Annotated in this window: 94 protein-coding genes and 3 pseudogenes; 70 read left to right on the top strand and 27 right to left on the bottom strand. The window is 46.7% G+C overall.

From position 1 onward, the window contains the following. The first annotated feature begins 440 nt into the window (after positions 1 to 440). The 7 genes from KB559_RS20080 to KB559_RS20110 all read left to right on the top strand — a co-directional run bounded on the left by KB559_RS20080 (position 441) and on the right by KB559_RS20110 (position 8,748). On the top strand, positions 441 to 1,301 hold the full coding sequence (locus tag KB559_RS20080; RefSeq protein ID WP_211024403.1) for a hypothetical protein: 861 nt from the start codon (positions 441 to 443) through the stop codon (positions 1,299 to 1,301). Between the two features lie 236 nt (positions 1,302 to 1,537). Next, a complete protein-coding gene (locus tag KB559_RS20085) occupies positions 1,538 to 3,124 on the top strand; it encodes a peptidoglycan DD-metalloendopeptidase family protein (protein WP_211024405.1) in 1,587 nt (528 codons plus the stop codon). A 199-nt stretch (positions 3,125 to 3,323) separates the two neighbouring features. Next, on the top strand, positions 3,324 to 4,037 hold the full coding sequence (gene yycF / locus KB559_RS20090; protein WP_211024407.1) for a response regulator YycF: 714 nt from the start codon (positions 3,324 to 3,326) through the stop codon (positions 4,035 to 4,037). A gap of 1 nt (position 4,038) precedes the next feature. Next, positions 4,039 to 5,862, top strand: coding sequence for a cell wall metabolism sensor histidine kinase WalK (gene walK, locus KB559_RS20095; RefSeq protein ID WP_211024409.1), 1,824 nt, complete (start codon positions 4,039 to 4,041; stop codon positions 5,860 to 5,862). Continuing rightward, entirely contained in the window at positions 5,859 to 7,151 is a 1,293-nt protein-coding gene (locus tag KB559_RS20100) for a YycH family regulatory protein (protein ID WP_211024411.1), read from the top strand. The genes walK and KB559_RS20100 overlap by 4 nt, the downstream gene beginning before the upstream one ends. Positions 7,152 to 7,177: 26 nt before the next feature. Further along, the gene (yycI, locus tag KB559_RS20105) at positions 7,178 to 7,933 is read left to right on the top strand and encodes a two-component system regulatory protein YycI (RefSeq protein ID WP_211024413.1); all 756 of its coding nucleotides are present in this window, start codon (positions 7,178 to 7,180) and stop codon (positions 7,931 to 7,933) included. A gap of 8 nt (positions 7,934 to 7,941) precedes the next feature. After that, the gene (locus KB559_RS20110; protein WP_211024415.1) at positions 7,942 to 8,748 is read left to right on the top strand and encodes an MBL fold metallo-hydrolase; all 807 of its coding nucleotides are present in this window, start codon (positions 7,942 to 7,944) and stop codon (positions 8,746 to 8,748) included. Here KB559_RS20110 and KB559_RS20115 read toward each other — a convergent pair. After that, positions 8,717 to 8,926 carry a hypothetical protein gene (locus KB559_RS20115; RefSeq protein ID WP_211024417.1) on the bottom strand — a complete coding sequence of 70 codons (210 nt, stop codon included), beginning with the start codon at positions 8,924 to 8,926 and terminating at the stop codon, positions 8,717 to 8,719. The two genes, KB559_RS20110 and KB559_RS20115, sit on opposite strands and share 32 nt — an antisense overlap. Positions 8,927 to 9,297: 371 nt before the next feature. Here KB559_RS20115 and KB559_RS20120 point away from each other — a divergent pair, with 371 nt between their 5' ends. From KB559_RS20120 to KB559_RS20180, 13 genes are all read left to right on the top strand, one after another. Next, positions 9,298 to 10,551, top strand: coding sequence for a S1C family serine protease (locus tag KB559_RS20120; RefSeq protein ID WP_211024584.1), 1,254 nt, complete (start codon positions 9,298 to 9,300; stop codon positions 10,549 to 10,551). Positions 10,552 to 11,245: 694 nt separating this feature from the next. Next, the gene (locus KB559_RS20125) at positions 11,246 to 13,102 is read left to right on the top strand and encodes a glycerol-3-phosphate dehydrogenase/oxidase (protein WP_211024419.1); all 1,857 of its coding nucleotides are present in this window, start codon (positions 11,246 to 11,248) and stop codon (positions 13,100 to 13,102) included. 201 nt (positions 13,103 to 13,303) lie between these two features. Then, a complete protein-coding gene (locus KB559_RS20130) occupies positions 13,304 to 13,471 on the top strand; it encodes a CxxH/CxxC protein (protein ID WP_211024421.1) in 168 nt (55 codons plus the stop codon). Between the two features lie 483 nt (positions 13,472 to 13,954). Beyond that, a complete protein-coding gene (rlmH, locus tag KB559_RS20135) occupies positions 13,955 to 14,434 on the top strand; it encodes a 23S rRNA (pseudouridine(1915)-N(3))-methyltransferase RlmH (RefSeq protein WP_211024423.1) in 480 nt (159 codons plus the stop codon). Positions 14,435 to 14,619: 185 nt separating this feature from the next. Next, complete coding sequence (locus KB559_RS20140) at positions 14,620 to 18,741, top strand: hypothetical protein (protein ID WP_211024425.1); 4,122 nt, start codon at positions 14,620 to 14,622, stop codon at positions 18,739 to 18,741. A gap of 841 nt (positions 18,742 to 19,582) precedes the next feature. Continuing rightward, the gene (locus KB559_RS20145; RefSeq protein WP_211024428.1) at positions 19,583 to 21,322 is read left to right on the top strand and encodes an ABC-F family ATP-binding cassette domain-containing protein; all 1,740 of its coding nucleotides are present in this window, start codon (positions 19,583 to 19,585) and stop codon (positions 21,320 to 21,322) included. 506 nt (positions 21,323 to 21,828) lie between these two features. After that, complete coding sequence (locus KB559_RS20150) at positions 21,829 to 22,938, top strand: DegT/DnrJ/EryC1/StrS family aminotransferase (RefSeq protein ID WP_211024430.1); 1,110 nt, start codon at positions 21,829 to 21,831, stop codon at positions 22,936 to 22,938. Then, positions 22,935 to 24,503, top strand: a complete 1,569-nt coding sequence (locus KB559_RS20155) for a hypothetical protein (protein ID WP_211024432.1) — start codon at positions 22,935 to 22,937, stop codon at positions 24,501 to 24,503. Before KB559_RS20150 ends, KB559_RS20155 begins: the two co-directional genes overlap by 4 nt. A gap of 1 nt (position 24,504) precedes the next feature. Then, on the top strand, positions 24,505 to 25,200 hold the full coding sequence (locus tag KB559_RS20160; RefSeq protein WP_211024434.1) for a WbqC family protein: 696 nt from the start codon (positions 24,505 to 24,507) through the stop codon (positions 25,198 to 25,200). Between the two features lie 12 nt (positions 25,201 to 25,212). Beyond that, on the top strand, positions 25,213 to 26,190 hold the full coding sequence (locus KB559_RS20165; protein ID WP_211024436.1) for a glycoside hydrolase family protein: 978 nt from the start codon (positions 25,213 to 25,215) through the stop codon (positions 26,188 to 26,190). Next, positions 26,187 to 27,134, top strand: a complete 948-nt coding sequence (locus KB559_RS20170) for a glycoside hydrolase family protein (protein ID WP_211024438.1) — start codon at positions 26,187 to 26,189, stop codon at positions 27,132 to 27,134. Before KB559_RS20165 ends, KB559_RS20170 begins: the two co-directional genes overlap by 4 nt. Beyond that, the gene (locus KB559_RS20175; RefSeq protein WP_211024440.1) at positions 27,135 to 27,872 is read left to right on the top strand and encodes a class I SAM-dependent methyltransferase; all 738 of its coding nucleotides are present in this window, start codon (positions 27,135 to 27,137) and stop codon (positions 27,870 to 27,872) included. It abuts the gene before it with no gap. Between the two features lie 5 nt (positions 27,873 to 27,877). Further along, positions 27,878 to 28,336 carry a GNAT family N-acetyltransferase gene (locus KB559_RS20180; RefSeq protein ID WP_211024442.1) on the top strand — a complete coding sequence of 153 codons (459 nt, stop codon included), beginning with the start codon at positions 27,878 to 27,880 and terminating at the stop codon, positions 28,334 to 28,336. Positions 28,337 to 28,624: 288 nt separating this feature from the next. Here the strand turns inward: KB559_RS20180 and KB559_RS20185 are convergent, their stop codons facing one another. Beyond that, on the bottom strand, positions 28,625 to 29,041 hold the full coding sequence (locus KB559_RS20185) for a VOC family protein (RefSeq protein ID WP_211024444.1): 417 nt from the start codon (positions 29,039 to 29,041) through the stop codon (positions 28,625 to 28,627). A 183-nt stretch (positions 29,042 to 29,224) separates the two neighbouring features. Between KB559_RS20185 and KB559_RS25260 the strand changes: the two genes are divergently transcribed. Together KB559_RS25260 and KB559_RS20195 are read left to right on the top strand one after the other, a co-directional pair. Beyond that, positions 29,225 to 29,641 (top strand): MerR family transcriptional regulator, encoded by a 417-nt coding sequence (locus tag KB559_RS25260; protein ID WP_211024446.1) that lies wholly within the window; start codon positions 29,225 to 29,227, stop codon positions 29,639 to 29,641. Positions 29,642 to 29,652: 11 nt separating this feature from the next. Next, positions 29,653 to 30,006 carry a DUF4260 domain-containing protein gene (locus KB559_RS20195; protein WP_211024448.1) on the top strand — a complete coding sequence of 118 codons (354 nt, stop codon included), beginning with the start codon at positions 29,653 to 29,655 and terminating at the stop codon, positions 30,004 to 30,006. On the opposite strand, the gene KB559_RS20200 is transcribed toward KB559_RS20195, so the two are convergent. Then, the gene (locus KB559_RS20200) at positions 30,003 to 30,608 is read right to left on the bottom strand and encodes an isochorismatase family protein (RefSeq protein WP_211024450.1); all 606 of its coding nucleotides are present in this window, start codon (positions 30,606 to 30,608) and stop codon (positions 30,003 to 30,005) included. The two genes, KB559_RS20195 and KB559_RS20200, sit on opposite strands and share 4 nt — an antisense overlap. 154 nt (positions 30,609 to 30,762) lie before the next feature. Here KB559_RS20200 and KB559_RS20205 point away from each other — a divergent pair, with 154 nt between their 5' ends. The 5 genes and pseudogenes from KB559_RS20205 to KB559_RS25270 all read left to right on the top strand — a co-directional run. Continuing rightward, a complete protein-coding gene (locus KB559_RS20205) occupies positions 30,763 to 31,599 on the top strand; it encodes a helix-turn-helix transcriptional regulator (RefSeq protein WP_211024452.1) in 837 nt (278 codons plus the stop codon). Between the two features lie 45 nt (positions 31,600 to 31,644). After that, positions 31,645 to 32,583: a VanZ family protein gene (locus KB559_RS20210; RefSeq protein WP_211024455.1), complete on the top strand. Its 939-nt coding sequence runs from the start codon at positions 31,645 to 31,647 to the stop codon at positions 32,581 to 32,583. 22 nt (positions 32,584 to 32,605) lie between these two features. Next, positions 32,606 to 33,019, top strand: a complete 414-nt coding sequence (locus KB559_RS20215) for a VOC family protein (protein WP_247681974.1) — start codon at positions 32,606 to 32,608, stop codon at positions 33,017 to 33,019. Between the two features lie 36 nt (positions 33,020 to 33,055). Continuing rightward, positions 33,056 to 33,256 (top strand): annotated as a pseudogene (locus KB559_RS25265) (MerR family transcriptional regulator); the annotation flags it as partial. Between the two features lie 471 nt (positions 33,257 to 33,727). Beyond that, positions 33,728 to 34,225 (top strand): annotated as a pseudogene (locus tag KB559_RS25270) (SDR family NAD(P)-dependent oxidoreductase); the annotation flags it as partial. A gap of 94 nt (positions 34,226 to 34,319) precedes the next feature. On the opposite strand, the gene KB559_RS20225 reads toward KB559_RS25270, so the two are convergent. Both KB559_RS20225 and KB559_RS20230 read right to left on the bottom strand, forming a co-directional pair. Further along, a complete protein-coding gene (locus tag KB559_RS20225) occupies positions 34,320 to 35,510 on the bottom strand; it encodes a coenzyme F420-0:L-glutamate ligase (protein ID WP_211024461.1) in 1,191 nt (396 codons plus the stop codon). A 226-nt stretch (positions 35,511 to 35,736) separates the two neighbouring features. Further along, entirely contained in the window at positions 35,737 to 36,093 is a 357-nt protein-coding gene (locus tag KB559_RS20230) for a DUF4190 domain-containing protein (RefSeq protein WP_247681975.1), read from the bottom strand. 341 nt (positions 36,094 to 36,434) lie between these two features. On the opposite strand from KB559_RS20230, the gene KB559_RS20235 reads away from it, so the two are divergent. From KB559_RS20235 to KB559_RS20255, 5 genes are all read left to right on the top strand, one after another. Beyond that, positions 36,435 to 40,739, top strand: a complete 4,305-nt coding sequence (locus KB559_RS20235) for an AAA family ATPase (RefSeq protein WP_211024465.1) — start codon at positions 36,435 to 36,437, stop codon at positions 40,737 to 40,739. A gap of 243 nt (positions 40,740 to 40,982) precedes the next feature. After that, positions 40,983 to 44,423, top strand: a complete 3,441-nt coding sequence (locus tag KB559_RS20240) for a stalk domain-containing protein (RefSeq protein WP_247681976.1) — start codon at positions 40,983 to 40,985, stop codon at positions 44,421 to 44,423. Positions 44,424 to 44,610: 187 nt separating this feature from the next. Continuing rightward, positions 44,611 to 44,973 carry a nucleotide excision repair endonuclease gene (locus KB559_RS20245; RefSeq protein ID WP_211024470.1) on the top strand — a complete coding sequence of 121 codons (363 nt, stop codon included), beginning with the start codon at positions 44,611 to 44,613 and terminating at the stop codon, positions 44,971 to 44,973. Then, a complete protein-coding gene (locus KB559_RS20250; protein ID WP_211024472.1) occupies positions 44,974 to 46,521 on the top strand; it encodes a tetratricopeptide repeat protein in 1,548 nt (515 codons plus the stop codon). It begins immediately after the preceding gene. A gap of 140 nt (positions 46,522 to 46,661) precedes the next feature. Beyond that, complete coding sequence (locus KB559_RS20255) at positions 46,662 to 47,066, top strand: VOC family protein (RefSeq protein WP_211024474.1); 405 nt, start codon at positions 46,662 to 46,664, stop codon at positions 47,064 to 47,066. Between the two features lie 93 nt (positions 47,067 to 47,159). Here KB559_RS20255 and KB559_RS20260 read toward each other — a convergent pair whose 3' ends face one another. Both KB559_RS20260 and KB559_RS20265 read right to left on the bottom strand, forming a co-directional pair. Further along, positions 47,160 to 47,897, bottom strand: a complete 738-nt coding sequence (locus KB559_RS20260; RefSeq protein ID WP_211024476.1) for an SDR family oxidoreductase — start codon at positions 47,895 to 47,897, stop codon at positions 47,160 to 47,162. A gap of 25 nt (positions 47,898 to 47,922) precedes the next feature. After that, on the bottom strand, positions 47,923 to 48,177 hold the full coding sequence (locus tag KB559_RS20265) for an Atu4866 domain-containing protein (protein ID WP_211024478.1): 255 nt from the start codon (positions 48,175 to 48,177) through the stop codon (positions 47,923 to 47,925). Positions 48,178 to 48,381: 204 nt separating this feature from the next. Here KB559_RS20265 and KB559_RS20270 point away from each other — a divergent pair, with 204 nt between their 5' ends. The 9 genes from KB559_RS20270 to KB559_RS20310 all read left to right on the top strand — a co-directional run bounded on the left by KB559_RS20270 (position 48,382) and on the right by KB559_RS20310 (position 55,644). Further along, positions 48,382 to 49,284 (top strand): AraC family transcriptional regulator, encoded by a 903-nt coding sequence (locus tag KB559_RS20270; protein WP_211024480.1) that lies wholly within the window; start codon positions 48,382 to 48,384, stop codon positions 49,282 to 49,284. 235 nt (positions 49,285 to 49,519) lie between these two features. Next, on the top strand, positions 49,520 to 49,942 hold the full coding sequence (locus tag KB559_RS20275) for a DoxX family protein (RefSeq protein WP_211024482.1): 423 nt from the start codon (positions 49,520 to 49,522) through the stop codon (positions 49,940 to 49,942). Between the two features lie 151 nt (positions 49,943 to 50,093). After that, positions 50,094 to 50,597 carry a hypothetical protein gene (locus KB559_RS20280; RefSeq protein WP_211024484.1) on the top strand — a complete coding sequence of 168 codons (504 nt, stop codon included), beginning with the start codon at positions 50,094 to 50,096 and terminating at the stop codon, positions 50,595 to 50,597. 136 nt (positions 50,598 to 50,733) lie between these two features. Further along, entirely contained in the window at positions 50,734 to 51,927 is a 1,194-nt protein-coding gene (locus KB559_RS20285) for a winged helix-turn-helix domain-containing protein (RefSeq protein WP_211024486.1), read from the top strand. Between the two features lie 130 nt (positions 51,928 to 52,057). Continuing rightward, on the top strand, positions 52,058 to 52,933 hold the full coding sequence (locus tag KB559_RS20290; RefSeq protein WP_247681977.1) for a DUF4261 domain-containing protein: 876 nt from the start codon (positions 52,058 to 52,060) through the stop codon (positions 52,931 to 52,933). An 84-nt stretch (positions 52,934 to 53,017) separates the two neighbouring features. Beyond that, positions 53,018 to 53,635: a hypothetical protein gene (locus KB559_RS25275; protein ID WP_247681978.1), complete on the top strand. Its 618-nt coding sequence runs from the start codon at positions 53,018 to 53,020 to the stop codon at positions 53,633 to 53,635. Between the two features lie 213 nt (positions 53,636 to 53,848). Further along, a complete protein-coding gene (locus tag KB559_RS20300; RefSeq protein WP_211024488.1) occupies positions 53,849 to 54,565 on the top strand; it encodes a hypothetical protein in 717 nt (238 codons plus the stop codon). A gap of 54 nt (positions 54,566 to 54,619) precedes the next feature. Beyond that, the gene (locus tag KB559_RS20305) at positions 54,620 to 55,360 is read left to right on the top strand and encodes a YwqG family protein (RefSeq protein WP_211024490.1); all 741 of its coding nucleotides are present in this window, start codon (positions 54,620 to 54,622) and stop codon (positions 55,358 to 55,360) included. Between the two features lie 47 nt (positions 55,361 to 55,407). Continuing rightward, complete coding sequence (locus tag KB559_RS20310; RefSeq protein WP_114498669.1) at positions 55,408 to 55,644, top strand: DUF6953 family protein; 237 nt, start codon at positions 55,408 to 55,410, stop codon at positions 55,642 to 55,644. Positions 55,645 to 55,789: 145 nt separating this feature from the next. On the opposite strand, the gene KB559_RS25280 is transcribed toward KB559_RS20310, so the two are convergent. From KB559_RS25280 to KB559_RS20320, 3 genes are all read right to left on the bottom strand, one after another. Next, the gene (locus tag KB559_RS25280; RefSeq protein WP_247681979.1) at positions 55,790 to 56,131 is read right to left on the bottom strand and encodes a hypothetical protein; all 342 of its coding nucleotides are present in this window, start codon (positions 56,129 to 56,131) and stop codon (positions 55,790 to 55,792) included. After that, positions 56,124 to 56,465, bottom strand: a complete 342-nt coding sequence (locus KB559_RS20315) for a PadR family transcriptional regulator (protein ID WP_211024492.1) — start codon at positions 56,463 to 56,465, stop codon at positions 56,124 to 56,126. Before KB559_RS20315 ends, KB559_RS25280 begins: the two co-directional genes overlap by 8 nt. 213 nt (positions 56,466 to 56,678) lie before the next feature. Continuing rightward, on the bottom strand, positions 56,679 to 57,698 hold the full coding sequence (locus KB559_RS20320; protein ID WP_211024494.1) for an alpha/beta fold hydrolase: 1,020 nt from the start codon (positions 57,696 to 57,698) through the stop codon (positions 56,679 to 56,681). Between the two features lie 143 nt (positions 57,699 to 57,841). On the opposite strand from KB559_RS20320, the gene KB559_RS20325 reads away from it, so the two are divergent. From KB559_RS20325 to csaA, 6 genes are all read left to right on the top strand, one after another. Then, positions 57,842 to 58,729: a LysR family transcriptional regulator gene (locus KB559_RS20325; protein WP_211024496.1), complete on the top strand. Its 888-nt coding sequence runs from the start codon at positions 57,842 to 57,844 to the stop codon at positions 58,727 to 58,729. Between the two features lie 126 nt (positions 58,730 to 58,855). Then, positions 58,856 to 59,494: a histidine phosphatase family protein gene (locus KB559_RS20330; RefSeq protein WP_211024498.1), complete on the top strand. Its 639-nt coding sequence runs from the start codon at positions 58,856 to 58,858 to the stop codon at positions 59,492 to 59,494. 116 nt (positions 59,495 to 59,610) lie between these two features. After that, entirely contained in the window at positions 59,611 to 60,186 is a 576-nt protein-coding gene (locus KB559_RS20335; RefSeq protein ID WP_211024500.1) for a TetR/AcrR family transcriptional regulator, read from the top strand. A gap of 269 nt (positions 60,187 to 60,455) precedes the next feature. Continuing rightward, complete coding sequence (locus KB559_RS20340; RefSeq protein ID WP_211024502.1) at positions 60,456 to 61,307, top strand: SDR family NAD(P)-dependent oxidoreductase; 852 nt, start codon at positions 60,456 to 60,458, stop codon at positions 61,305 to 61,307. Between the two features lie 107 nt (positions 61,308 to 61,414). After that, positions 61,415 to 61,738, top strand: a complete 324-nt coding sequence (locus KB559_RS20345; RefSeq protein ID WP_211024504.1) for a putative quinol monooxygenase — start codon at positions 61,415 to 61,417, stop codon at positions 61,736 to 61,738. Positions 61,739 to 61,780: 42 nt separating this feature from the next. Then, positions 61,781 to 62,113 (top strand): chaperone CsaA, encoded by a 333-nt coding sequence (csaA, locus tag KB559_RS20350; RefSeq protein ID WP_211024507.1) that lies wholly within the window; start codon positions 61,781 to 61,783, stop codon positions 62,111 to 62,113. A 238-nt stretch (positions 62,114 to 62,351) separates the two neighbouring features. On the opposite strand, the gene KB559_RS20355 is transcribed toward csaA, so the two are convergent. Continuing rightward, on the bottom strand, positions 62,352 to 63,284 hold the full coding sequence (locus KB559_RS20355; RefSeq protein ID WP_211024509.1) for a methyl-accepting chemotaxis protein: 933 nt from the start codon (positions 63,282 to 63,284) through the stop codon (positions 62,352 to 62,354). Positions 63,285 to 63,452: 168 nt separating this feature from the next. On the opposite strand from KB559_RS20355, the gene KB559_RS20360 reads away from it, so the two are divergent. Continuing rightward, on the top strand, positions 63,453 to 64,331 hold the full coding sequence (locus KB559_RS20360; RefSeq protein ID WP_211024511.1) for a MerR family transcriptional regulator: 879 nt from the start codon (positions 63,453 to 63,455) through the stop codon (positions 64,329 to 64,331). Positions 64,332 to 64,431: 100 nt separating this feature from the next. Here the strand turns inward: KB559_RS20360 and KB559_RS20365 are convergent, their stop codons facing one another. Next, a complete protein-coding gene (locus KB559_RS20365; protein ID WP_247681981.1) occupies positions 64,432 to 64,953 on the bottom strand; it encodes a helix-turn-helix transcriptional regulator in 522 nt (173 codons plus the stop codon). Between the two features lie 203 nt (positions 64,954 to 65,156). Here KB559_RS20365 and KB559_RS20370 point away from each other — a divergent pair, with 203 nt between their 5' ends. Next, positions 65,157 to 66,737 (top strand): MFS transporter, encoded by a 1,581-nt coding sequence (locus KB559_RS20370; RefSeq protein WP_211024515.1) that lies wholly within the window; start codon positions 65,157 to 65,159, stop codon positions 66,735 to 66,737. Positions 66,738 to 67,056: 319 nt separating this feature from the next. On the opposite strand, the gene KB559_RS20375 is transcribed toward KB559_RS20370, so the two are convergent. Then, positions 67,057 to 67,227 (bottom strand): hypothetical protein, encoded by a 171-nt coding sequence (locus KB559_RS20375; RefSeq protein ID WP_211024518.1) that lies wholly within the window; start codon positions 67,225 to 67,227, stop codon positions 67,057 to 67,059. 82 nt (positions 67,228 to 67,309) lie between these two features. Between KB559_RS20375 and KB559_RS20380 the strand changes: the two genes are divergently transcribed. Continuing rightward, positions 67,310 to 67,972 (top strand): RNA polymerase sigma factor, encoded by a 663-nt coding sequence (locus KB559_RS20380; protein ID WP_211024520.1) that lies wholly within the window; start codon positions 67,310 to 67,312, stop codon positions 67,970 to 67,972. Positions 67,973 to 68,055: 83 nt separating this feature from the next. Then, positions 68,056 to 68,517, top strand: a complete 462-nt coding sequence (locus KB559_RS20385) for a VOC family protein (protein ID WP_211024522.1) — start codon at positions 68,056 to 68,058, stop codon at positions 68,515 to 68,517. Positions 68,518 to 68,630: 113 nt separating this feature from the next. Here KB559_RS20385 and KB559_RS20390 read toward each other — a convergent pair whose 3' ends face one another. Then, positions 68,631 to 69,593: an NAD(P)-dependent alcohol dehydrogenase gene (locus KB559_RS20390; RefSeq protein ID WP_211024524.1), complete on the bottom strand. Its 963-nt coding sequence runs from the start codon at positions 69,591 to 69,593 to the stop codon at positions 68,631 to 68,633. Between the two features lie 115 nt (positions 69,594 to 69,708). Between KB559_RS20390 and KB559_RS20395 the strand changes: the two genes are divergently transcribed. Both KB559_RS20395 and KB559_RS20400 read left to right on the top strand, forming a co-directional pair. Continuing rightward, on the top strand, positions 69,709 to 70,281 hold the full coding sequence (locus KB559_RS20395; RefSeq protein ID WP_211024526.1) for a Crp/Fnr family transcriptional regulator: 573 nt from the start codon (positions 69,709 to 69,711) through the stop codon (positions 70,279 to 70,281). Between the two features lie 190 nt (positions 70,282 to 70,471). Continuing rightward, positions 70,472 to 71,050, top strand: a complete 579-nt coding sequence (locus tag KB559_RS20400; protein WP_211024528.1) for a TMEM175 family protein — start codon at positions 70,472 to 70,474, stop codon at positions 71,048 to 71,050. A 44-nt stretch (positions 71,051 to 71,094) separates the two neighbouring features. Here KB559_RS20400 and KB559_RS20405 read toward each other — a convergent pair whose 3' ends face one another. Further along, positions 71,095 to 71,688, bottom strand: a complete 594-nt coding sequence (locus KB559_RS20405) for a TetR/AcrR family transcriptional regulator (protein WP_211024530.1) — start codon at positions 71,686 to 71,688, stop codon at positions 71,095 to 71,097. Positions 71,689 to 71,870: 182 nt separating this feature from the next. Between KB559_RS20405 and KB559_RS20410 the strand changes: the two genes are divergently transcribed. Further along, positions 71,871 to 73,064 carry an MFS transporter gene (locus KB559_RS20410; protein ID WP_211024533.1) on the top strand — a complete coding sequence of 398 codons (1,194 nt, stop codon included), beginning with the start codon at positions 71,871 to 71,873 and terminating at the stop codon, positions 73,062 to 73,064. Positions 73,065 to 73,155: 91 nt separating this feature from the next. On the opposite strand, the gene KB559_RS20415 is transcribed toward KB559_RS20410, so the two are convergent. The 4 genes from KB559_RS20415 to KB559_RS20430 all read right to left on the bottom strand — a co-directional run bounded on the left by KB559_RS20415 (position 73,156) and on the right by KB559_RS20430 (position 76,297). After that, positions 73,156 to 73,638 (bottom strand): anthrone oxygenase family protein, encoded by a 483-nt coding sequence (locus KB559_RS20415; protein ID WP_211024535.1) that lies wholly within the window; start codon positions 73,636 to 73,638, stop codon positions 73,156 to 73,158. After that, positions 73,631 to 74,521, bottom strand: a complete 891-nt coding sequence (locus tag KB559_RS20420) for a CPBP family intramembrane glutamic endopeptidase (RefSeq protein WP_211024537.1) — start codon at positions 74,519 to 74,521, stop codon at positions 73,631 to 73,633. Before KB559_RS20420 ends, KB559_RS20415 begins: the two co-directional genes overlap by 8 nt. An 89-nt stretch (positions 74,522 to 74,610) precedes the next feature. Continuing rightward, positions 74,611 to 75,255, bottom strand: a complete 645-nt coding sequence (locus KB559_RS20425; RefSeq protein WP_211024539.1) for a response regulator transcription factor — start codon at positions 75,253 to 75,255, stop codon at positions 74,611 to 74,613. Then, positions 75,242 to 76,297: a sensor histidine kinase gene (locus KB559_RS20430; protein WP_247681982.1), complete on the bottom strand. Its 1,056-nt coding sequence runs from the start codon at positions 76,295 to 76,297 to the stop codon at positions 75,242 to 75,244. Before KB559_RS20430 ends, KB559_RS20425 begins: the two co-directional genes overlap by 14 nt. A gap of 407 nt (positions 76,298 to 76,704) precedes the next feature. Here KB559_RS20430 and KB559_RS20435 point away from each other — a divergent pair, with 407 nt between their 5' ends. Then, a complete protein-coding gene (locus tag KB559_RS20435) occupies positions 76,705 to 77,028 on the top strand; it encodes an ArsR/SmtB family transcription factor (protein ID WP_211024543.1) in 324 nt (107 codons plus the stop codon). A gap of 61 nt (positions 77,029 to 77,089) precedes the next feature. Then, complete coding sequence (locus KB559_RS20440; protein WP_211024545.1) at positions 77,090 to 78,091, top strand: NADP-dependent oxidoreductase; 1,002 nt, start codon at positions 77,090 to 77,092, stop codon at positions 78,089 to 78,091. 32 nt (positions 78,092 to 78,123) lie between these two features. Here the strand turns inward: KB559_RS20440 and KB559_RS20445 are convergent. Continuing rightward, a pseudogene (locus tag KB559_RS20445) lies at positions 78,124 to 79,182 on the bottom strand (bifunctional transcriptional activator/DNA repair enzyme AdaA). A 165-nt stretch (positions 79,183 to 79,347) separates the two neighbouring features. Here KB559_RS20445 and KB559_RS20450 point away from each other — a divergent pair. From KB559_RS20450 to KB559_RS20465, 4 genes are read left to right on the top strand one after another with little or no spacing between them, the layout of a single operon-like run. Further along, positions 79,348 to 79,953 carry a TetR/AcrR family transcriptional regulator gene (locus tag KB559_RS20450; protein WP_211024547.1) on the top strand — a complete coding sequence of 202 codons (606 nt, stop codon included), beginning with the start codon at positions 79,348 to 79,350 and terminating at the stop codon, positions 79,951 to 79,953. 42 nt (positions 79,954 to 79,995) lie between these two features. Then, positions 79,996 to 81,153, top strand: coding sequence for an FAD-dependent monooxygenase (locus KB559_RS20455; protein WP_211024549.1), 1,158 nt, complete (start codon positions 79,996 to 79,998; stop codon positions 81,151 to 81,153). Between the two features lie 57 nt (positions 81,154 to 81,210). Continuing rightward, the gene (locus tag KB559_RS20460; RefSeq protein ID WP_211024551.1) at positions 81,211 to 81,945 is read left to right on the top strand and encodes an AzlC family ABC transporter permease; all 735 of its coding nucleotides are present in this window, start codon (positions 81,211 to 81,213) and stop codon (positions 81,943 to 81,945) included. After that, a complete protein-coding gene (locus KB559_RS20465; RefSeq protein ID WP_211024553.1) occupies positions 81,936 to 82,259 on the top strand; it encodes an AzlD domain-containing protein in 324 nt (107 codons plus the stop codon). The genes KB559_RS20460 and KB559_RS20465 overlap by 10 nt, the downstream gene beginning before the upstream one ends. A 152-nt stretch (positions 82,260 to 82,411) precedes the next feature. On the opposite strand, the gene KB559_RS20470 is transcribed toward KB559_RS20465, so the two are convergent. Further along, positions 82,412 to 82,861 (bottom strand): MerR family transcriptional regulator, encoded by a 450-nt coding sequence (locus tag KB559_RS20470; RefSeq protein ID WP_211024555.1) that lies wholly within the window; start codon positions 82,859 to 82,861, stop codon positions 82,412 to 82,414. Between the two features lie 174 nt (positions 82,862 to 83,035). Between KB559_RS20470 and KB559_RS20475 the strand changes: the two genes are divergently transcribed. Next, positions 83,036 to 83,887, top strand: a complete 852-nt coding sequence (locus KB559_RS20475; protein WP_211024557.1) for an aldo/keto reductase — start codon at positions 83,036 to 83,038, stop codon at positions 83,885 to 83,887. A gap of 112 nt (positions 83,888 to 83,999) precedes the next feature. Here the strand turns inward: KB559_RS20475 and KB559_RS20480 are convergent, their stop codons facing one another. Next, the gene (locus tag KB559_RS20480; protein WP_211024559.1) at positions 84,000 to 84,692 is read right to left on the bottom strand and encodes a DUF421 domain-containing protein; all 693 of its coding nucleotides are present in this window, start codon (positions 84,690 to 84,692) and stop codon (positions 84,000 to 84,002) included. 234 nt (positions 84,693 to 84,926) lie between these two features. Between KB559_RS20480 and KB559_RS25285 the strand changes: the two genes are divergently transcribed. The 3 genes from KB559_RS25285 to KB559_RS20495 all read left to right on the top strand — a co-directional run bounded on the left by KB559_RS25285 (position 84,927) and on the right by KB559_RS20495 (position 88,256). Next, on the top strand, positions 84,927 to 86,987 hold the full coding sequence (locus KB559_RS25285) for a winged helix-turn-helix domain-containing protein (RefSeq protein ID WP_247681983.1): 2,061 nt from the start codon (positions 84,927 to 84,929) through the stop codon (positions 86,985 to 86,987). Between the two features lie 66 nt (positions 86,988 to 87,053). Beyond that, entirely contained in the window at positions 87,054 to 87,719 is a 666-nt protein-coding gene (locus KB559_RS20490) for a DUF4386 domain-containing protein (RefSeq protein WP_211024561.1), read from the top strand. Between the two features lie 144 nt (positions 87,720 to 87,863). Next, on the top strand, positions 87,864 to 88,256 hold the full coding sequence (locus KB559_RS20495) for a VOC family protein (RefSeq protein WP_211024563.1): 393 nt from the start codon (positions 87,864 to 87,866) through the stop codon (positions 88,254 to 88,256). A gap of 65 nt (positions 88,257 to 88,321) precedes the next feature. On the opposite strand, the gene KB559_RS20500 is transcribed toward KB559_RS20495, so the two are convergent. The 5 genes from KB559_RS20500 to KB559_RS20520 form a co-directional block, all read right to left on the bottom strand. Then, the gene (locus tag KB559_RS20500) at positions 88,322 to 89,944 is read right to left on the bottom strand and encodes a response regulator (protein ID WP_211024564.1); all 1,623 of its coding nucleotides are present in this window, start codon (positions 89,942 to 89,944) and stop codon (positions 88,322 to 88,324) included. A gap of 8 nt (positions 89,945 to 89,952) precedes the next feature. Continuing rightward, positions 89,953 to 91,689, bottom strand: coding sequence for a sensor histidine kinase (locus KB559_RS25510; RefSeq protein ID WP_211024566.1), 1,737 nt, complete (start codon positions 91,687 to 91,689; stop codon positions 89,953 to 89,955). An 80-nt stretch (positions 91,690 to 91,769) separates the two neighbouring features. Then, positions 91,770 to 93,371 (bottom strand): ABC transporter substrate-binding protein, encoded by a 1,602-nt coding sequence (locus tag KB559_RS20510; RefSeq protein WP_211024568.1) that lies wholly within the window; start codon positions 93,369 to 93,371, stop codon positions 91,770 to 91,772. Between the two features lie 66 nt (positions 93,372 to 93,437). Next, positions 93,438 to 94,352, bottom strand: a complete 915-nt coding sequence (locus KB559_RS20515) for a carbohydrate ABC transporter permease (protein ID WP_211024570.1) — start codon at positions 94,350 to 94,352, stop codon at positions 93,438 to 93,440. Positions 94,353 to 94,366: 14 nt separating this feature from the next. Continuing rightward, on the bottom strand, positions 94,367 to 95,347 hold the full coding sequence (locus KB559_RS20520; protein ID WP_247681984.1) for an ABC transporter permease: 981 nt from the start codon (positions 95,345 to 95,347) through the stop codon (positions 94,367 to 94,369). 346 nt (positions 95,348 to 95,693) lie between these two features. On the opposite strand from KB559_RS20520, the gene KB559_RS20525 reads away from it, so the two are divergent. From KB559_RS20525 to KB559_RS20550, 6 genes are all read left to right on the top strand, one after another. Further along, positions 95,694 to 96,512 carry a LytTR family transcriptional regulator DNA-binding domain-containing protein gene (locus KB559_RS20525; protein WP_247681985.1) on the top strand — a complete coding sequence of 273 codons (819 nt, stop codon included), beginning with the start codon at positions 95,694 to 95,696 and terminating at the stop codon, positions 96,510 to 96,512. Between the two features lie 147 nt (positions 96,513 to 96,659). Continuing rightward, on the top strand, positions 96,660 to 97,505 hold the full coding sequence (locus KB559_RS20530; RefSeq protein ID WP_211024574.1) for an ABC transporter ATP-binding protein: 846 nt from the start codon (positions 96,660 to 96,662) through the stop codon (positions 97,503 to 97,505). Beyond that, entirely contained in the window at positions 97,502 to 98,212 is a 711-nt protein-coding gene (locus KB559_RS20535; RefSeq protein WP_211024576.1) for an ABC transporter permease, read from the top strand. Before KB559_RS20530 ends, KB559_RS20535 begins: the two co-directional genes overlap by 4 nt. A 19-nt stretch (positions 98,213 to 98,231) precedes the next feature. Continuing rightward, positions 98,232 to 100,526: an accessory Sec system translocase SecA2 gene (gene secA2, locus KB559_RS20540; RefSeq protein ID WP_211024578.1), complete on the top strand. Its 2,295-nt coding sequence runs from the start codon at positions 98,232 to 98,234 to the stop codon at positions 100,524 to 100,526. 229 nt (positions 100,527 to 100,755) lie between these two features. After that, on the top strand, positions 100,756 to 101,742 hold the full coding sequence (locus KB559_RS20545) for a hypothetical protein (protein WP_211024580.1): 987 nt from the start codon (positions 100,756 to 100,758) through the stop codon (positions 101,740 to 101,742). Positions 101,743 to 101,954: 212 nt separating this feature from the next. Then, positions 101,955 to 105,254 (top strand): Ig-like domain-containing protein, encoded by a 3,300-nt coding sequence (locus KB559_RS20550; protein WP_211024582.1) that lies wholly within the window; start codon positions 101,955 to 101,957, stop codon positions 105,252 to 105,254. Positions 105,255 to 105,621 lie beyond the last annotated feature (367 nt).

Consider the following 105,621-nt stretch of genomic DNA (forward strand, 5'->3'; position numbering starts at 1 on the left):
ACACCAACCCCACCCCTCGCACGATATACCCCATCCCCTTCGTCGACAGCGTCAGCTGTATATAAAACACAGACCCCAACCCAACCCCAAACCCAAACCCAAACCCAAACCCAAACCCAAACCCAAACCCAAACCCAAACCCAAACCCAAACCCAAACCCAAACCCAAATCTCCATTCACACCCATCCCCATTCACATCCGTATCCGCACCCACCTCGCACTCGCATCGACCAAATCCACCCCCACCTCGCACCCGCACTCACAATCGGGCATCCACCAATTCGCCCCCACCACTTTCACACCCACACCCGACCCACACTCGCGTCCACTACTTGAATGGCGATTCTATTTCATGAGGTTGAAACTTCCTTTCTGCGTCCATACTGGAAATTAGGAGAATAGATTGCCGGCCTGGCCGGCAGGCAGAAGGAGGAAGCTGCATGAAATGGATCGGATGGCTGGCGAAGCTGGTTATAACGGTAGTTACGGTAAGTATGCTGACGGTGATGACCACGGGTTACGTGGTGAATACGTATATACAGTCGCTGCTTGGAAGCTATAATTTGCCTATTGCGGGTAAGGCGCCTACCCTGGGCGGAATGATGAAGGGGATGTTTGGGTTTGGAGGAGATGATAAGGACAAAAAAGAGGCGGAAGGCGGAGGGACCGACGTAACTGGAGTAAATGATGGGACCGATGGAACAGGTGGAATTAATGGGACCGACGTAACTAGTGGAATTGGTGACACCGACGGAACTAGTGTAACCGGAGGGACTGGCGGATCCAGAGGGATGGACGACTCGGAGGGGGGCTCCGGGAGAGCCGGAACTGGAGCTAATGGAGCCAATAATGGAACTTCCGGATTTGAAGCTGGCAAAGGGAGTGAAGGCACCGATGGATCAACCGGTGTTGCCGGTATTCCCGACGGCGGCCAGAAGGATGCAGACGCTCAGACCGGCGGCTCCGGCGGGGAGGAAGCCCCTGAGGACGCCTTATCCGTGATGGGAGGCATCTCCTCGAACTCTGGATCATCCGGTAGCCAGGAAGCCCTTGGCCAGGACCAGCAGGTAGTGGTGACCCCGGACGAAATGGTGGCCAAGAAAGACGAACTTTCGGACAAGGATAAGGAAGAAGTATTCGCTATTTTGATGTCGAAGCTTCCGCAGGCTGAAATGCAGAAGATGACGGAGGCCATGGAGGAAGGGCTGACGGAATCGGAGATGATTGAAATTGAGCAAATTTTATCCAAATACCTGGACAAGACGGAATACAGTAAGATGATGAAGATTCTAAACAGCTAAATAACTTCTATTTTTATTACAGTAAAGCGATGACATTCACAGGATTGTTAAAATATACCTTAACCCGGAAAAGTCGATAAAACGCCTGGAACCTTTACCACAAGGGGGTTCTGGGCGTTTTTGGCATTGGTTGAAATCATTAACCTGGCTATGTTAAAGTAAACAATAGCGGTAAAAGGTTAAAATTTTGAAACCATTTTATGTCGTATTTAGTCGAATGGGAAAAGGAGATCAGCATGAGAGGTTTCAGGGGGATACGTTGGCAGCTGTGGCGCAAGGGTCAGAACCCGGCGCAGATGATGAATCACGGCCGTCCGGAAAACGATCAAGAGATGTCCGAACTAAACACGGAAAACGAAGGTAAAGGCGGAAGCCGCCGGTCTAAACCACGTATGATCGCCATAAGCGCGATTGCAGCCCTGGTAGCTGCAGGCGGGATCTATCTGGCGGGGCAGCAGTATGTGGAGGCCAATATGGTGTCCTACTATCGGGTTTACGTCGCAGGCAAAGAAGTTGGAACGATCGCTAATGAGGAACAATTGCAGGCTCTTTTCAAACAAAAGGAGCAAGAATATAACGAAAAATACCCGCAGGTAGAGATGGCGGTACATACCGAAGGTATCACTACGGTTGAGGAAAAAGCGTATAAGGCAAAGGTAAGTGACGATGAGACGTTGAACACGATCAGCGGCATGCTTACGGGATACGCCAAAGGCATAGAGCTGAAGGTTGACGGCAAAACGATCGGTATCGTCAAGGATCAGGCTACGGCCGATGCCGTACTGGAGCAAATTAAAGGCAAGTACGCCCCGCAAGCGAAGGCCGTGGCGGCCTCGGCCTCGACGACTTTTGCATCCAAGGTGAAGAAGACCGGCGGACTCCAACAGCAGCAGACTTCCGCAAATACGGCAAAGGAATCGGATCCTATGCTGGAATCGGTAGACATTAAAGAAGATGTCGCCACTGAGACCATCGATACGGACCCGAACAAGGTTCTGGACGTGAATGAAGCGGTGGCCCGTATTTTGGAGGGTGACGAAGCTGCTATTACGTATGCGGTCCGGGAAGGGGACACGATCTCTTCCATTGCGGCCCGTTTCGGTATTACCCAAAAGGAACTGTTCAGCAACAATCCGGGCGTGAAGGAATTGACGCTGCAAATCGGCACGGAGCTGAAGATCAATGCCGTACAGCCGGCGTTGACGGTAAAAACGGTGGAACGCGTATCCGAGCAAATCGTGACGGAACCTCAAGTCATCGTTCGCAAGAGTGCGGACATGAGGTCCGGTCAGTCCAAGGTAATCTCCTTGGGCGAGAGCGGACTTAAGACGATGAAGTACCGCTTGACGAAGGAGAACGGCGAGGTTGTGGCAGAAGAGTGGCTCGGACAAGAGGTCGTCAAAGAGTCGCAGCCGAAAATTGTGGTCAAAGGCACCAAAGTTGTGCTGGGCGAGGGCTCGGGTGATTTTGCCTGGCCTGTATCCGGAGCGACATTGACCAGCAGTTACGGCAAACGTTGGGGCAAAACGCATAAAGGCCTTGATATGGTCTCCTCCAGTCGTAACATTCTTGCCTCCGATGATGGCGTAGTCACCTTTGCTGGAACCAAGTCCGGTTACGGCAATTGCATCATCATCAACCATAAGAACGGGTACGAAACATTGTACGGACACTTGAGCAAAATCAGTGTGAAGAAGGGCGATGTCGTCGAGAAAGGTACCAAAATTGGCGTCATGGGCAACACCGGCCGTTCGACAGGAACGCATCTTCACTTCGAAATTCACAAGAACGGAAGTGTCCAAAACCCGTCGAAGTATCTGTAAATCATACAGAAGATTGCATTGCATATACGAACCCGGCCTAAGGCCGGGTTTTTGATTTGGACAGAATTCAATAAAGGATACTAAATCTCTCTGAAATTCCCTATGCGCAATTCTATTGAGGTTATGTAGGGCGGGGCCAGGTATGGTAAGATAGAGTAAGATTCGGCCAAGGCCTGAAAGTTTGGGGTGAACATAAAGCATGCAAGGTAAAATTCTGGTCGTTGACGATGAACGGCCCATCGCGGATATTTTGAAATTTAATCTGGAAAAAGAGGGCTATGAAGTCATTCTCGCTTTTGACGGGATCGAAGCGGTGGAGCTGGCGTATTCGGAGCAGCCGGACTTGATCCTGCTTGACCTGATGCTGCCCGGCAAGGACGGCATGGACGTCTGCAGGGATGTTAGGGCCAAGCTGCAAACCCCGATCATTATGCTGACAGCCAAGGACGGAGAGATCGACAAGGTGCTGGGTCTCGAGTTTGGCGCGGATGACTATGTAACCAAACCGTTCAGCACGCGTGAACTGCTGGCCCGGGTGAAGGCGCAAATGCGCAGGCAGCAGAAGCCTGTCGCGCAGGAAGGGCCTGAGGAACGGCAGGGCATCAGCTTGTTTGAACTTTTTATTGATACCGATACGTATACGGCTTCGAAAAACGGAGAGCCGCTTGATCTGACCCACCGGGAATTTGAGCTGGTCCATTATCTGGTGAAGAACGCCGGGAAGGTCATGACCCGGGAGCACCTGCTGCAAGCGGTGTGGGGGTTCGAATATTTCGGGGACGTGCGGACGGTCGACGTGACCATTCGCCGGCTGCGCGAGAAAATTGAGAAGGACCCGAGCAAGCCGGAATACATTTTGACCCGGCGCGGCCTCGGGTATATGATGCGAAGCTCCAAGGCGGGTGGGTTCTAGCATGAAGCTGCCCTCCTTTTTCCGCACCATCCAGGCAAAGCTGATCATCATCTATGTGCTGCTGATCCTGATCGCGATGCAGCTGATCGGGGTCTATTTCGTGAGCGCGATGAAAACGTCGCTGACGAGCAATTTCACGAAGGAATTGCAGGAACGTGCGGAGCTGCTCTCCGTGCTGGCGGCACAGAACCTGGGGGTGACCGGGGATTCGGCGGAGGAATCGCTGGAGAACCTGCGCGTGCTGGTGAACAATCTGTTCAACATCAACGGTGCGGAAATACAGGTGCTGGACGCCAGCGGCAAGGTGCTTACGACGTCCAAACCGTCGCATGCCGATTATGTCGGCACGAAGAATACGCAGACCGTAGTCAACCGGGCCTTGCAAGGGATCCGGGACAACGAGGAATACATTATTGACGAAGATAATATCCGCAAGAAAGTCGTGGCCAAGCCGGTCGTCAACGATGGCAAAATCGTAGGTGCGATCTACATCGCCGCCTCGATGAACGAGCTGTACGATACGATGGAGCGGATTAATAATATTTTTATTTCGGGAATATTGCTGGCGCTAGGATTGACGGCGGTGCTGGGCGTCATTCTGGCGCACACGATCACTTCGCCGATCAAGGAGTTGACCCGGCGGGCGACGGCGGTGGCGGAAGGCGAGTTTCACCAGAAGATGCCGGTGCTCGGCAATGACGAGATCGGGCAGCTTAGCAAAGCTTTTAACTATATGACAAGCCGTCTTCGCGACGCGCTGGCGCAGAATGAAGAGGAGAAGGAGAAGCTGGCTTCGATTCTCACCAATATGAGCGACGGCGTTATCGCTACCGATGATACCGGGACGGTCATTCTGATGAATCGCCGGGCGAGCGAAATGCTGCGGATCAATGGGGAATTGGATGGAGGCACCGACATCATCTCGCTGCTGCATCTGACTCCGGAGGAACGCGAGATCTTGAAGCAGGGGACGATGCATTCCACGATCCTGGAGAACGAAACGCCGGAGGGGGACACCTTCCTGATCCGCGTCACATTTACACCGATCCACCGGCGGGAAATCGGGATTGTCGGGACGATCGCGGTGCTCCAGGACGTTACGGAACAGGAGCAGCTGGAAGCGTCCCGGCGGGAGTTTGTGGCGAATGTATCGCATGAGCTTCGCACGCCGTTGACTACGATCAAGAGCTATACCGAGGCGCTGGAGGACGGTGCGATGGAGGACCCGGAATTGGGTCCGAAATTTGCCTCCGTCATCCAGAACCAGACCGAGCGCATGATCCGCCTCGTCACCGATCTGCTGCATCTGTCGCGGTTAGACTCCAAGGAAGCGCAGCTCCGCAAGCAGCCGGTCTCCGTGATGGAGATGCTGGAAGAGGTGACGGACCGGTTTTCTTTTCAGATGCAGGAAAAGGGCATCAAGCCAACATTTTTCGTCGGCAACGGCGTAGGCTCCGCCTGGGTGGACCGCGATCAGATCGACCAGGTGCTGGACAATCTGATCTCCAATGCGATGAAATATACGCCGGAGGGCGGCACGATCGCCATCGAGGCCAGGTTGAACGACGATGGTGCGCTGGCGATTTCAGTACAGGATGACGGGATCGGAATCCCGAAAAAGGATCTGGACCGGATTTTCGAACGGTTTTATCGAGTCGACAAGGCTCGTTCGCGGAATATGGGCGGGACAGGCCTTGGCCTATCCATTGCCCGGGAAATTGTTAAAGCGCATGGTGGGACGATCTCGTTACAGTCGGATTTTGGCAAAGGCACCAAGGTGACCTTTATGCTGCCACGGCATGAACAAGGAGGCGACGGTCAGTGAAGGAACGGGTAAAATCGCTGATGCTCGCACTTCTGGTTCTATGCAGCCTGGTGCAGAGCTACTTTCTCATCTATCGGCTGCCGGGCAGCGACCCGGTCGTCAAAACCGAAAGCGACTATATCAAGACAGAGAATATGGGGCAGAGTGCGGAGGCCGAAGACATGCTGTTTCCGTCCCAGATTGCCGTGCATTTGGGCGAGGACCGGCACACGGTATTTTATCCGGACTCGGCTTTCTACAACTTGATTTATTCCCGGCTGAAAGGACGGCAGTTCGACGGATTCCAGCGCTATGGTGTGGAAAACATCAATTGGACCGAGATCCGCAGCCGCCATACGGGGATAGAGCTGCAATTCGGCGATGGGATGCCGGTGGCGTTGCTGCAGAAGGTGATGCAGATCGCTCCGGATCCGCTATTCGAAGGGGAGAGCATCAGCCGGGTGCTGATTTACAACTCCGAAAACGAAGATCAGGTGCGGGTGTTCTTTTTCAGCTCGCAGGGGGATGTCGTGTATGAAGCGACCAAAGCCGATTTGACAGTGCAGGATGTCCGGCAACAGGTCGATTTCGGCAAGGATTGGGTGCCTTACACACTGGTGAACGGGTATTACATTCCCGAGAAGCCGGTCCGCATGGTGGAGACGGGGTTGGAGATTGGCCTTTTTTCCACGGATCAGATGCAGAGCAGCTTATTCTCTGATCCGAGTATCACCCGGTATATCCGCGAAAAAGACGGCTCCGAGATTTATACGGACAGTAAGCGGAGCTTGCAGGTACGGCAGGACCGGAACTGGATCAATTATACCGACCCGGCCGCACCGGCGGCGGGCGAGAACAATCCGGGGCGGAACGTACTGTCCGGCGTTGATTTTGTCAATCAGCACGGCGGGTGGAACGGCCAATACCGGCTAAAGAAGACCGCGGACACGGGCGGAGAAGAACATACCGTAGTGTTTCAGCAATATTACGGGGAAGGGCAGTTCGGCGCTTTTCCGATTATCGATATCTCGTCGTTCCACTATGGAGAGATTACGCTGGAGATGCGGATGGGCACCATTACGGGCTACGAACGCTCGCTGATCTACTCCACCGACGAGTTCTGGGAGAAAACGATGGTTGAGCTGTCCAGCGGGGACGAATTGAGGGAGCAGCTTGCCAGACTGGAGAAAGAGTCCGAAATCGTCAGCTTGTATCCGGCATACCTTCCTTCGCTCTCGAAAGAAGGATTGCAGTTGAAGCCGATCTGGGCGGTCGAGCTCAAAAACGGAGCAACACGCATGCTGTTTTGAATCAATAACCATTCGGAGGTGAGAACATGGATTGGGGCCGGGCAAAAAACGTGTTGATTTACGCATTTTTGCTGCTAAATCTGGTGCTGGGTTATCAGTTGTGGAATGACTTGCAGGAGCAGGCGGACTCCAATCCGGATTTCACCTCTCTGGAGAGCAGTATTCAGAAATCAATGGATGATAAGCGGATCCGGGTATTGGCTAAAATTCCGACTGAGACGCCGGAGTTGTCGAAAATTTCATACCGCTTCGTGAATGGCGGCGAACAGGGCGGGGAGCTGGTTGACCTGCCTGTGCCGGTGGACAGTAAGCTGATTTATACGCCGAAGGAATTGGCGAATGCGCTGAAGACAAGCCTGCCGAATATCGGGGATTACCGGTATGACGAGGCGGCGAGCCGGGCAGGGGAATTCATGATGCTTCATCCGTTAGTCGACGGAAAGTGGCCGCTGTTCAAAATCGAGTTGAAGCTTTATTACAGCAATCAGAAGATCATTTCCTACCGGGAGCAAGTCATAGAAATTGGCGGCTCGGAAGGCGAGAAGAAACAGCGGGTGCTGTCCGCATCCAAGGCACTTGGGAATTTGATCGAGAACTTCCTGCCGGAAGGCTCGGTCGTGACGGAAATCGAGCTGGGTTATTACGGGGAAGTGTTCAACTCGGACGCGCATCTGCCGGCGGCCCCGGCGTGGAGATTTATTTTGGAAAGCGGTAAGGAGTACTATGTACAAGGCATCAGTGGGGACGTAATTAGTCCGAACACAGAGAAAACAAAGGAGTAATGCGAATCATGGGATTGAGATTTACGGTGTTGTCGAGCGGGTCGACGGGGAATGCGACGGTAGTGGCCAATGGGGAAACGACGCTGATGATCGACGCCGGCTTCAGTTGCCGCCGGATTGACGAGCTACTGTCGGAGCGTGAAGTATCGGGTCAGGAATTGAGCGGCATTCTGGTGACGCATGAGCATTCGGATCATATTAAAGGTCTCGGAGCGGTGGCGAGAAAATATAATCTGCCCGTGTATGCCAACGAGAAGACATGGAGCGCGATGGAAAAAGCGGTCGGCCAGATTCCGGACGAGAACCGCCGCGTCCTGGGCACAGGCGAAGCACGGGATTTCGGATCGCTTCGGGTGGAATCGTTCGCGATCTCGCACGATGCGGCGGAGCCGGTGGGCTACTGCTTCTATGACGGCAAGGAAAAGCTGAGCGTCTGCACCGACCTTGGTTATGCCAGCGACAAGGTTAAAGCGGCGATCGCCGACTCCGACGTATTGGTGCTGGAAGCCAACCATGACATCGAGATGCTGCGCATGGGGCGCTATCCTTGGAATATCAAGCGGCGCATACTCGGCGATATGGGCCACTTGTCCAATGAAGCCACAGGCGAATTGCTCAGCGAGCTGATGAACGGGCGGATCAAGCGGACGTATCTGGCTCACCTCAGCCGTGAGCATAACATGATGGATTTGGCCCGCATGGCCGTGCGGGGTTCGATGGAGGACCGCGGCTGCTTCTATAAGGACAGCGAGTTCAAGCTGCGGGACACGTACTATGACCGACCTACACCGTGGGATAAGGTGGCGGAGTTATAAACCGGTCCAACTCGGCGGCCTTTTGTTCGATTTCTTGACGGGTAAGAATTCCTTTCTCAATCAATAGTTCCATGATCGCGCTGAGCGTTACCAACTGGTGGTAATGCTCTTCTTTCATATCCGCAAGTTTTGCAAGCATATTAACCTCATTCATCGGCGTGGAAAATTGTGAATTCATGCTGGATTGGGCCTCCTTTGTATTCAATAAAAATTAGGGGAATTGCGCCTCGATTTCCCGAAAATTCCCTAAAAGGAAAATGCACCTGAAACCTCCGGGTATGGTAGAATAAATCTATCAATCTAGCGCTTTATTATTAGTGTAGTCCGGCATGGGCATAAACATTCCTGCAGAATGAAAACAGCAAGAAAAAATCTTTCATGGTAGGCAACATCCAGCCGTTTCATTACGTTAAGATAGTAAAGAGTTGAACGGGAATATGGCTTTGCCGTCGCGGCATAGAGTGAATTGTGCAGCGGCTTCCGGGTAATAAAGGATACAGACCAATGGAGCATCAGGACCGGGGCAGTCCATGGAGGGAGAGAAACGGGATGGGATTGTTTGATGATGATTTTTACTCTACAAAGGTGTCGAGACGGCAGCTTCGCAGAAGTTCGGACAGCGCTCAGCGCTGGCAGGGCAACAACAGGAGGAACGGTTGGTCCACGTTGCAGATCTCGCTGGTTTCATCCATCCTTAGTGCGGTAGTCGCCGTACTGCTGTTTAGTTTGATTACCGGGCTCCCCTCAGCCTCCAATCGCGCCGGTGCGAACGGCAATGCCGCGGCGCTTGGGGAAGGCGATCCTTTTGACCGGATCAGCACAGCGGCGGCCAAGGTGGCTCCAGCTGTGGTGAGCATCCTGAATCACAGCGAGCTATCCGATGACCCCAAGCAGGCTGCATTAGGTTCAGGCGTAATCTATAAAAAGGATAAAGGGAAGGCGTACATCATCACCAATACGCATGTCATCTCGGGTGCGGACAATTTGGAAGTAGTGACGAGTGACGGAGACTCGCGGAAGGCCACGGTAATTGGCCAGGATTCCATCAACGACATTGCGGTGCTGGAAGTGGATGACAAGGGCATTAACACCGTCATTGATCTGGGCGATTCCAAGAAGCTTCGCCCCGGCGAGACGGTCATTGCAGTCGGCAATCCGCTGGGTCTGGGCGGCACGCTTACTTCAGGCATCGTCAGTTACACGAGCCGATTGATTCCGATTTCGCTGAGTCAGGACGGTGTGTATGACTGGGAGCAGGAAGTGATTCAGACCGACGCGGCCATTAACGAAGGCAACAGCGGCGGAGCGCTTGTCGATCTGAACGGCCGGTTGATCGGTATTAATACGATGAAGATCGCCGATACGGGTGTTGAAGGGCTCGGATTTGCGATTCCGGTCAACGAGGTCATGAAGACGGTAGACGATCTGATGTTGTACGGCAAGGTCGTTCGTCCTTATCTTGGCGTTTATTCGCTGGATCTGAACAATCCGTATGCGGAAATGACCGAGGAGCAGCGGACGGAACTGAAATTACCGAGCCATGTGACCGAGGGTATCATCGTGCTGGAAGCTCATGGCCCTGCGAAGGACGCGGGCTTGAAGCTGAACGATGTCATCACTCAGCTCGACAAGCAGCCGATCAGCTCCACGCTGGAGCTGCGGAGATATATGTACGAGAACAAGAAGATCGGCGAGGATATGGAGATTACCTTCTACCGGGACGGTAAGCCACAAACCGTGACCGTTAAGCTTGCGGATAAACCATCCGAAGCGGAATTAGATGCTGAGGCTGAAGAGAAATAGAATAGAAACAGAAACAGAAACAGAATAGATGAACTAACAAGGGTCCTTTTACATGAGCAGTCGTTGCATAAGCGCGTCGTCTGAAATGTAAGGGGATCTTTTTTTGTATGGGGGCGGGTGAGGTATAAGTGTTTTGTCCTCCTTTTGGGTGGACACTTTTGGATTTTGTCCTCGGGGCACGGACAAATGAAGTTCGGGATGTGTTCGGGATGCCTTTGGGGCGTCTTTACCGGGGGAATTAAAACTCTTGTTGGGCGGGTAAGCAGGGGCTAGTGCGTGTAAGAGTTAGGCGTTAGGGTAAAGAGTTAAGTATAGGTGTAAAGCCAAATAGCAGAGAGCAAAGAGTAAAGAGTAAAGGGCAAAGATCAAAGAGTAAAGAGTAAAGAGTAAAGAGTAAAGAGTAAAGAGTAAAGGGCAGAGATCAAAGAGCAAAGATCAAAGGGCAAAGGGCAAAGATCAAAGAGTAAAGAGTAAAGTGCAAAGAGTGAAAAGCAAAAAGCAAAAAGCAAAAAGCAAAAAGCAAAGAATAAAGAACAAAGAACAAAGAACAAAGAACAAAGGGCATAAGGGCAAAGAGTAAGGGCAAGGGCAAAGAGTAAGGAGTAAAGAGCGATGCAAGGGTAGTCGAGTCATGGTGTATTGAAAATACATAAGATATGGTGCAGGGGCTTCTAGGGAAGGGAGAGGATTAGTGATGAATTCTCTGTTTGCGGGAAAAAGTAGAGCGGGTATGCTGCAGGCGATGACGCAGGCGCCGCTGGATTTGCTGGTGATCGGCGGGGGCATTACAGGCGCCGGGATTGTGCTGGACGCGGCGGCGAGGGGGATGCGGGCCGGGCTGGTGGAGATGCAAGACTTTGCCGCCGGGACGTCGAGCCGGTCGACGAAGCTGGTGCATGGCGGGCTGCGATACTTGAAGCAGCTCGAGATCGGGGTGGTGGCGGAGGTCGGACGTGAGCGTGCGATCGTGTACGAGAACGGTCCGCATGTGACGACACCGGAATGGATGCTGCTGCCGATCTACAAGGGCGGCACGTTTGGCAGGCTCAGCACGTCGGTGGGCCTGCGGGTGTACGACCTGCTCGCCGGGGTGAAACGGGGCGAGCGGCGGTCGATGTTGTCGGCGGAAGACGCGTTAGCGAAGGAGCCGTTGCTGCGCCGCGAAGGGCTGCTCGGCGGCGGCTACTATGTCGAGTACCGCACGGACGACGCGCGGCTGACGATTGAGGTGTTGAAGGCCGCCGTGGCGCAAGGGGCGATGGCGGTCAATTATGCGAAGGCGACCGAGTTCCGTTATGAGGACGGCCGGGTGGTCGGCGCAGCGGTGCGGGATCGGATCGGCGGTGAAACTTACGAGCTGAGGGCTCGGAAGGTCGTTAATGCCGCCGGGCCGTGGGTCGACACGCTGCGTGAATGGGATGGGTCCAAGCAGGGCAAAATGCTGCAGTTGACCAAGGGCGTGCACCTGGTGATCGACCAGGGGCGGTTTCCTTTGCGGCAGGCGGTGTATTTTGATACGCCGGATGGGCGGATGATTTTTGCGATTCCACGGGAGGGCAAGACCTACGTCGGTACGACGGACACGGTGTACCGAGGCGATATCGCCCATCCGCGCATGAACGCGGAAGATCGCCAGTATGTGATCGATGCGATCAACGGAATGTTTCCTTCGCTTGGGATCACGGCGGCGGACGTGGAATCGAGCTGGGCGGGCGTTCGGCCTTTGATCTATGAAGAAGGGAAATCGCCGTCCGAGATTTCGCGCCGGGATGAGATCTGGCAGTCGGACTCCGGCCTGATTACGATGGCAGGCGGTAAGCTGACGGGCTATCGCAAGATGGCCGAGACGGTCGTCGATCGGGTCGCCGCCCAGTTGGGGCGTGAGCATGGCCTGCGCTTCCATGCCTGCACTACAAAGCACTTGCCCATATCGGGAGGGCATGTGGGGGGCGGGGATGCTTTTTATGGATATGTGCAGACCAAGAGCACAGAAGCCGAGGAGCTTGGCCTTCCGCGGGAGTTGGGCGCGACATGGGCAATGAAGTATGGCTCGAACGCGGGCCAGTTGATGGCGATCGCCAGCGAGATGCTGCGGACGGCTAAGGGATTGGGAAGTAGCGCGGTGAAGCCGGAGCGAGAGGCAGAAGGGCGAAGCGGCTCCGTTAAGTTGGAGAGTGAAGAAACGGGCCGGAGCGGTTCGGTGGCAGAAGAGGCGGAAGTGAAGGATGAAGCCGGGGAAGAGTCTAATTTGAAAGAGGAAGCACGGCCTGTGGGCGGGTCTGACGCGCTGCCGCTGGAGGTGGGGGTTCCGCTGAAGTACGCACTGGATGAGGAGATGGTGGTGACGCCGGGGGACTTTTTTATCCGAAGAACGGGTTCATTGCTGTTTGATATCGCTTGGGCGCGCAGGTGGAAAGAGCCGGTGGTCGCTTATATGGCGGGCTATTTCGGGTGGTCGGCGGAGGAGAAGGCGCGTCATGCCGATGAACTGGAGCGGGCGCTGACGGAGGCGGTGGAACCGGAGAGGGCTGGGCAACTGGGTGAAGGGTAAGCGAGTGCTTGCTTGGACAGATTATTGAGGCGAAAAGCGATAGCGGATACAATGGTAAGGGAATGGCGAGAGGATGAAGAATGTTTGGTTATAAGTGATCTGTGCGGTTCCTTTTTGGGGCGGAGTATGGTAGAACAGATAAAGGACAACCTGTTAATACGGAGCGCGCCGCGGGAGCGGTAGGGAAAGGATGCTTGGTGTATGTATGTAGTTTGCAAAGATCATGTGGAGCTGGCGATCGATATGTTTGTGGATGAGTTTGAGGAAGCCCCGGATGTCGTCGATTTGGAGCACACGAAGTTCATCGATTGGGAACCGCCGGTGACATGCGAGCATTGCGATCATGAGGCAAAATTTTTGATCGTGTAAGGAAGGTTGTTTGGTTTGGCGTTATGGGATTCGGGAGCGGCTGGTTTCATGCTGCTGAATTTCGGATTAAGGCCGGGGTGGTCGGGTGCCGGCTGGCAGGAATGGTCGATGGGCGTGGATCGGGAGTGACTCCGAGGATGCGCGTCTGCGATAAATGGGATGGGTACGTGTGTTTTTATTTGTTTGGGATTGCTAGCTAGTTATAGGAGTGAGTGGATCATCGGCTAGGGTTTAGCCCGGGGTCCGGGGATGGCAGCGAAGCGCTGGAGTGAGGTTGAGTGCTTGGGTGCATGGAATTTTAGGCCTGACCTTGAAGAAAGAAAATGCTGATGTTTTGCGAATGAGGAAGTGCTGAGGGCTTTGGCCTGGGTGCGATGCTTTTGGAGAATAGAAAAGTTCGGTGAGGCGGTTTTCTCGACCAGAGCGGGGGAAAGCGGCCTTTTTGCATAGATGGCGGAAATTCGATACATGGAGGATACGGAGATGTTTATTCAAGTTATTGCGGTCGGCAAGTTGAAGGAGAAGTTTTTGGTGCAGGGCATTGCCGAGTATGCGAAGCGGCTGGGCCCGTATGTGAAGTTCCAAGTTCTCGAGGTGCCCGACGAGAAGGCGCCGGAGACGATGAGTGAGGCGGAGGTATTACAGGTGAAGGCGCGAGAGGGCGAGCGCATTTTGGGTTTGGTGAAGGGCGATGCGCATGTCATCGCTCTGGAAGTGGGCGGCGAGCTGTGGAGCTCGGAAGAGCTCGCCGGTTCTTTGGATCGGCTCGGCACGTATGGGACGAGCCATGTCGTGTTTGTGATCGGCGGGAGCCACGGGCTCGCCGATGCCGTGATCAGCCGCGCGCAGCAGCGGCTGTCGTTTGGGCGCATGACGCTGCCCCATCAGCTCATGCGGCTGGTGCTAGTGGAGCAGATTTATCGGGCGGTGAAGATCAATCGGGGGGAACCGTATCACAAATGACGCAAATTTTTTTGTATTTTGGTCAGACTCTGATAACTCAAAGGAAACAATGTTCCCCCAAATAGTATATTCGAAGAATAATATTAAAATTAAAAGATAAGAGTTATAATGTCTTTAGTGAATTTCATAATACTTCCAAGTTTATAGTCGATATACTTCTTTGATAACTAATGGGGGGGAGAAATATGGGCCGAAAGAAGAGGAAGCTTGCAGAATTTACTCGTTTTAGTCGGCAGATCAACTTCACGAACACTTCTGAAATAATTGAAAATTTCAACAGCAGCATTGCTAATTTCGAGAGGTTTCAAGAACTATTATCAGGGGGAGATGAAGAGACAGCGTCGCGTTTCTTAAGAACTGCCGGAAATCTAATGTACAATGCTTGCGAATGGTCTTATAAAAACTATTTGGATTTACAGTACAAAGCTTTATTTGAGTCTAAGGTCATAACACAAAGAGAATGTGATGGGTTATGCGCGGCTCTTAGTGGAAAATCCTGTGACCTCAAATATTTGATTTCAGAAATTGGTAGAGTGGCTTCACCACCGCCGGATCGAGTAGGTATTGATTTTAACGTCATTTCTCGAAACGCGTTTCTAGTTAATAACGGACCGAAGCATCTAGCTGTTGTGCCAGACCCCCAAAAATACCTTATTTCGGTCGCTGAAATTAGAAAGTTCATAAAAGCATATATAGATCCCGATGCTGAATTGTCCACTTCAAATGATTCGAGTTATGGAGACGGAAACGCTTGGTACGAGTTAAAACTAGATTGCGATGATTTTGACGATACGAATTCGTATTGTTTGATTGTAGGATCGTTAACCGGTGCAAAAACAGAGGCCGTTCGAAACATATTTTCTGTTAAATGGGACTTAGTGTTCGATTTTGATCCATCTTCTGATACTGACGGGTTAGCCACTATGTATAAAGAGATTACCTGTGTAAATCCGCTTATTCGAGATTTGAGTCGTGAAAATGTTAGAAAACAGCTTAACTATTCTACGACTCCATACTGGGTGATGGCTTCAGGGTACATTGATCAACCTGAATCAATTGCAAATCAGAAAGACTGGAAATTTAAGTATGGGAGAAATCTCTCCGACTTTCTAGATAAATTTCATGCTGAGTATACAAAACCGCTAAAGGTTGTCATTGTTTCCTTTGTGGAAGAACGGATAGTTGAAAAAATAATCGAAGATTTCAATATTGCCTATGATAACGGAAATGATATTGATTTTTTTGCACTCTCTTCAGTTGGCGATTTTGGAAGAATAGAAGATGAAAACTTCAAAAAGTCGTCGTTGACGCTAGAGTCTCTATTAATGCATCTAGAGCTGACCCCTCCAACTGTACCAAATTCTAATGTAGGTCCAATTATTATTCATACAAAGGACGGAGACAAGCCGCTCGATACAAATTTTTATTCACGTTTAAGCGATTCATTTGAACTTGTATATAAAGGTATCGAAACCGGGGAAATGGCAGACAGTTTGAGGACAAACCCAGAGTTTTTCTATCGGGGTATGGTTCCAATTAGTTGGTATGGTTTAAAAAAGCATTTTGATATCGGGAGAAACGAAAATAAGACGGCAGTAAAGAAAATTGTGCGTGATCTTGAGGATAAGGGGCGAGTGATTCGTTCACTTCACTACTCGCCAGGGATAGGTGGAACTACCGCCATGCGTAGAATTGCATGGGAGCTACACGATACATACCCGGTACTTATTCTAAAGGAACATCTCGGGGATGAAACGGTTAGTGTACTCGAGAAACTCTATAATTTATGTAAATTGCCCATACTTGTTTTGGCAGATAGTAATAATATTTCGGCGGTAGATGCCCGAAAGCTACACAGCGAGATCAAAGCAATAAATTTTCCATTTTACATATATTACATCGAAAGGGTAGGTAGATTTTCAAAGCCTTCATCAATCCATTCAAATGAAGTGCTCAAACTGCTAGACGATACAGAAGCTAAAGAAATGAAATTGAATTTAGTGCCTTTCGTTGGCGATCCATCAAATATGATACAACTGGAACGGATTTGTGATGTAGAGTCGGAAGAGCGGTCACCATTCATAATGTCTATGTATGCTTTTGAAAAGGAGTTTAAGGGCGTTAAGCATTATGTGGCCAACTTCTTCAAAGACTTGATACCCGAATCTAAGAAAATACTTTGCTACATTGCATTGGCCGACTACGCAAACAAGGACATTGACGTACAGTTTTTTGCAGAGCTTTTCGAAAACTCTGAGATTGAGAACTTCCTATTTGAGCAGGATAGTGCATTCAATAGCTTGGTAGCATTACAGGAGAAACACCCATCTAAAAAGTCATTTCGAATCAAATACCCAATGTTTGCGACAGAAATATTAATTCAGTTGTCTAACGGACGAAATGGAGAACAAATTTCTTTTATCAATTTGTTGGATTACTTGTTGAGTTTTATTGAGGACTCTAGAAAAAATAAATATTTTTATAACCGTGACACAGTTGAATTGTTAAGATCTTTGTTTATTACAAGAGTGGAAGATGCTGATTCAACAAGGCCGACGTTTTCTCCTTTAATTGAACAATTGCGAGAAGAGAGCGAGGTTTATAGCTATACCTCGAATCTATCGGATGATATTATTGGTCGTATTTTTAAAAAGCTTGTAGTTATATATCCAGATGAGCCTCACTTTATTGCACATTTGGCTCGGTTCTACTTCTATATTGAAAAGGATTATGAGAAAGGCTTCCAAGCTATTGAAGAGGCGATCGATGCTTCTCAATCAATAGGAAAAGTGGACCCGATGCTTTATCACATGAAGGCAATGGGTCATTCTTCCCGAATAACCAACAAATACATCCCTGCAATTCGTAAGCATTATAGGGAGAATGAGTTGGATGAGATGAATGCACTAATAGAGCATTTGAAAACTGATGCAGAACAAGCTATGAATATTTTTGAAGATGTTCGCTCAATGGATTCTGGAATCGCTGGATACTTATCTGATATTAATCTTTGCATTAGAATTGTGGATATGGCAAAGTATACTACAGGATACTATGATTCGGCAGAATTCCTCGCTAATAATTCAGATAGTTGGTATATGTATTTTGTCGATAGGGCATGTACCTTAGCAAAGGCTTGCGAAAGTAAAGTGACAGACCGTGACGCAACACTCGTTTCTGAGATGGATGCCGAATTAAAAACTATGTTGGGTGATCTAGAATCTACTATTTCTATATGGGAGAAATATTTGGAGAATACAATAAATAAGCGTAAGCCTCAGGCTAGACGAATGCTCGCGAGGGCATATCACAATAAAAATGAGAGAATTACTCCAGATAAAAGAAATCAGCTTGAAATTAAGCGGATTGTAGAGTTAATGCAAGAAAATCTTTATGAAGAGAAGAGCGAACCGGAAAATATAAGGATTTGGTTTAATGCTATTCGTTGGCTGAAATCAGACAATCCCGATGAAGTGATCGATGACGCAATTATTAAATTAAATACTTGGGCTCATTCAACAGGTTCCGTAGAAGCGTATTATTATCGTTTCATTCTTAAGTTCCTGAAGGCTCTCGATGGTAGTACAGCAGCAGAACAAGAACTGCCTAGATTGCTTAGGGAATTAAAAAGTAAGACCGAGCGGATGCACAACAGTACTATTATTCACGAGTGGTTAGGTGGGAATGGTGAGGGGCTTGGTAAATTAATTAATGCTAGGGATTACCGAGTCACCAAGAAGGATGAAGACTTAAAGAATGATCTTCATTTGCTTACAGGTCGTATTACTGAAAAACATTACGTTAACGATAATCACGCTTATATTTCATTGTTCGGAATAGAAATCTTTTTTAACCCAAACGCCACCGGAGGAGAAATCGACCATAGCCAAACTAATCAGAAAGTGAAATTCGGAATGGGCTTTAGTTATGAAGGACCTAGGGCTTTTAATCAATCGATTGAAATAACAACTGGCGGGAGTGAATCGATCCCTGAAGTGTTAGGTTCCCTCGGTTACGGCCGGATTGTTAAGTGTGAGGTTTTAAAAAATATTGAGCATTATGTAAAAGTTCGTATTATTGGATTTGAGGTTACGGGGAGCATACATGTAAATAACTTGAAGACATATTCAAGAGAAATGCGACCACCGATTGGCAAAGTGTTTGACGCGATGATATTGAATAGAGGATATGATACAAAAACAAATTCTGAAATTTGGAATATGACGATGAAATTTGATAAGGGCGAGGACACGGACGATTCTGATAATCCTTTCCGTGCAAAGCTCCGGCAATTCAAAAAAGATTGAGGGTAAATAATTATTAGAAGAATAGACGCCTGGCGTCTATTCTTCTTTTGCTACTTACCCGTTACGGTGAACCGTACCATAAGTGGCAGGCCATTCGATGGGCGGCTTCTTATCACTAAATTTTGCGCTTGATTATACGGAACGTGTGTAAAAGCTGTTACTTTATGCCCCTGCTGGAACTTTCCATAGAATAAGTTTTAAATTCTTCACGAAGATTTACCCTGCATTGTTGTTTCACACGGAGAAGTGGATTGACAATGCCTTTTATGGTTTTCAGGCAAGGAGGAGCCATTACACCCTCTTTTTCGCTCTCAAGTCATCACGGGTTACCGCCATGCGAAACCACTTCTGCAAGTGATGCCCACTGTATTTGATAAAGAGGAATTCCAAAGTTACAATATTCCTACTCTGCTCCTTATAGGAGATAAAGAAGTAATATACCCGGCCGAGAAGGCAATAGCAAATGCTAGACGTTTAATTCCTAATCTTGAGACCCATTTAATTGCTGGGGCAAGTCATTCCCTGACTATGGAGCATGTGGATGTTGTGAACGAACTAACACTTCTCTTCTTGCAAAAGGAGAATGACACTATAATGGGTTAAAACTTGCCGTTACAGACAGCGCGGTGAACCATATCACAAATAAAAACTCAGAGCCTTGAGGTTTTCGCAAATTCAGCTCTAATAGTTAGCGAAGAAAATTCCAATGCAAGAGTAAAACCTACAAACCAATTGTACTCCCCACCAAACAGTGTTAATCTGAAAATCGGCAACCTTAAGTTTAAACGCTGCCGCGCACCCCACAATACCCGCCGTTATGGCGATTCAGAAAGGTAACTCCATGATTAAAATAGATAACCTATCCTTCTCTTTCCCGCAAAAAGAACTATATCAAAACATTTCCTTCACGCTCGAAGAAGGACAACACTGCGCCTTTATCGGCACGAGCGGCAGCGGGAAAAGTACACTGATCGAGATGCTGATGGACCCGGAAAGGCATTTGTTCGAGGGCAAGCTGGAGATTGACCCAGATTGTAGAATCGGGTACGTCAGTCAGTTCTCGCAGGTGGACAAAACGAAAGAAATGACCGTTTTTGAATATATCGGGGAAGACTTTATCAAGATCCAGGATGAGCTCACCGCGATTTATGCTGAGATGGAAACCACGTCGGATATGGATTCGCTGATGGAAAAGTATCAATCGGCGTTGGACGCACTCGATGCCATAGGCGGGGATGATTTCGAGAGCACGATTAATAAGCAGCTGAATCTCGCCAATCTGATGAAGCTGAAAGACGCCAGAGTATCTTCCTTGAGCGGCGGGGAATTCAAGCTGATTCAAGTCATGAAGGAAATGCTCGGCAGTCCGGACTTGATGATTATGGACGAACCGGACGTGTTTTTGGATTTTGAAAACCTCAATGCGCTCAAAAAATTGATCAATTCCCACAAAGGCATGCTGCTGGTCGTTACGCACAACCGCTATCTGTTAAATCATTGCTTCAACAAAATCATTCACCTCGAAAACATGGAGATCCAGGAGTTTGACGGGCGGTATATCGATTATAACTTCTCACTGCTTCAGACCAAGATCGAGCTGCAAGAAATCGCGGTCGCCGAAGCCGAAGAAATCGAGCGATACGATCACATCATCGACAATCTTAGAGAGATCGCAACGAATGTTGCAGACGCGTCCAGAGGCCGAGCATTAAAAGCCAGAGTTAAGTTTCAGGAAAGATTGGAAGCACGCCGAATCAAAGCGCCGTTTGTCGAGATCAAGCAGCCGAATATTCGTTTTGATCTGGATCGTGAAGTGGAAGACGCCACTGTTGTAAAGGTTGCCAATTACAGCGTCGCCTTCGACGAGCTGCTTCTGCACAACGTTAATTTTGAAATCCAATCTACAGATAAAGTCGCGATCATCGGCCCGAACGGCACAGGGAAAACGACTTTGCTCCGCGAAATCTTCAAAAACAACCATGACTCCATCGAAATCAATGCAGATGTGAAAGTGGCCTATTTATCGCAGCTTCAAGACGAAACGCTAAAAGACTCGAATACGATCCTTAATGAATTCATCGACGCTGGGTTCAAAACGTATGACGAGATTAGAGCGCATCTTGCGAACTACGGCTTTGAAGGCGAAATTCTGGATCAGAAGATCGAATCATTATCAGGTGGAGAAAAAAACATGCTTCAACTGGCTAAAGTCGCTGGTAGCCAAGCCGACCTGCTTCTGCTTGACGAACCGACCAGCCATTTGGACCTCTATACACAGATTGCGCTGGAGAAAGCCATCGAAGACTACAAAGGCGCGATTTTGATGATATCCCATGATTTCTATTCCGTCGTAAACGGCATGGATTATGTGCTGATCATTGACGACAAGACGATTAGAAAAATGAGTATGCGCAAATTCAGACAGATGATCTACGCCAGTCACTTTGATAAAGACTATTTGGAAAACGAACAAAAGAAAAAGGCCGTTGAAATGCAGATCGAATTAGCTTTGAAAAATACGGATTTTGAAACGGCAAAAGGCTTGGTCGACGAGTTGGAAGACATCATTAAGCAGCTTTAGACGGCAACGCTTATAGTAACGGTAGAAAAAGGCCAAAAAAGACACTGATGAATAATATCTCAGTGTCTTTTTCTGCATACTTATTGAATTCACTATGGACTGGTAAAATTAATTAGCCCGGCCTGAGAGAGTGGAATATTGAGAGTTGGGTTCTTGAATAAGAGTAGGTAGAGTCATAAAAGAGCAATGATTACGAGTAGTTTAGGTGATTGGTGAGTACATGGATAGTAAAGGTATGTAAAATATATTCTGGTATCTTTTTGTTGAAAATGATAAAATAATATATTTTCCACAAAATATTGGGTGACCTGTTTTAATAGGTAATGTAATTATGATTATTTTCCGATATAAGTTAATAGACAACCTTAAGTGGGCGCTCATTAAAATAGATTTTAAGTTTGTTACAAAGCGGTGTTCAATTACTCTCAGAAAATAAAAGAGTAAAATAAATGCTGTCAGTACACAAAAAATATAAGCATAAATAAATTTAAGAGAGTGAAAATACTATGGACAAAACAAGATATGTTACAAAATCATTTTTGCCTCCCTTAGAAGAATATATTAATGAAATTAAAGGATTATGGGAAAGTTCAATATTGACGAATATGGGGGATTTGCATAAAAAGTTAGAGAAAGAACTAATAGACTACTTGAAAGTAAATGAAATCTCTTTATTTGTAAATGGTCATTTAGCGTTAGAACTTGCAATTCATGCACTTGGAATTACAGGGGAGGTAATTACAACTCCATTTACATTTATATCCACGACACATGCAATTGTTAGACGCAATTTAACCCCTGTGTTTTGTGATATAAACGAAGAAGATTATACGATAGACGTATCAAAGATAGAGTCACTAATAACAGAAAAGACTTCAGCAATCTTACCGGTACATGTGTATGGAAACATATGCAATGTAGAGGAGATTGAAAGAATTGCTAAAAAGCATAATTTAAAAGTAATTTATGATGCGGCACATGCTTTTGGCTGCGAATATAAGGGACGGGGAATTGGGAATTTTGGTGATGCTTCAATGTTTAGCTTTCATGCTACTAAAGTATTTCACACAATTGAAGGCGGAGCAGTAGTCTACAATAAATCGGAAGTAGGAAAGTTATTATATCAGCTAAAGAATTTTGGAATTAAGTCACAGGAGGAAGTTGACGGAATTGGACTTAATGCCAAAATGAACGAATTTCAAGCAGCGATGGGAATATGTAACCTAAGGCACATTGAAAATGAGATAGATAAAAGAAGACAGGTAACCGAATGGTATGATAAGAGATTGACAGGGGTGCCTGGGATAAAAATACGAAGTATACAAGAAAAGGTAAAATATAATTATTCATATTATCCTATAGTAGTTATAGAGGAAGAACTGGGATACAGTAGAGATGATATTTTTGAATGGTTAAAAGACCACCAGATATACGCTAGAAAATATTTTTATCCATTAACATATCAAGCAGAGTGTTACAGTGGAGTTTTTAATGCTGTAAAGACGCCAGTCGCAGATAGAATATCAAAGCAGATTTTGGTTTTACCATTAGCAACTGATATGACAGAAGAAGAAGTAGATAAGATTACTAACATAATAAGGAGCATTAAAAGGTGAAAAATTTATTTATCCAGTTGGAACACTTTTTAAGAGTCATTCAAGCATCTGGCAATAATGTAACTACAGAGTATTTAGAAGCAAAAAATAATTGCTTAGGAGAGTATAACGAAAAATGTAAGCAGCTGGGTAAAGATAAAGTTATCAAGGAGATACAGAATAGTTTTGCCGGAGACTACAGTAGTCAATTGTTTTTGTTAAGTGTATTGATTAAGGAGTTACATGATTTTGACGTACTATTATATTTACTAGATATATTATGCACCGAAGAAATCTCTCTAGGCGAGTTAAAACACTATAAAACCCAAGTTATTACTATGCTTAACAATAAAGTAACAACTCATCTTGAAAAGGATATCTATTTCAAACAACGTCAGTTAAACAGCAAAATAAATAAACTGTGGAGAGATGAGTTAGGGATAGAATTACCTTATGTTCCATTAAAAGATCGAAATTCAAATAGAATTGTAATTGTAACGAACCAGCTAATAGATGAAGACCATGCACCTACTCGTATATTGTTAGAATTAATCTATATTCTTCAAGAAGTTTATAATATGCAAGTATATACCATCGTAGCATTTGAACAAAATTATGACTATGGCAGTTGCATATCACCTATATTTCAAAATCGAACACAACAATTAGATAGATTCTTTGAACTTGATTGTGGGTTTTCAAAGATGATTGCTGGGTATCAGATTGTCATAAATGAGAATAATAATAATGAACAAAGAGAATTAGTGGAAGCAATTTACGACTATAATCCGATGTGTATATGGAAACTAGGAAGTATCGAGAATTTTGCCGATTTATTTAATGGCGTATTCACTGTGATGAGCATGAATTTAACAAAACAATTAGTAGTTTCAGAGAGTGATATTTTATTACGTTATTTAAAAGGTGATAAGAAGTCAACATATGAGATTGAGCGTTTTATCGAAGAGAAAAAACAAACCATTATAGATTTTAGAATACCATATGTTCCAGAAGATAATGGGAAGGAAATAGCAACATATGACTCGCTTCCTGAGGGTGCATTTCCAATAGTTATAGCAGGAAACCGTTTGCGGTCGGAGCTAAATAATATAGTAGTAGAAATGTTAGAAACTATATTGGAAATTTCAGATTCTATATATTTTATTTTTATAGGACAAGTTTCATTAGATCAAGTCACAACTAGTAAAAAGCTTATTAGTCGTTCAAGATATATGGGATATTCGAATAATTTTTATAGGGCTGTAGGAGAAGGAAAACTATTTTTAAATTTACCACGAAGTGGTGCAGCTGCAGGAGCGGTATGTTCAATTTTCCAAGGTATACCGGTAGTCACACTTCCAAACTGTGATGTCGCTAGTGCCGTTGGAGAGGAATTCGAATGTGAAACGTTAGAAGACATGGTGAATCAAGTGAAGAGATATGTAACGGATAGTGAATTTTATCAACACAAACATAATGCAGCCTTAAAGAAAGCGGAGGAAGAAAAACAAATCAATCTAGTTGATCAAGTAGGAAGAATTTTATTAGAAGCTAAACAACTAATTGAAAAGAAAGAGATAGTATAAAATGAAGATTGGAATAATGCAGCCCTACTTTTTACCGTATTTAGGATATTTTCAATTAATTAACGAAGTTGATTTATTTGTTATTTATGACAATATCCAATATACAAAAAAAGGATGGATTAATCGAAACCGCTATCTAGTACAAGGAAAAGATCACTATTTTACAATAGATTTAAAAAAACAATCAGATTTTTTAGATATAAGAGAACGACATATTTCAGAAGCATTTAACTCTACTAAATGTATTAATCAGCTAAAACAAGCCTATAAGAAGGCTCCTTATTATGAGGATATTATTGTGCTAGTTGAGAAGTGTTTTACTTACGATAATAGGAATTTATTTGAGTTTATATATCATTCAGTCAATATCATAGTAAGCTACTTGGGGATTAAGACAAAAATAGTAACGTCCTCTTCATTAGATATAGACAGTAGTTTGAGATCACAGGATAGAGTGATTGCTATTTGTAAAGCATTAAACGGAACGGAATATATAAATCCTATTGGAGGAGTGGATTTGTATTCAAAAGATGTGTTTAGTAAGCATGGTTTGGATCTAAAGTTTATCTCTATGGAGCCAATTCAATATGAACAATTTGGGAACGAATTTATGTCTGCGCTATCAATAATTGATGTCCTTATGTTTAATAGTAGAGAGCAAGTTATCGGGATGTTAAAACGGTGCCAGATAAATTAGAGGAGAGCCAGTATGCTGAATTGGAAAAAGAAAGGGTTATTATTTAATCCATGCGAGGATCAAAATAGACCGAGTTGGAGATGGAATTATGCACAAGGACAAAATGTACTAATATTTGATAGTTTTGTTCGTGTGTATTTCTCCTGTCGTGAAAAGCCAAATGAACAAGGGCAAACCATTAGTCGTATTGCATATGTTGATTTGGATCGGGAGGACCTGACAAAAGTAATTAAAGTTTCTGACCATCCAGTGGTAGAACTCGGTGGGATAGGTGAATTTGATGAGTTTGGAACTTATCCATTTAGTGTAGTTAGGCATGGAGATAAAATATATGGATATTATGGTGGAGTTACACGCTGCGAATCAGTACCTTTTAATGTTGCCATTGGTTGTGTTATAAGCGAGAATGATGGCCAGTCATTTAAGAAAATAGGAAGGGGACCTGTAGTTTCCTATTCTATAGAAGAGCCATTTGTGGTGTGTTCTCCTAAAGTTAGAATTTACGATGGAAAGTGGTATCTATTTTATTCTGCAGGTAGAAAATGGGTTTCTGTCGATAATGGAAGGCCAGAGATCTACTATAAACTTAGGATGGCAACGTCGAAAGATGGAATACATTGGGATAAGTTAAATAAGGATATTATAGCTAATAAGCTAGGTGAAGATGAGGCGCAAGCATGTGGAGATGTAATATATAAAAATGGTATGTACCATATGTTCTTCTGCTATCGAAAATGTTTAGATTTTAGAAAGAATGCTAACAACTCTTATAGGATTGGTTATGCAGTTTCTAGGGATTTAATACATTGGACTAGAAAGGATGAGGAGTGCGGAATTAATGTTTCAAAGGTTGAGGGTGATTGGGATAGTGAAATGATTGCATATCCCAATGTATTCGAGCTAGACGGAAAAGTATATATGCTATATCTCGGGAATGAAGTGGGTAAATATGGATTTGGATTGGCTGAGCTAGAAGGAGATTTAATATGAAATGGCATCGAGTAGGGCCGAAGGATGGATTAATATTTGATCCTCGGGAGTACGGATTAAATTTTGCCAAATCTCCGCAAGTTGTGGTTCATGATACGTATTTAAGAATTTATTTTTCTTTTTGCGAAATTGATGAACGGCAAAAATACATTAGTAAAGTAGCTTTTATTGATATAGATAAAACATTCTCAAAGATATTGAACCTATCGACATCAGTTTTGGAAAATGGAGAATTAGGTTGCTTTGATGAGCATGGAATATTTCCATTTAGTCCATTTCAATATGAAGGAAAAATTTATGGCTATACAAGTGGGTGGTCACGTAGAGTCTCTGTTTCAACGGATACCGGTATTGGGTTAACAATATCAAATGATGGTGGAAAAACATTTAAGCGAGTCGGAAATGGACCTGTTTTAACGAGTTCCTTAGAAGAGCCATTTCTCGTCATTGATGGTTTTGTCAGATTTTTTAACGGTTTATTTCATATGTGGTATATTTATGGAACTCAATGGATACAGTTCCCGGGCCAGAATGAACCAGATAGAATTTATAAAATTGGTCATGCTGTTTCTAATAATGGCCTAGATTGGGAACGAGAAGGACGACAAATTATTAGTGAAAAAATCCCATTAGAGTGTCAAGCCCTTCCTAGTGTCGTGTTCTATAAAAATAGATACCATATGTTTTTCTGTTATAGGCATGCAACTGATTTTAGAAAGAATAGGGAAAAGAGCTATCGCATTGGATATGCATATTCTGATGATCTTGTTAATTGGACTAGAGCAGATGAAATCGCAGGAATAAGGCTACCTGAAACAGGATGGGATAGTGGAATGCAATGCTACCCTAATGTTTTTGAAATGGAAGGAACTTTGTATATGTTATATAACGGAAATAATTTTGGCGAGAGTGGATTTGGAATTCTGAAATTAGTGGAGGATTAGATGAGAGATTATAATAAGGAATTACAAGACAATAGTAGACAATATGCATATAATTTTGACTTTGATATTATGCATCCCTATATGATAAAGTCTTTTGAGCCATACATGGTAAGTGGGGATGCCTTAGAATTAGGGTGTTATCAGGGAGCATTTACTAAGCGTTTAAATACTATTTTTGATAATATTACTTGTGTTGAGGCATCAAAGGATGCAATTAATATTGCGAAAGAGAGCCTGGATAACGGAAAGATAAATTTTATTCATGATATATTCGAACAAGTAAATCTACAGGAAAAGTATGATAATATATTTTTAACCCATGTATTAGAACATATAGACGATCGTATAGGATTACTTAAAAAGATAAATGATGAATGGCTGAGTGACAAGGGAGTTGCTTTTATTGCATGTCCGAATGCTAATGCCGCTTCACGGCAGATTGCAGTCAATATGGGGATTATACCAAGTTGTGAGTCCGTAACAAAAGCAGAAAGTGAACATGGACATAGAGTTACATACTCTCTAGAAACGTTACGAAAGGATATACAACAATCGGGCCTGAAAATAATTTACTCCTCAGGAATTTTCTTCAAGGCTTTAGCAAATTTCCAGTGGGATCAGTTATTGAAAACAGATATTATCTCTAAGGAATATCTTGATGGATGTTACGAATTAGGGAAGAAGTATCCAGACTTATGCTCTACAATCTTTTTTGTATGCATGAAAGGTGGAAAATAGTAATAGTGGATTCAATAGAATTAAAAATGAGAAAATTGAATTCATATAGTGAGATTCTAGGAATATTACAAACCTTTGATGATAGCTTTAATCCTAAAATTTCAGAAAAGGTTGGATCCCTAGAAGAGTATGCAAAAAAAATCAATACCTTTGCATTAACATATACTATAAATCGTAATGATGAGGTAGCGGGATTTATTTCTTTTTATGTAAATGAAAAAGAAGTATATATAGCCCTTATCGCCACTAAAAGAACTGAACGAAGAAGTAAGTTAGGAACACAGCTATTAAACAAGGCTATTGAATATTGTGAAAAGAATTGTTTAGGTTATGTTAGATTAGAATTGGATGATCAGAATAATATAGCACAGAGGTTTTATGAAAAACATGGATTTACTGAGGACTTAAAGTCCTCTGAAACTACAACATATTATATATATAATATTGTTCGTAGTGTATCCTAACTCTAACGGGAATTGATTCAAGAGAATAAGAGCTTCTTCGCCAAAAAGTCACCTGATTGGGTGCTTTCCATTCCCACTGTAGATAATATGGGTAACCTTACCATAAATAAGAACAAAACCATCGTTAAGGGAAGCGTCAAAGTACAATTCGTTGTCTTTGACGCTTCTTTTGGCTGTTAAACAGTTATCTTACTGATTATTGAACGGTTCAGCTGGTTTTAATAGGACGCCGGGGTAGGTTCCCGGCGTCTTTCCTGTTAATCCCAATATAAGTGCTCTCCGTTATCCTTAACCCTGAGCTGCATCCGTGTTCATGCAGTTGATTGCCCACAAATGGCCGTCCAAGTCCACGAAGCCCCAATGATACACGGGACCATGATATTCAGGCTCAGCATGTAATTTCCCGCCCAAGGAGACCGCGGTATTCACGATTTCATCGACCTTTTCCCGGCTCTCGAAAGCCAATGCAATAGTCATCTGCGCATACTTGCTCGTATCGACCGATTCCTTCTCCGTGAGCGTTTTAAAGAATGCTTCATCGATCAGCATAACTTGTAGGTTATCGCCGATCATGATGGCCACCGACACCTCATTATTGGGGAATTGCGGGTGGAGCTCGAATCCGAGTCCGGTGAAGAATGCCCTCGATTGTTCTACGTTGTTTACAGGCAGATTGATGCTCGTGAATGTGGATGTTAATGCCATTTTTAAACACCTCATCTTCAAATTGGTTTGTTGTCATTGATGCTGTTGTTTATTTAGACGAAACCCGAGCCGGAAATTCATCGGACTACTTGATTCGGAAGTGGTTCATTAGCGCTATCTGTCATAAATAGTTGACTCTGGAGTTTACTCCAATGTTATGATTTTCCTGGAAGGGGGGCTAAAGTGAAAATCGGGGATTTTGCGAGCAAATACCAAATTCAAACGGACACCATTCGCTATTATGAAAAAGAGAACTTATTGACTCCAATTAGACTAGAAAATGGTTATCGGGAATTTGATGAAGAATGTGAAAAACAAATACAAATTACCATCGTATTGAAGCAATTAGGTTTTACAATAAAGGAAATTCAACAATTACTTCTATTACGAGACAACAAATCTATATCAACCGAATGTAAGGATACAACAGTATTGTTATTCGATCAAAAAATCATGAAACTTGAGGAAAAAATCTCGTTTTATCAACAGGCATTGAAAGTCGTGCAGACCATTAAAGAACTTGCAAGTGATGTGAAGTATTTAGAGAATATAGACGATATTGAAAAACTAGTGCTTGGTTTATTTCAAAAGGATTTATAAGGAGAGAGATGATGACAAATAAACAAATCGTTCATGTTGAATATGCAGTTGCCTTTGCGCTTTCCCTTTTTATTTACATGCAGCTACACTTTCCCATATGGTTGTTCGTAGTTCTTTTATTCGTTCCTGATCTTACAATGCTCGGGTACACAATGAATAAGAAAATAGGTGCGATGGTTTATAATTTGGGACACACCTTTATTTTCCCCCTGCTTTTTGTATTAGGTTATTTATATTTTTCAAACGATTATCTATTATTAGGATCGATCATCTGGATCGCCCATATATGCATGGATAGAGCAATAGGTGCCGGGTTGAAATATCAGGATTCCTCATTTACTAATACACATATACAAAGGCTTTAAGGTTCCGCTAGCAAGATATCTTCTGTCGTACGAATCCGGCCTATCCTAGGGAAAATGATATTTCTTACATGCTCATGTTCGCCTTTGGTAAACCCGGTCATGGCGTCGATTGCAAAAATAAGATGATAGCCATGCTGAAATGCCTCTCTGGCGGTTGTATCCACTCCAATCCCTGAGGCTATGCCGCATAGAACGATCGTATCAATGTTTCGGCGGCGTAATTGCAGATCAAGGTCGGTTCCATGAAAAGCTCCCCATTGCTTTTTGGAGATGATATGGTCTGTTTCCGTCACTCCGAGCTCGGGAACAAATTCATCCCAGCCCTCTATCAGATTTAGTTTAGGTGGTGTGATATCGAGCTTGGGAGAAGGCATATCTTTGAAATCTTTACTGGATACGTGCACGAGCGTCACAAAAGCCCCCTTATTCCGGAAATGAAGGGCCAGCTTAGCTGAATTGGCAATGACCGTCTCGGCGGAATAAGGAGCATATTGATTGCCGATCCATTTTTGCAGGTCGATGACGACCAGAGAGGTTTTGCTCCAATCCAATAACTTTTCTCTTTCCTCACCCTTTAATTGATTTCCCTGTGGTAGATTCATATAGATTCTCCTCCTCCGATCATGAGCTTCATACCCTCATCCTGTATTAAAATGAAGACTACATTAGTATATAGTCGATGGTATAGAATAACGAGAGAGGGAATGATCCTAGGAGTGTTACTCCCAGAATACAGGAGTGGAGGGAAGGAATAAAATGCAGGGGGAACGCGAAAAGACTGGGCAATTAGCGGAATTTCTCCGTATCCGACGAGCCTCTCTGACTCCGGAGCAGGTAGACTTGCCTCCCGGTGAAAGACGGCGGACACCTGGTCTTCGAAGGGCGGAGGTTGCCGCACTCGCAGGTATCAGTGTGGATTGGTACACATGGCTGGAGCAGGGAAGAGATATTCAAGTTTCCATTCAGGTGCTTGATAGCTTGTCCCGTGCACTGAGATTTAACGACTTTGAGCGGAAGCATCTCTTCTTGCTGGCTGTAGGACATTTACCCCCGAATCAATATGCACCCCAGAACAACGTAAGCCGGCTACTGCAGGATTTCTTGGACAGACAGGGGGAAAGCCCCGCCTTTGTGGTCAATTCAAGGTGGGATATTGTAGCCTGGAACCAGGCCGCGATTCTTGTTTATGGAGATTATGAATCCATGTCGGCAAGAGAAAGAAATTCCATATGGCGCTTATTCACTACGGATTATGCCAGGCAAATGCTTGGTGATAGTTGGGAAGCTAATGCCAAACTTAGGCTGGCGCAGCTCCGGGCGAATTATGCAAATAAAGTCGGGGATCCTTGGTGGGAAGAGTTTATTGAGGATCTGAATCAGCAAAGCAAGGAGTTCCGGGAGTGGTGGCCGTTGCATCATGTTATAAATGTACCGGAAGGTGAAAAGCTACTTCATCATCCTGTTGCGGGTACCCTTCGTCTTGGCCATCTTTCTCTACAGGCTATAGACTCTGTTGATCTCCAAGTTACAGTTAATATTCCTTTGGATCCCCCAACAACTGAAAAAATAAAAAAACTACTTTCTGGATTATGATAATTTAAAATGAACAGGAAAGTCTCATCATGTGGAGGAAAGACCATGCAGTTGAAGAAACACCGCAAAATTATGTTCACCCTCACTATACTCTATACCGTATTTATTCTTTACTTTTTATTCTTCGCCTTCGGCAGAGCGGGTAAGGCCGATCAAATCTCCGAGTACACGTTCATGTTTCTACCGGACGGTTTTTTTAGGCTGCCGGATTTATCCGATCTTCTGCACCCTACGGTGATGGATTTGGTGGGTTTTGGGAATGTCGCAGCTTTCATTCCTTTCGGTATACTCATTCCGTTGCTATATCGGATGAGGTTTGTTCGTTTTATGACGCTGTTTATCCTATCTATTCTCGTGCTGGAGACCATTCAGGCATTCACCTTGCTCGGGAGCTTCGACATCAATGATGTCATCCAGAACACAACGGGCGCGGCCGTCGGATTCGGTGCGTACAAATTGGGCTTTCGTACTAAGAATGACTTGAGGAATATTGGTGTTGCGTTCATATCCGGCATTGTCTTGATGATTGGGGTATGGGGAGTCTTTGGGGTCCTTGATCAAGTGTTCACGAAGGAAATGGGCCCTTTTGTGGCAATCCATGAATGGGAGGATGGTACCGGGGTTCCAGTAACGGGAACCGAGCTGGCCCCGCTGAAGATTGGGGGTGAAGAGGTGCAACCTCAATATAATGTGTACCGAAGTGAAGGTAAAAACAAAGAAACACTCACGTATAAGCTAGGCAATAAGAAGGAGTTGTATCTTTACTTTAATTATGGCATTCCGGATCATCTGGAATCCCAGGGCAGCATTAAAGTTACCGTCGATGGGCAGGAGATGTTGTCCGCATCTGCCGAAGCCGGGCGACATGAGCAGGGTATGGGCTCTATTTTAATCGAGCAGGGAAACGAGCTTACAATAACTATTGAGGGGGATGAAGCCCTATGGGATGTGGGATATAGAGAGATGTTATATTCTTGGGAATAATCATTAGGAGAGGAGGCTTGTGATGAGAGTGAAATTAGAAGGGATTACGATTTTGGCGCTGGATGTACCTGGATTAACGAGCTTTTATCGGGATGTGCTGGGGTTCAAGGTGATCGTAACCGAAGAGAATTACACGGAATTTGAAAATGATGGCGTTCGTCTGGCTATTTTTTCGGCACCCTTAATGGCGGATAACACAAACGATCATCCTTCTTATGCGGAAGAGCGGAAAGGGCAGTCTTTTGAGCTTAATTTTGAATGTGATACTCCTGAGGATGTCTACGTGATGTATGATGAGTTGATTTCAAAAGGAGCGATAGGGATCACTGCGCCGAAAGTCATGTCCTGGGGGCATACTACGGGCTTTTTTGCAGATCCTGAAGGCAACATCCATTCTCTCTTCGCGGTTAACCCTGTTACGTCGGGGGATGCCTAGGGAAAAGACTTCAATCGGAGAGGAGCGGCGGCCGCGATGCTGAAGATTGGGGAGTTCGCAAAGCTGAGTGGCGTTTCAATTAAGACTTTGCGTTATTACGACAAGATTGGGCTGGTGCGACCGGACGTCGTAGACATAAACAATGGTTATCGCTTTTACTCCGAAGCACAGTTGCTGACCATAAAGAGAATCCATATTTTTAAAGAGCAAGGCTTTACGCTGGATCAAATCTCGACGTTTCTGAAGGAGGATATTTCGGAAGAAGGCGTGAGGAGTCTGGTGGCGCAAAAGCAAGCTGAACTCCGCCGCCTCATTCGGGAGTCGGAGAATCAACTAAATGCCATTAATGAAAGGCTTGATCGAGCCGAAGTATTTGCAGCTGCCCATGAAAAGGAATATCCGATTGCCTTGCGCAAGGTAAATCCGATGTTAGTTGCTTCGATACGCGCGATTGTTCCGATGTCGAGACTTTGCGTGCTGCTGGATGAGGTTATCCAATACGTTCGCGCCTACGGCGAGACGCAGGCAAGTAAGTCTATTGTTATCAAACACGGTAACGCAATAGACGATCAAGTGGATCTGGAAGTGGCATTACCGATATCGACGAATATGATACCAAGCAGCGATCGCGTTAGAATTAATGTTTTGCCAGGTCATACGTCCGCGGCATCCTTAGTACATCGCTGTGATCCTTACGACCATTCGGATAAGTTCGATATTCTCATAAATAATGCCGGTATCGGAACTTCGAATACGTTGGAGGAAACGACGGAGGAGTCATTCGATGAAATATTTGCGGTGAATGTGAAGGCACCTTTCTTCCTTATTCAACGAGCGTTACCCTTGCTTCGCGATGAGGGACGCATTATAAACATTTCTTCTGGCGTGACTCGAATCGCATTCCCTCACATCATGGCCTACAATCTTACCAAAGGAGCGATCAATACCTTCACGCTGCATCTTGCGCAATTATTAGGTCCGCGTCAAATTACGGTAAATGCGGTTCTTCCGGGGATTGTGGATACGGATGTTAACGCTCCTTGGCTCCATACTCCAGAAGGGCAGAAGCAAGCGAATGACATGTCTGCCCTTGGCCGAGTTGGACAACCGTCTGACATCGCGGATGTGACGGCGTTTCTCGCCTCTTCGGATAGCCGTTGGATAACGGGACAATTCATTGACGCAACCGGGGGTTCACATTTGTAAGTTCTACGGGGCGCTCAATCGGGTAAATCCGCCAACGTACCGAACTGCAACAAAAAGGATGTCTTGGTTTAAGACACCCTTTTTGTTACTGATCTTATTTTGTATAGTTATCGAAGTAACCTTGTATATAGACCATAGGTGTTCCTTTGTCCCCACTACCAGAAGTCAAATCAGACAATGATCCGATTAGGTCAGTTAATCTACGAGGTGTAGTACCTTGTGCTTCCATCGCTCCAACTAAGTCCTCGTTTTTATTCTGGATGTATTCAGAAATAGCTTGTTTTAACTCTTCTCCACGAAGGTGCGAAAAGTTGTTATCTGCCAAATATTTTAATTTCACTTCGTTTGGCGTGCCATTAAGTCCTTGAGTGTAAGCAGGTGATACTACCGGGTCTGCAAGCTCCCAAATCTTCCCGACAGGATCTTTGAATGCCCCATCGCCATAAACCATGACTTCAACGGTCTTACCTGTTAGTTCTTTGATTTTCGCCTGAATCCCATCAACGACGGGTTGGCAGTTGTTTGGAAATAACTTCACACTGTCTTCAGTTGCTTTATTTGATCCAAGTAGACCATAAGCTTCATTAAAGCCGCTGCCATTGATGGATTCTGAAAGAATATCATCGAGTCCATATACTTTTTCAGCACCGTTATTTGTTAAAATTCGTTTGGTTCTGAAACGTGAGTGAATATCACAAGTTAATACAGACTTTGTATAGTCTAAAATGGTTTTTGGATGGTTTGAAAAAATAACCTCGCAAGTTACTCCCTCAGCTTCAATCAGAGATTTATAATATTCGATGTAATCAACACCTGTAAATGTATGCTCTTTATAACCGAAATGCTCACGGAACTGAGCTTCTGTTAAAACATCCGTCCATGGATTTATGCCTTTAGCATCTAGTTCGTCGATGTCTACAAGGTGGTTCCCCACTTCATCCGATGGATAGCTCAACATTAAGACTATACGTTTTGCCCCTTTTGCAATTCCCCGCAGGCAGTTTGCAAATCGATTCCGGCTAAGAATTGGGAAAATAACACCAACGGTGTCATCACCGAATTTTTCTTGTATATCTGTTGCGATATCGTCAATGGACGCATAGTTTCCTTGTGCACGAGCGACAATGGATTCCGTTATGGTTACAATGTCACGATCCTCAATCGAGAATCCTTCACTTTTTGCTGCATTTAATACCGTATCAACTACGATTTGTTCGATATGATCTCCTTGGTTGATGATTGGACCGCGAAGCCCGCGTACAATTGTGCCAACTGCTCTTGTCAATATAATCGCTCCTCTAATCGAGTACATTTATATAAAATTAATAACTATTATTCAAACACTATAAGTTTACTATACCTTTATAAAATAATATAAGTGAAATTAATATTTGTTATAGTGCGTACGAAAACAAGGCGAACGTTCCCAGGTAGAGTACCGGAATATGATCACCTCATAAATGAATCTTCTTTAACCGCGTTCCAGTTTTGGGAAAGCGGTTTTGTTATGTCTACACATTATTTATAGCACTCATGAAGCCAATCACAAACGAGATAACAAAGGCAAGCACATTCACAGACGTCGAGACAATTCCGCAAACCAACCCTGCAATTGCCATACCGCGTCCTCGCACCTGCACTCGCTTGATTTCTTTAAACGATAAAGACGAGAACACAATCGCAAGGATACCGCTGAACAAGCCAACAATTCCAAGAACTATGATTCCTCCTATTGGCAAAGTAATTAAGGATATTATACCTAGTATTAAAGAGGTAATTGCTTTGCCACTCGTCTTCGCCTGTGGCGGAATATGAGATGGGGTTGGCGGATAAAACTCGTACTGTGGCCCTTTGTAACTGTTATCCAAGGGATGCCCTCCTATTAAATGAGTCATTATTCCTATTATACTTTTTAAAGTAAATTATTGTAAATCCATCTCGTAAATTAGTAACTTTTGCCGAACCGTGTCTCTCTATACAGCTAATTGTAAAAGTGTTGGACTCTGAAGATATGAGAGATTAAAATTTAAATAATAAATGGATATTCATATTTCCTGCCAAGGGAGAGTTAGTAGCCTTCAAACCATCTATAACTTGAGCTGAGAATACAATTAGACAGGTGTGTATAATCATTAGCAGTGATAGAAAAGTAAAAGACTTTATAACGAGCCATCCCATAGAGCTGGATAGTTTCATTGAACTCTCCATTATGTTGTCGGAAATGGTGCTCCGCGAACATCAACAAAGTGCGTTGATTGGATGCTTGAGCCCCTTTAACGTCATTATTCAATGTGAAGAAAAGAAAGCATACATAACGGAGATCGGAGAAGGGCATCCGGCTTACAAGTCTCCCGAACAATCGGGTCGGATCCATGGCGTACCGGATGAACGAAGTGATCTCTATGCATTAGGTGTCATTCTCTATGAACTGCTGTCCGGCCAATTGCCTTTTCTTCCTGAAGACGGCGAAGATTGGAGTTCTGCACATATTCGCAGAACGCCTCGGCCGCTGTCCGACACTGGGCAGGAAGAAGACGGACCGCTCCAGGCCGTATTGATGAAGCTGCTGTCCAAATCTCCGGAGGACCGTTACCAAACCGCATACGGGTTACTGGATGACCTGACAACGTGTCGGGAAATGCTGAAAAGCAGCGGACGGCTCGTGCCATTTGAATTGGGTCGCTTAGACAAAATCCGTTCGCTGGGAGTATCCGATGCCTGGTACGGGCGAAGCGCCGCAGTAGAACGGATGGAGGCCGGGCTTGAGCAGGCTGCTCAAGGCAATAGTGTATTTTTATGGGTGACGGGTCAGGAGGGAGTCGGCAAAACGGCGCTCGTTCGTAGACTTCAATTGAACGTCGTCCGGCGTGGCGGCAGTTTTGTAGAGGGGAAGGCAGAAGCCCTCCAGCAAGGTACACCATATGAGCCGATTCTTCAAGCCATACGGCAATGGGTGCATCAGTTGTGGAGCGAGCCGGCCAATATCATTTCACAACTAAGGATGATGTTGCAGGCCAAGTTTGGACGAGCAGCGCAGGAGATTGTATCCTTTTTGCCCGAGGCAAAGCCGCTGTTCGAGGATGAGATGGAGCCGTCGACAGCCCTCAACGACAAGAGGGGTTGGGAGCATTGGGGAGAGCGCCTGCCGGATTTGATTCGTTGTTTGGCAGAATGCAGCCCCCCACTCGTTTTGTATATTGATAATTTGGAATGGGCCGACCCCGGAACGCATGCGGTAATTCGATCGCTTGTGCAGGAGCGCGCAGTGCCCGGATTGTTCCTGATTGGAGCTTGCCGGACGGAAGAGGGGGGCGCTTCCGGTTTCGTTGAACCAGACCCGTACCAAGATCCGGCGGCTTCCTGGCTACCCGAGAGATGGACTAAGAATCCCGAGGAACAAGTAGCCCTTCTGCCGCTCACTTATGAAGACGTGAGCCAATATGTCTCCGATGCCCTACATGAAAATTCCGCCCGTATTCGTCTTCTGGCAAGGTCGGTTTACGATCAAACCGGAGGTAATCCCCGGGCCGTACGTCTCTTGCTGGAAAACTGGCTGCAAGAGAAAAGACTCGGCTTTGACGAGAAACGGCGTAAGTGGTCCTGGGATCCGGAAGTAACCCGGCAAATAGGCGACCTGAAAGCTAATCTTCGCCTGATGGAGACAAGCTTCAACAGGCTCTCGGACGACATGAAGGAGCTTCTGGTCATGGCTGCCGTGATGGGGCCGGTTTTTCGCTTATCGATTCTTGCAGAAGCGTGCGACATGTCGCCGGATGCCGCATTCCATAAGCTTCAAGAGGCGGAGGTGGAAGGACTCATCTGTCGCGAGGATGAAGCGGAGCATGGGGACGAACAGGATAGATTCTACTTGTTCGTAAATGAGTCCGTTCACCAAATGGTTTATGGTATCGACTCAGAACGTAACGCGCATCGGCACCGAAAGATAGGTCAATTGCTACAACGCCGTCCTCCGGAATGGGGAGATGATCTGATCGTAACGGCGATCGATCATTTGAATCTGGCCTCGTCGATTCTGCCGAAGCATGAGGTGCGTCAACTGGCTGAGCATAATCTTGAAGCGGGGAAGAAGGCATTGGCAGAAGGGCGGTATGCAAAAGGGAAAGAGTATGCCGAAAACGGGCTTCGTCTGTCAGCGGAGTTCGAGGCGGGAGAACTCCATGTTGAACTGCGGTTGGTTTTGGCATGGACGGAGTACATGGACGGACATCCCGAACAGGCGAGAGGGATCTTGTCGGATTTGAACAAGAACAGCGGGTGGATGAGCCGAACGGAGCGTTCGCGTATATGGTCACCTTTAATTCAATTTCATGCGTTTGTGGACAACGAAAAGGCAATCCAATTCGGAAAAGAGGCTCTGGCGGCCTACGGATGGAAGCTCCGGGAGAAGAGTTCCCTGTTGTCTATCGCCAAGGAAGTCTTGCGGACAGGGATCCTGTTGTATCGAAAACGTAACAAGCCTTATCGGTTGTCCGATCCTCCCGATCAGGAGTATGCGGAGTTAAGTCTACTGTTGGTGCAGCTTTTCTTTCCGCTGCTCATGCATGACTCGGGAGCGTTGCTTGAACTGTATGCGCGGTTTATTCGTTACGGGCTCCGTAAAGGGATAAACGAGTCACTGGCTGTCATGATCAGCGAATACGAACTGATCATGCAGAGGGTGCTTCCGAGCTATGTTCAAGCACCTCCGATTGCCGAACGGGTGTTTAAGCAAATGGCCGATACCTCCAAGTTCAGAAATCAGCATTTGTCTACTTTCGTGGGTGGCATGTCCAAGCAACTGGACAAGCCCTCGGAAGCTTCCGTCATGCTGTACAAGTCGATGCGCCAAGGATTGGAAGCCGGGGAAAAGGACTTTGCCAACCTGGCCCTGATTACCTGTCTCGTGACGCATAACGGAGACCTGTATGCTTTGAAGGAGTTGCTACATTACTTCGAGGAGAATATGCGTCAGAACGCCAACGACACGACGATGGAGATGGTGCGGATCGCAGGAAGCTATCTAAAGGCGCTGCAAGACGGTTCCCGGATAGAGAGCTTCATCGCTATTGCGCAGGCTCCGTCCAGTATCGATTTGGAACCAAGGGAAGGAGACAATTATAGCTGTGGTTGCAGGCTAGAAGTCGCCTACTTGTCAGGCAATTATCGGGAAGCGTTGTACTGGGCGAAGCAGGGAAGGACTAACGAACTGCCACTGGACCGGACGAGAATCCGAAAGCAACGCTTCTATGAGAGTTTGACTTTAGCTGCTGTATTCTTTGAGAAGGATGAGGAGGAGCGCAAGCAGATAAGGAGGACTCTTCGCCTTCAATTGCGGAGAATGAGAAGTTGGCAAGGATTTCTTGGCAATACGTCCTCGGCGTATCTCCTGATGAAGGCGGAAGTGGAACGCATTGCCGGGAATCCGATGCTTGCAGTACCCGGGTATATGGCTGCGATCGGGCAGGCAAAGGCTGAAAAGTATGCATTAATGGAAGGGATCGCTTGCGAACGGCTTGCAGTCTGCTATAGAGACGATCTATTCAGCCGGACCGGAGCCGCGATCGCCTTGGTGGATGCCAGCGCTGCTTACGCCGAATGGGGCATAACCTCCAAGGTAACCGGAAACAGAATCCAACATACCGAGATGGTGGATCGGGCTTCTACGCAGCAGGAAAGGCCAGCCTTGGGAAAGGAAATTAAAAGCGATCGTACGCGCATGGATTTGCTCCGGCAAAACGCTCAAGCGGAAAATATAGAAGCAGTGAGCGAAAGCGAATACGAGCTTTTGCGGCAACTCGTCGACGGACCCGGCAAGCCCAAGCAGGCTAGCTGGACGACAAGTCTTTTGGAAGCGACGCTTCAACAAACAGGAGCCGATCGAGTCCTCTTGTTGAGTCACCGAGAAGATGGGTTCGCTATTGAAGCGAATGGGTTGGAAATACAAGGGAAGGAAGCGGCATTCGAAATGTATGCAGAGAGCGTCCTGTGCCATACGGCAATGACGGGTGAGCCGCTTGTTCTCGATGATGCAATCCGGGGTTTCTGGATCAAGGATCCCTATATTGAAGCACAACAGCTCCGATCGATCTTGTGTATGCCGGTAGCAGTTCCGGGTGAGCGGACTTCCTATTTGCTCTACTTGGAAAACCGGCATTTGCCGGGTGTGTTTACGGAGCGGGATGTAAAGGTGTTGGAGCTTGCAGCGACGCGCATCATTTATGTCAAACTGCTGGAAGATGAGGCTGGGGGCGCCAAAATGGCAGGTACCGAGGAAGCGGCCCCTACTTCTGTCTCAACAGCCGACCAAAGGGAGTTGACCGATCCGCTGACCGAACGAGAGTATGAGATTTTAATGGCGATCACGGAAGGATTATCGAACCGGGAAATTGCTGATCTACTCGGCATAGCTGAAACAACGGTCAAGACGCATGTATCCAGAATCATCAGCAAGTTGGGCGTAAAGCGGAGAGGGCAAGCCGTCGTACTAGCGAGAGAGCTAGGATTGATAGAGTGACAAACAAGGGAGCGAGCCTTATAGGGGCCGCTTCCTTGTTTTAGGGTGAATCTCCCATGCTGGGTCTATCTTTTTTTCCTGAATACTACTTTAGTAGGACTTAAATCACTTAGGATTCGATTATTATGTCTAGATAGTGTCGAATGATAAGGGGATCTAGTAAGGAGATAAGCCTAACTGATGAGGTGAAAGGGGAACTATATGAGGAACATGTTTAGTCGTTTGTTAATCGTTGTTATGATTATGACTTTAATTGGAGGCACTGCTGCAGGGGCTGCTGGAATTCAAGACGAACCGTCCCGGGGTGGCCGCCAGGAAGCTCTTTCAAGGGTATCGAATTTTGCAGGAAGCGGTAATTTTGACGATTGGGATGGAGCGGCATCAAAGGCTTCTTTCCGTACACCTCAAGGAATCGCTGTCTTAAAAGATGGTTCCGTGCTTGTGGCGGACACTCAAAATCATCTCATTCGTCAAGTAAAGAATGGAGAAGTCACTACTTATGCAGGTTTAGTGCTTGATGAAGACAACGTCACTCCTGAGGGAGCTTGGCAGGACGGGTCTAAGCAGGATGCCGTATTTAACGGTCCTTCGGGCATAGATATAGACACGAATGGCAACATCTACATAGCGGATTCGGACAATCACCGGATACGGAAAATATCTAAAGACGGAATGGTTACCACGGTTGCCGGTGATGGCATCATCGGCGATGAGAACGGCTTAGGTGCAGGAGCGAGATTCCACCATCCTCAGGATGTGGCTGTTGCTGCAGATGGAACGCTGTATGTTGCGGATACGTTAAATCATTTGATCCGTCAAGTCACGCCAGATGGGCAAGTGACCACGCTTAACGCTCCGTCTGAACGCGTGGTAGAGGTTGAAGCCGGCTATGTGGTTCCTGCAGGGGACTATGCGGATGGTGAATTGTCGGCATCCCGGTTTAATGAGCCTACCAGCATTGCAATTGACCATAAAGGCAATCTATATGTAAGCGATACAGGGAATCACGTGATTCGCTATATTGACCTGGCCAAAGGTATGGTTACAACCGCAGCGGGCTTGGCCCCGGGGGAGAGACCTGTATATGCGAATGGAAGCCTGTATGCCGAAGGCGGGTATGCGGATGGATCAAGTTCAGAATCGCGTTTTCTGTTTCCTAAGGGAATTGCTGTAACGGAAGAGAATGGACTGGTGATCGCCGATAGCTTGAACCACACGATCCGTTATCTTGTGGATGGATATGTGAGTACAATTGCCGGTGTGCCTGCGCAGTTTGGTCAAGTAGATGGCATCAACGGTCACAACCTGCTTCACAATCCTGCCGATGTAGCGGTGCTGCCAAGCGGTAGTCTGCTCATTGCGGACAGTTACAACAATAAAATCCGCGAGCTTGAATATTACCGGCTTCCATCCAATCTGCCCCGCAACGAGCAGGTGAAGGTGGCGGTGGATGACTCGGTAATCAGCTTTGACGTACAGCCCGAGGTGGTAAAGGGTCATACGATGGTACCTTTGAGAGCCTTAAGCGAAAAATTGGGCTACAAGGTTGGATTGTCGGATAACCAGCGTACCATTGAATTGACGAAGGGCAAGGTAAGCATCCAACTGCAACTGGAAAGTGAACTGGTATCGATCCGGAATGCCGCAGAGGACACGGAAGAGCAACAGGTGATTGAGGCAGCGCCTTATACAAAAGATGGCCGTATCTACGTTCCGGTCAGATTGTTCAGCGAAGTATTCGGAGCGGATGTGCAATGGGACCTCTCTACGAAAACCGTTATTCTGCGTGAAATTGAGGAAATTGTCGATAAGTTGCCTGCCTTAAATCGCAATTCGCGCGTGGCGGTGCTGGATCAGATTAAAGGAACGGTCTGGATCAATCAGGCGGGAGGTTCATTGACTTATCGGGCCTACAATGGGATGAAGCTTCACCAAGGGGATCATATTGTCACGGAAAAGAATACGTCTGCGATCATCAAAACAGCCGACCGTGAGGATGAAATTACGCTTAGTGAAAACTCGAAGCTGTATATTTCAAATTTGAGTTCCAGTAATACCTCTCATATCAAGCACACGAGCTTTATGTTATGGAGCGGGCTGGCTTCGGCCAATGTGTCCTCGCTGGTAAATGCCAAGGATACCTTCAACATTCTGACGCCGACGGCTGTGACTAATGTTCGCGGCACAAATTTTATGGTGAGCATCGATCCGGTTACGGGGTTGCCGACGCTTTCGGTGAACAGCGGCCTGGTCCAGGCAAGCGGTAACGGATCCAGTCAGAATCCGGCACTTGTATATCCTGCGCAGCAGGTGAACCTTTTCCCGGGACCAGATTCGACAATGCCAAATCTGCCAGCTATAGTTGACCCGGCTGATTTCGTTAATCAAGCCTCACCGGCTGTCATCGAAGCCTTATTAAAGGCTAAGCAGAAAATAGATCAGGAAAATGCGGAAATGTTGGAGAAAATGCGCAACGAAATTACCGGCACTATGTCTGGCGAAAATTCGGGTGGCTTGACTCAAGATGATCTGGAACGATACCAGAATAACTTAGATAATCTGATTGCGAATATTTTAAGCCAGGCTCTTGATCAGAAAAAGATCGAATCAGGCCCATTGCAGGCACTTATCGATGAGTACAATAAACAATCCGGTAAAAAGATTGATTTAAATAATATCCAGCCGCTTCAATTGTCGGATGAGGAGAAGCTGGAGCAGGAAATGCAGAAAAAATTAGCAGAAGAACAAAAAAGGCGAGTGGAAGAGCAAAACAAGGAGCGTCAACTAGCCGAGCAAAAACAATCCCTGATCGCCAAGCTGGAAGCGGAAAGAAACCGGATCGAACAGGAAAATAAAAAGAGACAGGAAGAAGCCGCTAAGAAGGCAGAGGAAGCGTATAAACAAAGTCTATCGGATGCTGAAAAGCAAAAATTCGAGGGGCAGCAAAAGGCTCTAGAGCAGAGAAGGCTTCAGCAGGAGCAAGCACGACAATCGCCGGCACCGAGTCCTGCGCCGGCACAAACACCAACACCTGCGCCAGCTCCTTCACCTTCACCTTCCACACCGACAACACCGACAACACCGACAACACCGACAACACCGACAACACCGACCAATACTGCCCCAGCGGTGGTTGAGCGTATATCCGATATCATGGTGAACGTTGATCTTCCTTACGAATTCAATTTAAGTAAGGTATTCCATGATGCGGATGGAGACGAGTTAACCTTTACCGTCCGTTCGAGTGATGAGGCAGTTGCAGAGGCAGTTGTTGAGGAAGCTATGCTGATCATTAGGCCGACCGGGAAGGGTTCTTCGGGCATTCATATTACGGCTGATGATGGAACAGGCGGAGTAACTGAAACTTCCTTCCGTGTCGCGTACTATGGAGAAATCCAAGAGTTGAGGGCTGAAGTCACGTCCGATTTCATTGGACTCTACTGGGATGAGTATGGGGAAGAAGGGGTAACATATCAAGTTTATATGAATGGCGAACTAATCGATTCCGTTGGTAACTATTATATTGTTCTTGAGAATCTTGAGCCGGATACGGAATATAACTTCCGGGTAATCGCACTGAACGGTGACGAAGAGATCCAGGCGTTCGGCGACTATTCGGTAAGGACAAACCCACTGCCCATTGACTCTGATCCTATAGAAGACGAAATGATTATATCGGAATAATAACGTCCTAACATTCACTAGCGGCTATTAAAGGGCACCCCTTCGGGTGCCCTCTTGCCATATACGCTCATGGAGCACCTATATCCGTGAAGCGAGAATCGTAAAAAGTTGGGTATAATGATACCATGTAGTAAGCTCGGTGTACGAGCACCGTACACAATCTAATAAGGCAAAGGAAGTAACTATTATGATCAATATCATCATTCCCACCCCTAATGTCACTATTACCAAAAAGGTTGACCCTCAGGAAAGCAACATTTACGGCTTCACCGAATTTCACCTGATCACCAGAGAGTTAGGTGGGATTTTCATGTTTTACAACGATAAAGATGAATTGTTGTTCGTAGGAAAAGCCAGAAAGCTAAGACCGAGAATCAAAAAACATTTTGAGGATTCCGTATCCCCGATCAGAATGCACAGAGACGAAGTAACGAAAATCGAAGTTTGCATCGTGGAAGATCCTGTTCACAGAGAAATTTATGAAACGTATATCATTAATGACGGCAAGGCCAAATATAACGAAGACAAAGTATTTTATAGGCAGGCCTAAATGACAAGCAATCCTAAACAATGTTACCGTTTCAGTGAAGCACCGATCTGGAAAGTCCAGCGAGAATATTATGAAGAGAAGGGAACGAAGGCCTGGAATAATGACCAAGTTCCCCAATATATAACGAGTAATCCCATGATCGCTGCTGCCTATGCAGAAATGATCTTTGGGTTTCTACAGGATCGAGCGAATAGGGGAAATGGCTCTGAGCCAGTGTATATTGTGGAGCTTGGGGCAGGAGCGGGACGTTTTGCTTTCCATTTGTTACACGAATTGTGTCAGTTAATAGACTACGCTGGGATCCCACTGCCTCCGTTTCGCTATATCATGACGGATTTGGCCATGGATAATGTTATGGCATGGAAGGGGCATCCCGCGTTTCAAAAGTTTATTGCCGAAGGGTTACTGGACTTTGCGCGATTTGATGCGGTGCATGATTCCGTGCTGAACCTCATTGTATCAGGCACAACGATTCGTGAAGGAGATTTAAAACAACCGTTAATTCTTGTGGCCAACTACTTCTTCGATAGCATACCGCAAGAATTGATTTACATTGGCGATGGGAAAGTTTATGAAACGGATGTTTATGTTGAACAATCTGAACATCATGATTCACTTAAACCAGCAGATTGGTTAGATCAAATCACTTTAAGCTATGAGCATCGACGAGCGCCCGAGTACGAACAAGAAACCTATCCTTACCGCAATGTGATTTCCCTTTATCAGGAACAACTAGAAGACTCGCATATTTTATTTCCTGCTGCGGGTATCGCTTGTCTAGAGCATTTGAATCGGTTATCCCAGTGTGGATTTCTATTGATAACCGCAGACAAAGGAGATCACTTGCTGGATAGCTGGAAATTTGCAGAACCACCCGAGTTGATTTTACATGGAAGCTTTTCCTTAACGGCAAACTACCATGCGATGAATTATGTCTATGAACAAAAAGGAGCTGCGGCGTTATTTCCTCCGCATCATTATAAAAATATTAATGTGGGCAGTATTCTCCATTTGGATAAACCAATGGATTATCACAACCTGCGATTAGCTTACCGTCGTTGTATTGAACGCTTTGGTCCTGATGATTTTTTTAGTATGAAGTGGTGGGTGGACCGCAATCTGGATAGTATGGGGTTGCAGCAAATCTTAAGCTTTTGGCGTTTGGGCGGCTATGATGCGGAATTTTTCATTCAGAGTACGAAGCGGATTTCCAACCTGTTGCCTGAATCAAATGAAGACGAAAAGCAGGATTTGCTTAGAGGCATTCAACTGATGTGGTCATCGTACTACGTCATGGAGCAGCGATATGATCTGGCGCTTGATGCGGGATTGATCCTATTCGAGATGGACATGTACGAACACTCCAAATATTATTTGGAGATTTCGGTACACGAAGAGCAAGACGAGGTCGTATCTACTGTATTTTATTGTCTAGCCATTTGCTGTTTCGAGTTAGACTTAGTTGAAGACGCCAAGAGGTACTTACAAAAGTTGTTGGAACTTGAGCCTGAAAACGAAGAGGCATTAGCGCTGCTGAGCCACTACTGATACGGTTATCTCACAGCCTAAAATCACGATAGAAAAACTTTAAAGCGCTACTGACATAACGTTGTCAGTAGCGCTTTTTTATAATTGGACATGTAAATATGACACGCCAAACCTGTTATTACTAGGAAGGATGATATCTTGTGAATTTCGCTTCTGTACGCATCATTACTGACGACGTGGACCGTCTCGTCGAGTTCTATGAGAAAGTCATGGGGGTTTCGGCAGAGCGGCCCGCGCCCGTATTTGCCGAACTCATTGTGCCATCAGGCACACTTGCCATCGGCCACTCCCAGACAGCGCAGCTATTCGGTGCCGGTTCCGTAGTGGGGGCCAACAATCACACTGTCATCATTGAGTTCCGCGTCGACGATGTCGAGGCCGAATATGTGCGCTTGAAGTCGTTTGTCGATGATTGGATCATGGAACCGACCACGATGCCATGGGGGAACCGTTCTATTCTGTTCCGCGATCCCGACGGCAACCTTCTTAACCTCTTCGAGCCGGTGACCGAGGATGCGATTAGACGTTTTAAAGATAGAAATTGACGAGAACACCGGTATGTAATCTAGATCCTCTGGACAATCCAAATGGGTACCGATTTTATCGTCAACTGAACAATCCCCCACCTAAAACTTTGGTCAGGTAAGCTGGGCTGTAGGCCGGACGACCAGCTCGTTTACGTCGACGTCTGCCGGCTGCTCTATGGCGTAGGCGATGGCGCGAGCTATGGCGATGGCCGGGAGGGCATCGCGGCGGTAAGTTTTCATTATTTCCTTGGCTTCGTCGTCTGAAATGCTCTCTGCAAGCTCGGACTCCGTCACACCAGGAGAAACGAGCGTGACCCGGATGCTGCTGCCAACCTCCTGACGTAACCCTTCCGTAATGGCACGGACAGCGTATTTGGTCGCACAGTATACTGCTGCAGTCGGCGAGACTGCGTAGGCACCGATGGAAGCCACGTTAATGATGTGACCGGATTGTTGTTCGTTCATAACGGGGAGACCCGCAGCAATGCCGTGAAGAACGCCACGGATATTGACGTCGATCATTCGGTTCCATTCGTCGACTTTCAAGGCTGACAAAGGAGAGAGAGGCATCACACCGGCATTGTTCACTACCACATCTACACGACCAAACCGGCTTTGCGCCAAGTGGATGATTTCCTGCATTTGATCGATATTTGTAACGTCCAACTGTTGATAAGCGACGGAGCCTCCTTCGGCCTCAATGAGGGATGCCAGGGCTTTCAGCCTCTCCACGCGTCTGGCACCCATGACGACATGGGCCCCCCGGCTGGCGAGAAGTTTCGCCGTCGCTTCGCCGATGCCACTACTTGCTCCTGTAATCAAAACTACTTTCCCATTTATTTCGGGCATTGAACATTTCTCCTTTTGCATTTGATTATTTTTCACGGTAGAGAACCATGCCGGCATGATAGAGAACCGAATCGCGGAAGTCGCCGTCCGCTATAAATCCTGTATCATCCACATACTCGATATGGTCGCCTACGATGGTGTATCTGCCTTGGTAGGCGCTCTTCCGCTTTCCACGTGCTTCGTCATATCGCCCGTTCGGCAGCAGTTCATGCCGGATGTAACCGTCTTCTGTCACCCACATACCGACATAGGGATGAGATTGTTCCTGTTGAGTACTCATTGAATGTTCTTCCTCCATTTTGTGATTCTGGACAGAATTCTGCCCGTCATTCGTTTCTCGGTTGCCGTGGTTTGCACTTTCTACATATTCATTATCATTACTTCGGCAAGAAAGGTGGTAGCCGGATCATATACAGTGATTGCCTAATCCTCCAGAAAAGAATAAAGTTTAGATAATCTTATGGAATAGAAAGGGGAGAAAAGGATGGATGAATGGTTCGAGAAACAAAGGAGAGAAATGCTGCGGATCATTAAAAAGTTCACACCGAAGGACGGAACGCATGATACGGAAGTTCCCGGTTTGCGCTTGATTCGTTCTTCCCGTTTATCGGAGCCGGTATACTCTGTCTATGAGCCTTCCCTTTGCGTGGTGGCGCAGGGTTCCAAGGTGGTGATGCTGGGGCAAGAGGTGTATCAGTATGACCCGAGCAGTTATTTAACCGCTTCGGTACATCTGCCGATTACAGGGCAAGTGGTAGGGGCGTCGAATGAAACGCCGTATTTAAGCCTGCAGATTCTTTTTGACATGAATCAAATTCTTGATGTCATTCAGGCATCCGGTGATGTCACCCGGCCAGAAAGGGAGGCCAGCCGGGGATTGAAGGTAAGCCGGGTGAATGATACGCTACTAGATGCCGTCTTAAGGCTTCTGAAACTGGTCGAAACGCCGCGGGATATCCCGGTGCTTGCGCCTTACACTATGCGGGAAATCATTTACCGGGTGCTTCAGAACGAAAACAGCGCTGCGCTGATGCAATTTGCAGTGGCCGGAAGCCATGCACATCGAATTGCGGGGGTCGTTGAGAAGCTTAATCGCGAGTTTGCCCAGCCTTTGCGCGTAGAAGAATTGGCAGCGGAGGCCCGTATGAGCGCTTCATCTTTGCACGAACATTTTAAGCAAGTCACGGGGATGAGCCCGATCCAGTTTCAAAAGCAGATTCGATTGCAAGAAGCGCGCCGGCTGCTTTTCTCCGGATCGATCGATGCGGCCGAAGCTGCGTTTCAGGTCGGGTACGAGAGCCCGTCGCATTTTAGCAGGGAATATGCACGGATGTTTGGGATGCCGCCGGTCCGGGACGTACGCCGATTGCGGAGCTCTATTGTTTGATCAAAATGGCGACTTTTTGGAGTCCATGATGGCATCAATTCATAAGCAACTTAATCAAGGAGCACGCCAAAGCGTACTCCTTTTTTATTTTCGCCGATAGACCCGTTGAGCTGATCCGAATCCAATTGTAATTAGTTTCCTAAACAGTATCATAATTTGACATGATTAATGTTTATTATAAACACATCAAATAGGAAAAAGCATTTGACCAAATCAAATAATAGGAGGAATGAAAATGAGTATGACTATAGCAAACGAAAAAAACGCGAAAGTAGAATCCCGCCCTGTTGGAAGGTTGGCTGCCTATTGGACGGTCACCATTATACTCGCATTCTCAATTACATTAAGCGGTATCGGGCAACTGATGCGATATGGGGGTAATGTCGATCTAGTGACCGATATTGGTTTCCCGTTATATATCACAAACATTCTTGGAGCTTGGAAGTTGCTTGGAGTCATTGCGATCGTAATGCCAGGCTTACCCCGGCTTAAGGAATGGGCGTATAGCGGTATCTTTTTTCTAATGACGGGGGCGGCTTTATCTCATGCATTCGCTAACGATTACGGCGATTACGGATTCAATATCATTCTTCCGCTTTTCTATGCCGCGCTTGGCATCGCCTCCTGGGCGTTGCGTCCGAAAAGCCGCAGGCTCTAATAGGATTGAGAATTTATACAAAGGAGGCACCCGGCCGGGTGCCTTAAGACTCGTAAGAGTTGATTGGTTCACGCTTCAGCACTATGATCGTTTTAACGGAAAGTAGGTATCGTTCATTACATAATCCAGTAAGTTTAGGCAGGTGAATTTCATGAGCTTCAAAAAAATTTTTATAGGTCTTGCCGTTGTAGTATTGGTTGTGGCGGCAGGATACGTGTTTAGCGATATGTATTACAAAGCGAAATATGATATTTTCAAGGAGCATCACGAGTTGTTTGAAGCTGTGAAAGACGAGACAGAGCTTCTGATGAACAAGCAGGAGGAAGCAGGTGATACCGGGGTTACAATACTCTACAACACCGGTGGCAATGCTTCAATAGATTCCTTCGACGAGGTTGTGAACCCAAGCCTGCAAAACAAAATCCAGGAGCTTGATGTATTGTCTGAAGGCAAACTGAGTATTCTGCGGTACAGTAAACAAGGTGGAGAGAGCCTGATTCAATTTTTGTTCGACTGGGAAAGCGCTTATGGGGACCCTTACCACATTGTGTATTGCGAGAGTCGCGATATACTCGTAAATGATTATGACAGTGAGCATATGGAGTACGTGTTGGATAAGCTGAAGGATAACTGGTACGGGATTGCACTAAAATAGACAATGACTTTCGCTCGGTAAGTATTATTTGTACGTATTTTCCAGATCAGGAACAAATGTTTGTGTTTTTTCTTTTCTTTTGAGTAAATAATTTGTATGATAAAAGAAAAGTGAACGAAAGAGGAGCCTTGCAAACATGATCCAATTAACAAACCGCCAGGCACGGCAATTTCTGTTGTTGAAGCATGGACTATTGGGTGAGTATAAATTTAGTGGGAAGCAAGGCGTATTGGATTTTGCCCGGCAGGTCGGCTGTATTCAATACGATCCCATCGATGTTTGCGGAAAAAATGCCGAATTGGTGCTGCAGTCGCGAATCAAGGGATTTACCAAGGGATTGCTCGCCGAATTGCTGTATGAGGATAGAAGCCTTGTCGATTACCCCGATAAAAATCTGGCCATTATCCCCGTCGAGGACTGGCCGTATTTTGAGCGTTACAGACAGGCTGCGAGGCAACATGCCGAACGCTATCCGGAAATGGAAGCGCTGACAGCGCAAGTGCGGGCTCATATCCAAAATCAAGGTGTACTAAGTTCGGATGATTTGAAATTGGATGGAGATTTCTCTTGGCAATCGGCCATCCATTGGAGCGCTGGAAACAATTCATCGCGATCCGTGCTGGAACAGATGTATTCGACGGGTGAGTTGATTATCCATCATAAAAAGGGAACGCGTAAATACTACGATTTGGCCAAGAATTACATACATGCAGATCTGCTGAATGCATCAGAGCCGCTGGAGGATGAGCTGGAGCATCATAAATGGCGGGTATTGCGCCGGATCGGCGCTGTCGGCCTTTTATGGAATCGTGCGTCAGATGCATTGCTGAATATTTGGGGGTTGAAAGCAGCACAGCGCAACGAGGTTTTTCGCCAGCTATTAGACGAAGCCCGCATTGTTGCTGTTGCCGTGGAACATATGAAGGATATGCTGTACTGCCGCGTCGAGGACTTAACGCTTATTGAAGCCGTCCTGCAAAACCCGGAGCCGAAATTTCGCTGCGAGCTGATTGCTCCGCTGGACAATTTGATGTGGGACAGAAAGCTGATCAACGATTTGTTTGGCTTCGATTACACCTGGGAGATTTACACGCCTGCAATCAAACGGAAATTCGGCTATTATGTGCTGCCTCTTTTATATGGAGAGAGCTTCATTGGACGAGCCGAGATCATCGCGGAGCGAAAGTCCGGAACGCTCGTGGTTAAAAACATCTGGTACGAGAACGGTGTAAAGCAAACAACGCAATTGCGAACAGCCTTGAACCGTCGTCTCCAAAAGTTTGCGTCATTTAACGGGTGTGAGACGATTTTGACGGAGTCTATGAACTGATATATCCTGCATTTGTATAGAGAGTGGTTAAGATCAGACTTTGGAATCAATTTCCTTTCCAGACTTGCGTGAATCGTGCGGCTATCTCTATAGTAGAGGGAACGACATACGAACGGAGTGGTAGGGAGAAATGGAGAGCGAACGCGTACTTCAGCAAAATTTAGATGAAAAAAGTGAGTTTCAGCGGTTGTTTCAAATGTATCTGCTATTTGAGGATAAGGTGGAGCGGCCGAATGCGGAAGTTGTCCGGAACGCTTTAGAATCCCGATGCGGGAAAACGGATACCGTGTCGCCAGACGACGTATTGTCGTCGTTTGCCGTAGAGGCTTATAAAGTAGCCTACCAGGAGGGGGAACTGCCGGCTCAGGTCATGATGGCAGACGTTACTCCGTTTAAACAGGAGACAATTACCGACTTGGAGCGCACCCAGTTTTGGACGATGCCGGATGCGGAGGATGTCCTGCAGGAATGTCACTATAAGCTGCTGATCAGCGATTTCATGGCGGCGGGGCTGGACTATAAATCGCGCAGTTCTTTATTGGCGGATTGGCTGGAGGCTGCCGTAAGCTTGTTCCCGACCTGCAAAGCGATCTGGATTCCATCCAGCGGGAAATTGCTGTACCCGGCCGAAATTACGGATAATCCATTCGAGGGAGCTGCTAGGTTCTTGCAGTTCGGCATGAATATCCGCTATTTTACGATTCACGGGACCGAAGACAGCTTGATCGATTCGCTTGGCCTCTTTGCGCTTGGCCTTCCGGATGTCCAGTACCATTTTCATACCTTGGATCCGAATGAAGTGTCGCAGCATGCCTTCAATGTCGCAGCCTACTTGTTTGAAGCGGAGGTGCCGGTGAGTGACGGCGAGACGATCGCCGGCTTGCTGGACGGGGAAATGGCGCCGGACGTGCAATGGCCTTGCAGATTTGAAATGGCGCTGATCCAGCCTTCGAGAGAAGTGATGGACGTCTGTCCGGGCGAATATGCGGCAGGAGGACGAGAATAAAAATTGGGAGCACGCGGTAGGTTTACCGTACTTTAATGACTTCGTATTTTGGATGATAAAACTCTGCAAAGGAGTCATAATGTTATGCCTTTACAGCTTCACAAGGAATCGATGAAGTACTTAACGACGGCCTCCCTTCGGGAAAATGATCCTAAGTTTATCTCCGCAATAAGTAATGTAGACTATGAGTCACTAACAACGGATGAATCAAAATGGATAGAGCAACTGTATTTTAAATTGAAAAATATCGCGCTGCGAAATAAAATTCTGTATGGTCTCATCCACTGCAAGGAATTGGAGCTGGAATCGTTTTTTCGAAACGCCTATAAAAAGGAACGATACTTGGACATGAGACTCCTCGCGATCCGTGGGCTGGCACATTATGCCTCAGAGGAAGAGATCAACAAGGTCATTGATCATTTCCTTAAGATCTTGATCAAAAGGCCGGAGACTACCCCTTATAACTACCAAGAATATGAGTTTTTAAGATCTGCTTTCGGGCTGCCTTTCTTAATTAAAACCTACGGATATCCCTGTTTTGAAAAAGCACTTCAACAAGTTGAGAAACAGTATGAGGATATGCCGGAAGCATTCAAGGGGCATTTTACTTTTGATGAAGACGGAAAGGCAGTACAGTTGAGAAGTCCATACGAGACGAAAGTAATGATGGAGCGTTTTTTTGCGTCACAGTCCAATCACTAATCTTGTCGTACAAACCGAAGAGAGCAGCACGGGAGCGGCAGTCACTCGTGTTGCTCTCTTTTTCTGAACCGGGCGGCGGTTCGGTGAGAACGAATTTAATAAAAAAGGCAGGATATTGTGCGGGCAACTTTGAATATTTGGAGGAAAATAACTTATTGTGAGGTATGTATGATGAGCATAGAGTATAGGATGCCGACGCTGCTTCAACAAATCATGAGCTGGGAACGAGATTTTTCCGGAGAAGTAGAGTATCTGGATACCCCAACAGGGCTTTTCTTGAGTATTGATTTTCACGAGAGGGAGGGGTACTTCTGTACTCCAGTGGACTCCCTTCCGTTTGCGCATACTGGAGGGGACGGTATACATTACGCGCTTTTAACTGACTTTGGTCTTGTTAAAGATTTGGATGAAGCGCCCGTGATCCGGGTTTCACCGATGGATTCCGATCGCGTACGGCTTATTGCTCTAAATCTGCATGACTTTTTCTCATTACACTTTTTTGACGAATTGGTATTACTGAATGAATATTCGAGTGAAGAAGCGTATCTGGAGAGTGTTCGTAAGGAAGAGGCCCGAGATCTGAATTCAGAATGGTTTGATCATAATCGATATAAACGTGAGAAGAAGAAGGTCTTGAACGAAGTCCAGGAGGTGTTTGACCTGGCACCTATTACAAACCCGGTTCAATACCTGCAAGAAATTCGAATCGGACGGAGTTTACAGACAACAATTTTGACGGAGGATTCTCTGGGTATATTAACCACGTCCTCTGAAATTGCGAAAGAGAAAGAAGCACTTTTTGCCTCGATTCGGGACTTACAATATACAGCTTCCTGTGACAGGGTTATAGTTGAGCGCCATGCGAATGAACTTCTCCAAATGGGAATGACCCATGAGGCAGAATCGTTACTCGCCCGATTGTTACGCTAACGGGGAATGCTCTGAGCTAAGCGGGGAACAAGATTAAGATGGGAGGTACCTAATTTGATAAAATATGAGATTCCTGAAGTGTTGAAAAAGCATGAAGATATAATTAAAAGAACGTTTAGGTATAGCAATGAGATAAGTTTTAAACGGGAAGATACAAAACCATGGGAGAGCAAATTAGGCGGCTGCCCCTACTTGAAGGATATTAAGGATTACCCGATGGATGAAGCTGGAGAACCCATGTTGTTTATAGCGCAAATAAATCTGGCGGATCTTGAAAACCTGGACGAATTACCCGACAAGGGGCTGCTGCAATTTTATGTTGTAAATGAAGAGATGTTTGGTTTAGAAAGTCCTGTTCTAGTGAAATATATTGAAGATTATGAAGAAAATGAAGAACATTTAATAAAGGACAATCCCTTTGAAGATGAAGAGTATAAGATGAATCTTCCCTTTTCACATAGTGGAAAAATGTATTTTAAAACAAGGGAAATGCCTATGTCTTCCTCACTGGATTTATTTCATGAAACTTTTAAGAATAAGCTTTCAGAGGTAGAATATGAGAAACTGAGCGAGGATTGCTACAGTAGTGACAGCAGAATTGGTGGATATCCTTATTTTGTTCAGAATGACTACATAGGTTTTGATGAAAGTGATTTCCTTTTGTTGCAGCTGGATATAGAGGATGAATGCGGTATTATGTTTGGAGACGCCGGGAATTGCGTTTTCTCTATTCCAAAGAATGCTTTGAAGAATAGGGACTTTTCAAAAGTAGTGTATGACTGGCAATGCTGCTGAACCCTACCTTAATGGGGCAATAAGCGATTAGAAAGGAGCATAAACCTATGGAAGTAACCGCACAGGAAGTGGCTGAATGGATGGTCAAGGAAATCAGGTCTACGGGAACGCTATACCAGACCGATGCGATTGAATATGTGAAGACCCATTTCGGCGAACAATTCGTATTCGTGAATGAGAATGGAAATACATCGCTGTCTAAAGAGGTGAAGAAGGCCTTCCGCAAACTCCACGGCGGCAGAATTGCTTGGGACCGCGACGGATTCTTTTGGGCTTGGACCTGAGGAGTATTGTGCCGATTAATTAGCGCTGATGAGCTACTGATACGGGGATCACAAAGTCTAAAATCACGACAGAGAGACAAAACAGAGGAGGCGAAAGGTCGGCCACGTGAGTGGTCCGTTCGCCCTTTTGTGGTCTTATTAAAATCTATACTTCAACGGTTGTATCATACTTTAGCAACTTTTGTTTACTATATATTTTTTCGAAAAGAATTCCTGTTAAATAATTAAATACGAGGCCAAAACAAATATGAATAAATGTAAATTTAAGACCAAATGATGTGAATTCATACACTAAAACTGGCAATTTCACTGTTGACCAAGCTAATGCCAGCCCGATAAATAACATGATTGCTAATAAATCTGGTATAACATTGAGAAACATTTTCCATGATTTTAATAATGCCGTTTTTGTCTTGTGTTTGTCTTTTATGAAGGAAATTCCCAAATATATAATGGCTATACTATAGAGAACGATGCCACTAATCATTGTTTTGAACCTTCCACTTCGTATATTTCTCTTGAAAAAATGCTAAATTTCTCATTTTTTCTTCAATATCTATGTGAAAATCCTCCAGTCTTTCCTTTCCAACTGTAGTAATTTTATACATCCTTATCGGTTTGTCTTGAGTAGTTGTATTCAAATAAGATTCAACAGCGCCTTCTTCCTCTAATTTTTTTAGTGTCCGATACAATATGGCACTATCAATAGGGTTGACGGGAAGCTCTTCCTCACATTTCTGTAGAAGTTTCCCCCCATAGTTATCTCCCTCTGTTAAAAACAGCAAAAGAAATGCACCTGTATGTCTCCCTGTATGTTTCATAAAAAGTACCCCCCCTAAATTTAACGAAAGTGATTTGTGGAAACTGTCATTAACAGTTTAGTGTTAATAACACTATACTGTCGATAACAGTATAGTGTCAATATTTTATATTGCAGCTGGATATAGAGGATCATGAAGATGGGGAATAGGAACTATTAATTGCTCATTTGATGGCAGATAGAAGGAGTCGTTATCAAAAAAGTAAATGAAGATCTACCCGTTTGTGCTAAGTGCCAACAAGTGTTTTAGGTTATCATCAATAAATTGATTATCGGCACGATTGATGCCGCGACCTGCAAAGTGACCCCAGATCGACGGGATGGGCTTAAGGATAGCATTAGGTATTAGGTTAGCTTCGTATTGATTATCATCCGCTGTGCAGAAGAGATCCGTGCTCCCGGGCATGATGCAGGCAAGAGCGCTGATGCTTTTAAGCGCCTCATGGAAATCACCGTTATAGGAGGGGTTAGCGCTAATATCTGCATGTTGGCCTGTCCATAACATGGCCAGGACATTGTGCGGATCCATCTTCATAAAGCTAGCTTCCCAAACGCCAGTAATAAAATCCTCCAAGGAGTCAAATCCCAGCTCACGGTAAAGCTCTTCTCGGTAAAACGCATGCGACAATCCCCATCCTGCATAGACGCGGCCAACGGCCCGCATGTTATCAGAAGTCAGCTGGTCTAGCCTGCTTAGATCGAAGCCAACTGCAGACATCAGCGAAGCTTTCAAACTGTCCAGAACCACGAATGTATGAGGCCAAGGCTTGGCTATTCCCGCGAAAGGTGCAATGCGTTCCATCATTTCCGGATAACTTGCTCCCCATTGATATGCCTGAATACCTCCCATAGACCATCCAACGACCAGAGCAATTTTTTGGATGCCGAATTTTTCGGTCACCAGCTGATGCTGGAATCTTACGTTGTCATAAATGGTAACCTGCGGAAAATGGGCCCGGTCGAATGGCGGTGGTGTATTGCTGGGAGACGAAGATAATCCGTTACCCAACAGATTGGGAACAATGATGAAATACTTTTCAGGATCCAGTGCCATCCCGCTGCCAATCAACCATTCATTTTGAAAGTGCTGATCGCCAAAAGCAGTTGGATAGACGATGACATTGTCTTTTTTATCATTTAAACTTCCATACGTCTTATAAGCAAGAAAAGCGCCGGGCAACGTCACTCCTGATTGTAAGGCTACGTCCCCCAGATCAAAAATTTCATAATCCATCGCAGGATCACTCCCTTCCAAATGAAACCACACGTTCATCGGATGATTTCTTGTACTTAGTATAGATCCGTGGTACTTTCAATAAAAGTGAATGAAATTAAAGATAGCATTCAATAATATTGAATTAAAAGGGAGGGAGTAAGATGGAGTTGCGCCAACTGAATACATTTCGCACGGTTGCAGCAACATTAAATTTCACTCGGGCTGCGGAAGTGCTGAATTACGTCCCTTCCAACGTCACGATGCAAATTAAAGCATTGGAGGCTGAGCTCGGTGTTCGTCTCTTTGATCGCCTGGGAAAGCAGCTCGTTCTTACAACCGCGGGTAAGCGCTATTTAACTCATATCCAAGGCGTTCTTGATAAATTGGACGAAGCTCGCAGCGACGTTCATAACAATGAAAATCTAAGCGGCACCCTAACGATAAGTGCCAATGAGGTGATTTGCGCCTATCGGCTTCCGGCTGTCTTTCAACGGGTTCGTTTGCAGCATCCGGGCGTTCGTCTGATCTTCCGCTCCGTTCCCAATCAAGAACTCAAGCAAACACTCTTTGAGGGAACTTCGGATATCGTTTATATGTTGGATGAACCCATTCGCTCAAACGGTCTGACCGTGGAATCGTTGTTGGAAGAAAATTTCCGCTTGTTCGCTCCTCCAGACCACCCGCTCGCAAAACGAACTGTGCTGCAGTTGGAAGATTTTCACGGAGAAGTGTTCCTGACGAATGAAAAGGGGTGTCCCTATCGGACCATGTTTGACCGGTCATTTGAAAAAGAGGGCATTGACAGCATTACGTATTTAGAATTTCAAAGTGCCGAAGCCATTAAACAATGCGCAATTTCGGGGATCGGTATTGCCTTTCTTCCTGACATTGTAACAGCAACCGAAGTTGAACGAGGAGAACTTGTTGCCCTTCCTTGGCAAATTCCAGACCTGCACGTGTATACACAGATGTTATGGCATAAAGACAAGTGGCTTTCACCGATCATGTTATCTTTCATAGAAGCAGCTAGGGATGTGCTAAAGCAATAGCCTTATCCCTTCTGCTCCCGCTGTTACGAAAAAGGGGGAAGGATCGATCTTTTACCCGGTTTAACTCTTGCTCCTTATGGGATACTACTCTATGGTACGCACAAACCCGAAGGGAGCTTCTATATAATGAAAAGGCTGATATTCAGCAGTATATTTTGCATACTCCTCTTGCTTCACACACCTTCTATGGAGGCTTCAGCAGGAATTTTGACATCAAGACCAGCGGACCCCTCGTTGCTAAGTTCACTTCGTCAGGGGGGTTACATTCTTTACGTTAGGCACGGAGAAGCAATCGTAGGAGAGGACTCTCCGAGCCTTGATTTCAAAGATTGTTCTACCCAAAAAAACCTTTCAGAGACGGGGAAAAGGCAAGCTGAAAAGTTCGGTGAGGCGCTACGCAGTTTGCAAATTCCCGTACAAACCCCGGTTCTAGCGAGCCCGTTTTGCCGAACAAAGCAAACTGCAGCATTGGCTTTTGGTGAGGACAAGGTGGAAACCGATCCGTTCTGGGTGAAAATATATAATTTAAGCGATTCCTTGCCTCCTGCCGAACAACAAGGGATATTAAACGACTTCACTTCCGTATTGGAGGAATTACCTCAACCTAAGACCAACAAAGTTATCATTGCTCACAGTTTCCCTCAAGGTATTGGTCTGGGAGAGATCACCAACCTAGGAACCGTAATTGTGAAACCAAGAGGACGGGGCCATGGTTATGAGGTTGTAGGCCGGTTAACTTTAGATGAATTGACAAGCTTACGTTAAGAAAAGAAAGAACTTGTGAAACCCGAAAATCTGACACTTCAGCGGCATTTCGGCTTAATCACAAGCTTACAACCTTCGTCATGGACATAATTATATAGCACTGCTATAATGGGAATATGAACACATATGACAAAATATTGGCGGCTGCTCTTAAGGTACTCGAGGAGGAGGGCGGAGCCCAATTCTCGACGCGAGCCGTAACTGCGATCGCGCAGGTCACAGCTCCTACACTCTACCACCATTTTGGCAATGCCGATGGACTCCTGAGTGCAGCTATAGTAGAAGCGTTCAAACAGTTATTTGAAAGCAAGATTGCCGCTGTGGAATCGACCATTCCAGAGATGGCTCTTCGCCAAGGATGGGATGACTATGTCCGCTTCGCGGCAGCCCGTCCCCGGATTTATGCGGCGATGATGGGGCGATTGCTCGAGGGTGCCCATATCGAGGCGGCAGATCAATCGTACCAAGCACTAGTGCAAAATATTCAGAGAGTCGCCGACGCAGGCAAACTGGCTGTTTCAGCCCAGACTGCGGCAGATCTGGTCTGGGCTTCCGCCAATACGGCCTCATGGCTGTACGTGACGGCCCAAATTCGCAAAGCACCTCCACCCAAGCCCGACGTCGTTGATCTCATTCGGGAAAGTGTAATGCAGATTATTTTGATCCCAAGGCCGGACGCCGATTCAAAATGAGGAATTCGATGACAGATCCTGGAAACGCCAGGCAAGCCTTAATTTAGAAGACGCTTAAGAAAGATCGTTTATCCAACCTGGACCTCCAGGAGGGTGGCGATCTTTTTTATGTTTGAAGGCAACGCCCGCCAAAACGATGTTCAGACCGCAGGACAACACGTTAGAAATTATATAGCACCGCTATAGACAGTTCAGTATATCGGTGCTATAATACCGGTATAGCGGTGCTATACAATGATTCATATCTTTTCAAACTTAGGAGGGTTACGATGTCATCCAAAACTCAAGAAATGGTCGTTGTCACTGGTACGTCCAGCGGCATCGGTAGGGCTACCGCGGAACAACTCGCCGCTCAAGGCTTTCACGTATTGGCGGGGGTTCGTCGTCAGGAAGATGCCGACAAAATCAAACGCAATAATATTGAGCCGGTGATCGTCGATATCACCAATATCGACACCCTAAAGGCGTTGACCGAACGGGTGGAACAAGATCCGCTTGGTCGTCCTTTGCGGGCGGTGGTCAACAATGCCGGTATCGCCGTTAATGCACCTCTCGAAATGGTTCCTCTTGATGAATTGCGCCGCCAGATCGAAGTCAGCGTGATCGGACAGGTGGCAGTGATTCAGGCGCTCACTCCTGCCTTGCTGAACAGCGGCGGACGCGTAGTCAATATCGGATCCGTTGGCGGTAAAATCTCGATGCCCGGTTTCGGGATTTATTCAGCTGCAAAGTATGCGATGGAAGCGATCAATGACAGTCTCCGCAGAGAGATGTCCTCGTTTGGACTCAAGGTCATCATGATTACTCCGGGTGGTGTCAGCACCAGCCTGTCGGAGAAAGGGATTACGACTGCGGATCGGCTGTCCAAGTTGATGACGCCCGATCAGCACAGACGCCATGATCGTCTTTTTGGCGCCGTGAAAGCTCAGGCTGAATCGTGGGCAACGGACGGTATCCCTCCTGAGAAAGTGGCGGAGGTGGTCTCACGGGCCATCCACGCAAATAAGCCGCGCACCCGCTATACGGCCGGCCGCGATTCGGCACTGCTGACCCGACTGGTCCGTATTCTCCCGGATAAACTTCTCGATCGGATGCTCCGCAGCCAGATGAATCTGCAATAACGAGCATTTTTGAATAAAGACACTTGGCATGCACGATTATGAATTCGATCAAACGGTATCCCATTTGATAATAAATTCTTTAAGTAAATGAATTAGGAGGAATCAGCATGAACGATACAAAGGACCGTTACGTTACCGTACTCTGGGAGGCGAGAGCTAAGACAGGAAGAGAAGCCGAGATGAAGGCATTCATGACGGCTGCCGTTACCCCGTCTCGCAACGACCTTGGTAACATTGACTACGAGGCTCACGAGGTAGAAGGTCAGCCTGGCACATTCATCATCTACGAGCGCTGGGAGAATCGGGAAGCTCTCGATCGGCACCTGAACGCCCCACGGATGCACAAACTGGTGCCCCGGCTCTTAGAACTGATGGAAGGATCCATTGAGGAAGGGATTCGTATTCTGCAACCGTTCCGCCCAGCACAGTAAAATGTAACGTTGGGTGGTCCGAGTTCAGGGGGAGGCAAGACCGTGGCAACGATTGATGATTTTGCAGCACTGGATATTCGTGTCGGAACGATTAAGGAAGCGGAGTTTTTTGAAGAGGCAAAGATTCCGGCGATCAAGCTTAAGATTGATTTTGGACCGGGGATCGGGTTGAAATCCTCAAGTGCACAAATCACTAAGCGTTACAAGGTGGAGGAAATGGTAGGAAAGCAAGTGATAGGAATCGTCAATTTCCCTCCTCGGCGCATTGCGGGATTCAACTCGGAGGTATTAATTTTGGGAGGAGTCCCGGCAAAAGGAGATGTGGTTCTATTAAAGCCGGATATTAACATACCTAATGGTACTCCTATTGCGTAAAAATAATTAGGCTATAATCCAGCTTGTATAGTGAAAGAAACGTGAACGAAAGAGTGGCCTTCCAGAGTAGTGATGGTCGTCTGTCCGGGCGAATATGCACTGAAGACGGAATAAGCAGTACTTTTAAGAAGTCCACCCAGTCCGATCACTAATCGTGTCCTCCAAACAATAAAGAGCAGCACGGGAGCGTCAATCCCACGTGTTGCTCTCTTTTCTGAACCTGACGTTGCTTCGACATTCAGTTCAGGATCAGCTTGATTTCATTTGCCTTCTGGTCGAGTTTATGTGCAGCTTCCTCGATGCCCTGGAATTCTCCCACGGCTTGCTGAAGCCGTCGATGGCTTTCAGCGGCAACGAGGCGGTTGCTTTTGGTGCTTCTTCCGATTTCCCGGACGCGTACCTCAATTCCTTCCACGTATCCATTTGCTTCTTTGGTCGCTTGTTCGACTTGAGCTGCAAGCTTGCGAACTTCGTCTGCAACGATCGCGAACCCGCGCCCGTGTTCCTTCGCGTGGGCAGCCTCGATCGCCGCGTTAAGGGCAAGAAGGTTTGTCTGTGAGGCAACGTCTTTTATCGTCCGTACGATCCCGCGAATGGAAGCGGACTGGCGTTCCAGTTGGAGCAGAACGGCCATATTCTCCTCAGCACCGGTCACAACATTGTCGACGGCTTCCTCGATTTCTTTGCTGCGCGCCATGCCTTCTTCGGAACGAGTTAGCAGTTGCCGGGACAATTCCAATAGATCCCCCGTCAACCGGTTAGCCATCTGTTCCCGTTCGTCGATGTTCGTCGCAATTTTCAAGATGCTTGCCGGTTTCCCTTGTTCATTGAAAACCGGTGTATATGTTGCCTCGAGCCAAACATGACGGCCATCTTTTCGTACCCTTTGAATTTTGTCCTGAAATGCCTTACCCTGACGTAAGCCTTCCCATAGCTCCAGGTATTGCGGGCTGTTTCTATATTCAGGCGTACAGAATAAGGAATGGTGCATTCCTTGCATATCGGATGTTTGATAACCCATAGTCCGCGCAAAAATATCGTTGGCATATTGCACGCGGCCCTCCAGATCGAATTCAATCATGGCGAAGGAGCTTTTGATAGCTGCCATCATAGCATAGAGCTTGTTTACCTCGTTCGTTTCTGCCAAAGCGGTTGTATGTTCACGATTCATCATATTGAACTCCTCATGTATGTATAGATTTTATGGATATAATTATACAAAGTCTATACAAGTTTAGCAAGTTCATAGGTTGAAATGAGACTAACCGAATAATTTTTGCCTAATATCTCCTCTTTTTGTATCAATTATGTATAATTAAATAGAGGAGGGAATGTAGAAATGTATAGTATGAAAAAGGCTTCCGAGCTGTTGGGCATCCCGGCGGTGACGATTCGTGCCTGGGAGAACCGTTACGGAGTCATTACTCCAAGTCGGAGCGTTGGAGGACACCGCCAGTTAAGTGATAAAGATTTATCCCGGCTTCGCTTTCTCAAAAATCAAATCGAACAGAATGGATTAAAAATCAGCGAAGCGGTCAATCTACTCCAGCAAAGAGAGTCTATCCCTCCAAAGCAGGCTGCTGAACAAGAAGAGGGCAGCCGTTCATTCGACGGTTTAGTTGACAAGCTATATATGGATTTAACTCAATTTAATACCACACAAGCAGACCATACGATAGATCTGGCCTTTGCACTATATGATTTCGAGGAGACGTTTCGCCATATTTTCGTTCCTGTTTTATATCGGATCGGAACCGATTGGGAGGAAGGAAAGATCAGTGTATCGCAGGAGCACTTCGCCTCAGAAACGATTACCAGGAGATTATCCGCATTGTTTCGGGTGTTCCCCGTTAATCCCGCTCTGCCTGTGGTAGCAGCTTTTTGTCCGGAAGGAGAACGCCACCATCTCGGACTCATGTCGTTTAGCCTCTTTTTGCGTAAGCGCGGGATCAATGTATTGTATTTGGGGCCGGATACTCCACTGAGGGATTTGGACAATTTAATTGAGAGTCAGCACGTATCGTTCATCGCGGCTTCCGTTACCAATGTACGTTATGCGGGCAAGCTTATCGAGTGGATCAAAGCGACCACCATAAATTACCCCCATTTGCGGTTTCTGCTTGGAGGGGCGGCCTTCGACCGGGTGGAAGAGCGTCTTGTTCAAGCTAATGTGCGCTATCTTTCTGCAGATCAATGGGATGATTGGTACAATACATAAATGAGTTTTTGTCGATGAATGGCTTGGCGGCGTCGGTATTCAAAATCAAAGACAATGGACTAAACCACGGTTAGGTAAAAAAGACCCCAGTTCGGGGTCTTTATACGTTATCCGTAAAAGTGATACGGGGAGCCGTATTCTTTGCAGATAGTTTGTCAATCGTCTCCAACAGCCAATCCCGGTCACAGCGGAATAAAGCTATGCGGTGCTCAATGGTGAGATTTACGCCAATGGCATGCTCGACATGTTTAGGAATATTTTCGTAGGTGAACAGGAGTTTCTCAACCGCTTCTAATTTTTTCTTTAGATATCCGATCACTTCCTCGGTTGGCAACTGGTCGATAAAGCATAATCCGATATCCCCCCGTGGGAGATAATCGTCCACATGAACGAGAGATTGTCGCAATAATTTATAGAACTTCTCTTCCCCCGTTGGAGTAATGGAATATACCTGCCTGGATGGGCGGTTCCCCTCTTGCTCGGTTGTTGCCTCAACTAAGCCCTTCTCATGCAGCTTTTTCAATAAGGAATAGGCGGTGGCCTTTTTCATATCGGATACTCGCCCCAAGTTACGCTCGATAAAATCGTTGATTTGATATCCGTGCTGGCTATTCGATTTCAATAATCCAAGAATTAAAAGTATACGCTCGTCCAAAGAGATCACCTTCACATTAATTAATCATTTGCAATTAGTCACGTTTGACTATCTAAAATAATATTGCTAAAATGTAATCACGAATAAATAGTCACGAATGACTATATTCTTTTATTATACACAGGAACCCAAGGGTTCTCAATATTCATATCCTGAATGGGGTGGGAGTTATGAAGCGTGAATTAAAAGCGAGTTTGATCATTTTCGCCATTGGTGTGTTTATGGCAGCGCTGGATAACGGGATTATTACTGCGGCTTTAACGACATTAACCAAAGCTTTTAACGTATCTCCGACATGGGGTGCATGGTCGATCACGGTGTATACATTAGGTTTGGCCATCAGTGTTCCGATTATCGGGAAACTGTCCGATCGATACGGGCGTAAAAAGCTGTTTATTCTGGAAGTCATCTTATTTGGTTTAGGGTCGTTGCTAGTCGCCCTCAGTCCCACCTTTACCTGGTTTTTAGTGTCCAGATTCTTTCAATCCATGGGCGGAGGCGGTATTTTCATAATTGCTAGCTCCTTTGTTCTCAATACGTTTCCCAAAGAGAAGCAAGGTCAGGCGCTCGGTATGCTGGGCGGAATGAACGGGATTGCAGCCATACTTGGCCCAAACATCGGCGCGTTTATTATCGATATGACGGGAAGCTGGCATTGGCTGTTCCTCATTAACGTACCTGTGGCTATTTTACTGTTACTATTCGGGGTCAAATATATTCAGGAAGTACAAACCCTTACCAAATCGCGTATGGACTGGGTCGGCGTATCGGTGCTCAGCTTAGCGATGTTATCCATGATGTACGGTTTAACGATGCTGGATGGCGTAAACTTTGTGGACAGTTTGACTTCACCTGCTTTCCTCGGATTTTTCGGCGCTGGGGTTGTACTGCTGATCATTCTGTATTTTGTGGAAAAAAGGGTGGAAAAAACTTCGATCGACCCGATTTTGCCGACGTTTTTGTTTAAAGATAATTCCTTCCGTTGGACGCTTGTCTTTGCGATGTTCTCGGGTGCCATTATTGCGTCAATTATCTTTGTTCCGGGATTTGTGGAGCAGTATCTCGGCGTGAGCACGGCGGAATCGGGCTATTGGTTTACGCCGCTCGCACTCGCTTCCGGACTTGGGGCGGCTTTCGGTGGACGATTGGTGGATAAGAAAGGTGCTGTCTTTACGTTGCTCGCTGCGAGTGCTATTGCTACAATCGGATTCCTGCTATTCCCGCTATGGGTAACGACGAAATGGGAAATGGTGATTGCCAGTCTCTTTGTCGGCGTAGGTTTCGGTTCGATGATGGGAGCGCCGGTCAATGTGTTAGCAACGGAGAAAGCAGGGGAGAACAAGGGGGTTGCCCTCTCGACGGCTTCGCTTGCTCGCCAGATCGGCATGACACTGGTTCCAACATTGCTTGCTGGATTTATCGCCCGTGCGTTTATGAATATGGGAAATGTCATTCAGAGTAATCTGAAGGAAGCAAATATCCCTTCAACCGGTTCGGATATGATGATGCATATGCCGGCTCAAATGGATTACAACTCGCTGCAAGCCGGGTTCGATCAGATCCCGGATCCAACGATAAAACAGATTATGCTAGATTCGCTTCATCAGGTCGTAGGGAATGGCTATAGCGGATTATTTATGACCTCGGCGATGATTTGTGCCCTATGTATTGTGCTGGCTGCGATTATTGGGTTGGTACGTAAAAAGGAAAAGAAGGTTGGTTTGAAGGCGGAAATACCTGCAAACCAGTAATTTATATTATGAAGAAGCAGGTGGTGATCATTCACCGCCTGCTTCTCTTTCTTTTTCGCGCAATGACCCGAGGCTTTCTTCTAGGGCGTGCCGGCCGGCGCCATCTTCTCCCCAGCAAGGAGCTTGGCTTGAGCTTTCGGCTTCGAGAAGAGCTTCTCTGTTCCGTGAAAGGTAGCGTTGGCGTTGGGGGCTCGATCGGTACGTCCAGGGAGCGGCGTCTTCAGCGGGCAGGGGAGCGATAGTTTCGCCTTTGCGATGTGGGAGCTGGGACTTCCGCATAGGGATGTTCTCTCGCATCCAACCGTGCCATTGCAATACCTTAGTTTACGCCCGGAGACAGGCCGAAGTCGTCGGCATTGATGATCAGGTGTTTCATGATAGGATCGCTCCGTTCTCTAATCTGTTGTTTTCCATATTGAAATGCAGCGGCTCGGCGGATGGATTGAAGCAGATGTCTGTTAAATCGAAGAGCATGCCCATGCGGTTTCAATCCTCACGAGTCTCCCGGAAAGGACAAATTATTTTAAAGGCAGTAAAAGGAAACCAGAGTCTGTCATCGAATCCAGTTACATATGGACTGGAAAAAAACGTTGTTCAAGTATAGTATGCGGATAACAGGCAACCGGTGGGATGCCGAGGACTTGACTCAAGACGCACTCTTGAAGGTCACAGAGGCGGTCCGCAAAAATCCGGAGAGACCGGTTACAAAGGCTTATTTATACCGTATTGCAAAACATGCGTGGATTGACGGGCAAAGAGCACAAAAAATTAGAACGGTGCCCTATGACAGAACGATGGAAGCGGCTGCTCCCGATTTTATGTTATCCAGCAGAGAATTGTTGGAGCAGCTGGCGGAGCGCCTTTCTCCCCGTATGGGTGTTATTGTGCTGCTAATGGATGTGTTTGACTTTACGGCAAAGGAGACTGCCTCGATCCTTCGGTCGAGTGAGGCGGCAGTGCAAGTTGCTTTAGGAAGAGCTCGGCGACGTCTCAGAAAATTAGCTGCAGATTCAAATATCACGAAGCCTCTTGTTCATTCAAAAGGCGAGGCCATTGCTGATTTTGATGCGTTGGTGGATGCTTTTCAGAGAGGCGATCCGGAGGGGATGTATCGGGCCTACATCGGGTTGGCGCATGAAGGGGTACGGCTAGACCAGCTTAAGATGCAAAACGGCAAATTGTATTTTACGTTCAGAGATGTTGATGGCAACCTTTTTCACGTCATTTCTAAATAATTGTTGAGGACCTGTTTGGTTTATACAAGATTTATCGTTCATTAATAAGGTAGGGATGATAATAAAGCGAAGGGATGATCAGAATGTCAGTAATTCAAGGAAATGCTCTGAAGGCGGTGTGTTCAAACTATGTGCCCGTGAAAGATCCGTTGAAGTCGGCGGCGTGGTGGCAGCGAAATTTTGGTTTGGAGTTCGCGGTTCCATACAATGAGGCAGAAGCTCAAGTCATTTTAAAGCTTTCTGACGGACAATGGCTGCATTTGGTGGAAACTGAAGGAACGATCGATAATCAGTTCCCGAACAAAGCAGGGTATGAAATGTTCAGGTTGACCTTTGAGGTGCGGCAAATTGAAGTATTGTATGATCATCTTAAAACAAATGGAGTGACCGTCGAAGATCTGGAGGATCGTGACAGCTGCGGCATCAACTTTGTGTTTTTTGATCCCGACGGCAACAAATTTGATGTAAACGAATGTATCGATGTTCATCGCTCACCTGAAGAAGCAAATCGGGTCAGAGCTCACTTGTTCGATATTGTGAGTTGAAGTTGTGCAGCCCAATAACATGCGGTTGAAATATAAGTAAGAACGTTAGTAACAGCATGCTGAGTCATACCACTAATAACGGCAAGCTTTTAAACAAGAGGGTAACGGTGGCTTTAAAAGTCAATAATCACGTTACCCTTTTTACGTTCGGTCTCTACATATTTATGGGCATCTGGTAGCCTCTCCAAAGGATATCGACGATCGATCACGGCATTCAATGTTCCATTGTTGGTGAGCTCCATGAGATACGTTAAGTTTGCTTTGTTTTGCATAAGCCCGGCTGTGGCCAGAATAGCTCTTTTGCCTTTAAACAGAGATGTCCACATCATTTGCATTAGGGTAGACAAGTTGGGTGAGGTAGTCAGATACAGTCCCTCGGCCGTAAGCACACGCCTACATTCCGGGAAAGAGCGTTTGCCTACAGCATCAAACACGACATCATAAGCTTTGTCTGCTTTCGTAAAATCCTCATGGGTATAATCAATAACGAAGTCCGCCCCTGCATTTCTTACCAGACTCTCATTAGCACCAGAGCAAACACCGGTTACTTCAGCGCCATAGGATTTGGCCAATTGTACAGCGTAAATACCGACGGCCCCGGAGGCTCCATTAATCAGCACTTTCTGGCCCTCCCGCAGTTTTGCCTTATCTCTAAGAAACGTTAATGCCGTGGCGCCACCGTCACAGACGCCGACGGCTTCTTCAAAGGTAATATTGTCCGGTATAACCGTAAGGGGGCTCTCTTCGGAAAGACACTTATATTCGGCGAAAGCACCGAAGCTTTTGACGCTCATTCCCAAGATGCGATCCCCTGGCTTAAAATGCTGTACTTCCTCCCCGACCGCTTCGATCACACCAGCTAATTCGGTTCCTCCGATTGCAAACTTTGGTCTGGATAGCCCATATAGCAGTTTAATCATAAACGGATTGCCCTTGCGAAAGGCACAGTCCGACGGCCCTACTTTGGCAGCATGAATACGTATGAGCAGCTCTTTGCTTCCCGGGGACGGTTTCGGGATTTCTTGCAGAACAATCACTTCCGGTGGACCATACGAAATTTGAACCATGGCTCTCATGGGTTTCCCCCTCCTAACGGTAATTTGACTGCAATGGACATTTACAAGAGGCTTCTTAACGTAAGAAAATAGATAGAGCAGGTAGAAGCTGAGAAGGAGTTGAAGGCAAGAGACAATGAAAGATATTCTGTACAAATATATGTCGAGATGGACTTCTCTTAGCAAGGAAGATCAGCAAGCCATAGTGAACGAAATCCGTGTAGAAGAGTTCACAAAGGGAACCGTTCTCTTTAACCAAGGAGATAGTCCGACAGCATGCTATTTCATCTTGAAAGGCTGCGTACGGCAGTATTCGATAGATGAGGATGGCAGAGAAGTTACGTCTAATTTTTATACCGAAGAGCAAGCCATCGCGATTTTCAATCAACATAAATCAGATAAATCTTCCGATTACACTTTCGTGTGCGTAGAAGATTCGGTTATGGTCGTTGGCGCTCTGGATAAAGAGAAGGACATGTACACCAAACACCCTCAATTGGAAACAATGACCCGCAGGATGATAGAGGAGAATTTTAGCCAAGTCCAAGAGGAATTCGCTGCATTTATCGCTTCCTCTCCAGAAGAACGCGTCAAGACGCTTCTAATGAAACGCCACTCCCTTATTGACCGCGTACCCCAACATCAACTGGCCAGTTATCTCGGCATTACTCCAGAGTCATTAAGCCGAATTAAGAAGAGAATCCAGTAAGATTTTAACTGGTTCGAACACCATAATTGTAAGCAGGGGGAGGGTTCCTTGCATTGACTTAAGTCAATAGCCGAGTGTTAATGGGAGCTGAGGGAGTAAGAAAGCTTTGCTTGACGAGATGAAGGACTTTATGCAAAGTTACTAGTGTCGCAAAGATAATAAAGACATAAGCGAGAGAGGGTGATACACCATGAAGGCGAATCGGATGGAGGCATTCAGCGACGGGGTACTGGCGATTATCATTACGATCATGGTACTGGAATTTAAAGTGCCGGAAGGCTACGACTGGTCTGCGCTGATCGAGCTCGGCCCAAAGATCCTTAGCTACATTTTTAGTTTCGTATATATCGGCATCTACTGGAACAATCATCATCATCTGCTGCACATGGTTCGAACGATGAACGGACCGTTGATGTGGCTCAATTTGCTGCTTCTATTCTGGTTATCCCTTATCCCGTTTACGACAGCCTGGATGGGAGAAAGCCATTTTGCAGCCACTCCTACCGCGTTGTACGGTTTTATACTTCTACTCGCAGCATTGTCGTACTGGCTGCTTCAGCGGGCGATTGTTAATCAGCATTCCAGCGATTCCTCCTTCTTTTTGGCAATGGGGAAAGACTGGAAGGGGAAATTATCCCCTATACTCTATTTAGCTGCAGCTTTGACCGCATATGTGACTCCTTGGATATCGGGCTTCTTTTTTATACTCGTTGCCCTAATCTGGTTCATGCCTGATAAACGGATCGAGCATATTCTGAAGGGCAGCTAAAGCGAAGAGAACAGCCTGCAGGCTGTTCTCTTTATTTATGGGCTTTAGCCCGTTGAGTGCGCAATTCCTTCAAATGCGCTTCTAACTAAACTCTCCACGTAGGGGTCGTCCAAGGATTCACCTGTTACAAGCAAACGATAGAAGATCGGCCCGTAAATGAGATCAATGCATGTGCCAATGTCGAGATTGTTTTTCAGTTCCCCGCGTTGAACCCCTTTTTCCAATAGACCTCTTGCCTCAAGACGGCGCGGACGGAAAAACCGATCGCGATAGGCCTCCGCCAATCCCGAATCGAACTGTCCCTCACCTAATAACTCCTTAATGATAGCCCCCTCCCGGCTTGTTAAAAACCCGGTTAAATTCGTGGCGTGAATTACAATATCATTAAATGTTGTGCCTGTATCAGGCACGGGTAATCTGTCCGTGGCGGCATGCAGGAAACCATCCATCACCACGGAAGCCTTGTTAGGCCACCATTTATATATTGTGGCTTTACTAACTTGGGCACGATCGGCAATTTTATCCACTGTCACGGCTTGAAAGCCATTTTCCAGCAATAATTCGTAAGATGCGGAAAGAATAGACTTTTGAGCTTCTAGATTACGCGGCCGGCCTCTTTTTCCATTCATCGTCATCATCAACCTCTTTCGTCATACCTATCTGATCACGAAAAACAAACTATACGTTCAGTATATCAATTGGACATCAAAAAATAAATTGTGACTGCCTATTTACAAAACTATACGTTCAGTATATTATTCAATTATAAAATTACTAAACTGTACGTACAGTATTTAAAATGGAAAAGGAGCTGCTTAAAATGCCTACTTTAAAAAAGCAAACGATCGAAAACAACATTTCAAAATGGTTAACTCTGCTTCTGGCTGCCGCATGCGGCATCATTGTAGCAAATCTTTACTATGCGCAGCCCTTGGTTGGGGTCATCAGCTCTTCCATCGGGTTGTCCGCAAACAGTTCCGGCTTGATCGTGACATTAACACAGATCGGTTATGTAGTCGGCTTGTTATTTATCGTACCTTTGGGAGATATCGTTGATAATCGGAGGTTGGTTGTGACATCTTTACTTCTGACAGGTGTGGCTCTTGTAATCACGGCAATGTCAAAACAAGCTGCGCCATTCCTGGCGGCTTCGTTTGTTATCGGGATAGGGTCAGTCGCCGCGCAAGTACTTGTGCCTTTTGCGTCATATCTTGCATCCGATGCTTCACGCGGTCGCGTTGTCGGCAATGTCATGAGTGGTTTGTTGCTTGGCATTATGCTCTCGCGTCCGTTGTCGAGTCTGGTGGCCGACTTCCTGGGCTGGCATGCCGTATTCGCGTTGTCTGCCGCAGCGATAATCATTTTGGCAATCGTACTGTCAAAGGTGCTGCCTGCAAGAAAGCCCATGACGGACACACGCTATACCGCTCTGCTTGGTTCGATGTGGCACTTGCTGCGCACAACCCCGATTTTACGCCGCCGGGCTGCTTATCATGCATTTGTGTTTGCGACTTTCAGCTTATTTTGGACAACAGTTCCGTTACTGTTATCCGGCCCGGTCTTTCACTTTTCACAAATAAACATCGCGTTGTTCGCGCTTGTTGGAGTCGCCGGTGCAATAGCCGCGCCTATAGCCGGGCGGCTGGCCGACCGCGGCTGGACTAAACCGGCAACATGGATCGCACTCGCCACGGTCGCCGGTTCGATGTTGCTGCCTCTTATGATCCGTACGGTTTCAATTACCGGAATTGTGATTCTCGTCGTTTCAGCTATTTTATTGGACGCCGGCGTATCCGCAAATCTTGTGCTTGGACAACGTGCGCTCTTCTCGCTGAGTCCGGAAATTCGCAGTCGGTTGAATGGGCTATTTATGGCTATCTTCTTTTTTGGCGGTGCTATCGGATCTGCAATTGGGGGATGGACCTATGCTACAGGAGGATGGAGTGCCGTGTTATGGATTGGAATGGCTTTCCCGATCGCAGCTCTCCTTTATTTTGCGACTGAGAAGAAGTAAATCTATTTCACTTAGCACTGGTAAGACCTAAACTGGTTCGAACACCATAATTGTAAGCGGGGGATGTTTCCTTTATTAGTGTTATAAGATCCTAGAAACGGCGCAATGCAAGAATAAATGCAGCCAGAGAAGCCAGGGAAGCGATCGTCCGCACATGATTCCAAGCTACCCAGCGAGATAGATAGTGCTGCCAGACTTCCGCACCTTTTGCGCTGTCCGGATTGACGGCGGCGAGCGCGTTGTTAAGGGGCACGTTAAAGACGATCGTGGCGAGAAACGCGCCGACGAAATAGAGCAGGCTGCCGATCAGCAGGTATATTGCGCCAGGCGTATCGAACCGATAAAGCGATACGCCGGCCAGGACGAGAGAGGTAAGCGCCGTCCCCATGAAAACGAAACTGAAAAACGTCTGCAGGATGGTTGTGTTGATGGACTGCATTGCGGCAATTCCTTGCGCCGCCGGGAGCCGGGCAAGCGCGACCATCACGAAGGTTGAGAAAGCAAAGAAAATGCCAGCGATCAACCCCGAGCCGAGCGCTGTGACATAGGTGAGGATGATAATCCAATTATCCATGAGCATTCATCTCCTTTTCAGTCCTTCGATTTCTTGCAGTCCCAATTAGCATAGGAATGGAGATCAGAAGACTGATTACAATCGGAATAATAGATCCCTCGAGTCCAAAGTCGCCCCCTGTGAGAAGTGCGGGACCGTGAACCTTAACCGTAAATAGACCGGCAGAAGGGTGTCCGGAAACAGGGATACCAAGTAAGCCTTCGACGGCATTCCAAGCAAAATGCAGTCCCATGGCAAACCACAAGTTCCTCCGCCACAAGAAAGCGGCTCCGAGCAGAACACCTGCTTCCAGGACAATGGCGAACGCGCTCCATAATGTTGCCCCTGTATTTCCGAGATGGGCAACACCAAAGAATAGGGAGGTCACAGCAAGGGCGAGCGTTTTCCCTCCTATTTTATCAATGGCTTGAAGCATAAGTCCACGAAAGATAAGCTCCTCGACAATAGCTGCTGATAAAGCTGGTGTAATGGAGAATATTAGAATAGAACTCGTATCCGCAGAACTTGCCCACTGAAAGGAGTACCCTCCCAGAGCCATAATAATTAAAGCGGACCCTATGATAAATATGGTCCCTGTTAGTACGCCCAGAACAGTTTCCATCCCTGCGCGGTGTCTCGATATTTCCGGAGTGGACCGCCGGGCCAGGTATGTCAGCGTGAGCTTATATACTAAGATGGCCAGGCAACCCATCACGAGTGTAGATATGAGGGAAGCTATACCTTCTGCTTGCTCTGTCAGCTGCCGGAATAACGAATCTATGAGAATAATACCGATAGCCCCCGCAATCATCCAGACGATGGGGAAGCGCCAAAATAAACCCCAAGCACTTAACTTCCTGCCATCCTGCAGTAACTCGTTATTTCCAGACATCTTTTTCTTCATGACTCACATCGCCTCTTCCGTTGTTTGATGCTATGAGTATAGGCTGAAAAAGTCATAGAGAGGCAGTGCGCTTTAGTCATAATATATTTTTAATGATCCATGATTCCTGAATCTCGGGCTTTACGGGTGGCTTCCCGCCTTCCTTTTACGTTAAGCTTCGAATAAATCGTTGAGATGTAATTTTTAACCGTCCCTTCACTGAGATACAACACCTCGGCAATTTCTTGATTACGCAGGCCGGCAGCCAGCTTATGCAGTACATCTACTTCACGGGCAGTGAGCCCAAATTCATTACTTTTCGCAGGGGTGGTATTGTTCATGTTCTGGATCATTTTACTTGCCATTTCCTGCGAAATTAAAGTTCCTCCCGCCTGAACCACCCGTATGCCTGCAGCCAGGTCCTTGGGATGAATGGCTTTGAGCAGATAACCTTCTGCGCCATAGCTTAACGCCGCTAATACATATTCCACTTCTTTATAGGAGGTCAGCATGATGATTTTGGTGGCAGGTATTCGCTCTTTAATCAGAGCTGTTGCGGCTACGCCGTCCATGACTGGCATGTTGACATCCATCAACACAATATCCGGCTTCAACTGCTCGCAGCCTTTTATGGCTTCTTCTCCATTTTTGGCTAAGCCGACAATTTCCAAGTCCTCTTCCATGGACAGCACGATATGTAAGCTCTCGAGAATTAACTCTTGGTCATCCGCAATCAGCACTTTAATCTTCGCCATGCGGTATCACTCCTTTTAACGGGATTTCGCATCTGACTTCGGTCATTACTGGAGTTCCCTCCCGGGATGATAGCAGCAGGCTGCCTCCCAGCCGCTCAACCCGATGCTTCATCGTGGTCAAGCCGAAGCCATAATTTAAGCTGTCGATCGGTATACCGTTATTTCGAACGGACAATTGCAGATGGTTCTCAAAATAGGTAAGCTCCAGATGCAGTTGAGATGCTTTTCCGTGTTTTAGCGCATTTGTAAATGACTCCTGGATGACCCGCAGAACCGCTTGCCGTACTTCAAAACGTAGGGGACGCTCTGTCTCCGGCAGACTCAAAGTCAGGGCTGTACCCGTGTGCTCCCGGAAACGGACCGCAAGGGATTCAACCTGTCGGATCAGACTGGATTCCTCTTCTTCCCCCATCTCGTGTACGATGTTTCTCATTTCATCCAGATTTGTCTCAGCCAATGTTCTTATGCGAATTAACCGATCTTTGGCCTCGGCGGGCTTGCTGTCCATAAGGGAAATAGAAGCATCAAGGCTCAGAATGAGGGAGATAAAGGAATGCCCTAATGTATCATGAAGCTCCTTGGACATGCGGTTGCGCTCTTCAAGCAACGTCATTTTCTCGATCTCGGCCGAGTAATGAGTGAGCAGCTTATTTTGCTGTTCCACTTCGGCTACCAGTTTATTTTTCTGATGATACGCATTGGCGACGAAGCTTGCCCACATACCGATGAAGCAGAACAGCAGATTGTCTGTTCCGATACTTAGGGTTTGCTCCCAAGGTAATCTTAGGTAAGACTGAAAGGAAAAAGGAATCGAAACAAGCAAGGGAATGATCCAAAGGGTTTGCTTGGTCAATAAGTACCCCATTGTAAGACTCGGCAGCAAATAGTCCGCTTTTGAAGTCAGATCCGGATCAATAGCTGAATTCACATAATAAGAACCGCCAAGCACCAGCTCCAGGATGCAAAACCAGACTTTGTTCATCCGGCGCCCAGGAAACCAGAATAGCAAAGGGACGACCAGGGCTAAGCTCAACCAGATCAAGTTTAATAACGTTCGGTTCGAAAACTCACTTACTGCCAGGACCCGGAGTAACAGCAAAATATAATGGTATGATCGAAGAGCGAATATACCCCAATCCATAAAAGATAATATTTTTTTCATAGCATCATCATACAGGAAATCCCAAAAAATAGGGTAAAATTTTAGGGATCCCGTGCTGCCTATAAGTAAGACATTCTCAGATATCGGGGCTACGATTGCTGATAATTTTAATGTAACCATGCCACGGTTTGGCCAGAGTCTTCTGCAGGCGCTTAAATAAACTTGATATGATTTTGAAAAGAGGGGCATGTGGCCTCTCTTTTTTGTTGTGTTGCATTTCGGCACCGAAATATCTACAATTACGTTTAAGAGATTAAACCAACGAACTAATAGGATGGGTGACTCGCATGAGCCGGCAAACCGAGGAGATTTTACAGCAATTCAAAGATTGCATCCCTTTATTGGAAGTACTGACCGATGAAAATCGTCAGGCTATTATTATGCTGTTAGCGCAAAATAAACAGGGACTTAATGTTAATACCATAGCAGGCCATATCAATTTATCCAGACCGGCAGTATCCCATCATTTAAAGGTGTTGAAACAGTCCGGTTTTATCAAATCCGAGAAAAAAGGCGTAGAGAACTACTATATACTAACTGTCCGTGAACCGCTTGGTCAGCTTAAATCATTAATTACTGCCGTTGAAGACGAATGCAATGGGCCTCAGTGATTTTATTTACTCCAATTGGTTCGTTTGTTTAAACTAATAATCATAAAAGGGGCGATATGAGATGAAGGCTATAACCATAGAGAAATACGGAAAAGAAGTTCCCTTAGTAATGACAGAACAACCCATGCCGAATATCGGAGAACAGGATGTGCTCGTGGAAATTCATGCAGCCAGCCTAAATCCAATTGACTATAAGATCAAGGAAGGAAAAATGAAGCTTCTATTGAATTACCGGTTTCCTTTAATTTTGGGAAATGACTTCTCCGGAGTTGTAGTTAAGATTGGCGATCGGGTGACTACATTTAAACCCGGAGATGAGGTTTACGGCAGACCCCGCAAGAACAGAATCGGAACATTAGCGGAGTTTATTGCTGTTCATGAGGAAGATATTTGTCTAAAACCGCAGAATCTAACCTTTGAAGAGGCGGCATCGATTCCGCTAATTGGACTTACGACTTACCAAGCTTTTGTTGATATACTGCATCTTCAAAAAGATCAAAAAATATTGATTCACGCAGGGTCGGGAGGCGTTGGAACCTTCGCCATTCAATTGGCCAAGCAGATGGGTGCTTTTGTTGCCACAACCGCAAGCGAGAAGGGCTTTGATTTGGTCAAATCGTTGGGGGCCGATCAAATTATAAATTATAAAAAAGAGAATTTTGAAGAGGTCCTTACCGGATATGATGCTGTTTTTGATACTTTGGGGGGAGAAGCCTTGGAAAAATCATTCCGCGTCCTGAAACCTGGCGGACAAGTTGTGTCCATCTCCGGCATGCCCAACGCCAGATTTGGCAAGGAAGCGAAACTGGGCTGGCTGAAGACAACCCTTTTGTCCATCGTGAGCCGGAAGATCACAGCCATAGAGAAGAAGAGCCAAACCAGATATCACTTCCTTTTTATGAAACCGAGCGGAGAACAATTGAAGGTTATCAAGGAATTTATTGAAGGAGGCCGCATTAAGCCTATTATTGATAAGGTGTATCCTTTGAAAGATGCCGATCAAGCCTTTAATTACCTGGAAAGCGGAAGAGCCAAGGGAAAAGTAGTTATTAAAATAAAATAGATGGAAGAGGCCGTCCATAACCAGCTTCCCTATCAATCGTATTGGCCTCCAGCTTTCTCATGATTTAGCAGCCATTCTTTGCGTGCGACTCCGCCGCCATAGCCGCCGAGTCCGCCGTCGGAGTTGATCACGCGGTGGCAGGGAATGACGATCGCGAGCTGATTGGCCCCGTTCGCTTGCGCTACAGCGCGATAGGCAGTAGGCTTACCAAGCGCCAGTGCGATGTCGGCGTAAGAACGAGTTTCCCCCGGTGGTATTTGTCGCAGCTGTTCCCACACGCTCTTCTGAAAAGGCGATCCCATAAGATGGAGAGGTGTCTTGAATTCGGTTAAAGATCCATCGAAGAATTAAGTCAGTTCTCGCTCAATAGACTGAATTGGCGCTGTCTGTCCGGGGATAATGGCCGCTTTTAATCGTATCCGCAGCCTTTCAACTTCGCGTTCTAACCCTCGACGATCTACGAACTCCAAGAGATAGAGCTCCTTTTCATCCGCAATAGCAACCATAGGGCCGAGTTGCGTGTCCAACCATGTTGCCTTAAGAATACAAGTATCATCCAATAACGTAGGGGGTGCGCCCATAATGCGGGAGAATGCATCCCGAAATCCGCTGCTGGAATCGTAACCTGACGCTAATTGGGTATCGATAATTTTCTCCCCCGATCGGATGCTCTTCAATGCCAGGCCCATTCGACGGGCTCGAGCGTATTCCACAAAGGTCATGCCAAAACGCTTTTTAAACTGACGGCGGGCCGTTGATTCATCGATGGATAGAGCCCGGAAATCCTTTGACTTCCATCGTTTTTCAGGGTTTGCCTCAACCGCCTCGACGAGCAAGCGAATGATATCCGAGACTTGATTCGGATGGGACAAGGGCCGGCAGCGCTGACAGGGACGGAAGGAAGCCAGAAGTGCCTGCTGGGCTGTCTCGTAAAACTCGCAGTTATCGTACTTTGGCTTCCTGGCCGGACAAGTAGGTCGGCAAAACACGCCCGTGGACGTGACGCCTACGTAGAAGACACCTTCGTAGTCCGATCTTTTCTCGATAAGTGCTTTATAGTATTCGGCCTTGCGTTCCTCGTTAAGGATCATAATTACACCTACATATTAAGATTGGGATGAGTTTATTATATATCGCCCGGACGACGGCCGTAGCCGAAAATCAGGCATCTATTTTTTGATTGACAAGGGGAAAACGGAGGAAATAAAATACGAGTAGTACCACGATAGTATTTTAAGTACTGCAGGAGGATCCGGATGGATAAGGATAGTAAGAAAAGAAAGCGAATTTTGGAGTACGCCCTGCAGCAGTTTGTCACTGTCGGTTACTCTAAAGTTTCGACATCACAGATTGCGTCCGACCTGAAAATGAGCAAGTCGACCTTTTATAAATACTTTACAAGTAAGGAAGAGCTGCTGTTTGCAGTAATCGATGACTTTTACAATTTATTTGAGCAAGAAGTCCAAAGCATTATTAACGACGACAGGGTGGAGATCACTGAAAAGGTGCAGTTGTTTATCCTAAGTGTCAGGAGGCGGTTTAGCCAATTGCACGTCTCGGTGGTCGAAGACTTACGACGGGCCGTCCCGGAAGCCTATGCACATCTTGAGGAACGCCGGAGGAGCATCATAACGGGTACGCTCATCGGCATGTTCGAACATGGGGCGAGGGATGGATTTTTCCGTTCCGATATTCCGCCGGTTATTATCGCGAACGTCTTGATTCAAGCGATGCAGCATTTGGAGCATCCGGAGGTGATCGGCCGGCTGGAATACAACTTCGTTGATATGTTTCACCAAGTGTTCTCGGTCATTATGGAAGGCAGCTTATCGGAGGAGGGGCGTGAACGTTTCCGTTCATGATCTCTATTATTTCGAAGCTTGGCGGAAAGTGGGGAGCTTGAGATGAAGGCAATCATTATCGGTGCGGGGATCGGCGGGCTGTGTACAGCCATTGCTTTGGGTAAAATCGGGATCAATGTGAAAGTGTTCGAAAGCAAGCAAGAAGTACGTTTTGCAGGTGCCGGACTCGGAATCGGGGCGAACGCCGTCCGGGCATTGCAGAAGCTTGATGTAGGCGAGCAAGTTCTTCGGGCAGGGAAGCTGTTGGAAGAGCTGCGCATCCTTACGCCCGCAGGGAAAATACTGCAACGCACGGCTACAGCCGCCATTAGCCGCAAGTACGGACCCGATAATGTTACGATTGAACGGGGAAATCTGCTAGAACTGCTCTTGTATGCTTTAGGTCCGGAGCAGATTGTTCATACCGGGAAGACTTACAGGCATTTTGAACAAGATGATTCCGGGGTGAAAGTGTGGTTTGAAGACGGTTCGGCAGAGGAAGGAGATCTACTGGTCGGCGCGGACGGTGTTCATTCCTGTATTCGCGAAGCTCTGCTGCCGAACACGAAGCCGCAATATGCGGGGTACACTTGTTGGAGAGCGGTTGTACAGGCAACCCAGGACTTGCCTTCCTATAATCCGGACATATTTATAGAAACCTGGGGCCGCAGAGGACGATTTGGTCTGGTTCCCTTGCCGAACAACCGGATTTACTGGTTCGCCTGCTTGAATGCCAAATCTCCGAACTCCCAGATAAGAAGCTATACTACACGGGACTTACTGGGGAGATTTGAGGATTATCATGAACCGATACCTCAATTACTGGCGCAAACCCCAGATCATCAATTACTCCAACATGATATTTACGATCTACCGCCCATTCGCCGTTTTGCGTTCGGACGCATCGTTTTACTCGGTGACGCGGCACATGCCATGACGCCCAATATGGGCCAAGGAGCCGGGCAGGCTATTGAAGATGCTGTCATCCTGGCAAATCACTTGAAACACAATTCTGCCATTACAACGGCGCTGCAAGGATATGAACGCGAACGTGTCGGCCGAACCGGGAGAATTACCAGAATGTCCAACCGGATCGGAATGGCGGCACAGCTGCAGGGACGCGTTTCGGCCGCCCTTCGGGATGCTCTGTTTCCAGCTATTCCGGCAAGAGTCTTGGAGAAGCAGCTGGAGGATCTATATGAAGTAAGACTTGGAGAATAATTTGAAATGATTCACTTTTAAAAATATAAATAGAACAACAGGAGAAGAGGGAGAAGAGTGAGTCAAGAAGGGGTTCGAGTAAAATCATTTACGGCCACAGAAGATAAAGGCAGCTTTCTGCAGGGAGTGAAGGATTGTATTCCAACCTTGCTGGGTTATTTGAGCATCGGATTTGCGGCGGGTGTTCTGGAGAAGACCGCGGGTATGAGCATCATGGAAATCATTCTGCTGAGTGTATTGCTGTATGCAGGCTCCGCACAGTTTATTGCGGCCGGAATGATTGCTGTAGGGAGCTCGGCAACAGCGATTATAATCACGATATTTTTTGTGAATTTACGGCATATTCTGCTCAGTGCGGCGCTGTCACCCTATTTTCGGCAGCTTACCATGTTTAAAAATATGCTGATCGGCTCACTTTTAACGGATGAGACCTTTGGTGTTGCGATTAATGAGGCTGCAAAAAGAAAGCAGATCCATGAAAAATGGATGCACGGTCTAAATCTGACAGCGTACCTCAACTGGATCGTCGCCAATATTGCAGGCGCCTATTTGGGGCAATGGATTTCCGACCCGGAAAAATTCGGGCTGGATTTTGCTCTGCCCGCCATGTTTATCGGTTTGTTGATCCTCGCGATGGTTAGCCGTAAAAAGGTGAAGCTTGATGTTATCGTGGCTGTTTGTGCGGTGTTCATTACGGTAGGCGTTGCGATGATATTCCCCGGAAATGTGGGGGTTATTGTAGCTACGGTAGTTGCCTCTACGATTGGAATGGTGATAGACAAATGGAAGTAAGATGGGATGTCTTTTTGATTATTATCGGGTCTGCGCTGGTGACGTTCTTGCCTCGGGTATTGCCGCTGATGGTATTGAGCCGAATGGAGCTCCCGGAATGGGGAATTCGCTGGCTGAACTATGTTCCCATATCCGTCATGGCGGCGTTGGTTGGACAGGAGTTACTGTTGCAGGATGGACAGTTTTCTCTAATGAATAATATTGAGCTGCTGGCAGCGGTCCCTACGGTTCTCGTCGCTATGAAGACGAAGAGCTTGCTCGGAACGGTAGTGGCGGGGATGGTTTCGATTATGGCATTACGTTACTTCTTATAACAGCATAGTCGCAGGTAGATAGAAATTTAACGAGGGGGACAAGAACCGGCCCCTTCGTTTTTTGTTGGATGGGGCCGGATGCCGCACAAACCTCAATCGTTGTCACCTTCCTCCTCCTCCTCAATAAAGTCTTTAGCCGCTCAAGATACCACTCACGCTTTCCGAACAAGGGGCGAGTAAAATACGTCACTATGCATATGCTGAATTCTACCCCAGTTACCGGGATTGGTTGTGTCCGGAGAGCGGCGCTCAAGAATAGCCTGATATAGATCGGTTTTTTCTTCCAAGTGGGCAACGTGCCGTTTGGCTTCTTCGAGCTTGGCGAGAGCCGCTTCTTTATGCTCCATCATGAGTTTGTAGCGTTGCGGAATGGTTGAATCTCCTTCGAGGCATAAATCGACGTACATTTTAATGACTTCAATCGGCATACCGGATTGCTTGAGGCATTTGACGCCATGCAGCCAGTTGATGGATTCTTCATCGAACATCCGAATATTATTCTCATTGCGCTGTACGCTTGGCACCAGGCCTTTATCCGTGTAAAAGCGCACGGCGTGCTCGGTAAGTCCCGTGATCTGGGCAGCTTCTTTGACCGTATGCATGTAAAATCCTCCTTGGAAAATAAATTTCTAAAGACGCTTGACTTCGTGTAACACGAAGGTTCTAAGCTGATTGTATTGTAAATCGGCTGCAAGCGGAACCCCAATTTGCAGTATCAATCTCCCGGGGTTGGCGTCTATTTGCAGTTATACATTTAAACAATAGGAGGAATTACCATGCAAACTGTAACATTGAACAACGGAGTGAAAATGCCGATCATCGGCTTCGGTGTCTACCAAGTTCCGAACGCTGAAGAATGCGAGAACGCCGTATATGAAGCATTGATGGCTGGTTACCGCCTGATCGACACCGCCGCTGGTTATTTAAACGAGGAAGCGGTCGGACGCGCGATCAAGCGCAGCGGCGTACCGCGTGAGGAGCTGTTCATCACGACCAAGCTCTGGGTTCAGGATGCCGACTACGAGAGTGCCAAGCTGGCGTTTGCCAAGTCTCTGAAGAAGCTGCAGCTCGACTACCTCGATCTGTACCTGATTCATCAACCGTTCGGCGATTACTACGGCGCTTGGCGCGCGATGGAAGAACTGTACCGGGAAGGCAAGATCAAGGCGATCGGTGTCAGCAACTTCCTACCCGATCGTCTAATGGACCTCATTGTGCATAACGAAATCGTACCTGCCGTCAACCAGATCGAAACGCATCCGTTCTACCACCAGGTCGAGAGCGCCGCTTTTATGAAAGAGCAAGGAGTGCAGCACCAGTCATGGGCACCGTTTGCTGAAGGACGGGGCAACATGTTCGGCAATGAAGTACTGGTTTCAATCGCCGAAAGACACAACAAGTCCGTCGCCCAGGTCGTGTTGCGCTGGCTGGTTCAGCGTGGAGTCGTGGTCATTCCAAAGTCGGTGCGCAAAGAACGGATCGTTGAAAACTTCGACATATTCGATTTTGAGCTCAGCGCGGACGATATCGAACAAATTTCCACCCTCGATACGCAGGAAAGCCTATTCTTATCGTACCGTGATCCGGAAGTCGCCAAGATGATGGGCAACTGGAGAGTCGAACTGTAAGCCTTGAACGACTGAAAGGACAGGTTGCGTACCTGTCCTTTTTTTATCCCTATTTACAAGGGTGCGATATTGCAACTATTTGTCTCTTTTGATGGATATGGGATCACAGATTTTATGGGATAGAATCCTGGTATTTGTCGATATACAGCGTGCCGTCCAATTGGAGCTCAGCATAGAATACTTGATCCAAAGAATCAATTTTGGCTTTCTTTAGTTGTCTATCGAGCCAGACCTCGGAGACATCCAATTTTTTAAGATTTTTTTCTACGATTTTACCATCAACGACAAGCTCAGTCGGGATTCTTTGAATAGGCGTAATGTTTGCTTTTATATCTTTTTTTGTTGAGGGCAGTAGTTCTTCTTTCTTCAACACGCTGAGTTGACCGTCAGGTTCCAAAATGGCAAATTCGACTTCTTTGGGGGAAAAGACATCCTTGTTCCGGAGCAGCATGCTTAAATCGTCGATGTTGAGGTGCTGTTTAGCCAGTGCCTTTTCCAAAATCTCTCCTTTTTTGATGAGAATCGTAGGCTGGCCGTCCAGAATTTCACGAGCTTTGACGGAATGCAATCCGATCCATGCGATGAGAAACGCCAAGAGTGACCATAAGACCAGGCTGGATACTCCTTGCAGGAGCGTGATGTGTCTGTTGACGATAATCTCGGCCGTGGTCGAACCAAAGGTAATCCCTGTTACATAGTTGAAAAAAGTTAAATGTCCGACCTGTTTTTTACCGAGAAGGCGCGTCAAAACGAGTAAAGCAACGAAGGATATTGCCGTACGAAACAGAATTTCTCCATACGTCATGTGCTGAGCTCCTTGCATAACAGATAGTTTAGATTGGCCTTCATTTCCATTTCTTATACTTGCAAGTGAAGGGGAACCTACTATTTGGAGACAGCGCAGTGACTCATAATCTCATTGATGGCGGATAATGGGAGTTGCTATAATAGTTCTATGTCAACCTCAATAAACACCACCAAATTATATATACCTGCGCATCGGTCGAGGACGGTACTACGCCAGCGTTTAACTGAAAGATTGAACAAGGGTCTGCACCGCAAATTGACCCTAATCTCTGCACCGGCGGGCTATGGCAAAACGACGTTAGTCTGCGAGTGGTTGGCCGGTTGCAAGCGGCCGGCCGCGTGGCTTTCGCTTGAACAGGGAGACACCGAACTTACACGCTTTTTGACGTATATGATTTCCGCACTTCAGACCTTAGAGGAGAATATAGGAGAAGGCGTGCTTTCCGTACTTCATTCCCCCCAACCGACACCGACGGAGTCGATCCTGACAGCTCTTCTTAATGAACTTGCAGCCATTCCATCTCCTCTTATCCTTGTCCTTGATGATTATCATGCAGCGAGCTCAAGAGAGATCGATGAGGCGGTAAGCTTCCTGCTGGACCATCTTCCCACACAGCTGCATCTTGTCATCACGTCCCGCGAGAACCCTGCCATTTCTCTGCCACGGTTGCGAGCTCGGGATCAGCTAACCGAACTGCGCGCTGAAGATCTGAGATTTACGCCCACTGAAGCGGAAGCCTTCTTTAACCATGTCATGGATCTTCAACTCTCCACGGATCATATATCCGAGTTACAATCACGCACCGAGGGATGGGCTGCGGGCCTGCGTTTGGCCGCGCTGTCTATTCAGGAGGACTCCGATGCCGATCGGCTCCTTCAGTCTTTCACCGGCAATCACCATTTCGTGCTGGATTATCTGGCAGAAGAGGTTCTGCAACGCCAGCCTTCAGCCGTCCAGGATTTTTTGCTGCGAACCTCTGTCCTTGAGCGATTATGCGGATCTTTGTGCGATGACCTCATGGCTAATGTCGGGACTTCCGGCGAAGACATGCTAATCGAGCTTGAACGTAGAAATTTGTTTATTGTTCCCATGGACCATGAACGCCGCTGGTATCGCTATCATCACTTGTTCGCGGATATCCTCCGTAGACGGCTGATGGAAAGTATGAGTGAGAGTGATATCTCCGAATTGCACCAGCGAGCGAGCATGTGGTACGAAGACCAAGGCTTTGAGATCGAGGCGTTTCACCATGCCGTCAAGACTCAGGACATCGCGCGAAGCGCACGTCTGCTTCAAGGCGGCGGGATGCCGTTGCATCTGCGAGGAGCTGCAAGAATGGCACTCGACTGGCTGAAGTCGTTGCCCGCCAAGGAACTGGACGTAAGACCGGAATTATGGGTGTATTATGGCTCCGCCCTATTGATTGCCGGTAAGCCGACGGAAGTTGAACCCAAGCTCCGTGCAGCGGAGGCCGCATTGGAAGGCATGGAACAGGACGTCGGAGACAAGGAGCTGATCGGATGGATCGCGGCCACTCGCGCGACATTGGCCTCCTTGATGTTAGCCGATAATTACAATGGTGCTGAACCGAATCTACAAGCGGCTGAAGCGGCTATGCAAGTCTCGGAACCCGAAGATAAGACGGCTGATCTTGTTGGATTGATTACACCTGCCCGAAATGCGGTGAAGAGTGAAACAGACGGAGTAGACCAAGTCATCGCCCAATCACGACGTGCGCTTGCCTATTTGCGTCAGGACAATCTGCCTGCCCGGACGGCATCCGCTTGGATGCTGGGCGTCGCTTGCCAGCGACGGGGGAATTATACCGAAGCATGCGCGGCTTATAACGAAGTTATAGCGAATTGCCGAATCATCGATCATCAACTCATGGCAGTGATGGCCATGGTCGGAATCGCCCAGATCAGGGAAGCCGAGGGGCGGCCCGATCTGGCAGCAGAGCGTTACCGGGAGGTTCTGAGAGTGGCAGGTAATCTGCCTCACCCGGCTATAGAAGAAGCTAAGATGAGTCTGGAGCGTATAAACCGCGTCCTTGAGGGCGGACTGAACGGTACCCTGATTGAGCCGCTTAGCCAGCGCGAAATGGAAGTGCTGCAGCTCATCGACCAGGGACTCTCCAACCGGGAGATCACCGACAAGCTATTTCTGGCACTGGATACGGTCAAAGGCCATAATCGAAGGATTTTTGAAAAGCTTAATGTGCAACGACGTACAGAAGCGCTCGCCCGCGCCCGCGAACTGAATTTAATAACGAGGACTCCAAAACCACACTAAAGTGTCTATAGGTCCCATCCTCTTTGAGCTATACTGCAATCAATTAGCTGGGAGAGGGGATCAGGCATGAAAAGGACGGAGAGAGTGGTAGGGGCATTGTTTTTGTTATCGACATGCTCATTTCTGATAGGCAGCGGGATGTTGGAACCTATTTTGCATCGAACGGACTTGCTTGTCAGTGTGGATTCGGATCGAATGAGAGTTTTTGCAGCGCTGTTCTTAGAGCTCATCAATGCCATAGCGGTTGTGGGGATTGCCATGTTGCTGCAGCCGACGTTAAAGAAATATCATGAGGCGTTTGCGTTCGGTTACTTCGCTTCTCGTGTCATGGAGTCGTCATTGTTGATGATAAGTTTAATCGGTCCGCTGATCCTTCTCGCGTTAAGCAAGCAGTCTGTATCCGCAGGAACCTCCGGGGATGCATACCTGAAAGCGTTAGGAAATTTAGCGGTGGAGGCCCACTATTTGCTGTTCGATATAGCCATGCTCGTGCTGAGTTTAGGAAGCTTGTTATTTTGCTATATTCTCTATCGATCGAGACTAGTTCCACGATTGTTGTCCATTATCGGCTTGATTGGATATACCGGTTTGTTAGCAAGCAGTTCTCTGTCCGTAGCCGGACTGGATGTTGGGGAGGTTCTTTATATCCCTGGAGCGATATTCGAAATCGCCTTACCGGTTTGGCTCATAGTGAAGGGATTTAATCGGCATACGCAAGCTCCCGCCAAATAAGGCAATTCCAAAAAGCTCCTCACTCGGTCAAGGCCGGATGCGGAGCTTCATATTTTTATGGGTGCGTGAGTGTTCTATCGCATTGGCGGCCTTCCTAAAGGGTTGTTATATTACTTATATAATATGACTCAGGGAGGAATAGCCATGAAACTGGGAGCTACGTTATACATTAAGAATACGGTTGAAGCTGTAGAGTTTTACAAGGAAGCCTTCGGAATGACGCTGGGATATAACGAGAAATTTCCAGATGGAACATTCATGCACGCGGAGCTGCTAAGAGACGGACAACAAGTATTCGCTGTCAGCGAATCTCAAAATGACGCCTTTGTTCAAGTTATGTTAGCATCCTCATTACAAGAGTCGCGTCCGACCATGAGTTATGGAATCAATTTTGATAACGAAGATGAAGTAAGCAAAGCATTCTCCATGCTGGCAGAAGGCGGAAACGTTCTTTTTGAGTTAGGTTCTCTCCCTTGGAGTTCTTGTTGTGCTGAAGTAATAGATAAGTATGGCGTTTATTGGTACATAAGTGTGTGATCCCGGAACCCGGGTTATTAATCGGTTACTGTATGGGACAGCTGCAAGAAATAACGTTTGTTTGGCTACTCAAGTTTTTTTCGGGCTCGATATTGCTGCGGCGTTACTCCGACAACTCGTTTGAATAAGTTTGAAAAGCTTCCTAAACTGATATAACCTACACTTTCTGCAATGTCAGTGATCTTGTATTCGGTTGCTTCCAGCAAACGCTTGGCTTCTTCTATTCGTTCCTGAATAATGACGTCAGATAAGGATAAACCCGTTTCCTTCTTGAACATTCGTGATAAATAGGCCGGGTTCAGGTAGACATGTGCAGCCAGCTCTTCCCGGGTGATCTCTTGATTCAGACGTGAACGAATATATTGTCTGATCTTGGCGACAACAGCGGAGGATACGCTGTTACTTGTCCTAAGCACACGTACAGTGGCCGCGAGACACTCCATCGTCCAGTTCTGCAGGGCGGCGGGGTGTTTTGGGTAATTTTCCTTGTCCGTCAAGGTTTTTAACTCCTCCGATTTGTGCAGGGATAAACCTTTTTTGGCCAAAATGGTATGAATAATGAAGAGAACGCCATGGAAGAGCTGGCGATGCGATTCATTACTCCATTGATCTCCCCTGATGTTCGAGAACCATTGCTTAACACGCCGGTCCAACTCCTCCAGTTCGCCGAGTTCTAACACGGTTGCCCACTCTGCAAACAAGTTCATTGGAGCCGCCGTTGGGATTTGATCAAGGACTTTTTCCGAAGGCGGACAGACCGGAGTGAATACTTGGCGAGAACTGTTTAAATTGAACTGCTCTCTCTCCGTAACATATGTGTAGGCGCCAACGATATCTTGCAGGTGAACCGCCGGGCTGATATAGATAGACAGGGAGCATTGAAGCAGCCGTTCACACGCACTCAAGAATGCCCTGCCATTTTGTTCAAGTCGGTTGCTTACAGGGCTTCCTTCACATCTCTCATATACGACCGCCAGATTGTGGCCTACATGATCCTGCAATATGGCGCCTTCCAACCCATTTAGGAGCAGTTCCTCGGCCAAATTGCGAAGCGCATATTCCATAATGGTCTCATCACGCGCGCTTAGGTTTTCTTTCCATTGTTCCAAGCCTAACAGGGCGATATAATAACGGTCCCCCGGCTTTAAATCCAAATTGTACGTTTGCGCAACTATTTGCAACGAATCCGGACGGATCGAAACTCGTTGGCTAAGAATGTCCTGCCAGAATCGTTCCACTAAAATAGGCAGCTGATGCTCCCACTTTCTCCGATACTCCCGCATAAGCGCCTCAAATTGCTGTTGTTCTTTCTGCCTGTCGATTCCCGCTATCGCTTCACACACGACTTTCTTTAGTTCCTCATAATCAACGGGCTTCAGCAAATAATGGAATGCCCCGTGCTGGAGAGCCCGCTGTGCGTACTCGAAATCTGCATGGCAGGTGAGCATAATCGTAAGCGTCACTGGCGATTGCTGCTTCACCCAGGCCAGCAAGTCCAATCCGTTCCTCCCCGGCATCTCGATATCGCAAATCAACATATCCACCGGATGCTGCTTCAGACACTCTATTGCTTGCTCCACGTTCTCCGCCAGGAAGACGTCCGTCACGCCTAGCTCGCTCCAGTCGATGCCTTGCTGCAAACCGAGTAAGGCGAAGTACTGGTCATCGACGATCAAAGCTCGGTACATATTTTCACTCAGCCTCCTCTAATAGGCAGTTTTATATTCACAACTCCGCCCCCCTGAGAATCGTTATGAAAGGAGAGCTCCGCTCGTTGGTCATAGAACATAATCAATCGTCTGCGAACATTCCAAATTCCAATTTGGCGATCCGTCGGATCCTTTTCATATAATCCAAGATTAAGGATTTCAAGTTGCTGCCCGGAGAATCCCGGCCCGGAATCTTTGATTTGGATAGATACACAGGATTCTTCGTCGTTCAAAGTTTCCTCTTTTACGCTGACGCTGACTCTAAATGGATGTGAGTTGTTTATAAATCCATGCTTAATGGCATTCTCTACAAATGGTTGGATGAGTAATGGCGGAACGAGTACGTTCTCAAGCTCCTTTGGAATCTGTTCGTGAAAGTCCAGCCTGTCCGGGTACATGACCATCTGAATTTCCATATAATTGCGAATGTGATTTAACTCGCTTCCCAGCGTTATCCACGTATCGTTGGTGCTCATGATGAACCGGAAATAAGATACTAAATGGCTGATCACTTTCTTGATTAGTGAATACTTTTTAAGCTCTACGAGATGATAGACGATATTTAAGGAATTCATAAAAAAATGAGGATTAATCTGGGCTTGAAGATGCTTCAGCTCGGCTTGCTGCACTTTCATTTGCTCTTCGTATACATCAATTTTAAGATCGCCGATTTGTTCGGCCATCCGGTTGAACTGTTGCGTAATTAGCTGGAACTCCTTGCTTTTCCCGTCCTTCAGACGGTGTTCCAGATGTCCTTTGCCGAGTATGCGCATCCCGCTTGCTAACTGCTGAATCGGTTTAAACACAAGCCGGCTCAATAGAATAAGCAGAATGACCATGATGATAACAATGGCAATGGGGATACTCTTAATGATTCGCTGGAAAATAGGCAGCTCTTCCAATATCGATTTTTCGTCCAGTAGAATAAAAACATTAAGATTTGAAAATAGAGATGGTTTGTCCACAAATAGGTAGTTGCTTCCATTACTGAGGCGAATGGAGGTACCGGTACCGTGGGATGGATCATTCAGATGGCTGCGGATCCGATGGAGGTCCTCGTTGGAGAATTCCCCCCACAGCAATTTGCCGTCTTTGGAAATGATGCCAACCCTCCCGTCGTCACCCTCTGCGGATTCCAATTGGATTAAAGGCTGGGCTAATGAGTCAATGCTGACAAGCACGCCGATAAGAAGCCTTCCGCTTTTATCCGGCAACACCTTATACAACACAGGCTCACCACCGATGTTCACGATTTCCCAATTCAGGGAGGCGGGAAGTTGGGAACCTTTCAATTGGGAGGATAACCCGGAACTAATGGCGTCCTTCTCCTGGTAATACTCTTGTTGGCTGCTGAGAAACAATTCTTTCCGGTCAAGATGGTAGACGAATACACTTCGAATAATGGTGTAGTAGCTGACATCGCTATACCACTGATCCATCAGCTTACGGATCGATAAGTAATAACTGACACTGTCCGGGGGGCTCTCCGAGTATAGCTCCAGCAGCATGTTTTCGTTTGCCGAGCGCAGCAAATAAATGCTGGTCTGCTCCAGCAATTCGTCGAGAGAGCCTAAGTGCAGGGTCAGCGTATCCGATGCGGATTTCGCGACTTTCTCACGGACGATGTTTGTTGAGTAAATATTGGTATAGTAAAGAAAAAGAAAAAGAGGCGTCACTAGAAGCAGGACGAGAGCGCTCACTTTAAATCGTAATGATAATTTCACGGTCCCTCTCCTTTTTCGGGTTAATAGACGCCTGGGCCGCACGAAAGGGAAAGACCTCATCAGTCTTTCCCCTTGGCTTTTTATGGCTGCTTCGTTTTCCATTCATCGTACTGTTTTTGAACCTGCTCGCGGATATCTTCAATGCCGTTGGCTTTTAACTTTTGGTTATATTCCGCCAACACCTTGTCTATATCAAGGCTTCCCGTTTCAAGCAGCGGGCGGTATTCTTTAATGATGTTGCTGACCACGGAGACCTGCGTTTTGACGGGGTCGGTGTTGAAGTTAAAGCCGAATGATTTCACCTTGTGGGCTTTCTCGTTATAAGCTTTGAACTTCTCCCATTTGTCTGCGCTTTCACCTTCCCATAAATAAGTCAGCGTCTGGTTACCGAACATCCATTCAATACCCGGTGCCCATCCCGTATCCGCCCGGGTAGCAACGCCGTCGGGGAGTTTGATGAAATTATCTTTGCCTTCCACTTTGACATACTGCTTGCCTTCCACACCGAAATCGATCAGGTTGATCAGGTGAGGGTCGGTATGGAGGAGGTTTAAGAGCATCATCGTCCGTTCCGGATCGACAGATGTACGACCGATGGCCATCATGGAGTTGCTCACACTGGCCGTGCTGATCTCCGGATCGTTCCCTTTAAGTTTAACGAGCTCAATCCCTGTAGCGATAGAATCTTCCTTATCGGAATCGGGTTTGTCGGAGCCGAACTTCATCCAGGTCTTACCTGCCTTGAATGCATCCTCCGTGCTTGTCTTGGTCGTTGCGGCATCCTTATTGATGAAGCCCTTATTGAACCAATCGTTGTAGAGCTTCAACCGGTAAATAGCAATATCGGATTCCATGGAACTGATGATCATTTTATCCGTCTTCGTATCCAGCACGATGCCGGCAGGTGCGCCTGCCACCAATTCATATCGGAAGTTTTCTTCCATACTCGGTCTGGTTTTGTCGAAGTAGCCAAGCGTGTCGGAACCGCTGCCTGAGAGCCAGATCGGGGCGATGCCGGGCTCATTGTCCTTGATGGTTTGCAGCCATGGTTCCAGATCTTCCAGTGTATTGATGGAGTTGACATCGAATCCATATTTATCGATAAGATCTTTTCTAAACATAATCGTGTGGCTTTCGCCGATTTCCTTATTGGTTGGAATTGCGTAGATTTTCCCGTCTACTGTGCCGCCGTCAAGAAAACGGGGGTCCAATGTCTCCATAATTCCTTGACCGTGTTCGGCCAACAAGTCATCGAGCGGGAGAAAAGCGCCCTTCGCTACGTTATTGGCGAAATCGGCCCAGTTTGGAGCAAAGGTCAAATCTACTTGTTCCCCGGACTGGTAGACCAGAGCCATCTTTTCGGCCCAGGAGGACCAAGGAAGTCCTTGGAAGTCAATTTCGGCATTGATTTTCTCTTTCAGGTATTTATTAATTTCGGCTACAACTTCCTTCGTGTTGTTCTGAGGAAAATTCCCTACCGTATATACGGTAAGCTTGCGGAACGTGGAAATGTCGGGATTCCCGGCAGCGGGATCCTCGGAACCCTTGTTGTTCGTTGTGGACTCCACGTTCGTTGAACCGGTTGAATTCGAGCTTTTACTGTTGCCGCCACAACCGGAAATGACCAGCATGATCGCTGTAAGACAAGCAAGCGCCATACTCCATCTTTTCGATGATTTCATTTTGTTGACCCTCCTCATTAGTCATATCATATATTCTAACCGGCCTTTGTGCCAGAGTTAGACAGTTCAACCCTTGATGGCTCCTACAGTTAGCCCCTTGGTAAAATACTTCTGGAAGAACGGATAGACGAATAGAATAGGGCCTATTGAGACGACTACCATCGCCATGCGCAGACTTTCCGTCGGAACGGATTCCTGTACCATCAGAGCTACGCCGCTTCCCGCTAATTGATTTTTGAAAAATTCGGCTTGCCGGATCATTTGAATCATGACGTATTGCAGGGAATACTTGTCGGTATTATTAATGAACAACATGGAATTGAACCAATCGTTCCAATACATCAGCGTGGTGAACAAACCGATAGTGGCGAGAACCGGCAGGGAAATGGGAAGAACGAGCTGGAAGAAGATCCTCCATTCCGACGCTCCATCCAATTTGCCGGATTCAATCATCTCTTCAGGTACGGTCTGTTGAAAAAAAGTCCGGGTAATGAAGATATAAAACGCATTCGACAGTCCCGGAAGGATTAGGGCGATCAGGGAGTCCTTCAGGTTCAAAAAGTTCACATACAGCAGATAGAACGGGACAAGCCCTCCAGAGAACAGCATGGTAATCAGAAGGTAAATATTAAAGGTTCTCTTGAACGGAAAATCCTTGCGGAAGAGGGGATACGCATACAAGGCAATTAATAAAACTGCCAGAGAGGCCCCGATACACGTCACCATGATGCTAACTCCATAGGCTTTAACGAGAGTCGCCGAGTTGGTGAACAGATGGTGATAAGCGGACGTATCGATCTCATCCGGCCAAAACTTGTAGCCATTTAACGTAAGCATTTTTTCACTGGAAAACGAGATGGCGACGATCAGTAATATAGGAAGAATACAAGCGAGACTGAGAGCGATGAAAAAAGTATGAATCAGAATATCGGCCCACTTGGAGACCTTCTGATACGATTTAACGTTCGATGCCTTGTTCATATAGATTCTCCATTCTAGAAAAGTGCCGTATCGCGATTTAGTTTACGAGCCAAGCTGTTGGCTCCCACGACGAGGAAAAACCCGATGACAGATTGATAGAAATTCGCTGCCGAAGACATTCCCAAATCGTTGAGCTGGATCAAGCCTCTATACACATAAGTATCGATAACATCCGTCGTTGAGCGGAGTGCGCCGGAGTCGAGCGTAACGTGATAGAACAAGCCGAAATCGGAGCGGAAAATGCCGCCTAAATTCAGAATGGTTAAAATGACCATGATAGGGGTCAGAAGGGGCAGTGTAATTCGGAAAATTTGCTGCCACTTGCTTGCACCATCCATTACGGCAGCCTCGTAGAGCTCCTCGCTGATCCCGGTGATCGCCGCCAGATAGATAACACTGCCTATGCCGACGGAATGCCACATTTTCGTGATCCATAGAATATAAGGCCATGCCTGAGGGTGCATATAAGCATTGACGGATTCGTGACCGAATAAAGGGAGAACATATTTGACCAAAAAGCCGTATTCCGGATGCAAGAAGGCGTAAACGATATAGCTGATGACGACCATGGACAGGAAATTCGGCATAATCATCACCGTTTGATAGAACCGGGAAGCGAACCTGGCGCGGACTTCATTCACTAAAATGGCGACCGCAACCGAGAGAATCAATCCGGAAATAATAAAAACAACGTTATAGGCCACCGTATTGATGGTCACCCGCCAAGCGTCCGACGTGGCAAAGAGGAACCGGAAATTGTCCAGCCCGGCCCAAGGACTGCCCATTACTCCATCGACGTAATTAATATTTTTGAAAGCGATGAAGAGACCGAACATCGGAATGTAACAATTGATAAAAAAGACAATGGCGGTCGGCAAGAGCATGAACAGCAGGACGCGGTATTTCACAATATTTCGCAGTAACCGGACAAGTCTCCGCTGTTGCGATACCTGCGTTTGCCGGGTCGAAGATTTTACAGGGGATGGGATAGCCATAGTATTTAACCTCACTCTTGTTAATCAGGATGGCTTCATTATAAGTGAGAGAAACGGGGGAATTCTCTATCGCAGGTGACCTCGTTTATTCAAAAGTTACCTCTTCCTGTGCAAGGAAATTCAAAGGGCCCCAGGCGAACGGGACCAGCCGCTGGAGCACATTATGAGTCGTTTTGGATAATACATTCGTATAACAGATAGTGACCCAAGCTTATAAATGGAGGACGGCATGAAATTTGAACCGATGTATCAAGATGGGAAGTTAATTCTACCGAAAATCGAATTAGATATGACATCGAACCATTCGATTGGCATTATAACGGACTTAAAGCGAAAGCAGCTTTTAATGAATCAATTGCAGGATCATTCCCAATATTATTTATTTCGAGCCGGGCAAAACGAGTATATGCGTTTAACGGTGGAAGAGCTGATCACTTTCCTGATCAAGGTAACGGAGAGGAATGACCATGTCGCTCAGTTATTTGATTATTTTGCTTTGAAAGAAGAAAGGAAGGTAAGAGTCCGGAATCTTTCCTCATCGAAAAGGATGTATGTGACCTTGCTGCGTGCCTTTTTTGCGCATCAGCCTACACTTGTCCTTGAGGAACCCTATTTTTATTTGGAAGAAGAGGATCGTCGCCATTTCAAACGGATTTTGGATGATCTTTCGAAAGAGAAGAGAATCATAATTTTAACTTCTAATTTAGAGGATGCTCTCGTTTCCTGTGATGCCATTTACCGATTGAATGAATTGGGGTTTCACCCCTTGGATATTCGGGACTCCGAAGAGGAGAAGCAGGAAGTGCAGGAACAAGACCAGGCCAATATAACCTTGCAGAAGATTTCTACAAAAAGAAACGACAAAGTGATCCTGTTTGATCCGCCTGAAATCGATTATATAGAAAGCATGGACGGCTCGATCCTTGTTCATGTGGGTGGAGAAAACTATGTTTGTGCTTTGACGTTATCCGAGCTTGAACAGAGGTTGTTAAACTTCGGATTTTTCAGGTGCCACCGATCCTACATCGTGAACCTGCAAAAGGTAAGAGAAATTATTACATGGACGAAAAATAGTTACAGCTTGCGCCTACATACCGGTAAAGATGCCGTGGTTCCATTATCCCGTTCAAAATTGCAGGAATTAAAGACCCTTCTTAATATTTAAAAACTTCTATTTCCGGGGCAATATTGAAACCAATTAAGACTTTCTGGGTACCATTCAGGCGATAATAGCTACATTTCGGCGGATTTTTATGGCTGGAAGCATGCCATCTTTATATGCTTAAGGCATCAATCCTAAGGAAGTGGTGTCATGGATATTATCCAAGTAGAACGTATTCGCAAGCGATTTGGAGATAAGGATGCGTTATCGGACGTGTCCTTTTCCATTCCGAAAGGGGAAATCTTTGGTTTCCTGGGTCCGAGCGGTTCGGGCAAAACGACATTAATTAAGATTTTAACGGCGCAGTTAAATCCAACAAGCGGGCAGGCGAGGGTATTTAACGAGCCATCGGAGATGATGCATCGATCTGCACAGAAGATGCGCTTTGGCATTTTGACGGATAACAGCGGTTTATACGAGAGATTAACGATTGAGGAAAATCTGGAGCTGTATCGTCAGCTATATGATCTTCCTAAATCCTCGATCGATAAGGTGCTGCATTTTGTAAATTTAAGCGGTGAACGCAAAAAGAAAGTCAACCGCTTATCGAAAGGGATGCGCCAGCGTGTCATGCTGGCATGTGCAGTGATCCACGAGCCGGAATTATTATTTCTGGATGAGCCTACTTCGGCTTTGGATCCAGTAAACTCGGCACATATTTATAAAGGCTTACGCTACTTAAATGAGAACGGGACAACGATTTTTTTAACGACGCATGATATGGCTGAGGCGGAATTGATGTGTAATCGTGTAGCCATTTTGTATCAAGGAGAAATCCAAGCCATCGGATCACCCAAGGAGCTTAAAAAACAGCATAGAGAAAACGTCATGTGTGTTGAATTAATCAATGGGGAAGCCTACGAGCTTCCGATCGATGAGAGAACGGCGGATCAAATCGCCGATTGGATGAAACGAGGGGTCATTGATCGATTGGAGACGAAAGAGCCAAGTCTAGGTGATATTTTTATTAAAATGACAGGAAGTGAGTTACTATGAGTATCTCATTAAAACGAGCTCAAGCGATATTTGTAAAGGATTATAAAGAGTTCTCACGTAATTACGCGGTCTCTATTATGTTGCTTTTCCCAATTATTTTCGCATTTATTCTTCGAAGCGCACCCACGCCTTTGACAGGAGCGTTTGCCTTAGTTCTGAATACTTCGTTTGTAATATTACCGTGCTTTACACAAGCATGCTTAGTTGCGGAAGAAAAGGAACATAACACCTTACGATCCTTAATGATGACTCCGGCCTCGACCATGGACGTTTTACTCGGTAAAAGTGCCTTAACCTTTGTAATGTCTGCTGTTGTTCTAGGTATTACTACGTTTATATTTGGCTATGAGCCAGCAAGTATTTGGGCGTTTACGGCTGCGATTATTTTTTCGATTATTCTATACACCGCAGCCGGGACGATATGCGGTCTATTCTCCAAAACGTTGCTTGAAGCTACATTATCTATAATGCCCGTGCTGATTATATTCACTGTTGCGCCATCCGGAGTATTACTAGCGGATGATTTTCCAATCTTCAAAGTACTGGATTACTTGCCAAGCAGCCAGCTTGTGCATTTGCTGGGCATACAGGGCACGGGCTTTACGACAGGAGAATTATTAAAACCTCTGCTTATTATTTTGGCGTGGACCGTTGCATTAACGATCTGGTCTGTTGTTCTATATCAACGACGGTTAAAGGACGAGTAGAAAACGGAGGGGGAATTCCATGAATTTAGCCGTTAAAATGATGCGAGAATTCAAGGACCGCGATAACCGGCTCAGGTTGAAGGGCTATCGGGAAAAGGCGGAGCTCATCAGGAAGCGGAACCTGGAAGCATGGGACGATCAGCGGCTGCAAGCGGAATCTCTCCGGCTGAAAAAGGAAGCAAGATCGGGCACGCCTTTGGATGACCTGCTTGTAGATGCCTATTCGCTAGTCTGCGAGGCTGCGAAGAGAACGCTCGGATTACAGCCCTACGATGTCCAGATCATGGCCGCTATCTCACTGCACGAGAGATTTCTGATCGAGCAGCAAACCGGAGAAGGAAAGACGCTCTCAGCGGTGATGCCCGCTTATCTCAATGCACTTACCGGCGAAGGCGTTCATGTGCTGACGTTTAACGATTATTTGGCATATCGGGACGCGGAGTGGATGGGCCCGGTCTATCGCTTTCTCGGGTTATCGGTAAAGTCGGTTCAAGCGGGCATGAGTTTGCCCGAGAAACGGGAGGCCTATTTCGCGGATATCACCTATGTTACGGCCAAAGAGGCCGGGTTCGATTACTTGCGCGACACGATCGCACTACGCGTAGCCGATACCGTGCATCGTCCTTTCCAATACGTCATCGTCGACGAAGCGGATTCGCTGCTTCTCGACGAAGCGCGGGTGCCGCTGGTCATCGCCGGTGAGCCGGGCTTTTCCAAAAGTGACGGCACTCGCTTCGCAGAAGTGGCTCGGCAGCTTGAGCAAGATGTGCATTATGACTTCGACGAGTTCCAGCGGAATGTTTATTTGAACGAAGCGGGCGCTGCTAAAGCGGAATCCTTGCTGGGATGCGGCAATTTGTACGAAAGCCATAATAGTCATTTATTATCGACGTTAAATTGCGCGCTGCATGCGGAATCTTTATTGAAAAGGGACGTCGATTACATCGTCCGGGACGGTAAAATCGAGCTGATCGACGAATATACCGGCCGCGTGGCGGAGAACCGGCATCTGCCGGACGGGCTGCAAGCCGCGCTCGAAGCCAAAGAAGGGCTGAAGCCCTCGTCCGGCGGGAGAATTCTCGGTACGATCACCCTCCAACACTTTCTAAGCCTATATCCGAAGATTTGCGGAATGACCGCTACCGCGCATGTCTCTGCCGTTGAATTCGAAGATATATACATGCTGCAGGTCGTGCAAATTCCGCCAAACCGGCCGAACGTAAGGATCGACCATCCGCACCGGATTTACACCCATAAAGAAGCTAAATTTAAGGCGCTTGTGCAAGAAATCTCATCCGTCCATAGGACGGGGCGTCCGATTCTCATTGGTACGTCCAGCGTGGAGGAGTCTGATATGCTTGCGGAGTCGCTTGCGGCTGTTGGCGTACCTTGCCATGTGCTGAATGCGAAGAACGATGCAAAGGAAGCCGAAGTCATCGCTAAAGCGGGAGAGATTGGCGCCGTGACGGTATCAACCAATATGGCGGGACGCGGGGTCGACATTCGGCTCGGCGGCGGCGACCCTACGCAAGCCGAAGTTGTCGCCAAGCTGGGCGGGTTGTACGTCATTGGTACGCATGTGCATGAAAGCATACGGATCGACGACCAACTGCGGGGGCGCGCCGGCCGCCAGGGCGACCCGGGGGCTTCCGTATTTTTCGTAAGCCTGGAGGACGAGTTGATGCTAAGGTTCGGCATGGATAGAGTAATCCCGTCCGCCTATCGCGATCTCAGGCAGGATGATCCTCTGGAGGAGTTGGGGCTTCACAGCAAAATCACACAAATTCAGCGCATTGTGATGGGCCAAAACTTCGATATTCGCCTGGAGCTGAACCGTTATTCGGATACGGTGGAGAAACAGAGACGTATTCTATATGAGGAGCGGCTCGGAATTTTGAAAGGCGAGAAGAAGATGAGCCCATCGGAACAACGGGTACGCCTCTATTATATCGACAAGTTCTGGGCGGACCATCTGGCATACGTTACTTACATCCGCGAAAGCATCCATTTGACGAGCCTGGCTAACCGCTATCCGCTCAACGATTTTCATGATCAAATTATTCATGCTTTTGAGCAAATTCCAGCTGAAATCGACAGGGAGACGGCAAATATGCTCGCAAAGCTTGAAGGTTCGAATGATCCGGCGAAGTGGGAACAATTCGGTCTGGAGAGCCCTTCTTCCACGCGGACTTATATGATCAACGATCAATACATGGATTACTTGCAAAATCGCAGCTCCTGGGCTCCGGGGACGGTACTCGCCTTATGGCTCCGTCAAATGTTTAGACCGGTATTCGGGTGGCAAAAGTTTTGATCGGGGTGACAGTTCTCATCCAATAAATCAGCAACATTACCAATATAAGCTTCAGGTTGTTGAAAATTCAGCAAGTTTTCAGTCCCGGGATGGATGAATATTCCATCCCCAGACGGATAAATAACGCTGCCAGTATCCTTTATACTATGGAAAAGAAATATTTGACTTCGGTTTTGGGCTTTAGTTAGATCAAAAAAATCACCGTTCAAGTGAGGTGAAGTTGAAAACTATGAATGCAGCTCAAGGTCAGCGAATTCCCTATGCGGTTTTCGAGAATATTCAATTTCCGATACTGGATATTACTCATCCCCTTTTCAACGCAAGCATCGATGAACAGGCGTATCATTTGAACTGTCTCAAATCAGCCCAAAGCATCGAATCATTAAAGAAAATGCCCGGCTTTATCCGAAACATCTTTGTGAAGATGTCTAATGTTGACAATTCCTATCTTAGCGGCATGCGCACTTTGTTATACAAACTTGGGCCCAACTTAAGCCAGGGGATAAAATTAGGATTTCGGGACAAGTGGGCGGTGAAGCAAACCTCTTTCATGGGACTTCGGATCAGATTGAGGGATCTTTGCCGACACCAGTCGAAAATCTTAGTTCCCCTGCTCAAGCAATTCCCGGATCGGAACCTTTGTTTCTTCAATATCGCTGGGGGGGCCGCTACCGACAGTATCAACACCCTGATTCTAATTCAAGAATCCAACCCTGAATTACTCAAGGGACGGAAGATTGAGATCCGCATTTTAGACATCGATACCTATGGCACCAATTTCGCAAAACAGTGCATCGAGGTTTTGAAACAGCCGGGGGAACGCTTCCATGGCTTGGACATTACCCTCATTACTATTCATTATGACTGGAGCGAACCGGGGGCATTACAAAAGGAGTGCTTGGAACGTTTCGGTTGGATTCAGATTTGTTCCTCGGAAGGTGGTCTTTTTGAGTACGGCTCGGATTCGGATATCGTTGAAAATTTAAATCATTTCTTTATTAACTCCCCGGCGGATGCCCGGATCACGGGTTCATTAATTTTCGACCGGGCCCGTGTAAATCCGGGATACCTGGGGTTTACTGAGTTTATTGGCGTGCAGATCCGATATCTTGGGCTGGAGGGGCTGCAGCGAATTCTAACCCAAACCTCTTGGGTGTTGGAAGAATTCCATGATATTGATACGATCTATACGCTATTTTCATTGAAGAAGGTGTGACGCCGTTCCTCCGATCACTAATACAAGCGAGCGCTCGACTTATAATCATCATACACAGAAGTTTGCAATCAACCCCCTCAAATAGAGGGGGTTTTATGATATTTCTCATAGATTTTTTTATTTGCCGATGTAGGGATTTGAATATGTGTGTCGAATGAAAGAACTTATATTGATTAAAAGCTCAGATTGAAGTGTATCCAGGGGAGGTTCATATGTATTTTTTGAAAAAGATAGGATCGTTTTTTTTAGTGTTATCTATCGTTATAGGGCTGGTGTATTTGAAACCATTGGATAAAGTGTACGCTTTGCCCCCAATCGCTACCATTGATGTCACCGACACGTCACTGATCATCGGCGAGACTGCCATTGTGACGATCACGTTCTCGGAAGCGGTGATTGGCTTTACAATTGAAGACCTGACTGTCCCGAGCGGCACATTGAGCGGCCTCAGTTCGTCCGATGGCGGCCTCACATGGACAGCGATTTTAACGCCGAACACGAATGTCGAAGAGAAGAACAATGTTATCACACTAGACAACTCGGGCGTGGCGACTAGAGGAGGCGAGGCAGGCACGGGCACAACCACCTCCGACCCTTATGATGTCGATACGGTTCGGCCATCGGTGGCCATTACGACCAGTAGCCCGCAAATCAAGATCAACGAGACTATCACGGTGACGTTTACGTTTTCGGAAGCGGTGAGCGGCTTCACAATAGCGGACTTGTCTGTCCCTAACGGCACATTGAGCGGGCTTGTTTTGCCCTCCGGGGGCCGCCTCGGGACGGCGACATTCACGCCGGACATGAATACCAATGATCCAAGCAATGTAATTACACTCGACAACACGCGTTTAACGGATCTCGCAGGTAATACAGTGGTAGGTACTACCGATTCCAACAATTTCAAGATCGATACGGATCGGCCAACCTCGTCCATCGAGGTCGACGACACGACGCTAAAGGTCGGAGAGCATGCTACAGTTACGATCAAGTTCTCGGAAGCTGTGACAGGCTTTACGAATGCAGACCTGTCGGTGATGAGCGGAACAGTTGGCCCTTTGAGTACCTCCGACAACATCACATGGACGACGACATTAACGCCGAATATAAATGTCACGGAGGCGACTAATGTTATCACGCTCGACAACGCGAGTGTGGCTGATTCCGCAGGTAATTTAGGAGGAGGCATCTCGACCTCCAACAATTATGCAGTCGATACGGTTCGCCCTACGGCGACCATTACAGTCACCAACCCCTCCCTAACCGCTGGAATGACTTCCACAGTGACATTTGTTTTTTCTGAGGCGATTGTTGGATTCACGCCGGCTGATCTGAATGTGGCAAACGGTACAGTGAGCGGCCTCAGTTCATCCGATGGCGGCATCACATGGACGGCAACATTAACACCGCATATGAATGTCACGAAGGCGACCAATGTTATCACGCTCGACTACACGGGTGTAATGGATCTCGCAGGCAATGCCGGATTAGGTACGACCGAGTCCAACAATTATGCGGTCAATACGGCCGGGCCAACGGCTACCATTGCAGTTGCCGACACGTCGCTGGCGATCGGCGAAACTACCACGGTGACGTTCGACTTCTCGGAAGCGGTGAGTGGCTTTACGGTTGCTGATCTGACAATCGATAACGGCACACTGAGTGACCTCAGTACTTCCGACGGCGGCGTTACGTGGACGGGAACGTTGACCCCATACATGAATGTTACCGATGCAACGAATGTCATCACGCTCGATAACTCGGGAGTGGTTAATTCCGCAGGGAATGCGGGGACAGGCACGACCGAATCCAACAATTATGCAATCGATACGGTCCGGCCCGCGGCGACCATTGTAGTCACTGACACGATTCTGAAGATAAGCGAGACTTCCGCAGTGACGTTTACATTCTCGGAAGCAGTGAGTGGCTTCACACTAGAGGACCTGACTGCCGAGAACGGTACATTGAGTGACCTCAGTTCTTCCGATGGCGGTATCACATGGACGGCGACGTTCACACCGGATATGAATGTTATTGAGGCGACTAATGCCATTACGCTCGACAACACGGGTGTAATGGATCTTGCAGGCAATACGGGGGCGGGCACGACCGGGTCCAGCAATTATACGATCAATACAGTTCGGCCCACGGCGACCATTGTGATCGCCGACACGTCGCTGACTATCGGTGAGACATCCCTCGTGACAATCACGTTCTCGGAAGCGGTTAGTGACTTTACATTAGCAGACCTGACTGTCCCTAACGGTACATTAAGCGGCCTCAGTTCGTCGGATGGAGATATTACGTGGACGGCGACGTTGACACCTCAAGCTAATGTAAGTGCTGCCGCCAATGTCATCACGCTTCAGAATAGCGGTGTGTACAATAGCGCAGGTAATGCGGGGCAGGGAACCACGGAATCCAATTCCTATTCGGTACGGACTGTGCCGGCAACTAACGGCGGTGGTTCTTCAAGTGGCGGTTCCACTGCTCCTGTAATCACACCACCCGCTCCGAATAACAGTACCGTTACTGAAACGAATGGGAAAATAACGCTTCCGGCGGGCAAATCGGGAGTAGTCAGTTTGGGGAACGATATCAAGATTTCGATTCCCGCAGGCGCTTCGCTCCAGGAACTGAAATTAACGATCGAGGAAGTATCCGACCCTGAAGCCTTGTTAAGGAATGAAGAGGTGTTAGCAAGTCCAGTCTTCGAAATTCTGAAGAACTTTCCGGAGAACTTTAGCAAACCCGTAAAATTGTCCTTAACCTTCGATCCCGCGAGTTTGAAGAGCAATCAAACGGTGGCTGTTTTTTATTATGATGAAGTGAAGAAGTTATGGGTGGAAGTTAAAGGCGGCATCGTAAAAGAGAATCAAATCACAGTAGATGTAGATCATTTTACGAAGTTTGCGGTCCTCGTGGTAGATAACGATACAGGCGTGCCAGTCAATGACAAGCCCATAAAAGTCGACATCAACATTAGCGATATTTCCGGTCACTGGGCTGAGGCAAGCATCAAGCAAGCCATTAGCGACGGAATCGTAACGGGGTATCCGGATGGAACGTTCAAGCCGGGTAATACCGTAACACGTGCGGAATTCTCAGTTATGTTAATGAATGCACTGAACTGGCAAGAACCTGGAACCGATCTGACGTTTACGGATAAAGCGGAAATCGGGACCTGGGCCAAGCAGGCAGTCTCGCAGGCCGTTCAAGCGGGTATCATTAGTGGCTATGAAAATGGCTCTTTCCGTCCGAATGCAAATATAACCCGCGCTGAGATGGCTACGATGATTGCGAAGGCACTTAAGTTAGCTGCTAAGGAGAATGCCTCAACCTCTTTTGCAGATGATAAGGAGATTCCTGCTTGGGCCAAAGGTTCAGTGGCCTCCCTGAAGGAGCTGGGGATTGTAAATGGCACGGGTGCCAACGAGTTTCATCCAAGCTCCCAAACTACAAGAGCAGAGGCAGTAATCGTTTTGATAAATATGTTAGATCGGACTAAATAAACAATTGCTGAGACCTTGACTTGACTATAGGTTTATCCAATAATACAAAATATGGAGATTAAGGAAAGGGGACTCGTAAGCCAATGTGGACTTCCTTGTAATGGTTTGATTGAACTAGATCGCGCGACCCGGTAATGGTAAGTGCCATTCTCCGGTTCTTCATGCCGATCCTCAACCATTTCAAGGAAAAGCGAGCCAACCGTTCACTACACTTGTCGCGCGGATACTTGATGTATCCGCTTTTTTTACGGCTTTAGCCAGTTGAGCTCGCGAAGCGTGCGAAACAAAAAACCACCCGCTATGCGGGTGGAGGGATCGAAGGTTTGACCACCAAGACCATTCCGATAAAATTGAGATGTTCAGGCTC

It is taken from the genome of Paenibacillus sp. Marseille-P2973 (assembly GCF_018101095.1).
GTDB lineage: Bacteria > Bacillota > Bacilli > Paenibacillales > Paenibacillaceae > Fontibacillus > Fontibacillus vini.

Coding starts and splice junctions, on each gene's coding strand:
- KB559_RS20080 (WP_211024403.1), top strand. CDS start 441: ATGAAATGGATCGGATGGCTGGCGAAGCTGGTTATAACGGTAGTTACG.
- KB559_RS20085 (WP_211024405.1), top strand. CDS start 1,538: ATGAGAGGTTTCAGGGGGATACGTTGGCAGCTGTGGCGCAAGGGTCAG.
- yycF (WP_211024407.1), top strand. CDS start 3,324: ATGCAAGGTAAAATTCTGGTCGTTGACGATGAACGGCCCATCGCGGAT.
- walK (WP_211024409.1), top strand. CDS start 4,039: ATGAAGCTGCCCTCCTTTTTCCGCACCATCCAGGCAAAGCTGATCATC.
- yycI (WP_211024413.1), top strand. CDS start 7,178: ATGGATTGGGGCCGGGCAAAAAACGTGTTGATTTACGCATTTTTGCTG.
- KB559_RS20110 (WP_211024415.1), top strand. CDS start 7,942: ATGGGATTGAGATTTACGGTGTTGTCGAGCGGGTCGACGGGGAATGCG.
- KB559_RS20115 (WP_211024417.1), bottom strand. CDS start 8,926: ATGAATTCACAATTTTCCACGCCGATGAATGAGGTTAATATGCTTGCA.
- KB559_RS20120 (WP_211024584.1), top strand. CDS start 9,298: ATGGGATTGTTTGATGATGATTTTTACTCTACAAAGGTGTCGAGACGG.
- KB559_RS20125 (WP_211024419.1), top strand. CDS start 11,246: ATGAATTCTCTGTTTGCGGGAAAAAGTAGAGCGGGTATGCTGCAGGCG.
- KB559_RS20130 (WP_211024421.1), top strand. CDS start 13,304: ATGTATGTAGTTTGCAAAGATCATGTGGAGCTGGCGATCGATATGTTT.
- rlmH (WP_211024423.1), top strand. CDS start 13,955: ATGTTTATTCAAGTTATTGCGGTCGGCAAGTTGAAGGAGAAGTTTTTG.
- KB559_RS20140 (WP_211024425.1), top strand. CDS start 14,620: ATGGGCCGAAAGAAGAGGAAGCTTGCAGAATTTACTCGTTTTAGTCGG.
- KB559_RS20145 (WP_211024428.1), top strand. CDS start 19,583: ATGATTAAAATAGATAACCTATCCTTCTCTTTCCCGCAAAAAGAACTA.
- KB559_RS20150 (WP_211024430.1), top strand. CDS start 21,829: ATGGACAAAACAAGATATGTTACAAAATCATTTTTGCCTCCCTTAGAA.
- KB559_RS20160 (WP_211024434.1), top strand. CDS start 24,505: ATGAAGATTGGAATAATGCAGCCCTACTTTTTACCGTATTTAGGATAT.
- KB559_RS20165 (WP_211024436.1), top strand. CDS start 25,213: ATGCTGAATTGGAAAAAGAAAGGGTTATTATTTAATCCATGCGAGGAT.
- KB559_RS20170 (WP_211024438.1), top strand. CDS start 26,187: ATGAAATGGCATCGAGTAGGGCCGAAGGATGGATTAATATTTGATCCT.
- KB559_RS20175 (WP_211024440.1), top strand. CDS start 27,135: ATGAGAGATTATAATAAGGAATTACAAGACAATAGTAGACAATATGCA.
- KB559_RS20185 (WP_211024444.1), bottom strand. CDS start 29,041: ATGGCATTAACATCCACATTCACGAGCATCAATCTGCCTGTAAACAAC.
- KB559_RS20195 (WP_211024448.1), top strand. CDS start 29,653: ATGACAAATAAACAAATCGTTCATGTTGAATATGCAGTTGCCTTTGCG.
- KB559_RS20200 (WP_211024450.1), bottom strand. CDS start 30,608: ATGAATCTACCACAGGGAAATCAATTAAAGGGTGAGGAAAGAGAAAAG.
- KB559_RS20205 (WP_211024452.1), top strand. CDS start 30,763: ATGCAGGGGGAACGCGAAAAGACTGGGCAATTAGCGGAATTTCTCCGT.
- KB559_RS20210 (WP_211024455.1), top strand. CDS start 31,645: ATGCAGTTGAAGAAACACCGCAAAATTATGTTCACCCTCACTATACTC.
- KB559_RS20215 (WP_247681974.1), top strand. CDS start 32,606: ATGAGAGTGAAATTAGAAGGGATTACGATTTTGGCGCTGGATGTACCT.
- KB559_RS20235 (WP_211024465.1), top strand. CDS start 36,435: ATGTTGTCGGAAATGGTGCTCCGCGAACATCAACAAAGTGCGTTGATT.
- KB559_RS20240 (WP_247681976.1), top strand. CDS start 40,983: ATGACTTTAATTGGAGGCACTGCTGCAGGGGCTGCTGGAATTCAAGAC.
- KB559_RS20245 (WP_211024470.1), top strand. CDS start 44,611: ATGATCAATATCATCATTCCCACCCCTAATGTCACTATTACCAAAAAG.
- KB559_RS20250 (WP_211024472.1), top strand. CDS start 44,974: ATGACAAGCAATCCTAAACAATGTTACCGTTTCAGTGAAGCACCGATC.
- KB559_RS20260 (WP_211024476.1), bottom strand. CDS start 47,897: ATGCCCGAAATAAATGGGAAAGTAGTTTTGATTACAGGAGCAAGTAGT.
- KB559_RS20265 (WP_211024478.1), bottom strand. CDS start 48,177: ATGAGTACTCAACAGGAACAATCTCATCCCTATGTCGGTATGTGGGTG.
- KB559_RS20270 (WP_211024480.1), top strand. CDS start 48,382: ATGGATGAATGGTTCGAGAAACAAAGGAGAGAAATGCTGCGGATCATT.
- KB559_RS20275 (WP_211024482.1), top strand. CDS start 49,520: ATGAGTATGACTATAGCAAACGAAAAAAACGCGAAAGTAGAATCCCGC.
- KB559_RS20280 (WP_211024484.1), top strand. CDS start 50,094: ATGAGCTTCAAAAAAATTTTTATAGGTCTTGCCGTTGTAGTATTGGTT.
- KB559_RS20285 (WP_211024486.1), top strand. CDS start 50,734: ATGATCCAATTAACAAACCGCCAGGCACGGCAATTTCTGTTGTTGAAG.
- KB559_RS20290 (WP_247681977.1), top strand. CDS start 52,058: ATGGAGAGCGAACGCGTACTTCAGCAAAATTTAGATGAAAAAAGTGAG.
- KB559_RS25275 (WP_247681978.1), top strand. CDS start 53,018: ATGCCTTTACAGCTTCACAAGGAATCGATGAAGTACTTAACGACGGCC.
- KB559_RS20300 (WP_211024488.1), top strand. CDS start 53,849: ATGAGCTGGGAACGAGATTTTTCCGGAGAAGTAGAGTATCTGGATACC.
- KB559_RS20310 (WP_114498669.1), top strand. CDS start 55,408: ATGGAAGTAACCGCACAGGAAGTGGCTGAATGGATGGTCAAGGAAATC.
- KB559_RS25280 (WP_247681979.1), bottom strand. CDS start 56,131: ATGATTAGTGGCATCGTTCTCTATAGTATAGCCATTATATATTTGGGA.
- KB559_RS20315 (WP_211024492.1), bottom strand. CDS start 56,465: ATGAAACATACAGGGAGACATACAGGTGCATTTCTTTTGCTGTTTTTA.
- KB559_RS20320 (WP_211024494.1), bottom strand. CDS start 57,698: ATGGATTATGAAATTTTTGATCTGGGGGACGTAGCCTTACAATCAGGA.
- KB559_RS20325 (WP_211024496.1), top strand. CDS start 57,842: ATGGAGTTGCGCCAACTGAATACATTTCGCACGGTTGCAGCAACATTA.
- KB559_RS20330 (WP_211024498.1), top strand. CDS start 58,856: ATGAAAAGGCTGATATTCAGCAGTATATTTTGCATACTCCTCTTGCTT.
- KB559_RS20335 (WP_211024500.1), top strand. CDS start 59,611: ATGAACACATATGACAAAATATTGGCGGCTGCTCTTAAGGTACTCGAG.
- KB559_RS20340 (WP_211024502.1), top strand. CDS start 60,456: ATGTCATCCAAAACTCAAGAAATGGTCGTTGTCACTGGTACGTCCAGC.
- KB559_RS20345 (WP_211024504.1), top strand. CDS start 61,415: ATGAACGATACAAAGGACCGTTACGTTACCGTACTCTGGGAGGCGAGA.
- KB559_RS20355 (WP_211024509.1), bottom strand. CDS start 63,284: ATGAATCGTGAACATACAACCGCTTTGGCAGAAACGAACGAGGTAAAC.
- KB559_RS20360 (WP_211024511.1), top strand. CDS start 63,453: ATGTATAGTATGAAAAAGGCTTCCGAGCTGTTGGGCATCCCGGCGGTG.
- KB559_RS20370 (WP_211024515.1), top strand. CDS start 65,157: ATGAAGCGTGAATTAAAAGCGAGTTTGATCATTTTCGCCATTGGTGTG.
- KB559_RS20380 (WP_211024520.1), top strand. CDS start 67,310: ATGGACTGGAAAAAAACGTTGTTCAAGTATAGTATGCGGATAACAGGC.
- KB559_RS20385 (WP_211024522.1), top strand. CDS start 68,056: ATGTCAGTAATTCAAGGAAATGCTCTGAAGGCGGTGTGTTCAAACTAT.
- KB559_RS20390 (WP_211024524.1), bottom strand. CDS start 69,593: ATGAGAGCCATGGTTCAAATTTCGTATGGTCCACCGGAAGTGATTGTT.
- KB559_RS20395 (WP_211024526.1), top strand. CDS start 69,709: ATGAAAGATATTCTGTACAAATATATGTCGAGATGGACTTCTCTTAGC.
- KB559_RS20400 (WP_211024528.1), top strand. CDS start 70,472: ATGAAGGCGAATCGGATGGAGGCATTCAGCGACGGGGTACTGGCGATT.
- KB559_RS20405 (WP_211024530.1), bottom strand. CDS start 71,688: ATGATGACGATGAATGGAAAAAGAGGCCGGCCGCGTAATCTAGAAGCT.
- KB559_RS20410 (WP_211024533.1), top strand. CDS start 71,871: ATGCCTACTTTAAAAAAGCAAACGATCGAAAACAACATTTCAAAATGG.
- KB559_RS20415 (WP_211024535.1), bottom strand. CDS start 73,638: ATGGATAATTGGATTATCATCCTCACCTATGTCACAGCGCTCGGCTCG.
- KB559_RS20420 (WP_211024537.1), bottom strand. CDS start 74,521: ATGAAGAAAAAGATGTCTGGAAATAACGAGTTACTGCAGGATGGCAGG.
- KB559_RS20425 (WP_211024539.1), bottom strand. CDS start 75,255: ATGGCGAAGATTAAAGTGCTGATTGCGGATGACCAAGAGTTAATTCTC.
- KB559_RS20435 (WP_211024543.1), top strand. CDS start 76,705: ATGAGCCGGCAAACCGAGGAGATTTTACAGCAATTCAAAGATTGCATC.
- KB559_RS20440 (WP_211024545.1), top strand. CDS start 77,090: ATGAAGGCTATAACCATAGAGAAATACGGAAAAGAAGTTCCCTTAGTA.
- KB559_RS20450 (WP_211024547.1), top strand. CDS start 79,348: ATGGATAAGGATAGTAAGAAAAGAAAGCGAATTTTGGAGTACGCCCTG.
- KB559_RS20455 (WP_211024549.1), top strand. CDS start 79,996: ATGAAGGCAATCATTATCGGTGCGGGGATCGGCGGGCTGTGTACAGCC.
- KB559_RS20465 (WP_211024553.1), top strand. CDS start 81,936: ATGGAAGTAAGATGGGATGTCTTTTTGATTATTATCGGGTCTGCGCTG.
- KB559_RS20470 (WP_211024555.1), bottom strand. CDS start 82,861: ATGCATACGGTCAAAGAAGCTGCCCAGATCACGGGACTTACCGAGCAC.
- KB559_RS20475 (WP_211024557.1), top strand. CDS start 83,036: ATGCAAACTGTAACATTGAACAACGGAGTGAAAATGCCGATCATCGGC.
- KB559_RS20480 (WP_211024559.1), bottom strand. CDS start 84,692: ATGACGTATGGAGAAATTCTGTTTCGTACGGCAATATCCTTCGTTGCT.
- KB559_RS20490 (WP_211024561.1), top strand. CDS start 87,054: ATGAAAAGGACGGAGAGAGTGGTAGGGGCATTGTTTTTGTTATCGACA.
- KB559_RS20495 (WP_211024563.1), top strand. CDS start 87,864: ATGAAACTGGGAGCTACGTTATACATTAAGAATACGGTTGAAGCTGTA.
- KB559_RS20500 (WP_211024564.1), bottom strand. CDS start 89,944: ATGTACCGAGCTTTGATCGTCGATGACCAGTACTTCGCCTTACTCGGT.
- KB559_RS20510 (WP_211024568.1), bottom strand. CDS start 93,371: ATGAAATCATCGAAAAGATGGAGTATGGCGCTTGCTTGTCTTACAGCG.
- KB559_RS20515 (WP_211024570.1), bottom strand. CDS start 94,352: ATGAACAAGGCATCGAACGTTAAATCGTATCAGAAGGTCTCCAAGTGG.
- KB559_RS20520 (WP_247681984.1), bottom strand. CDS start 95,347: ATGGCTATCCCATCCCCTGTAAAATCTTCGACCCGGCAAACGCAGGTA.
- KB559_RS20525 (WP_247681985.1), top strand. CDS start 95,694: ATGAATCAATTGCAGGATCATTCCCAATATTATTTATTTCGAGCCGGG.
- KB559_RS20530 (WP_211024574.1), top strand. CDS start 96,660: ATGGATATTATCCAAGTAGAACGTATTCGCAAGCGATTTGGAGATAAG.
- KB559_RS20535 (WP_211024576.1), top strand. CDS start 97,502: ATGAGTATCTCATTAAAACGAGCTCAAGCGATATTTGTAAAGGATTAT.
- secA2 (WP_211024578.1), top strand. CDS start 98,232: ATGAATTTAGCCGTTAAAATGATGCGAGAATTCAAGGACCGCGATAAC.
- KB559_RS20545 (WP_211024580.1), top strand. CDS start 100,756: ATGAATGCAGCTCAAGGTCAGCGAATTCCCTATGCGGTTTTCGAGAAT.
- KB559_RS20550 (WP_211024582.1), top strand. CDS start 101,955: ATGTATTTTTTGAAAAAGATAGGATCGTTTTTTTTAGTGTTATCTATC.